This is a genomic window from Pseudarthrobacter niigatensis (assembly GCF_030812615.1).
GTDB lineage: Bacteria > Actinomycetota > Actinomycetes > Actinomycetales > Micrococcaceae > Arthrobacter > Arthrobacter niigatensis.
This window is the reverse complement of sequence record NZ_JAUSTB010000001.1, coordinates 1-114,001: the sequence shown is the minus strand read 5'-3', so window position 1 is coordinate 114,001 and position 114,001 is coordinate 1. Positions and strand designations below refer to the sequence as shown.

The following is a 114,001-nucleotide window of genomic DNA, read 5'->3' as shown; positions in this document are numbered from 1 at the left end:
GCGCGCCACGCGCACGCCATCGGTTGCGCCATGCATGTTGTGCACTGTTCGCTGTGGCCACTCCTGACCCGGCACCTCGGTCCGGTTCCCGGTGTGTCAGGCAGTGGCCTGGAACAGTCCGCCCGGTCCATCCTCGAAGACGGCGTGGCGGTTGCCACCGCGGAAGTACCAGGGCTTCAGGTCAGGAGCACCCTGCTTCACGGATTGCCGGCGCAGCTGCTGGCCGAAATATCCGCGGGCGAACGCATGCTGGTGGTGGGCAGCCGCGGCCTGGGCGGCTTCCTTGGCCTCCTGGTCGGCTCGGTGAGCCTTGAACTGGCAGCCACTGCCGCCTGCCCTGTCGCCGTGATCCGGGAGGAACACCACCCGGCCGGACCCGTCGTCGCCGCCGTCGATGACTCGGGTTCCCCTGCCGCGCTGGATGACGCGTGTGCGCTGGCAGCTGTGTGGCACGCGCCCCTCAAAGTGGTCCATGTCCGGCACCAGCCTGCGGGCTACCGGCTGCTGGAAGGACAGGACGCGGCGGCCGGCGCCCAGGCCGTCCTGGCGTCGGCCTTGAACCGTGCAGCGGCTGTGGCGCCCGCGGTCCGGGTGGAGACAGAGTTGCTGACGGACAGCTCGGTCCCGAACGCGCTCCTCAAAGCCGCTGAATCGGCCCGGATGATTGTTGTGGGCACGCAGGGCCGCGGAGTGCTCAGGGCAACCATCGGTTCGACGGCCCACGCAGTATTGCATCACGCCCGCGGACCCGTCCTTGTCTCACGCCGCGGCGGATGACGCAGGGTACTCCGGGTGTCGGGCCGGTTGCCTGCCGGGGCTCCGCCTAAGCTGGTCACGTGACCCCTGTTCCCTCCCCCGGCCCGCTGGACGTTGTGGTTCATTCCGGACCGGCGGACTGGTGGGTCATCCTTGCCGGTTTGGGGCCTCTCGCGGTTCTCACAGCTGCCCTGCTGGCCTTTTACATCAACTGGCGCACGCTCAAGCAGCGCACCGCTGCGGACAAGACAGCGCTCGACCAGAAACGCGAGGCTGACGCCAACGCGCTGCAGCAAAAGACCGAGGCGGACAGCCGGGCGGAGTGGTGGCGCCGGACCCAGTGGGCGCTGGACCGGGCCCTGGATCCGGATGAAGGCACCAAGGCGCTGGGGCTGGCGACGCTGGAAGTCCTGGCCAGGAGCGAATTGGCGCGCACCGAGGAACTCGAGCTGTTCGACATCGCCTGGAAGAGCGTGTCCGGCGACGAGAACGGGGACGATGCCGCGCCCGAGCCCGGTTCCGGGCAGGAGGCGGCCTTCGTGGACGACCGCCACAACTTAGGCGAGAATGGAACAACGGATGAAGACAGCAGCAAGGAGGTTGGACCATGAGTGCAACGTCGCCTGAGCACCGGTATGTCCACGCTCCGCGGAACAGCGCTGCCAAACCCGCCCAAAAGAAGACCACCCCTGCCGAGCACCGTGTCCAGGTTGCCGCCGCGCGGCTGCGCGTCACGCTGGATGAACGGCTGGGACGCGAGACGCCGGCAAAGACCAAAGCGCTGGCCAAGGAACCGATCTAGCCCGCCTTGCCGGCACTTGGGGGTCGACGACGCGTGGCGGGTTTTGGTGGTCAGCTGTCCGATGGACAGCCGCACAGCGAGTACGGACCTGGTGACCAGTGGCCGCGGTAATTCTGAGATGTGACGCAGAGGTCCTGCGCCGCTGGAACTACCGTGCCGTCGTCGAACAAGTGGCCGGATCCGGGATATTCCTTGACCGCTGGCGCGCGGACTCTTGTCCCGGCGTTGATCCCGGCAGCGAGGCGTGGCTCGTCGTGGAGGGCAGCACTGAGGCTTCCAGTGGCTTGATCGGCCACGGGTTCGTGACGTCCCAGCCGTACCGAATTGCGGCCCCCGCCGATCCCGGACCCGCTCACTGGTTCTTCTGGGTGGCCTGGGATTCCCTTCTTCCGCTTGGCGAGCAGGTACGGCCCGGACTCCTGGGCGAGGCACTCACCGACGACCTTGCGTCGAGGGCGGACGGACCGTCCCTGGTGACCCTGCCGCCGTCGTCCGTCCCTGTACTGCGCCGGCTGTGGCGCGCCCACGCGCCGTCCACGGCGGATCCCCTCGAGGTGGCGGGTGGAACCTTTCCTCCGGAGACCCTCCGCACCGTCCGCGTGAACCGGTACGAGCGCGACCCCGACGGGCGCCGGGCGTGCATTGCGTTCCACGGCACGCAGTGCGCCGCGTGCGGCTTCTCCTTCGAGTCCGCTTACGGCGTGGCAGGGGTGGGAGCAATCGACGTCCACCATCTAGTGCCCCCGGAGATCCTGGACGGCGCTTATCAGCTTGACCCCATTGCGGACCTTGTCCCGCTCTGCCACAACTGCCATGCCATGGCACACACCGCGACCCCGCCGCTGACCGTGGGTGAACTCCGAAGCATTATGTCCGCGGCCGGCCACCTAAAGGGTGAGGTGGTCACGGAGGTGGCCCTCCAAGCGCAGGAAGATGCGCGGCGGATCCTCGATGGCGGCCGGATGTAGGCTGCTGGACTATCTTGGGACCATGGCGGAGCCGGGCCGGAAGGAATACGGGGTTGACCCCGAGGAATTCCGTTCTGCCCAGGTTGATGCGGCCGCCCTGCTGGATGCCGGATTGGGCGACGTCGATTGGTCGGTTCCACCACCGGGCGTCGTCCGGTTCACCATCGACGTTCCCAGTGGGAAGCTGGCCGCCATGGCCTTGGGCAAGCCGGATGATCCCAGCGTGGTGCTGGTGCCCGGCGCCACCGGGTCGAAAGAGGATTTCTCGCTGATGATGCCTGACCTCGCCGAGGCCGGCTACTACGCCCTGACGTACGATCTGGCGGGCCAGTACCAGTCGGCCGGCGCCGGCCCGGAGAACCTGGTGCCGCCCCGACAGCACTACGACTACAAGTTATTTGTGGACGATTTCCTGGCAGTCCTGGAAACCACAGCCACCCCGGCCCACGTGGTGGCCTATTCCTTCGCCGGCATTATCGCCCAGCTCGCCTACGTGCACCGGCCCGAACTGTTCCGGTCCATCACGTTCCTGGGCTGCCCGCCGGAACCCGGCCAGACCTTCCGGGGCGTGAGCCGTATTGGCCGGTTCAGCACATGGGTGAACGGGCGGGCTGGTGCAGCCCTCCTGATTTGGGGCATCCGGAGCGGCCGGGTGGCACATGTGCCGCCGGGACGGCAGCGGTTCGTCAACTACCGGTTCCGTTTCACCCGCCGCGCCTCCGTCCGCGATATCTACACCCTGATGCAGAACATCCCGGACCTTCGGGCGGAACTGGCAGAGGCGCCGCTGCCCAAATTCGTGGCCGTGGGCGAACATGACCTGTGGCCGCTCCAGTTGCACCGGCTGTTCGCCCAGGCAATCCGGGCCCGCATCGGGGTGTACCGGGGCGGGCACAGTCCGTGCGAAACATCCCCGCACGAGTTCAGCCGCGACCTCCTGGCCCTGTACGCCAGGGACGGGGACGCTTAGCACCCAGGCAGCCCGCCGCCGTCGTGCCTGGTCAACAAGGCGCCGCAGGGCGTCGAAGTTCCGTTGCAGCCCCGACTGGTCACCCCCGGCCAGCACCCTCCCCCTGCGTGCCGTTGAACTTACGACGCCGGCAGGCACCGTAGGAGATCCACCGCACCCACTTCCAGACACCGGGCCTCCAGGGCTACGATCTTCCGGCACGCTCCAACGCCAGGGTGGGGGCCAGCGGCAGAGGGAGGACACCGACGTGGCCGGACGAGCAGGAATGAACGGTCCGCATTGGCGGCGGGTGCTGGCAACGCTTGGCAACACGGACGCGAGGATTGCGTACGCGCAGATCGTACTGGGAGCCGCTCACGCCGACCTGCTGCCCGATGTGAAGCCGCAGCGGAGGCAGCGGGCCCTGGCGGCCCTGCTTGAGTCCGGGCTCGTGGGACGTCAGGCGTCGGGTGGGTTGGTGGCGCAGGACTCCATATTCCGGGACCTGCTCGCCCTGCAGCCGCGCCGGCAGCCGCAGACTGGGCTGGACAGATTCATGCGGCTGGGGCGGATCGAGCGATACCCCGCCAATGTGGCCGAGCGGCGGGCCCTGCTGGCAAGGATCGCCAATGAGATCATCGAACCCGGCAAGAAGCTCACGGAGAGGCAGATCAATGAGCGGCTGCTCAGCTATACCGACGACGTCGTCCTGCTTCGCCGCTACATGATCGACTTCGGCCTGCTGCAGCGCACGGCCACGGGCTCTTCGTATTCTTTGCCGGAATAACCAACTGCCGCCGTGTGATGGCGTGCAGTAGCTTGGACAGCATGGGCGAGACGCCGGGCTTGAGGCCTGCAGGCAGTCGGAAGGGGGCCATCGCTTTCGGCGCGGTGGCACTCATATGTGTTGTGGCAGGCGGGTTGGTCGCGGCAGTTACCGGGCCGCTGCACCTTGAGCATGGATCGTGGGCCGCTGCCTATCTGGTGCTCGTCGGAGGAGTAGCCCAGGGAGCGTTGGGCATCGCCCAGTACTTCCTGGCGGCGCAACGCTTTGGGGGGTGGAGAGTCATTGCGGAATTGGTGGCGTGGAACGGCGCGTCCGCGGCAGTCATTGGCGGGACGCTGGTTGGTAACCCGTGGGTTGTGGATGCCGGCGGCGCAATGCTGGTTGTTTCGCTGGCGTTGATGTTCCGGACTGTTCACTGGCGGAGCGCGATGTCTGGTTGGGTCCCCTGGGGATACCGGGCCCTGTTGCTGGTGATCGCCGTCAGCATACCCATCGGGCTGGTGCTGGCTCACTTTCGCGCTCCGTGAACTCTCCTGCGGCATGACAGGCCGCGCCGCCGATGGGATCTCGCCTAGAATTCTGACATGCCTACACTTGTCCACGAGTTCACCTGGCCGGATCGGGTCGTCATCGGCACCGTCGGAGCTCCTGGTGCGCGCACGTTCTACCTGCAGGTACGCGCCGGGGCGCAGCTGGTGAGCATCGCCATGGAGAAGCAGCAATCGGCTCTGCTTGCGGAGAAGATCGATGAAATACTCGACCAGCTCATCACCCTGGACGGTAACCCGTTCAGCGTTCCCACCGGCACGCCCGTCGAACTGGTTGACAACGATCCGCTGGAAGCCGTTGAGGAGCAATTCCGGACTGGCGCCATGGGCCTGGGTTGGGACCCGGCGACGGCTCAGGTGGTGATTGAGGCTTATCCCCTCACTGAAGCAGATGCTGATCCGGACGATGAAGCATTGGATCAGGACGGCGTCGAGGCCCCCGAAATGCTGTTGGTGCGGATGCCGGTGGGCACCGCCCGCGCGTTCACCAAGCGCACGCGTGAGGTTGTGGGCGCGGGCCGTCCGCTCTGTCCGCTCTGCGGATACCCGATGGACCCCGAGGGGCACGTCTGCACCCCGCCAGAACTTTAATCCAGGCGGCCTGCCGGCCAAAGACTACGAGGATTCGGACTCAATGGCCTGCTCGATTTTCTGGAGGGTAGCCGGTCCGGCTGCGATTTCAATGACGCCGCCGTCTGAGCCCAGGGTGATGATCCGGAAGTCCAGCGGCACGTCCTGTTGATTGTCGTGGCGGTTCGCTTTCCGCACCGGGACGTCCACAACCCCAACTCCAGTGAGAGTCCTCCCGCGGCCACTGGGGGTCAACGTGTCGTCGACGATAGGCTGGAATTCGATCCTCTCTGCGCCGGGGACAGCGATTCCCATCCGCCAGACGCTGTTCAAGGAGCCCGGCGATGATTGAGGGAATCGCAGGAAGACAACCAAGTCGCCGTGTTCATCGAGTCTCTCCGCGGCCGTCTGGAACCGCTTGGTCATGAAGAAGACGACGCCCCCGATCATCATCGCGTAAAAGATGGCGTTGGCCGCGGCGTCGTCGAGGCTTTGCCCGGCGATAAGGCTGGCCGCCAGGATGACAGCGCAGGCTATTGCGCCAACCAGGACGGCCCGGAGCGCGGGATGCATCTCGCCCCACTTCCTCATGGCGCCATCCTAGGGGCAGGATTTTCCCGCAGCTACGGCCGCATCGTTTGGAACGTCTAAGTGATGACGCGCCCACTCTTGAGCGAACCTTGCGCCCATCGTGGGTTGCCGTTCAGCAACGGGTCCTATCGTTGGGGCCAGGATCCGGCCGCTGGGGCAGGGTCTGGAGTTGGACAGGGCCGGCGGCTGGAGCATCCCGAGACCGGATGCAGCCCCCCAAACCGCCGCCGGCCCACACCGCCTTGGCTGCAGCCGCCGCAATTCGTCCCAACACAGGCGTGATAAGGATTTGCGGCAAAAAGTCGTGCCCCGTCCACCACCCGCCCGAAATGTCAGACCCTCCCTTCATGATGAGTACATGGGAAGCGGCACGGCAGCACGGGCGTTTGAGGCGATCGAGGCTGCCTTGTCCGTGCTCCGTGGCGAGGTAGCCAGAGCCGCAAACGGACCGCTCGCACAGAGCGATCCCTTGGCCGCCGTCGCCGATGAATGCCTGGACATCCTGGCCGGAGTGGCCCGCACCGAAGCCCGTATAGCGGCGCTGAAAGCCGCGGCTGCGGCTGCGTTCGCGGAGTCTGCGCGGCGTATGGCTCCCCCGGAGGTGCCGGTGCAGGCGCAGGAAATGGCTATCGCCGCAGAGGTGGGCTGCATTCTCGCCATCGGTGACCGCGCCGCCGGCGCACTTCTGGCACAGTCTTACGCTCTCACCACCTCTCTGCCCCGGACCTTGGAAGCGCTCACGGAGGGAACCATGTCGTGGCAGCACGCCCGCGTCATGGTGGACGAAACCGCCACCCTCAGCTCGAAGGCCGCGACCGCATTGGAAGCCCACTTCCTCGACCCGGATGCGCCGAACGCCGCCCGCGGGTGCCCCGCCGGGGAGATGCCGGCGTACCGATTCCGGCACAAAGCCCGCGTCTGGCGCGAACGTCACCACCCGGAGAGCATCGAGAAACGGCATGCAAAGGGCATCGAAGACAGGTGCCTCGAGTTCTCTCCGGAGCAGGACGGCATGGCGCGCTTGTCCGCACGCCTGCCGGCCGACCAGGCCATGGCCATCTGGAACCGCTACACTGCCATCGCCCGAGGGCTCCAGGGACCCAACGAGGAACGCACACTCACCCAGCTTCGCGCGGATCTGTTCGCCGCCACAGCCCTTCACCGGGGCACCGGTTGCTGCGGCCGGAACGGGGCCGGAGTGGACGAGGCCGGGGCCCCACCGAAGGGGCTCGCCGATGTGCCGGTTCCCCGCGCGGAAGTGCTGGTCACCGTCCCCGTGTTTTCCCTCCTCGGAGCCACCGACGAACCCGCCATGCTTGACGGCTATGGCCCCATCCCGGCTTCCATGGCACGGGACCTCGTAGCTAATGGAGCCGCTTCGTTCTACCGGGTGCTCGTGGACCCCCGCGACGGCGCGCCGCTGGAAATCGGACGCACCAGCTACCGCCCCGGGAAGGCCATGCGAAGGTGGCTGCGCTTGCGGGACGGTAAGTGCCCCTTCCCTGGGTGCAACAACAATTCCCTGGACAACGAAGCCGATCACCTGCTCGCCTGGCACCAAGGCGGGACCACCGGCATCAGCAACCTTGGCCAACCATGTCCAAAGCACCACCGGTTGCGGCACGTCAGCAGGTGGCGTCCAACGGCTGCATCGAAGAATGAGCCGCCCGGCTGGGTTTCGCCCTCAGGACGCAAATACAGGAGCGAGCACCAGGACTGGGAACCGCCAGAGTTGCCTCCGCCGCTTCAGGCGCGCGCTGGCATCCTGACTCAACCAGGCCGCGACGCAATGATGCCGAATAAAGGCACAGTGGACTACTTCCGCCTGCCAAGGTCCCACGTAGAAGAATGCCTGGCCGAGTACCTCGCGGCGCGGTGAGCGGTGGTGTTCTGGAGATTCGTCCCGGGAAACACAATGGACCCCGCACAGAACGTGCGGGGTCCATTGAAGCCGGCTGTAACAGAACAGGCCGTGCCGCCGGCGTACCGGCGAAACCGGTTAGAAGTCCCAGTCCTCGTCTTCCGTGTTCACGGCCTTGCCAATAACGTAGGAAGACCCGGACCCGGAGAAGAAGTCGTGGTTCTCGTCCGCATTCGGGGACAGGGCGGAGAGGATGGCCGGGTTCACGTCGGTGACGGAGGCCGGGAACATTGCCTCGTAGCCCAGGTTCATCAGGGCCTTGTTGGCGTTGTAGTGCAGGAACTTCTTGACGTCCTCGGCCAGGCCCACGCCGTCGTAAAGATCGTGCGTGTACTGGACCTCGTTCTCGTACAGCTCGAAGAGCAGTTCGAACGTGTAGTCCTTAATCTCCTGGCGGCGTTCCTCGGAGACCTTCTCCAGGCCCTTCTGGAACTTGTAGCCGATGTAGTAGCCGTGCACGGCCTCGTCGCGGATGATCAGGCGGATCAGGTCAGCCGTGTTCGTCAGCTTGGCGCGTGAGGACCAGTACATGGGGAGGTAGAAGCCCGAGTAGAACAGGAAGCTCTCCAGCAGGGTGGAGGCCACCTTGCGCTTCAGGGGGTCGTCGCCCTGGTAGTAGTCCATGACGATCTGCGCCTTCTTCTGAAGGTTCTCGTTCTCGGTGGACCAGCGGAATGCCTCGTCGATCTCCTTGGTGGAGGCCAGCGTGGAGAAGATGGAGGAGTAGCTCTTGGCATGCACCGACTCCATAAACGCAATGTTCGTGTAGACGGCTTCCTCATGCGGGGTGAGCGCATCCGGAATCAGTGAAACGGCGCCAACGGTGCCCTGGATGGTGTCCAGCAGGGTCAGGCCCGTAAATACGCGCATGGTGAGCTGCTGCTCGACGGGGGTCAGCGTGTTCCACGACTGGACGTCGTTGGACAGCGGCACCTTCTCCGGCAGCCAGAAGTTGTTAACCAGGCGGTTCCAGACATCCACGTCCTTGTCGTCCTGGATGCGGTTCCAGTTGATGGCCTCGACGTGGCTGAGCAGCTTGACCTTCTCGGTCATGTCATCCCCTATGCGTTGGGTGGTTTTCTCTAAGTTAAAGCGTACGACGGCGGGCGGGCACCCGCCGTCGTACTTGGCTATTTAGTTGAAGCTGCAACTACAGCATGCAGCTGACGCAGCCCTCAACCTCGGTCCCTTCCAGCGCGAGCTGGCGGAGACGGATGTAGTAGATGGTCTTGATGCCCTTCTTCCAGGCGTAGATCTGGGCCTTGTTGATGTCGCGCGTGGTGGCGGTGTCCTTGAAGAACAGCGTCAGCGAGAGGCCCTGGTCCACGTGCTGGGTGGCGGCGGCGTAGGTGTCGATGACCTTCTCATAGCCGATCTCGTACGCGTCCTGGTAGTACTCCAGGTTGTCGTTCGTCAGGTACGGCGCCGGGTAGTACACGCGGCCCAGCTTGCCTTCCTTGCGGATCTCGATCTTGGACGCCACCGGGTGGATCGAGGAGGTGGAGTTGTTGATGTAGGAGATCGAGCCGGTGGGCGGAACGGCCTGCAGGTTCTGGTTGTAGATGCCGTGCTCCATAACGGAGGCCTTCAGCTCGCGCCAGTCAGCCTGCGTGGGGATGTGCACGTTCTTGAAGAGCTCGCGGACCTTTTCGGTCTGCGGCACCCATTCCTGCTCCGTGTACTTGTCGAAGAACTCGCCCGACGCGTACTTGGACTTCTCGAAGCCGCCGAACGTTTGGCCGGTTTCGATGGCCAGCAGGTTGGAGGCGCGTACCGCGTGGTACACCACCGAGTAGAAGTAGATGTTGGTGAAGTCCAGGCCCTCTTCGGAGCCGTAGTGGACCCGCTCCCGCGCCAGGTAGCCGTGGAGGTTCATCTGGCCCAGGCCGATGGCGTGGCTCTGGTCGTTGCCCTTGGCGATGGACGGCACCGAGGTGATGTTGGACATGTCCGAGACGGCAGAGAGGGACCGGATGGCCGTCTCGATGGTCAGGCCGAAGTCCGGCGAGTCCATGGTCTTGGCGATGTTCAGCGAGCCCAGGTTGCAGGAGATGTCCTTGCCGGTGTCGGCGTAGGACAGGTCATCGTTATACGTGGTCGGCTGGGAAACCTGGAGGATCTCCGAGCACAGGTTGGACATGATGATCTTGCCGTCGATCGGGTTGGCCCGGTTCACGGTGTCTTCGAACATGATGTACGGGTAGCCGGATTCGAACTGGATCTCGGCGAGGGTCTGGAAGAACTCGCGCGCCTTGATCTTGGTCTTCTTGATCCGGGAATCGTCCACCATCTCGTAGTACTTCTCGGTGACCGAGACGTCGGAGAAGGGCATGCCGTAGACGCGCTCCACATCGTAGGGCGAGAACAGGTACATGTCCTCGTCCTTCTTGGCCAGCTCAAACGTGATGTCCGGGATGACGACGCCCAGGGACAGGGTCTTGATGCGGATCTTCTCGTCCGCGTTCTCGCGCTTGGTGTCCAGGAACCGGTAGATGTCCGGGTGGTGCGCGTGCAGGTACACGGCACCGGCACCCTGGCGGGCACCAAGCTGGTTGGCGTAGGAGAAGCTGTCTTCGAGGAGCTTCATCACGGGGATGACGCCGGAGGACTGGTTCTCGATCTGCTTGATGGGCGCACCCACCTCGCGGATGTTGGTCAGTGCGAACGCCACACCGCCGCCGCGCTTGGACAGCTGCAGTGCGGAGTTGATGGAGCGGCCGATCGACTCCATGTTGTCTTCGATGCGGAGCAGGAAGCAGGAGACCAGCTCGCCGCGCTGCTTCTTGCCGGCGTTCAGGAAGGTGGGGGTGGCCGGCTGGAAACGGCCGTCGATGATCTCGTCCACCATCTGCATGGCCAGCTGTTCGTTGCCGCGCGCCAGGTGCAGGGCCACCATGCAGACGCGGTCCTCGTAGCGCTCAAGGAAGCGCTTGCCGTCGAATGTCTTCAGCGTGTACGAAGTGTAGAACTTGAAGGCGCCCAGGAAAGTCTCGAAGCGGAACTTCTTCTTGTAGGCACGGTTGAACAGGTCACGGATGAAGTTCATCGTGTACTGGTCCAGCGTCTCGCGCTCGTAGTACTGGTTCTTCACCAGGTAATCGAGCTTCTCTTCCAGGTCGTGGAAGAACACGGTGTTGTTGTTAACGTGCTGCAGGAAGTACTGGTGGGCGGCCTCGCGGTCAGCCTCGAACTGGATTTCGCCATTGGGACCATAAAGGTTCAGCATGGCGTTCAGCTCGTGATAACCCAAGCCCTTGTAGGCAGCCGGCATCTCAGGCTTCTGGGCCCTGGTTACTTCTGTGTCTGCGACAGTCGTGTCCAAAACGTGTCCAATCCTTGGTTGACCCGGGTGACGTCTTCCGGCGTTCCCATGAGTTCGAATCGATAGAGGTGGGGTACCTGGCATTTGGCGGCGATGATGTCCGCGGCCATGCAGTAGTTTTCCCCGAAGTTTGTATTGCCGGCGCCGATGACGCCGCGGAGCAGTTGCCTGTTCTGCGGGTTGTTCAGGAACCGGATGACCTGCTTGGGAACGGACCCCTCTCCCCCGGTGCCGCCGTAGGTTGGCACCACCAGCACGAACGGCCGCGTGGCGAGGAGGGGTGCGTCCTTTGGATACAACGGGATCCGGGCCATCTCACGGCCAAGCTTCGCGACGAAGCGGCTGGTGTTCTCGGATGCCGAGGAAAAGTAGATGAGCTGGCTGTCCGTGACAACCTGCTCCGGCTGGTGGTGCGAAGTGGCCGGCGGGGACACCTCCACGCGCTGAGCCGCGTGGTGTTGCGAAGCGCTTCGCTGTGCTGTTGGTGCTGCCATGGGAGTCACCTCAGCTGGTTGATGGTTGCCGGCAGGAAAAGCGGAATTCCTAGGCCACGGAGGAAACGGCCGACAGCGCGAGTTCCTCGATCTTGTCGGGGCGGAAGCCGGACCAGTGGTCCTGGTCGGTGACCACAACGGGAGCCTGCATGTAGCCCAGTGCCTTCAGGCGCTCGAGTGCCTGAGCGTCCTGGGAGATGTCAACGCTCTGGTAGGTGATGCCCTTCTTGTCGAGCGCGCGGTAAGTGGCATTGCACTGAACACAAGCAGGCTTCGTGTATACCGTTACGGTCATTGTCCCTGTCCCCTTAGTTGAACTCTTTTGCTGGGCCGGTGTCCCCGTCCAGCTGTATGTAGATACTACATGTAGTGCAGACGCCTCTTTGGAACCCCAAGATGATGTATTACAAGTATGTCATTTAATGCACCGTTAATCCACAGGCGGGGACCGGAAAAATGCCCGTGATCCCGGGTTTTTTGCGGGCTGGGTCCACAACCTGTGGACGGGGTTGCACACTTTTGCACAGTGCGCGTGTCGTGATTTCCCGGCGTGTCGCGCTGCCTGCCCCGATGCCGAAGAAGGGTCCCTCATCACTACATGTAGTGATGAGGGACCCTTCGATCAAGCACCTCAGCCGACGTTTCCTTCGCTTCTACCTGCTGGCGGGGTTGAGCCGGGCGATGGCGGTGGACAACACAGTGGCGAAACTGCACCATGCCGCGTACGGAGCCAGCGATGCTCCGGCAACCCGGTTCAACCGGTACGTCCGCCGCACCAGGCCCGCGCTGCTGGCCGCCAGTACCGCCGCCTCGGCAGCGGCCAGCCACGGCCGGCGGGAGCGCCAGAAGAACCAGCTCCATGAAGCGTTGAGCAGCAGGTTGGCGGCCAGCGCACCACGGTAGGCGCGCAGTTCCCGGCTGTGGTCATTCCTGGCCGGCCCCGGACTGTCGGCACGGTCCAGTTCAGCAGCCCGGTCCAACGCCACGGCGGACGTCACGGCCAGGTCCGCGTACAGTGCCGTCCACACCACGGGAAAGGCAATCGCGGGCGGCTGCCAGTCCGGCTTGCGCAGCTTCAGGTACCAGCCACTCCGGGGGTCCGTCGCAACACCGCCCGCCGCGGCGGTGGCCACCGTCGCCGCGGTGGTCCATGCGAGTGTCTTCAGTTTCATGCGTCCTCCTGTCCCCGCTGGATACACGGTGAAACCTACAGCTGCGCCTCCCGGCGGTCCAGCACAATCTGCTGGACGTCCAGGTAGCCGGACTGGAACCCGGCGCGCGAGTAGCAGAGGTAGAACAGCCACATCCGCTGGAACACGGCGTCGAAGCCCAGGTCCCCTACCTCGCGGGAGCGGGCGACGAACCGTTCCTCCCACAGACGCAGGGTGGCTGCGTAGTGGTCGCCCATGCCCATCCGCTCCCGCACGCGCAGGGTGGTGTGCTGCTGGGTCACGCCCTCGATGGCCCGGACGGACGGCAGGAAGCCGCCGGGGAAGATGTATTTGTGCACCCACGTGTAGGCGTTGCGGGTGGCGAGCATGCGCCCGTGCGGCATGGTGATCGCCTGGATGGCCACCTTTCCGCCCGGGGCCAGGACGCGGTCGATCGTCTGGAAGTAGATGGGCCAGTACTCGTACCCCACGGCCTCGATCATCTCGACCGACACGACGGCGTCGTACTCCCCTTCCACGGCGCGGTAGTCCTGCAGGGCCACCGTCACGCGGTCCGCGAACCCGGCCGCCGCAATGCGTTCCTGCGCCAGCGCCTGCTGCTCGCTGGACAGCGTGACGCTGTAGACGGTGGCACCACGGGCAGCGGCACGCAGGGCAAGCTCGCCCCAGCCGGTACCAATTTCCAGCAGCCGGGTACCGTCGCCCACCCCGGCTTTGTCCAGCAACCGGTCGATCTTGGCCTGCTGGGCCTCCGCCAGGGAATCCCACGCCACCTCGGACAGCGGCCCGGCCCCGCCGGGAAAGAGCGCCGACGAGTAGCTCATGGTGGAGTCCAGGAATTTGGAAAACAAATCGTTGGACAGGTCGTAGTGCCGCGAAATGTTGCTGCGGGTGTTCTGCTCGGCGTTGCGCTCCTGTCGGGGCGTCCGCGGCAGGTACAGCGAGCGCAGCTTCTGCAGCGGCACGGGGATGAGCGTGTCCACGGAGGCGGCGAAGACTTCCAGCACCGCGGCCAAGTCGGAGGCTTCCCAGTCTCCGGCCATGAAGGACTCGCCCAGTCCGATCAGCCCGTTGTCGCCGATCCGGGCTTCGAATGCCGCGGGCCGCACCATGGTCATTACGGGAGCGTCCGGGCCGCCCATCCCCAGGACCGAACCGTCAGGGTATTCGACGCGCAGCGGCAGCCGCCTGACAGCGCCCTTGAACATCAGGCCTGCAGCCTTCCCTGCCACGTCGGCCTTAAGGCCCGACGGCGGCTGGGCAACACCGGGCCACAGGTCAGGATCGATGGTGGCCGGCGCAGCGGGGACACCACCGGCGGTCCAGGCTGCGGGCGAGTGGGTGGCGGCCGGCCCGTGGGTCTTGTTGTCGACGGAAGCTGAAGCAGTTCCGTTGTCGTCAGTCATTGTCATTGAACTGCCTCCTGTGAGGGGTGATGTGGTCTGGCAACGACGGGCAGGCGTCTTGCCCAGAGTTTAACGCCCTGGACCCGGATCAGGGCGGATACCAGCAGCGGCGCGGCAGGCACTGTCAGTGCCGCCGCAAGGATGTTGGGGACGGTGGCGGCCCGGCGCCTGCCGTCCATGGTGGCCACGAACGGACGGTGCCCTTCGCGCTCCAGGATGATGGACACCGCGAGCCTGTCCCCGGGCGCTGGGACTTTCATCCTGTACTGCCCGTCGACGTCATTGAACGGCGACACATAGAACGCCTTCGGCACCGAGGCGCGGCCGCCGGGATCGGTCCGCAGCAAATAGCAATGCCGCTCCCCGTAAGTGTTGTGGACCTCGGCCACCACGCACTGGAGTTCCCCGCTGGAGCGGTAGCACCAGAACAGGGTGAGCGGATTAAAGACGTACCCAAAAACCCTGGCGCTGGTTAGCATGTGGATGGCGCCGCCGTCGGGCTCCATGCCCTGGGTCCGCAGGAACCGCTCCACGTTGGAGCGGATGTCCGCGTCCGGATCCCCCAGGTGGTCACCGGCCCGGAACACCGCCAGGGGCCGGAGCAGGAAGGGAAGCCGCGGAAGGTGGTCCACGTCCACGAACCAGCTGTAGCTCCGGTAAGTGAAGGCATTCTTCAACGGGGTGCGCCGCACATGGGAAATGGAGGTGCGGTAGATCGAGGCGTCCATGGTCACACAGGTTCCGCGGACAGCAGTTCCCGCTCCCCCTCGCCGGTGGAGTCCGCGGAATCGGCGGCGCGGGCCACCGGCCAGGTGCGGCCCAGCTTCTCAGCAGCCCGCACCCCGGAGAGGGCGCCGTCCTCGTGGAAGCCCCAGCCAAGGTACGCCCCGGCGTACGCGATCCTGCCGTCGCTCAGCGCCGCGATAGCCTGCTGGGCCTTCAGGGATTCAGGGGTGTACTGCGGGTGTTCGTACACCATCCGATCCAGCACGGCGCTGTCGGAGATGAGCCCGGACTCGCCCAGGCTCACCAGGTAGGGCCTCCCGTCCACGGGCTCGAGCCGCTGCAGCCGGGTGAGGTCGTAGCTCACCAGGACCTTGTCCGGGCGGGCGTCGCACGCCGGAAGCCGGTAGTTCCAGGACGCCTTGGCGTTGTCCGCGGCCGGCAGGACAGCGGGGTCCTGGTGGAACACGGTGTGGTTCACCGAGTAGGGCATCCCACCCAGCGCCTCCTTCTCCTCCGGGGTGGCATCGGCCAGGAAGCCGAGTGCCTGGGCGGGATGGGTGGCGATCACGACTGCGTCGAAGTCTTCCAGCCCGCCTGCCGTCGCGAGCTCGACGCCCTCGGGCAGGCGCCGGATGGCGGTCACGGGAGTGTTGAGGCGCACGTCGGGGAGCGTGGCGGCAAGTTTTTCGACGTATCGTGCCGAGCCGCCTGTCACGGTGCGCCACTGCGGTGAGCCCTTGATGCCGAGCATCCCGTGGTGGCCGAGGAACGTGAAGAGGTAGCGCGCCGGATACGCGAGTGCGGTGGTGGGATCGCAGGACCAGACAGCGCTGACCACCGGGGTCATGAAGTGGGAAATGAAGTAACTGCTGAATTTTTCCCGCGCCAGGAACTCCCCCAGCGTCAGTTCGGGGACGTCAACTTCGCCGCTGACGGCCGACGGCGCCGCGGTCCTGAGCAGTTCCCTCGCCTTCCGGTAGAAACGGGTGACCTCAAGCAGCATCAGCAGGTAGCGGCCGCGCAGCAGGCTGGAGGGCTTGGCAATGATGCCGCGGGCGCCGTCGCGGGCGCCGGCGTATTCCAGGCCGCAGCCGTCGCAGCGGATGGACATGCTCATCTCCGAATCCTGGGTCTCGACGCCAAGTTCCGCGAAGAGCCGCAGCAGGGTGGGATACGTCCGTTCGTTGTGCACGATAAACCCGGTATCCACGCCGATGACGCTTCCGTCGGCCTGGGGCATGTCATGGGTGTGGGCATGGCCGCCCAGGCGTGAATCGGCCTCGAACAGGGTGACGTCGTCCTGCCTGTTCAGTACGTAGGCGGCGGTCAATCCGGCCACCCCGCTGCCGATCACGGCGACGCGCCGCCGGCCGCCTGCACTTACTGCTGGGTCAAGTGACACTTCAGGCTCCTCTGCTGAACATTGCCGCTGTTCTGGTTATACAGAGGGCTATTCGGCGCGGTCGCGGCGGCGGATGGGTGCAGTACTGTGAACTGGTGGTAAATCCCGTGCACCTGAAGACCCTCCTGGAGGTCACGCGGCTGGGCTCGTTCGCTGCGGCAGCCGCAACGCTTGGCTACACGGCCTCCGCCGTCTCGCAGCAGATGTCTGCGCTGGAGCGGGAAACGGGCGTCACCCTCTTCCAGCGGTCGGCGCGCGCGGTGATCCCTACGGAAGCCGCCGTCGTCATGACCCGGCACGCCGCCAAGGTGCTCACGGACATCGAAGCGCTGATGGCCGCCGCCTCACGGACGCAGGATACCGGGAGCCAGGAACTGCGGCTGGGCATCTTCCCCAGCCTGGCCACGTATGTCCTGCCGCGGATCCTGAAGAATCCGGCGTGGAAGAGGCTGGGGATCGACCTGCGGGTCTCCGTAGCGGAACCGGGCCAGACCATCCAGGGGCTGCGCACCGGTGGCGACCTGGACTTGGCGGTGGTGTTCCAGGTGGGCCAGACCGGCTTCGCGTGGCCCAACACGATCAACCGGCAATGGATCGGCGACGATGATTTCCGGGTGGTCCTGCCCGCCGGGTGGGGCTTCCGGGCCGATGCGAAGGTCGCGGCCGACCACCTGTCGGAGATGCCCTGGATCATGCATCATCCGGGCACCAGCGACGCCATGGTGATCGAGCGGCTGTTTGCCGGCTGCAACCTGCACCCCCGGGTGGTGGCGCACAGCGATGACTTCCACGCCAGCCTGGAGATGGCAGCCGCCGGCCTGGGCGCCGCCCTGGTTCCCGAACTGGCGCTCCGGAACAAACCCGCTGGCGTGGTGGTGCTGGACGTGCCGGAAATCCGGCTGGCCCGGAACGTCTTTGCGCTGCTGATCAATGACCGGAAAACCGCCAGGGTGCAGCTTTTCGTAGACCTGCTGGCCGAGACTCTCGCCGGGATGCGCACCGCGGTGAATTAGGCGCGAACGCTGGAATGGTCTGCCCTTCGGGTCTATGTTGAGACTATGAACAAGGTAGCGAGCCAGCACTTTGGGGAGATTGAGCTCAACCACGGCATGGATCATCTCTTCGCCGCCAAACATGAGCTGCGCGGCCATCCGCTGGAACTCGACCTGAAAATCAACGCCCACGACCACTTCGATGAAGCCGCACTGCGCAAGGTCGAATACCGGCTCCGCTTCCTGCCTGAACTGGTGGACGAGGTCCGGGGAATGATCGCCGAGGAGCTGGAGCAGGACGGCACCAGTCCGCAGGAATACCTGCACTTCCACTGCAACGCGCTCAAGGACGAACAACTGCATAAGGTCTTCGGCGTCCAGGACCGGAGCCAGCTCACCAACGAGGTGTTCCTCAAAGCCCTGAAGCTGGGGCATGTAGCCATCTACCCCGGGCAGCCGGAACGCTACTTCGTCCTGGACTTCACCCTCGGGGAGCACTTCACCGATGAGATCCTGGTGGCATCCGCTGACCAGGACGGCGTGGTGGACGACGAAATCGTCTGGGAGTCCTGAAGGGGATAATCTCCGGGGCGTTTGACCCTGGTGCTGCCCCGCGGCCGGTCCCAGCATAGGAGTTATGCAAGAGATCAGAACCGGTACGTGGCGGCTGGCTGCGTCGCTGATACTCGCCGGCGTGCTGGCATCAATATTCGCCGGCGTGTTCCACGCTGAGTCCCACGACGCCAACGACCACGTGGCCTCCTTCACTGCATACGCCAACAGCGGCATCTGGACCGCCGTGCATCTGGGCCAGTTCCTGGGGATGGCGTTGGTGTGCGCTGGACTCGTTTCCCTGTGGGCAGCAAGTGGCGCTCAGCGCCACGCCATGACCTGGGTTGCCCGGTTTGGCGCCCTTGCCGCCGCTGCCGCCCTGGCACTCTATGCCGCCCTGCAGGCAGTGGACGGCGTGGCCCTGAAGCAAGCGGTGGATGCATGGGCCGCAGCTCCGGAACCCGAAAAGGCAGCCCGATTCGCCACGGCCGAAGGAATCCGCTGGCTGGAGTGGGGAATGCGCAGCTACCACAGCTTCCTGCTGGGAGCCGCGCTGGTACTGCTGGGCGTTGTCGTGGTGGCCATGCACCGTGTTCCCCGGATCATCGGATTACTGATGGCGCTGTCCGGAATGGGCTATTTGGCGCAGGGGTGGATCATCGGCGAAACAGGGTTCTCGGGTGCCAACTCGGTGCCAACTTTGGTTGCTATCATGGCGATCGTCGCCGCGAGTGTATGGCTGTTCATCACCGCCGTGCGGATGAAGGATACGACGACGGCGGCGGCCCACCCAAGGTGACCCGCCGCCGTCGAGCGTTGCCTTACTTCGCCGTTTCCAGCAGGCCGGCGCGCACCGTCTGCGTGGCCTTGACCAGGTTCCGCAAGGACTCTTCAGTCTCGGCGTAGCCGCGGGTCTTCAGCCCGCAGTCAGGGTTGACCCAGAGCTGGCGGGACGGGACATGCCGGACGGCGGTGCTGAGCAGCTCCGTGACTTCCTGCTCGCCGGGAACGCGCGGGGAGTGGATGTCGTAGACGCCCGGGCCGACCCCGCGGCCAAAGCCGTGGGCCTCGAGGTCGTGGACCACCTCCATGCGGGAACGGGCGGCCTCGATGGAGGTCACGTCGGCGTCCAGGCCGTCGATCGCGTCGATGATCACGCCGAACTCGGAGTAGCAGAGGTGGGTGTGGATCTGGGTGGAATCGGCGGCACCGGCCGTGGCCAGGCGGAATGAGCCGACGGACCACTTCAGGTAGTCGGCCTGGTCGGCCTTGCGCAGCGGCAGCAGTTCGCGCAGGGCCGGCTCGTCCACCTGGATGACCTTGATGCCGGCGGCTTCGAGGTCGGCGATCTCGTCCCGCAGCGCCAGTCCCACCTGGTTGGCGGTTTCGCCCAGCGGCTGGTCGTCGCGGACGAAGGACCAGGCCAGGATGGTGACCGGGCCGGTGAGCATGCCCTTCATCGGCTTGCTGGTCAGGGACTGCGCGTACTCCGCCCATTTGACGGTTATGGGAGCACTGCGGGTGACATCTCCCCAGAGGATGGAGGGCCGGGTGCAGCGTGAACCGTAGGACTGGACCCAGCCGTGGACGGTGACGTCGAAGCCTTCCAGGTTTTCGGCGAAGTACTGCACCATGTCGTTGCGCTCGGGCTCACCGTGCACCAGGACGTCGTAGCCCAGCTCTTCCTGCAGGTCCACCACGCGCTTGATCTCGTCCTTCATGAGCCGCTCGTACTGTTCATCACTCAGCTCGCCCTTGGTGTTGCGCGCGCGGGCTGAGCGGATCTCTGACGTCTGCGGGAAGGAGCCGATGGTGGTGGTGGGCAGCGGCGGCAGGTGCAGCGACTCCTCCTGGGCCGCTTCGCGCACCGCGTAGTCGGACCGGGTGAAGTCCGCAGCGGTCAGGGCTTCGGTGCGGGCCCGGACGTCCGCGCGGTGGACGCCTTCTGCGGTGGCACGCGAGGTGATCACGGCGGTTGCCTGGTCGATGGCGGCTTTGGCGGAGGCGGGGTCTGCCAGGTAGGAGGCCAGCGTGGTGACCTCCGCGGCTTTCTGGTCCGCGAACGCAAGCCAGCTGCCGAGTTGCGCGGGCAGCCGGGTCTCCTCGTCAACGTCATGCGGGACGTGCTGGGTTGAGGTGGACGTGGAGACGGCGACCTTGGCAGCGGCGCCCTTCAGCTCGTCCAGCTTCGCCGCCGACGCCGCGAGGTCGTTGCGCCAGATGTTGTGGCCGTCCACGACGCCGGCAACCAGGGTCTTGTTGCCCAGGCCCGCCAGTGCTGCGGCGGAGGGAACAGAGCCCTTGAAGACGTCGATGTGCAGGGCGTCGATGTTGGTGGCGGCAAGCGTCCCCAGCTGGCCGCCGAGGGACCCGTAGGGGGTGGAGACGAGGATCTGCGGGCGGTTGGCCGCCGCGGTGAGGATGTCGTAGGCGCGGGCAACCGCTGCTTCGACCTCTGCAGCGGGGGTGTCCTGGTCGACCACCAGTGCGGGTTCGTCGAGCTGCACCCAGCCGGCGCCGGCGGCGGCCAGCTTTTCGAGCAGCTGGACGTACACCGGCAGGACGTCCTCGAGGCGGGACAGCGGCGCGAAGCCCGCCGGGGCGTCGTCGGAGGCCTTGGACAGGAGCAGGTAGGTAACCGGGCCGACGATATACGGGCGGGTTTCGATGCCGTTGGCCAGTGCGAAGGCGAACTCGTCGACCTTGGCGGTGGAGGCCAGGGTGAATTCGGTTTCGGGGCCGATCTCAGGGACCAGGTAGTGGTAGTTGGTGTCGAACCACTTGGTCATTTCCAGCGGCTGCTGGTCCTTGGTGCCGCGGGCCAGGGTGAAGTAGCCGTCGATGTCCAGCTGCCCGGCGGCGTTGAGGAGCCTGCCGAAGCGTGCGGGTACGGCACCCAGGTGGGCGGTGGTGTCCAGGACCTGGTCGTAGTAGGAGAACGTGCCGGGGACGGCTGCGGCCTCGGTCAGTCCCAGGTCATGGAGGCGCCTGGCGGTGGACAGCTGGATGTCCTTGGCGGCGGCGTCCAGCGCGGCGGCGTCGATTCGGCCGGCCCAGTAGGCTTCGACGGCCTTCTTGAGTTCGCGGCGGCGGCCGATCCTCGGGTAGCCGAGGATCGAGGCGGACGGGAAGGGCGTGTTGTTTTCAGGCATGGCAAAGGTCCTCAGGTCGGAGGTAGGTCAAAAAGGGCGTGGGTTAGCGCGGTGAAGCGTGAACGGTGCCGGGCCGGCGTTCAGCTGGCCAGCTGGGTCCGGGCAACGGCGGCCCGGGCGTGGCTGCTGCGGTTATGCCGCGGCAGGGCCAGCTTGTCCAGGACTTCCAGCGCGCTTTGGTGCTCGTTGAAGGTGTAGAGGTGGAGTCCGGGGGCTCCGGCGTCGAGGGCGGCATTGGCCAGGTCGACGGTGGCGTCGACGCCGATGTGGAGCCGTTCAATGTCGTTATCGGCAGCCGCGAGGCGATCCATCAGCCTGGGTGCCGGTTCCACTCCCGCCAACTCCCCCAGCCGCTTGAGGCGGCGGAGGCTGGTGAAAGGCATGACGCCGGGAATGATGGGAATGGTCACGCCGGCACGCCGGGCCCGGGTGAGCAGGTCCTCGTACTGCGAGGCTTCGAAGAACACCTGGGTGATGGCGAAATCGGCGCCGGAACGCTGCTTGGCGAGCAGCACTTCGACGTCGTGGTCTTCGCTGGGTGACTCCGGGTGGCGGGTGGGGTAGGCCGCCACGCCAACAGCGATCTTCCCGGCACAGAGCAGGGCCGAACGGCGCTGCTCCACCCGGCGGATGAGGTCGATGAGGTCCTGGGCGTACCGCAGGGACCCGGCCGCCGGCGGGGCGCCGTCCTGGGGGAGGTCGCCGCGCAGGGCGAGGATGCCACGCACCCCGATGTCCAGCAGGTCGCCGATGATCGCAGCGAGTTCCTGGGGGGTGTTGCCCACGCAGGTCAGGTGGGCCAATGGCCGCAGCGTAGTTTCGACCAGGAGCCGGTTGATGAGCTCGAGGGCGGTGTCCCGGTTCGATCCGCTGGCGCCGTAGGTGACGGAGACGTAGTCAGGCTCAGTAGTCTCCAACTCGCGGATTGTGGTCCAGAGGGTCTCCGCCGCCGCGGGCGAACGCGGCGGGAACAGCTCATAGGAGAGAGCCACCGGGGCGGTCTCGGATAACTGGGGATGTGCGTCAATAAGGCTTGGTGGTGACATTTGCGTCCTTGGCTTTTGGGCCATTGGGGCTGCCTGCCCAAAGGGCGGACAACCGGCAATGAATTTGAGTTTGGGAACACGGAGGGACTCCACGAGGACGCAGCCGCGACTGTTACGCCTGGAATGAAGTAGTCCGTGAGCAAATGTCAGGCCCACATGGGGGCACCCACACCCTCCGGAGCGGAGGATCGCTGACACGTTACCGCGGTAACTTGTCTAAGACTCTAGGGGGCCCGGCGGGCCGGGGACAAGTCGGTACCGAATTAAGACGCAGTTTTACGGGTTGTTTCTTGCGGCAACAGAATAATGTTCGTCCGTGGGCGCCCTACCACGGTCGCTCCGGGGCGGTGGCGTCCCCGCCGTCCAGGTATTCTTCCCGTTCGCGCCCGCTGTTCCGCTCCCGTTCCGCTTGCCGGGCACTGTCCTGCAATTGGTCCAGCTGACCCTGCCGGTTGTCACCGGACGGGTCCGGGGACGGCTCCCCCGCCTGCGCAGGTTCCTGCGCCGCTTTTTGTCCGGCGGCCCCCAGTTTGTCTTCCAGCCGGCCTTCAGCGTCCGATAACCGGCCGCCCGCTCCACCCTCCGCGTCGTTTGACCGGCAGCTTTGCGGCGCCTGCCCGGCAACGTCCAGCGCCTGCGTGAACAGTTGAACGGCCGACGCCGGGTCCCCGGCCTGGAGGCGCTGGTCACCCAGGCGTTCAATCACCAGGACGAGGTTCACGCGCACCGGGCATTCGTCACCGGATCCGTCCGGGACCATCGCCACCGACTGTTCGAACAAGGTCCGGGCACTCCGGTGGTCACCCGACAGCACGGCAGCATCGCCGGCGGCGAACGGCGCCTTGTGCGGCTCCACCAGGTTGGCTATTCCAAGGCCGCCGGCCGCACTGCCCACCGCGGACGTGTTTCCGGCCACGAAACCGGAGGCGGCCTGACGGGCGAGGACGCCCAGGCTGAGGAGCTTGGCGGCGACACACAGCGCCAGGAGCACCGGCAGGGCGGACCACAGCAGCAGGCGGCGCCTGCGGATGTTGGCCGTCACGGTTTGCCCCCATTGCGGGACGCGGGACGGAGCCCCTGGAGTTGACGGATGATGCCCACCGCTTCGGGCAGGGCCAGCAGGAAGGCACCGATGGAGAAGGCCCAGTAAAGCTCGCTGGCAGCTCCCAACGATCCGTCCTGGTCCGTTCGTTCGGCCCTGCCGGGGTGGGCCCGTTCCATCATGGCTGCCACAGGATCGCCGGCAGAGCGGTGGAGGTAGGGCACGCCCAGCTGGGAAGCGACGGTCCGCAGCCGCCCTTCGTCGATGACGGACAGCGCGTCCCCGGAGCTGCCGGGCCGGGTGTCCTGCACGTAGTCCGCCGGGGCACCGCTGCCGCCGCCGTCGGAAGCCTGGCCGGTGTTCGCTTTCATCCGGCCGCCGCCGGAGGTGCCGTACCCCAGCACCGCTCCCCCGGCCACCAGCCCGCCGTCGACCTTCATGGCCTCCGGCTCCTTGCCGCTGGTCTGTTCACCGTCCCCCAGGTAGTACACCAGCCGGGGCCGGTCCGGCCGGCTGTCCCGGGCAGCGGCCAGCCGTTCGGAAAGGACCTGCCTGGCCGCGGTGATGCTGCTGCCCCTGGCGTAGGCGGTCACCTGGGGTTCCATGACGTCCGTAATGGTTTCCAGCGCCAGGCCGTCGGTGCTGAGCGGCATCCGGACATGCGCCGTGGTGTCGAAGGTGATGACGGAGAAGCGGGCTCCCGGCAACTGTTCGGCGATGGCCATGATGTCCCCGCGGACGCCGTCCAGCCGCGGGGACCTGTTGCCGTAGTCCTCGGCCACCATGCTGGTGGTGGTGTCCACCACGAAGAACACGTTCAGGTCGGCGGTGGCGGCCTGCACCGAACCGCCGGGCATGGCGGGCCGGAGGGCAGCCACCAGGACCAGCAGGACAATCCCGCCCCGCCGCACCGCCACGCGGCTGCGCAGCGGTGTCCGCTGCAGGTGCCACAGGACCGCGGACAGTACGAGCCCGGACAGCAGCGCAACGCCCAGCGGCAGGCCCGGCACTTCCGAAAACACTGCCCGCGGTACTCCCTGGATCGCCGCCCTTTCGGTCTGCTCCACGGCGGTGACAATTTCCGGCACAGCATCGGGACTGCCGAGGGAGTAGTACGAACCGCCGGTAGACAAAGCAGCGGCGCGCAGCCGGGCACCGGGTTGGTCGGAATCGCCGCCGTAGTCCAGATCGCCCGGATTAAGAGCGTAGACATGCACCGACCGCTCCTTCGCCAGCAGGGCAGCCTGCTCCAAGGTCATGATCGGCTTGCCCGAAAGGAAGTTGTCCGTGGCCAGCACCACAGACCGCGAACGCGTGGGCATACTGCCGCCGCCTGCCGCGTTCCCGTCCTCACCGGAGGGTCCGCCGGTGGCTCCCGGGAAGCTGTTGAGGCAGGAGGCCAGGCCATCCCCGATAAGCGAGGATCCCCTGCTGCTCCAGGTGCCGTCCAGGAATCCGGAGCTTCCTGGTTTGCCGTCAAAGGCGTCCTTGGCAGCCTGCAGCTGCTCCTGGGCGTAGGCATAGTCATCGGTCAGCGGAAACACCTGGATGGCGCTGCTGTCGAAGATGGTCAGGCCGATCCGCTCGCCGCGGAAGTTCTTCGCCAGGCCGGCGAAGACCTCCACGACCGCAGCGTCGGCACCGCTCATGGAGCCGGAGGCGTCCAGGCAGAGCATGACGTCGCGGTTGTGCTGCTCCGGGCGGATGGTGGTCACGTCCGCCGGCCGCGCTGCCGCAACGGCCGTGGCTGCCAGCAGCACCGCGCAGGCGGTCGCGGCAGCGGCCAGCCAGCGGCGGTGCCGCCGGAGGGCTGCCTGGTATTCCGGGAGGGCGGTGAGCCTGTCGGCGTGCGCCACGGGCCGGCGCCCTACGTTGGAGCCCCGGCGCCCGCGCAGCGCAACCCAGGCCGCCGCACCGGCGGCCAGAGCGGCGAGCGGCAGCAGCCACCAGAAGATCAGTTCCATGCGCGCACCGCCTCGGAAGCTTTTGCTGCCGAGGCAGCCACGGAGGGCAGCGGTCCGGGGCCGAATTCGGCGGGATAGAGGGCCTCGATGACGTGTGCCGCAGCCGGGAGCGGGTGCCGGGCCAGGTCCTGGTGCGTCATCCTGGTGGCGTCGACTCCCGTTGCGTCCCGCACGAACCCGCGCAGCAGGAGGCTGACCTGCTGGTGCGCTGCGCGTGCGTCAAGGTTTCCCGCCGCCGCCTCCTGTTCCACATCGCGGATCCGCTGCAGGTACGCCGCCTTCAGCCCGGGCAGGTCCGTCAGGGCGGACCGGGAGCGGGCCCGGCCGGCCGTGGAGCGCACAGGAGGACGCGTGGTGGCAAACACGAAGACGTACCACCCTGCCACCAGGGCCAGGACTGCCGCGCCGCACCACATCCAGGCCGTGCTGTACTGCAGCGGGCCGTAGAACCCAGGGTCAGCCTGCACGCCGGTGCCTCTCCAGGAGGGCAAACAAGCCGGCGATGACATCCCCGCTGCCGGCCACCTCACCTTCGGTGATTCCGGCCGATTGCAGCATGGCTTTGCGGGCCGCGTCACGGTCCTTAGTGGCTGCGGCGTAGGCGGCCGCTACCACGGAGGACGTGGCCGGCTGCCTGGCCAGGAGGGAGGAATCTGCCACGCTGTAGGAGTCGCCGCTCCGGTGTAACCTTGCGTCGGCCAGGGGTGGAGGAACCAGTTCCGCATCCCTGACCGTCAGCCACAGGATCTCATGCTGGGCGCGCAGCCTGCGCAGGAGGCATCCGGTGGCATCGTCCGCAGCCAGTTCATCCGCGACGACGAACAGCAGGTGCCGTCCGCTGATGTTCCGCGCGATGTAGTCGAGCTGGTCCCGGATGCTGCTGCCAGGCGCGTCGAGGCCAGTGTGTGAGTCCACGTGCCGGAGCAGCCGTTCGAGATGCGCCTCTCCGCCCTTCGCCGGGAAGGACCGGGTTGCGGCCGAGTCACCGCACACCATTCCCACCACGTCGCCGTGCCGGAGGGCCAGGTAGCCCAGGACGCCGAGGGACAGCACGGCGATGTCCTTCTTCGCTTCCCCGGACCGCGCCTCCGCCGCCATGTTGCGTCCGGTATCGGTGACCAGGAGGACTGTCTGCCTGCGGACGGCCACGTAACGCCGGATCAAGGGCGAGCCGTGGCGCGCCGACGCTTTCCAGTCAATGTCGCGGACCTCGTCACCGGGGACGTAGGCGCGCAGGTCGTCGAAGTCCAGGCTGCGGCCCCTGAACACGGAACCGTATTCGCCGTCGAGCATGCCGCGGGCTTTGCGGTGCGCGAAGATGGCAATCTTCGATTTCACGCGCTGGAGGAGGGTGGCCATGCGGGGTCAGGGAGTCTGGACGGCGGCGACGATGGCGTCGATCACCGATTCCACGGGAACCTGCTCGGCCACCGCGTCAAAGTTCAGGATGAGCCGGTGCCGGAGCACCCGGTGGGCCAGCGACCTGACGTCCTCGGGGATAACGTGGTCCCTGCCGTTCAGCAGGGCCACCGCCCGGGCTGCCTGGCTGAAGGCAATGCTGGCCCGGGGGCTGGCGCCAAACTCGATGAACCCGGCAAGTTTCGCATCAATGTACGCGGACGCATTCCGGGTCACGTACACCAACCCCACGATGTAGTTGATCACCGCCGGATCGATGTAGATGCGGGCAGCCAGTTGCTGGATCCCGGTGACGGCGTCCAGGGAGGCGGCAGCGGCGGGCTTCTGCTCCGGGGTGTAGACGCCGGCGTCGATCCTGCGGATGATCTCGACCTCTTCGGCCGGGCTGGGGTAATCCAGGACGTCCTTGAGCATAAACCGGTCCATCTGCGCTTCTGGCAGCTGGTAGGTACCCTCCTGCTCGATGGGGTTCTGGGTGGCCAGGACAAGGAATGGCGAGGGCAGCCGGTAGTCCTGCCCGCCGATGGACGTCTGGCGTTCCTGCATCGCCTCGAGCATTGCGCTCTGGGTCTTGGCGCTGGAGCGGTTGATCTCGTCCAGCAGCACAATGTTGGCGTGGACCGGTCCGAGCTGGGTGTGGAAGCTTCCCTTGGCGGCGTCGTAGATCTGGGTTCCCACGATGTCGCTGGGCAACAGGTCCGGGGTGCACTGGATCCGGCGGAATTCACCGCTGACGGCGTCGGCAAGGGCCTGCGCGGCGGTGGTCTTCGCCAGCCCCGGGACGCTCTCCAGCAGGATGTGTCCACCGGTCAGCAGGCCCACCAGCAGCGATTCCCGCAGCCGGGACTGCCCCACCACCTTGGCATCGAAACTTCGCGAAATGTTGGCGGCCACCTGCTGCGCCCTGGCCAGCTCCGCAGGTTGGATTCGTGCGGGCACGCTGGTCGAAAGCACTGGATTCCCCCTGATGACGGTGTTGGGCGGACGGTCCGGGCCGGCCGCGTCCCGTCCGTCATCCTATCCAAGCCGGACAGCCCCGGCCCGGCAATGGGCACCCCTCCCCATGCGGGTCCGGCAGGTCTATCCTTTTGCCATGATTGAGCTCCCAGCCAGTTACAAGGAATATCTCGCCGACAAGAGCCAGGTGGTCATCGACACCGTCAGGCCCGTCCTGATGCAGTCCGCTGCCGATAAACTCCACGGCGTCCGCGTGGTGGACACCCACCATGGCCACCAGGCCCATCTGGATGACACCCTGCCGTTCGGTGTGGTGCTTGAGGACATCGATTAGCCCCTTACAGCTCCCGACAGGGCCAGTGAGTTGCCGGACCCGCGCGCCACGATGGCGTAGAGGGCCAGGACCGGAATCGAGTAGAGGATCGAGAATGCGGCCAGTTGGCCGTAGGCAACTGCCCCGTGCTGGCCGAAGAAGCTGAAGATCGATACTGCTGCCGGCTGCCTGCCCTCGGAGAGCAGCAGCACGAACGGGACGAAGAAGTTCCCCCAGGCCTGGATGAAGGCGAAGATGAATACCACGCCCAGCCCCGGGCCCATGAGCGGCAGCACGATTGCACGCAGGCCCGCCAGCCGGGAGGCACCGTCCACCCAGGCCGCCTCCTCCAGCGCCAGGGGCACGGCATCCATGAAGTTCCTGGTCATCCAGATGGCCATGGGCAGGCTGGTGGCTGCCAGGAACAGCACCGTGGCCGGGAGGGAATCCAGCAGCCGGAACTGCACGAACAGGCCATAGACGGGCACCATGATGGCCGTGACGGGCAGGCAGGTTCCGAAGAGGATGCCGGACATGAACGGGGTGGTGAAGCGGGAGCGGTAGCGGGACAGCGGGTAGGCGGCGAGAACGGCGGCGGCCAGCGTCACGATCCCCGTCCCGGCGGACAGCAGCAGGCTGTTCCACAGCGGCCGGAACAGCAGTTCCGGAGTGAGGACGGCGGCGAAATTGTCCAGGGCCGGCCGTTGCGGGACCTTGACCGCATGTCCCGCGGCAGGATCCAGCGAGCCGAGGACCAGCCAGAGCAGCGGCAGCAGGAAGCACCCCCCAATCAGCAGCAGGACCACATCCGCCAGGGTGCTGCGCCTGCCTTTTCGCCCGGCGGTCACGGCTTCTGTTCCTTCAGCAAACGAAGGTATGCTCCCCCGAATACTCCGCCGATGACGATCAGGACCGTAGCGACGGCCGTGCCATAGCCGATGTCTCCGAACTTGAAGGCCTCCTGGTAGGCCAGCACGGGCAGCGTGGTGCTGCCGTAGGCAGGACCGCCGGCGGTCATGACCCAGATCAGGGTGAAGACGGCCAGGGTCTGCAGCGTGACCAGCATCAGGTTGGTGGCTATGCTGCCCCGGATCACCGGAAGGGTAATGGACACCAGCCGCTGCCAGGCCCCGGCACCGTCCATCTGTGCAGCTTCGGTCAGCTCGCCGGGGACTCCGGCAAGCGCGGACCGGTAGACCAGCATGGAGAAGGCGGTCCCGCGCCACACGTTCGCCAGGATCACGGCCGCCATGGGAACCGCGTAGAGCCAGTCTGTCTCCGCCAGTCCCAGCCCGCCGAGCAGCTGGTTGAGTGTCCCGTCGCGGCTGAAGAAGGCGTAGGCTGCGAACGCCGCCACGATCTCCGGCAGGACCCAGGCGGCGACGACGGCGGTGCCGACAGTTGCGGAGACCACCGGCCGTGCACGCCGCATCAGGACCGCGAGGGCGAGCCCCAGCACATTTTGGCCCAGGATCGCCGAACCGGCGACGAAGAGGACGGTCAAGGCCAACGACAGCGGAAAGGTTTGGTCCTGCAGCAGCCGCTGGTAGTTGTCCAGGCCCACCCAGTCGGGGTTCCTGGCGTGGCGCCCGGTGAGTGCGGCGTTGGTCAGGGAGGCGTGGAAGGCCCACAGCACCGGGCCGGCGAGGAACACAAGCAGAAGCACGACGGCGGGCAGCACCGGCAGGTACCGGACCACGTGCCGTGTGCGGTGGCTGGCGGGCACCGCTTACTTCCGGATGGTTTTGTCGCCGCCCACAATGCCGGCCACGGCCGCGTCGTAATCGGCTGCCGACTGTTCCGGGGTCCTGTTACCGGTGATAACGGCTTCGGTGGCCTCCTGCACGGCAGCGGAGATCCGCGGATAGTCGGACGTCGCGGGGCGGTACCGGGTGACCGCGACCAGGCTGGACACGTCCTTCACGAACGGGTTGGCAGATTGGTAGCCGGGGTCGGCAGCAACGTCGGTGCGGACGGCGATCTGCGAGCTGTCCACCGTGAACCTGAGAGAGTTCTTTGCGTCCAGGGCGGTGGTCAGGAATTTGAACGCGAGGTCGGGCTGCTTGGTTTCCGCGCCCACGGCCAACGTCCATCCTCCGGACATGCTCACTGCGCCGGGCGGCGCGCCGGTCTGGGTTGGGAACGGGGCCACTGCCATGTCCTGCCCGTAGCCCGGCCAGGCGTAGCTGCCGCCGTCCTGCCAGAACGACGGCGCGTAGGAGCCTTCCACGATTGCGCCAAGTTTTGCCTTCGGGAACCATTCGCCGAACACCTTTTTCCAGACGTTCGGATCCAGCGCCTCGGCCGGAGGCACTGCGAGCTTTTCCCCATAGAGGGTTTTGAGGAAGGCCAGCGAATCCTTGAAGCCGGCCGAGCCCACAACCCACTTCTTCGAATCCTGGTCATAAAGGGCCGCCCCGGTGCCGTACAGGAGCTCGTAGAAACCCTGCATCACGCTTCCTTCACCGGTGCCCTTGCCGGCATACATGTTGAAGGGAATCACATCCGGCTGGGAGGCCTTGATCTTCCTGGCGGTGTCCAGGATCTCCTGCCAGCTTGACGGGCGCCACGGCAGGCCAATGCCGGCAGCCTCAAAAACCTTCTTGTTGTACCAGATGGCACGCGTGTCGGTGCCCAGCGGGACCGCGTACGTGCCGCCGTCGTCCGCTTTGCCTGCTTCCTTGGCGCCGGCATCGAACTTGCTCCAGTCCCCCCACCCGGACAGGCGGCTGTCCAGGTTCAGGAGGTAGCCGGCGTCCACGTCGGAGCGGACCTTGAACGTGTCCTCGTAGAAGACGTCCGGGGCGGTGGAGGGCGACCGCAGCGCCAGCGCCAGCTTGGTGCCGTAATCGTCGTCATTGGCCTGGATGGGCTGCAGCTCAATTGCCACACCCTGGTTGGCGGCCTCGAACTCCTTCTTCGCCTCCTGGAACATGGTGTCCAGTGCCGTGAACGAGTCTGTTTTCTGGTACGCCACCTTGATGGTCCGGTTTCCGCCGGCAGGATCGGCGGGGGTGCAGGCCGCGAGGACCAGGACTGCGGCGGCCGCCAGCGATGCGGCTTTGGATGCCCGGCGGAACACGGCCCCGTCAGCTTTCCAGCAGGAGCCGCTGGGCGCGCGGCGCGAGCGTATGTTCCAGGACCAGCGAGGCGGCGCCGATGGCGCCCACGTCCTCCCCCACCCCTGTACCCACGACTTCGATGGGGTGGATCAGGCGTGCGGCGCTGTTGGCGTCCAGCAGCGGCGGGACCAGTTCGAGGTAGCGCTGCGACAGGCAGGTCCAGAACGGGCCACCGAAGACCACCCGTTCAACATCCAGGGTGTTGGTGACCACCGAGACCGCCCGGGCAACCAGGACGGCGGACTTGTCCAGGATGGCGGCGGCGCCCTCGTCGCCGGCGTAGGCACGGGCGCACAGCTCGGAAAAGCTCTGCTGGATTTCGGCGGCACTCCCGGCCTGGGCCCCCTCCAGGACTCCCGCTGCCACAGCTTCCGCCACCAGGACCTGCGGTATGCAGGATGACTTCACGCAGCCGCGCTGGCCGCAATCGCAGGGCGGTCCGTCCGGGTCCACGATGATGTGGCCGATCTCGCCGGCGTTGCCGGATGTGCCGCGGACCACCTCATCGTTCAGGACGATCCCGCAGCCGATGCCGGTCCCCATGTACATGAACACGAAACTGCCGGCGCCGCTGGGGCCGCCCGCCCATGTTTCCGCCACGGCGGCGCTGGTGACGTCCTTGTCCACCAGCACGGAATAGCCGGTGGCCTTGGCCAGCGCGTTCCGCAGTTCCACCCTGTCCCATCCGGGAAGCAGTGGCGGGTCCACCACGGTGCCGTGGTCCAGGTCGATGGGACCTGGAGCGGCCACTCCGAGTCCTGCGATGCGGGCATGGTCCACGCCGGAATCCTCCACGAGCTGGGCCAGCTCCGCGGCGATGGTGGCGATCACGGCGGCGGGATCGTTTCCGCCCGGGGTCTTGATCCGGGAGTGCCGCACCACGGCTCCCACGAGGTCAAGCACCACGAATGTGGTCACGGCCGGGTCCAGGTGGACACCGAGGGCGTACATGCCGCCGGGGTTCAGGCGCAGGATGGTGCGGGGCTTGCCGGGGCCGCTGCCCTCCTTGCCGGCTTCGACGATCAGGTTCTGGTCCAGCAGGCGGCGGGATATGTTCGAGATGGTCTGCGGCGACAGGCCAACGATCTGGGCGAGTTCCACCCGGCTCAGTCCCCCGGAGGTCCTGCGGATTGCGTCGAGGATGACCGTGAGGTTGAAGTCCCCCATCCTGGGCAAGTTGGTTCCGCGCCTCGGAGAGGATTGGCGGATCTCAGACACGGTGTCCCCTAAACGTCTTCGGCTACCTGGCGGTGGTGATGCTTTGAATCGTACGTTAAGCGTCCGCCACCGCCCACATGTCCTGCCAGCGGCGCGGCGGATGTCGTGGCCGGTGAGGGGAGGGAAGGGGTCAGTGGGACCTGCGGGTGCTGCGGGTGACGGTGAACTTCGGGTTACGGCCCTCCACCGCGGTGGGCCCGACGGACCGCTCCAGGGCGGGCAGGTAGTCCAGGTGCCGGTTGTACACCGTCCACAGCTCGCCCCCCGGAGCCAGGACCCGTCCCGCGGCTTCGATCATCTTCACCCCGGCGCCGGCGTGCACCCCGGCACCAACATGGAACGGCGGGTTCAGGAGTACGGCGTCCACCGAGCCGTCCGCGAAGGTGCTGAGCGCATCGTCCTGCAGCACCGTGATCCGGTTCCCAAGACCATTCAGGCAGGCGGTGGCCAGGGCGGACTGGACGGCCGCCGCGGACTGGTCGGTTGCCGTCACCGCGGCCTCCGGGAACTGCCTGGCATACATTGCGGCGAGGATACCGGTGCCGCATCCGAGGTCGACGGCGTGGCGTGCCGGCTTCATGGCGGGCAGGAACGTCAGCAGGAAGCGCGTGCCGATGTCCAGCCTGGCGCCGGCGAAGACAGCGCCGTGCGCGGCAACGTCCAGGTCCAGTTCCGCAAGGTGTTCAACCACCGGAAAACGCGGGGATGCGGCGGCGGTTTTGGGACCGGCCGCGAGGAGGATCCGCGATTTTTGCCGCGCCAGCTGCGGCTGCACGGACACGAAATACCGTTCAAGGACGGCGTTCATGCCCAGTGACATGTGCTTCACCCGCCCACCTGCGAGCAGCCGGACATCCGGTGCGGCGTACCTGGCAACGGCGGCAGCGATCTCCTCAAGCTCGGCGAGGGTCTTGGGGAGTTGCAGCAGGACGGTGTCCGCTCCGGCCAGCAGTTCGGGCCCCAGGGGCAGCTGCATGAAACTGGACCCGGCGCTGTCCGCCGGAAGCCCGGCAGCCTCCCGCCTCGCTGACAGTTCGGCCGCGTTCAGCCGCAGGGCCCGCTCCCCGGTGACCAGGTCCTGGTGCACGCGAAGCGACGCCGGGGCCAAGGTCTCGGCGGTGCCAAGAGTGAGTGCTCCGTAGCGGTCTCCAATAACCGCCAAGCCACCGCCCGCCCGTCCCAGGGCGACAGCTGTTTCAAGCAAGAGCCGGTCGGTGGCATCCCAGGCCTGCAGATTGGGGGCTTCCACATCAGGCCGCCGTCGCAGCCCGTCGAAGATGCCCGCCAGGGTGTTTGCTGCCACCGGTGTGCTGCCGCCTTCTGTCGCCTCTGCCGGCCCCGGGACCCGGGGCATCACCCCCACGTTACCGGTTCCGCCGCCGTCGCCATCGCCGGCAGCTTAAGGATCGCTGCCACTGCTGCCCGTCCGGCACGGTTGGCGCCGATGGTGGACGACGACGGGCCGTACCCGACCAGGTGGACGCGCGGCTCGGCCGCCACCTGCGTTCCGTCCATGGCGATCCCGCCGCCCGGTCCCCGCAGGTGGAGCGGCGCCAGGTGTTCCAGTTCCGCCCTGAACCCTGTGGCCCACAGGATGACATCGGCCTTGAGCAGGGTGCCGTCGGCGAGGCGGACCCCCTCGGGTTCAATGGCGGTAAACATGGGCTGCCGGTCCAGCGCGCCCCGTTCCTTCGCTGCACGAAGGGCGGGCGTCCAGATCAGGCCCGTCACCGATACGACGCTTTGCGGTGGGAGCCCCATGCGGACGCGCTCCTCCACGAGTGCCACGGCGTCATGGCCCGCCCTGGCATCAAACGCTTCGTCGCGCCACACCGGCTCCCGGCGCGTGAACCAGCTGGTGGAAGTGACGCGGGAAATCTCCTCCAGCAGCCCCACGGCAGAAATCCCGCCGCCCACCACGATCACGTGCCGGCCGCGGAACTCATCCGCGGACACGTAGTCGGCCACATGCAGTTGCCTGCCGCGGAACGAGGAACGGCCGGGATAGATGGGCCAAAACGGGCGGGTCCACGTGCCCGTGGCGTTGATGAGTGCCTTGGCGCGCCAGTCGCCGTCGGACGTTTCGATCCGCAGCCGCCCGGCCGGATTGCTGTCCTCGCGCCGCACGGCCCGCACCTTCACCGGCCGGTGGACGGCAAGCCCCAGCTCCGCCTCATAGCCGGCGAAATAGCGGGTCAGGAATTCCGAGCTTGGTTCCGCGGGGTCCACCTCCGGCTTGGCGATCCCGGGAAGGTCGCTGATCCCGTTGACGGTGGCCATGCGCAGGCTCTTCCAGCGGTGCCGCCACGCGCCGCCGGGACCTTCCTCGGCGTCGAGCACGGCGAAGCTGAGCCCGCGGCGCTGGAGATGGTACGCCGCCGACAGGCCTGCCTGGCCGGCCCCGATGACCACCACATCGGTTGGGTCAGGAATCACTCCCCCATGATAGTCGCGGAGGGCTGCCGGGCCTTAGGGTGGGCGCATGGACACTGAAGACGCCGGACAGAGCGGAACCGGAGCGTGCGGGCACGCCGCCAGGCTGGAGAAGGCGCTGGGGGTGGTTTTGGGCACCAGCGAAGTCCCGCTGAGGCTGCGGGCATGGGACGGCTCGGAAGCAGGCCCCGCCAACGCACCGGTCCTGGAGTTCAAGTCCCGGAAGGCTTTGCGGCGGATGCTCTGGTCACCGGGGCAGCTTGGCCTGAGCCGGGCGTACGTGGCAGGCGACATCGACGCCCCCGGTGACATCTTCGAAGCCTTCGCTGCGTTGAGTTCGGCCGGGAAGTTCGCCGAGCCCGGACCCTTCCGGCCGCTTTCCGCCAGCGAACTCTGGCTGCTGGTGCGTACCGCGGTCCGGCTGGGCGCTGTTGGACCCAGCCCTGCCCCTCCGCCCGAAGAGGCGCGGATCGCCAGGAAGGGCAGGATGCACTCCCGTGGACGGGATTCGGCCGCCATCTCGCATCACTACGACGTCGGCAACGATTTTTACGCCTTGGTGCTGGGACCCTCAATGGTCTACTCCTGCGCTGTGTGGCCGGACGAAGGCGCCCCTCCCGGCGGCGGGCCGGACAATGGACTGGACTCGGCGCAGGAAGCCAAGCTGGACCTTGTCTGCCGCAAGCTGGGCCTCCAGCCCGGGATGCGGGTCCTCGATGTTGGCTGCGGGTGGGGCAGCTTCGCCCTCCATGCCGCGGCAAGGTACGGCGCCAGGGTGGTGGGCGTGACGCTGTCAATGGAGCAGGCCATCCTGGCACGCAAGCGCGCAGCCGACGCCGGCCTCACCGACAGGGTGGAGATCCGGGTCCAGGACTACCGGGACGTCAACGACGGGCCCTACGATGCCATCAGCTCCATCGGCATGTCCGAGCACGTGGGACGGCCCCAGACCCCTGCCTATGCCGCAGCGCTCTTCGGGCTGCTCCGCCCCGGCGGCCGGCTGCTGAACCATGCCATCTCCTGGAACGCCGGCCCCACCGCCCCTGATCCCGACTCATTCATCCCCCGGTACGTCTTCCCGGACGGCGAGATGATCAGCCTGGGCGAAATGGTGTCCGCCCTGGAGACTGCCCGGTTCGAAGTCCTCGACGTGGAAGCACTGCGCCCCCACTACGCGCTGACCCTCCGGGCGTGGGTCAGGCGGCTGGAGCAGAACTGGGCGGAAGCGGTGCAATTGGCCGGAGAAGGGCGCGCGCGGGTGTGGCGGCTGTATATGGCGGCCAGCGCCATCGGATTCGAAAACGGACTCACTGGAGTCAACCAGGTCCTGGTGCGCCGTCCGGGCGGGGAGGAACCGCCGTTGCGCCGCACAGCCTGGCTGTGACGCAAGCGCCTTCCTGCCGGGACGCAACCTGGCAGGAAGGCGGCTTGGCGACCCCGCGGTCAGGCCCCAGTCCGGCTAGGCCACCGGGGAAGGTCCGCCCGGCTGGGTGAAGTGCTGGGTCTTTTCGATCTGCACCACTTTGGGATCCGTTTCATCGGCGGCGTAGTCCGTGGGGCGGGTAAGGTCTTCGCCGGTCCGGACCTTGAGGGCCCGCATCACCAGGGTCAGCACGGCGGCGACCACCAGGTTCAGCGCGAACGCCGACACGGCAATGTAGACGCTGAAGTCCGTGCCGGGAATGGGGGCCACCGAACCACCAAAGTGTGCCTTGGTCACGGGGTTGACCACGTTGTAGGCGGAGACGGTACCGAAGATGATGCCCACCGCCCAGCCGATCAGCAGGGCCCAGCGGTCGAACCAGCGTGTGTAGAGGCCGGCCACCACTGCGGGGAAGGTCTGCAGGATCCAGATGCCGCCCAGCAGCTGCATGTTGATGGCCGCCGACTGGTCCATGGCGATCACGAAAACCAGGGCGCCCACCTTCACCACCAGGGAGACAATCTTGGACACCTTCGCCTCCGTCTTTGGATCGACGTCCGGGCGGATGAAGTCGCGGTAGATGTTCCGGGTGAACATGTTGGCGGCGGCAATGGACATGATCGCTGCAGGCACCAGGGCCCCGATGGCAATCGCGGCCAGTGCGATCCCGGCGAACCAGGCCGGGAAGTGGTCAAGGAACAGCTGCGGGACCACCAGCTGCGGATTGACCGATCCGTCCAGGTCGATTGGCTTGGTGCCCGCCTTAATGGCCACGAAACCCAGCAGGGCCAGGAATCCGAGCATCAGGGAGTACAGCGGCAGGATGGCGGCATTGCGGCGGATGGTGTTGCGTGCCTTCGAGGCCAGCACCGCGGTCACCGAGTGCGGATACATGAACAGCGCCATGGCCGAGCCCAGCGCCAGCGACCAGTAGGCGGAGTAGTTTGCCGCCCCGGGGACGAAGACACCCGCCGGCTTGCCCGTGGCCTGGTTCACCGCGCCCAGCTTGGTCTGCGCCGCCCCGAAAATGGTGTCCCAGCCGCCGAACTTGATGGGCAGGTAGATCACGGCGACAATCACCGCAAGGTAGATCAGGAGGTCCTTCACGACGGCGATCATCGCCGGGGCGCGCAGGCCCGAGGTGTAGGTGTAGGCGGCCAGGACCACGAAGGCCAGGATCAGCGGCAGGTCGGTCAGCAGCACGTTGCCGGAGCTCCCCAGGCCAAGGACGGTAAGGACTGCCTTGATACCCACCAGCTGCAGCGCAATGTAGGGCATGGTGGCGACGATGCCCGTCACGGCCACGGCCAGGGAGAGCCAGCGGCTGCCATAGCGGCCGCCCACGAAGTCCGCCGAGGTGACGTAGCCGTGGCGGTGCGATACGGACCACAGCCGGCTCATGATGATGAAGATGATCGGATACAGGACGATCGTGTACGGAACCGCGAAGAAGCCGCTTACCGCGCCGGTGGCCCACATGGCTGCCGGCACCGCCACGAAGGTGTACGCGGTGTAGAGGTCCCCGCCCAGGAGGAACCAGGTGATCCAGGTGCCGAAGCCGCGGCCGCCCAGTCCCCACTCGTCCAGGCTGTGCAGCCCTTCCACTTCGGTGCTGCGGCGCCACTTGGCGGCGAGGAAGCCCATCACGGCCACGATGACGAACAGCAGCACCACAATGATCAGGGCAGTCCAGTTGATCTCGCGCGTGTTCATGGCCGGCCACCTCCCAACCCGGCCCCGGCGGAGCCACTGCCTGCCTGGGGCGGGCCACCTGCGCGCGCCTCGGCCCGCCGTCGTCGGTCTTCCTTGGTGACCAGCCAGTACGCACTGCCGGTCAGGATCGCAGAGATTGGCACCCACAGCAGCTGGTACCAGTAGAAGAAGGGCATCCCTGCCAGCCGCGGCGCGTCAAAGGAGTAGAGCTGCGGCATCAATGGGAAAAGGATGGCGGCGGCCAGCAGGATACCGGCGCCGATATAGGGTGCGGGCCTGGCCGGTCCGCGGATAGCGGTGTCCCGGGTCAGGCGCGGTTCATCGGGAAAAGCCCCGCCGTTGCGGTCGTAGCCGTCTGCGTGGGACATCTGTGACCTCCTCGTCAGCCTGTCCCGCGGCCGCCGCTTTGGATGAAAGCTGTCCGGAGGCGGGACGATGTGCCCTCAACCACAGTTGTACCGCGCTTTGACCTGCGCCGGAAGGGTTTCGGCCCAGTATCGGTTGCCGGTGGCAACAAAAAAGGGAACCATCACGGGTGATGGTTCCCTTTCCGTACTGGTGGAGCTGAGGGGACTCGAACCCCTGACCCCCTGCATGCCATGCAGGTGCGCTACCAGCTGCGCCACAGCCCCGTACGTTTGTTTTCCGGTGGAATTCCCCGGAGCAACCTGACCAGAGTAATGCACTTTTCCGCTGGACGCCAATCGGCGGTAATCAGGCGTTTGGGCACCCCAACACGACGCCTTGACGCGACAAAAAAGTCCGCCGGAACCACATGGTTCCGGCGGACTTTCCGGTGGAGCTGAGGGGACTCGAACCCCTGACCCCCTGCATGCCATGCAGGTGCGCTACCAGCTGCGCCACAGCCCCGGATTGTTGCTGCCCTTGCGAGCTATCTTCAGGGTCTCCCCCGAAGCAACTCAAATATCTTAGAACAGCATTTCCGAAAATTCCAAATTGGGAATATTCGCCGCCAGGCGTGGCCTACTCGCTGTCGGAAACAGCGCCGGCTTTGGCTGACGCGTCATCACCGAGCTCCAGGTCGACGACGGGGCAATCCTTCCAGAGACGCTCAAGGGCGTAGAACACGCGGTCCTCCTCGTGCTGGACGTGGATCACGACGTCGGCGTAGTCCAACAGGACCCAGCGGCCGCCGGACCGGCCCTCGCGGCGCACCGGCCGCAGGTCCTGCTTGGCGAGCTCTTCCTCGATGCCGTCCACGATGGCGTTGACCTGGCGTTCGCTGGGCGCCGAGGCGATGAGGAAGACATCGGCGAGGGCCAAACGTTCGCTGACGTCCATGGCGACGATGTCCTGGGCGATCTTGTCCGCGGCGGCCTTGGCGGCCGTGCGGGCTATAGCGATGGACGATGATGTTGCAGTCACAAGACTCCTTGTTTTGGTTAAGTGTTGGTGCCGGCTGGCAGGTCAGCGGGACATGCCGCTGACGATCAGGATGATCCCGGCGATGAGGGCCAGGATCCCGAAGGCGAGGATGCAGAACTGGAGAATGCGGTTCCGGCGGGCCCTGGTGAGGCCGGCGGTGGCGGCATCCAGGGGATCGAGCCCGTAGGCGGAGCGGGCGGGAACCCGGGGAAGGTCTTCGAAAAGATCCTCCGACTGGTCTTCCGGCCGCGAAACCGGCTTGGGACGGCTGGCGGCTTTGGCAGCCGCCTCGGCGCGGGCGATGACCTGTGAGCGGCCGGTTGCCGCATCCGGGGCTGGCGCTTTGGGCCGTGCGGCGGGCCTCCGTTTTCCAGCGCCCGGTACTTTCGTGCCGGGCACCTTGGTACCGGGCCGTGTGGTCACCGGAACGTGGGAGGTGGCCGGCGGTTTCATGACCGGCCGCTCCACGCCCGGCACCTGGACGAACTCCAGGGGCGTCACCATCGCGAGGTTGCTGGCCGTTGACGGGCCCGCGGTGTCCTTTTGCGCCGGAGCGTTGCCGGGGGCGCCGGCGGGATTGCCGGCCTGCTCGGCAAGTTTCTGCCGGGCCATGGCGCGGCGGTTCAAGACGGCGGCCCGTTCGGCCAACGCAATTTGCTCAGCCAGGATTTCGGGATCCACGGCTTCCGGATCCAGGGAAGCGATGTGCTCCATCTTGGCAATCTGGTTCCTGGCCTGCGCGGCGATGAGTGCGCGCGCTTCCAGGGCCTGTTCCACCGTCATGCCCTCCGGGGCGCCGGCGGGGGCATGGGCAGGGTTGATTGCGTTGGTATTGTCCGCGCCCTCTCCTGCCCCGCCGGTATCTTTGCCTGGTGTGGCAGGCTTGGGGGTACCTGGCGTGGCCGCCTTGCCCGCACGAGGAGGGGACGCCGGAACGATGGGGTTGGCGGACGTCAGGGCCTGCTCCTTGAGCTGCTGCAAGCGCAGCTGGCGCCGTGTGGGGGGCCCGCCGGCAGCAAGCTGCCCTTCCTTTTCCTCAAGCTCCTTGATGGTGCGCAGTGCGGCACGGTCGCGGGCGCGGATCTGGGAGGAGCGTTGCATGGCGGCCTGGTCCGACGGCGCCTGGGTGTGGGCTGCCGGGGCGGCTCCCCCTGCGGAACCGGAGGCGGGCGCCGAATCCTGGCCGTCCTGCGCGGGCGCGCTGTCAGCCGGCCGGTTAGCGGCCGGTGGGCGCTGCTCCGTGGCAGGCGAGGTGGCCTGCTGGGCGTCCCTGGCCTTCCGGAGTTCCCGGCGGCTGCGGATTGGGGGCTGTTCCTGACTCATTGAGAACTCATTCAGTACTGGCTGGTTCGCGTGCTTCGGACGTTGCGTCATCCGCGCCTGCCGGTGCCTCCGAGTACAGACCGTACTTGGCGATGTACTGGACCACCCCGTCCGGGACGAGGTACCAGACCGGGCTGTTGGAGGCTACCCGGGCGCGGCAGTCCGTCGACGAGATGGCCATGGCGGGCACTTCCAGAAGGCTGACGTCGTCCCGGCCCATGCCGTCCAGAACGTGCCCGGGCCGGGTCACGCCAACGAAGTGGGCGAGCGACCAGAGTTCGTCGATGTCCTTCCACGACAGGATCTGCGCCAGCGCATCCGCGCCGGTGATGAAGAACAGGTCGGCGTCCGGGCGCTGCGCCCTGAGGTCGCGCAGGGTGTCGATGGTGTACGTGGGACCGGGGCGGTCGACGTCGACACGGCTGACGGTGAAGCGTGGATTGGAGGCCGTGGCGATGACGGTCATCAGGTAGCGGTGTTCGGGCTCGCTGACCTGTTTATGGGACTTCTGCCATGGCTGCCCGGTGGGAACGAAGACCACCTCGTCAAGGTCGAACTCCGCTGCGACTTCGCTGGCCGCCACAAGGTGGCCGTGGTGGATGGGATCGAAAGTCCCGCCCATCACGCCCAGCCGCAGCCTCCCCCGGGCCCCATTGCGTTGCAGGTTGTGGGAAATGTTAGTGGCCCTGCCCGCGATCGTGCTTGTTGGGGTGCTGGCGGTGCGGATCCGCGTGCTCATCCGTGGCAGCGTGCCGGTTGCCCAGGTTGTTGTAGGACCAGGCAATGAGCATCAGCACCACCAGGATGCCGAACATGGACACGCCGAAGACCCACGGCTCGGCCCACAGGGGCGCGAGCTCCTCGTGGCCTGATTCGCCTGCAGCGGCGACGGACGTGGCAATCTGCTGGAGCAGCATTTTCTCCCCTTGTTCAAGGATTTACAGGCAGCGGAACCTTCCGCTGCTTTCCGGGTTCTGGTCTATGTTACCGCGTTGCTACCCGCGGACCTGGCCTTCGCCCTGGACGATCCACTTCGTGGTGGTGAGTTCGGTCAGGCCCATGGGACCGCGGGCATGCAGCTTCTGCGTGGAGATGCCAACCTCCGCACCCAGGCCCAGTTCCCCGCCGTCGGTGAACCGGGTGGAGGCGTTGACGATTACCGCAGCGGAGTCAACCTCGGCGATGAAACGCTCGGCATTGGCGAGGCTGTTGGTGAGGATCGCCTCGGTGTGGCCGGTGGACCAGGTCCGGATGTGCTGGACGGCTTCGTCCAGGCTGTCCACCATTGCCACGGCCAGGTCCAGGTCCATGTACTCCGTTTCCCAGTCCGCGTCCGTCGCCGGTTCGGTTTCGACCGTGGCGGGCAGTGCGGCACTGATGCGCCCGTCCACGTGGAGCCGGACACCGGCGCTGCGGAGGGCGGAGGCGACGGCGGGAAGCACCGTTGAGCCGGAATGGACCAGCAGTGTCTCCACGGTATTGCAGACACTGGGCCGCTGGGTCTTGGCGTTGAGCAGGATCTCCACGGCCATGTTCTCGTCGGCGGACTCATCGATGAAGATGTGGACGTTTCCCTCCCCTGTTTCGATGACCGGCACGGCGGAGTTGGTGACCACGGTCTGGATCAGGTCCCGGCCGCCGCGGGGAATCAGGACATCCACCCTTCCGCGGGCTTTCATCAGGACGGTGGCGCCTGCACGGCCGTACTGGTCCACGGTCTGGACTGCGTCAGCCGGCAGGCCAACGGATTCCAGGGCTTCGCGGAGGATCCGGACCAGCACCTGGTTGGTGGCTTCTGCCGCGCTGCCGCCGCGGAGGATGACGGCGTTGCCACTCTTGAGGGCAAGTCCTGCTATGTCAACAGTGACATTGGGCCGTGCCTCGTAGATGGCAGCAACCACCCCCATGGGCACATTGACCTGGCGGAGGCGCAGCCCGTTGGGGAGGGTCTGCCCGCGCACCACGTTGCCCACGGGGTCCGGAAGGCCGGCCAGGTTTTCCAGGGCCGCCACCAGCCCGGCGACGCGGGATTCGGTGAGGGTGAGCCGGTCCAGGAGGGCAGCGGAGGTCCCGTTGGCCTTGCCCCGCTGCACATCCATGGCGTTGGCAGCGAGGATGGCCGGGACATTCTCCTGCAGGGCGGCGCCCACGGCACGGAGGGCACGGTCTTTCCAGGCCCGGTTGGCGGTGGCCATTCGACGGGCGGCCAGGCGGGCGCGGTCGGTGATGGCGTGGACGGCCGACTCCACCCCGGCAGCGGACAAGGGTGCCTCGGCCGATTCCGGTTCTGCTGCGGGAACCGGCTGCTCCTGCGCAGCGGTGGTTCCGGAATGTTCAGCAGCGTGGATCAGGGCGTCAGTCATGATCCAAGTTTAGGCGAGGAGGCAGCTCAGACCAGCACCAGGTCATCAACATGAACAACTTCACGGTTGTAGCCGCTGCCCATTTCCTCCCCCAGCTCATGCGTTGACCGTCCCAGCATCCGCGGCAGCTCCTCGGAGGAGTAGTTCACCAGGCCGCGGGCAATAATGGTGCCGTCGGCTCCGGCCAGCTCAACGGCGTCGCCGGCTTCAAATTCGCCATGCACGGCGGAGATGCCAGCCGGCAGCAGGGACGTGCGGTGGTGCCGCACAGCGCGGACTGCCCCCTCGTCCAGGACCAGCCGGCCCTGGACCGACGCAACGTGCGCCAGCCACAGGAGGCGGACCGGTTTGCGGGAGCCGTTGACGGCGAACCACGTGCCCACGTCCTCGCCGTTCAAGGCCGCTGCGGCATTGGGTGTGGACGTCACCAAGGCGTGGATTCCCGATCCTGCCGCCATGCCGGCGGCCTCCACTTTGGTCATCATGCCCCCGGTGCCCACGCCCGCCTTGCCCGCCTTGCCAATGGATACGCCCTCGAGGTCGTGGGCGCCGGTGACCAGCGGGATTCGCCTGGCACCCTGGGAAGGTGGGCCGTCATAGAGGGAGTCGACGTCGGACAGCAGCACGAGTGCGTCGGCGCGCACCAGGTGGGCCACCAGGGCGGCCAGCCGGTCGTTGTCGCCGAAGCGGATCTCATGGGTGGCCACGGTGTCGTTTTCGTTGACCACCGGGACTACCCCAAGGTTCAGCAGCCGGTCCATGGCGCGGAGGGCGTTGGTGTGCTGGCTGCGGCGCATCAGGTCCTCGGCGGTCAGCAGGACCTGGCTGACGGTGACCCCATGGGCACCGAAGGCCTGGGTGTACCGGGCCATCAGGAGCCCCTGGCCCACGCTGGCAGCGGCCTGCTGGGTGGCCAGGTCGCGGGGCCGTTTGGCCAGACCAAGCGGCGCCAGGCCTGCGGCGATGGCGCCCGAGGACACCAGGATGATCTCGGCGCCCGCATTGCGCTTGGCCGCCAGGGCGTCAGCGAGGGCGGTCAGTGATTCCTCCGAGATGCCGCCCTTGATGCTGGTCAGCGACGAGGAGCCTACCTTGACCACGATCCGGCGGGCCCCGGCCAGCGCGCTCCTGTCCCCCGCGGGCACGGCGGGTACTGCAGTCATGCCCCTAGAGGTCATCGTCCGCTTCCAGTCCGCTTTCCTTGACGGGCTGGGCGGCACGGCGGCCGCTGACGGACTCGGTCCAGATCCCGGCTTTCCGCTCTGCCTCGAGCTCCGCCCGGGCGGCAGCCTTGGCGTCGCGGCGCTCCTGCTGCTCTTCGCGCTTCTGGCTGCGGGTGGGGCGGTCGCCGATATCGGCGAACCGGACGTCGGTGCCGCGCGGCGACGCCAGGAGCTCAGCCCCTGCCATCATGGTGGGCTCCCAGTCGAACACCACGCCGTCGTCCTCGCCAATGACCACGGTGTCACCGGGCTTGGCGCCCTGCTTGAACAGTTCGGTTTCAACACCGAGCCGGGCGAGCCGGTCCGCCAGGTAGCCGATGGCCTCTTCGTTGGTGAAGTCGGTCTGCTTGACCCAGCGCACGGGCTTTTCGCCCAGGACGCGGAACAGCGGTTCCAGGTTCTTTTCCTCGCGGCGGATCTTGAACCCGGCTTCGTTGACTGCACGCGGCCGCAGCACCGCGGGCTGCACCTTGGGCGGTGCGGCAGCCACCGCATCCCGGGCTGCCTTGACGATCTCCGCCATGGCGAAACCGAGCTGGCGCAGGCCCTCATGGCTGGTGGCGGATACTTCGAACACACGGTAGCCGCGCGACTCGAGTTCCGGACGCACGAATTCCGCCATGTCCTTGCCGTCGGGCAGGTCCACCTTGTTCAGCGCGACCAGCCGTGGGCGGTGGTTCAGGGGAACCACTTCACCGTCCTGGCCGGCATAGCTCATGTCGACGGCGTACTTCTCCAGCTCAACCTCGATGATGGCGAGGTCCGTGAGCGGGTCCCGGTCCGATTCAAGGGTGCCGCAGTCCAGCACGTGGACCAGGGCCGCACAGCGCTCGACGTGGCGGAGGAAGTTGTGGCCCAGGCCCCGCCCCTCACTGGCGCCCTCGATGAGGCCGGGTACGTCGGCGATGGTGAACCGTACGTCGCCGGCCTGCACCACGCCGAGGTTGGGAACCAGGGTGGTGAACGGGTAGTCGGCGATCTTGGGCCGGGCGGCGGACATGGCTGCAATCAAGCTGGACTTGCCCGCTGACGGGAAGCCCACCAGCGCGATGTCGGCAATGCTCTTGAGTTCCAGGACGATGTCCCGGGAATCCCCCTCGATGCCGAGCAGCGCGAAGCCGGGGGCGCGGCGCTTTTGTGAGGACAGGGCAGCGTTGCCGAGCCCGCCCAGGCCGCCGGCGGCTGCCACGAACTCGGCGCCTTCCCCCACGAGATCGGCCAGGACTTCGCCGTCCTTGGTCTTGACCACCGTGCCGTCCGGAACGGGGAGGATCAGGGTCTCGCCGTTCTTGCCGCCGCGCCAGTCGCCCATGCCGGGACCGCCGTTGCTCGCGTGCCGGTGCGGTGCGTGGTGGTAGTCGAGGAGCGTAGTGGTCTGGTGGTCCACGCGCAGGATCACGTCGCCGCCGTTGCCGCCGTTCCCGCCGTCGGGACCGCCGAGTGGCTTGAACTTCTCGCGGTGGACGGAGACGCAACCATGGCCGCCGGTTCCGCCGGATACATGCAGTACTACCCGGTCTACAAAGCTGGCCACGTGGATCTCCTCAGGTGCTGTTTATGGGGCGCCCGGGGACGCCACATCGATTGTAATGCTGTTAAAAGAACAGTGGAGCGGACCCTCAGGCCCGCTCCACCGCTTCAGAACTGGTTGTTACTCTGCAGCTGCAGCAGCAACGATGTTGACTACGCGACGACCGCGGCGGGTGCCGAATTCAACGGCGCCCGGGGTCAGTGCGAACAGGGTGTCGTCACCGCCACGGCCAACGCCGGCGCCGGGGTGGAAGTGGGTGCCACGCTGGCGGACGATGATCTCGCCGGCGGAAACAACCTGGCCGCCGAAGCGCTTGACGCCGAGGTACTGAGCGTTGGAATCGCGACCGTTGCGAGTGGAGCTCGCGCCCTTTTTATGTGCCATCTGAAATGCCTGCCTCTAAATTCTGGGGAATCTGTTGAAATACCTGAACAGTAACCGGTGGTTACTTGATGCCGGTGATCTTGACCTTGGTCAGTTCCTGGCGGTGACCCTGGCGCTTCTTGTAGCCGGTCTTGTTCTTGAACTTCTGGATGACAATCTTAGGACCACGCAGGTCCTGGAGGATTTCAGCCGTAACAGTTACCTTGGCCAGGTCAGCGGCGGCGGAGGTGACCTTGTCACCATCAACCAGGAGCAGTGCGGGCAGCTCAATGGTGCTGCCGGCTCCACCGGCGACGCGGTTCAGGGTAACGAAGTCTCCAACGGAAACCTTCTCTTGGCGGCCGCCTGCGCGGACAATCGCGTACACCACTTGGGAACTCACTTCTCTCGACGTTTATTACAAAATTTGCGTGCGGAACCGACTCAAAAAAGCCAGGGTTCGCGCTGTGCCTCAACGCCGTGGGGTCATAACCCAAGTGTTGGCGTAAGCACCGAAGATCCAGAATACGCTAAATCCATCTACGGCCGCAAATGAGGCTGGTTCCGGCGGCCCGGGTGTGGTAGTAACCACACTCCGACAGGCAGCACCGCAACCATGGACTCCATCATAGCGGCGGCGCTGCCCACAGGGTTCAGGAATGCAACCTCGGCGCGTCGAAGAATTCCACTTCCAGGCGGCAGGACTGCTTGAACGCAGTCACCATCGCCGCGCGTTCGTGGTCGGAGGCCCTCCGCCCTGCTGCGTCCACGATGGCGATGGCGCGGCGGGTGGCCTCGGCGAAGCCCTCGTCCGCGTAGGTCCGGAGCCATGCTGCGTAGGCGTGGCCGCCCGGCTCTCCCGAGGCAAGGAACCGGGCGTGCAGCTTTTCCCCGACTTCGGCGTAAAGCCAGAAGCAGGGCAGGACGGCGGCGGCCAGGACGGCGTAGCTTCCCGACGCCGATGCTGCGGTGAGGTGGTCCACGTAGGCCTTGGTGACGGGGCCGAGTCCGCCCTGGGCGGGGCGGGTGCTGAGCCACGAGCGGTGCAGCTCCGACTCCACTTCCAGGCATTGCTGCGATGATCCGGCCCAGAACAGCTGCTCCCCTTCTGACGGGGCCAGGGCACTCGCCCGGGCAAGGACCCGGGAGTAGCCGTTCAGGTACAGGGCATCCTGCGCCAGGTAGTAGGCGAAATCCTTCTCGGCCAGGTCCCCGGTGGCCAGGCCGTGGATGAAGTCCAGGGCGTAGATGTCGGCCAGGTCCTGCTGGGCTTCCGTCCACAGCCGGGCAGCGAAAGCGCCTTCCGCGAGGGCCGGCCGCACGTGGTGGAAATGGTGCACGGGGCCGTTTCCCCGGCCCACTTCAAGCTGCTCCGACTTCTCAAGGGCGCCGGCAAGCCATGGCTTGACCGTTCGGAGCGATGCCTCCCAGTCGCCAAGGCGTGCCTGGACGGTGGCTATCGCGGAGGACAGGGAACAGCCGGTGCCGTGGCTGTTGCGCGTGTCGATGCGGTTTCCCTGCACCTCCACCACTTCCCCTGGCAGGAGGCCTGCCGTATTGACCAGCGCATCCGGGCAGTCCGCACCCGCCAGGTGCCCGCCCTTGACAAGGATGGTGGCGCCGGTGGCATCCGCCAGGCGCCTCCCCTGCTCCAGCGCTGCCGCCCAGCTGTCTGCTGGATCCGCGCCCACCAGCATGGCAAGCTCCGGCAGGTTGGGCGTAATGAGGTGGGCCAGGGGCAAGATGTCCCGGAGGGCGGCCTCGGCGGACTCTTTCAGCAGCCGGTCGCCGCTGGTGGCCACCATCACCGGGTCCAGGACAACGACGGCGGGACGGACCTTCTCCAGCCAGTGCCGGACAGTGCGGATCACGGCCTCGTCCCCCAGCATGCCGATCTTGACGGCGTCAATGGAGATATCATCGCTGACCGCGTCCAGCTGCTGTGCCAGGAAGGCTGCGGGAGGAACGTGGACTGCCTGTACACCGCACGTGTTCTGCGCCGTCAGCGCCGTGATGGCAGCCATGCCGTAACCGCCGTGGGCGGCAATGCTTTTCAGGTCGGCCTGGATGCCTGCGCCCCCGGACGGGTCGGAGCCGGCGATGGACAGGACCCGCGGGACTTCCCGGCCGGTTGGCAGCCCGGTGCCGGCGGCGGAGGAAGCTGGCAGGGGCATGGAAAGGGTCGAAGACAAGAGACATCCCTTCGCCGGTACTAGCCGGACAGGTTCAACGGGTCTGGATCTCAGCCGGCCTGCTGCGCGGCACCCCGTGTCGGTTCCTACCCTAGCCCGTGCGCCGCACCCGGAAAAAGGTAACAACGGCCGCCGCAAAAATGGGCCATCCCGCAACGGCAGGAATCCCCGCCCCGCACGGTACCCCCGGTAATCCGGGTGGACCGATGCGCAGGACGGGGATTCCTGGCTGGAAGCTCCTGTGCCTAGAGTTCCGAGGCAGGCACCCCGACGCCGAGGATGATGGGTTCCTCGGCCGCCTTCCGCGGTTCCGGCTGGTCCTTCGCGGGTTCGGGGGCCTTCGCTGCGTGCGAGTGCCCACCGGCATCAGCCTGGACGTTTTCATGGTGCTGGACGGCGGTCTCGTTGGCGGCACCCTGGGCACGGCTGGCGGCCCGGTGGCGCCGGGGGCGGCGCTGCCGGGACTGCTCCAGCGTGTGGTCCGAATAGTCCTTTTCAGGGGACGCCTCAGGAGCGGCACCGGCGCGGGCTCCCGCCGCCCCTGCGCCGGCCGGCTGCTCCGGTGCTGCCTCTTCTGCTGCCTGCAGAGCCTCTGCCTGATTGGCAGGCGCATGCCCCACAGGGGAAGCCGGCTGGCCCAGGTGTGCGAATGCTTCCGCAAGCCGGTCCAGCGTCAGGGCAGGCTTCGGATGCTGTTCCCCGGCGTGCTCCACGAACGGAAGCGGGACTTCCTCGCCGCCGAACGTGAGGACGGCTGCGGGACGTGCCGGGGCATCGGCGTCGTGCTTCTCCTCAACGGGTACCTGCGCAGGCTCCGCGGCCGGCACCTGCCGGGCAGCCGCTACCTCGTCGTCGTGCAGGTGGGCCGCATGGGCGGCAGCGGCGATGTTCGCCAGGGCAAGCCTGGTTGCCTCCGCCTTGGCGTGCCGCTCGGCGTCGGACGGGTCCGGCTGGACGGTGTGGACATGGACGGCAGGTGCCGGGGCAGCCTCGGGCTGCTGGCCGCCGCGTCCCCGCCGCCGCTTGCGTTCGGACCGGACGCCGGGCTGGGCGTCGTTCCGCTGCGCTTCCGGGCGGGCCTCCGCACGGGTTTCGGGCCGGTTGTCGGTGCGCTGGACGTGGTGCTCGGCCGCCACCGTGTTGGCCCGGCGGTGCTCCACGGGGTCGTCGTGGGTCACGACGCCCCGGCCGGCGCAGGCCTCGCACTGCTCGCCGAACACCTCCAGCAGGCCGGTGCCCATGCGCTTGCGCGTCATCTGGACCAGTCCGAGTGAGGTCACTTCGGCAACCTGGTGCTTGGTCCGGTCGCGGCCCAGGCACTCAACCAGGCGGCGCAGGACCAGGTCGCGGTTGGATTCGAGCACCATGTCGATGAAGTCGATCACGATGATGCCGCCGATGTCGCGCAGCCGCAGCTGGCGCACCACTTCCTCGGCCGCTTCGAGGTTGTTCTTGGTGACGGTTTCCTCGAGGTTGCCGCCGCTGCCGGTGAACTTGCCCGTGTTGACGTCCACCACGGTCATGGCCTCGGTGCGGTCGATCACCAGGGAGCCGCCGGAGGGCAGGAAGACCTTCCGTTCGAGGGCTTTGTGGATCTGTTCGTCGATTCGCCAGGCGGAGAAGATGTCCTGGTCCTTGGTCCACTTCTCGAGCCGGCCCACAAGGTCCGGCGCCACGTAGGTGACGTAGGCCTCGATGGTGTCCCAGGCCTCCTCGCCGGAAACGATGAGCTTGGAGAAGTCCTCGTTGAAGACGTCACGGACCACCTTGATGGTCAGGTCGGGTTCGCCGTAGAGGAGCTCGGGGGCCAGGATCTTGGTGGAGGTGGACTGGCTTTCGATGCCTTCCCACTGGGCGCGCAGCCGGTTGATGTCGTGCGTGAGCTCTTCCTCGGAAGCGCCCTCGGCGGCGGTGCGGACAATGACGCCGGCGTGCTCGGGAAGGCGGTCCTTGAGGATGCGCTTGAGCCGGTTGCGTTCGACGTCGGGCAGCTTCCGGGAGATGCCCGTCATGGAACCGCCGGGGACGTACACCAGGTAGCGGCCGGGCAGCGAGATCTGGCTGGTGAGGCGGGCACCCTTGTGGCCCACCGGGTCCTTGGTGACCTGGACCAGCACGGTGTCGCCGGACTTGAGCGCGTTCTCAATGCGCCGCTGCTTGCCCTCAAGGTTGACGGCTTCCCAGTTGACCTCGCCGGCGTACAGGACGGCATTGCGGCCGCGCCCGATGTCCACGAACGCCGCTTCCATGGATGGCAGCACGTTCTGGACCTTGCCCAGGTACACGTTGCCGATCAAGGAATCCTGCTGGGTCTTGGACACGAAGTGCTCTGCCAGGACGCCGTCTTCGAGGACGCCGATCTGGATTCTGTCATCGCGCTGGCGCACGATCATCTGGCGGTCCACGGATTCGCGGCGGGCCAGGAACTCGGCTTCGGTGATCACCGTGCGGCGGCGGCCGGTGTCGCGGGATTCGCGGCGGCGCTGCTTCTTGGCCTCAAGGCGGGTGGAGCCCTTGACGCTGGTGACCCGGTTGTTGACCGGCGCTTCACTGACCGCGCGCGGCGCACGGACCCTCGTCACCGTGTTGGGCGGATCGTCGTCTTCCCCACCGGTCAGCTCAAGGTCCTGGTCACCGCGGCGGCGGCGACGGCGGCGGCGGGACGTCACGCCGTCTTCCACCTGGCCTGCGTTGTCCTCGTCGGACTCGTCCTCAGCATCGGAACCGCTGTCCTCGTTGTCCTCCTCCGCCGTACCACCGATGCGGCTGCGGCCCCTGCGGCCACGGCTGCGGCGACGGCGGCGGCTGGAGGAATCCTCGGCGTCTTCGGATTCTTCTTCCTCAGGCTCCGCGGCGGCCGGCGCTGCGGGCCGGACTACGGTGCTGAGGTCCGGGGCCTGGAAGAGTACTGAGGTGGGGGAAGCGGGTTCCAGGAACAGCGAGCCGAAGGGGCTGGCGGCAGCGGCGGCCTCGCCGTCTTCCACTGCCGGCGCTTCCGTGGGCTGCTCCGGTGCCGGGGCCCCTTCCGTTGCAGGAACGGCTTCCTGCCCGGCGGGCACGTTCGCCTGCTCCACGTCCTGTTCCGCGATCTGGTCAGCGGCCTCCGGCAGCACTGCCTCCGGGGCTGCGGCGGCAGGTGTTTCACCAGCCGTTCCCGCGGAGTCGGCTGCGGGGGCGGCGGCTGGAGAGGCAGCCTTGCGGGTGGCTACCCGACGGCGGCGGACCGGCTTGGTTTCGGGATCTGCCGTTGCCTCCTGGGCAGGAACGGCAGGGCCGTCGGCGCCGGGGTCCGGAACTGCGGCCGGCGCGTCAACGGTCGCCACTTCGGCAGCACGCTCCGCGTCAGCGGCGAAGGCAGGCAGGGGTTCCGCGGTGTCGGCCTTCTTCCGGGCCCGGGTGCGCCGGGCGGGCGCCTTCTGCGCAGTGCCGGCTTCTTCGGCAGCGGTTGCGTCCACAGTGGTTGCTTCAACCGCGGTTTCTTGACCGGCCGGGTCTCCACCGGGGGCCGAATCGGCATCCGGTGCGCTGGTCACGGCATCCGCAGGGGCATGCCCGGTTTTGGGTGCCGCCTTGCGGCGGGTCCGCGGTGCCCTCTTGGGCGCGGCAGCCGCTGCTTCATCGTTAACGGCGAGTTCCTGGTCATTCTCCATATGTGGCAACACTCCTGCCCCTGACGTACCGCCACATCCGGCACCCATTGGGGCACATATTGTCAACACCCGCAGGCATTGACAGAAGTCAAGTGGATACTCCCAGGTTCGCACCGTCGTTGGGGTGCGGCAGCCCGTGGGAGCCGGCGGATGTTCTGAAAACCCGTTGTTCTGCGTGCTACAACCAGGTGCCGCCCAATGGAGTCGCGGGTGTGCCGGAAGAATCCGAAGCCTGCCCTGCTCATCATTGGCGGTCTTGGGAACAAACCACCGGACCGGAGTCCGAATGTGGATCGGCTTCCAGCCATGTTCATTCTCTCATACCCGCGCCGGATCGCAGCGGAAGCGGGCGTTGCTGTTCCTTTGCCTGTGTGGGGGCTCCAGCCGGCGGCGTTACAATCAGGCACAGGAGCACCGGACGAAAAGGACGCCATACCCATGCCCAGCATCTCTCCCGTCAGCGCCCACCAGCAGGAACGGGCCGCCGAGCCGCAGACCAGCGCCGCGGGAAGCCTTCCGCGGATGGCGCGTAACCGGCCCTTTGGTTGGTTGCTGGTCATCACCGGAATCGTCGGCTGGCTCGCTTCCGGAACCCTGGTCCTGGAAAAACTCGAGGTACTCAAGGACCCCAACCACACCACCGTGTGCGACGTGAATCCGTGGATCTCCTGCGGTCAGGTCATGCAGACCTGGCAAAGTTCCCTCTTCGGCTTCCCCAACATGTTTATCGGCATCGTGGCCTTCGCCATCACCATCACGGTGGGCATGGCCCTGCTGTCCGGAGCGACCTTTGCCCGCTGGTACTGGCTCGGGCTGCAGGCAGGAGTCACACTCGGCTTCGCGTTCGTCGTCTGGCTGTGGTCCCAGGCCCTGTACTCCATCCACATCCTGTGCCCGTTCTGCATGATCGTCTGGGCGGCCATGATCCCGCTCTTCGTGTGGACCACCATCCGGAACATCACGGCCGGCGTCATCCCCCTGCCCGCCCGGGCAACCCGCATCCTTGGCGATTCCGGCTGGATCATCACGGCGCTGCTGTATGTTGCCGTCATCGCCACCATCTTCTTCGCGTTCATCCAGGTGTTCGCGGGTACCTCGGGCTTTTAGGCCGCAGACGACAGAAGCCCTTGGTTCCGAAGAACCAAGGGCTTCTTGCTGTTCCGGGGCCGCTCAGCCCTGGAACCAGATCTTGATCTCCCGGTCGGCTGACTCAGTCGAGTCGGAGCCGTGGACCAGGTTCTGCTGCACCTTCAGGCCCCAGTCCCGGCCGAAGTCGCCGCGGATGGTGCCGGGGGCCGCCGTCGTGGGGTCCGTGGTGCCCGCCAGGGAGCGGAAGCCTTCGATGACACGGTGGCCTTCGAAAATGGCCGCCACCACGGGGCCGCTGAGCATGAATTCCACCAGGGGCTCGTAGAACGGCTTGCCCACGTGCTCCTCGTAGTGCTGCTCCAGGAGCTCACGGGTGGCGTCAACCTTCTTCAGCTCAACAAGGCTGTAGCCCTTGGCTTCGATGCGGGCCAGGATGGCCCCGGTCAGGTTACGGGCGACGCCGTCGGGCTTGATCAGGACGAGGGTGCGCTCAGTGGTCACAACTGCTCCAATGCGTTGGTGGGGTTTCGGGACAAGTCTACGGGGGCTGGCTTACGGGGTCTGCGGTTGGGCGGGACCCGCGGCCTGGTCGGGGTGCGTGGCTTCCCATTCGGCCTGTTCGCGGGCGCGCTGGGCGGCTTCCCGGTCCAGCCGGATGCCGGTGCGGATGCCGTACCACCAGGCCACCGCAAAGAGGGCGCCCACCAGGAACATGGCCGGCTCGAAAATGCCGGTCAGGATCAGGACGATCTGCAGGACCCATCCAAGGCCGATGCCCCAGGGCTTGTTGAGGACCGCGCAGGCGAAGACCATGACCACGCTGAGGGCAATGCCGACGCCGAGGATCAGGGCGGGCGGGAATTCCCCGCGGCGCAGCCCAAACACCACCAGCGTGGCAAAGAACATGACAAACGCTTCGAGCAGCAGCACGGTGGAGGCGAACATGACCTTGGTGGAACGCCGCTTCCTGGGCATGCCGGGCCGCCACTCGCGCTGCGCTTTTGTCAGTCTGGCCATGGTCATGCCTCCGTTTTTCCGAGCAGGATCCGCGCCTCGGCCACCAGGGTGATCGAGCCTGTGACCAGCACGCCGCCGGAAAGGTCGTCGTTGGCCTCGGCCCGTTCCACAGCCCATTCCAGTGCATCGTCCAGTTTCTCGGCGACGTGGACGTTGTCCTCGCCGAAGCCCAGGTCGATGGCCAGCTCCGCCAGGTCCGCCGCGGGAACGGCGCGCGGGGAGTTGGACTGGGTGAAGCAGTATTCCCCAGCCACGCCCCCCAGGGATTCCTTGAGCTGGCGAAGGATCTCCTCTGCGTCTTTCTCCTTGAGCACTCCCACCACCGGAACCAGCCGGGTGAAGGTGAACGCTTCCTGCAGCGCGGCGGCCGAGGCCTTGATGCCGTCGGGGTTGTGGGCGGCGTCCACGATGATGGTGGGCGCGGTGCGGACCACTTCGAGGCGCCCGGGTGACGTCACCGCGGCGAACCCTTCCTGCAGGACCTCGAAGTCGAGTTCCTTTTCGCCCCCGAAGAATGCTTCCAGGGCTGCCACGGCCACGGCGGCGTTCTGCGCCTGGTGGGCGCCGTGCAGCGGTACCAGCAGGTCCGGGTAGCGGCCGGCGATGCCCTGGATGGTGACCATCTGCCCGCCCACGGCCACTGCCCGTGACTCGACGCCGAACTCAACGCCCTCGAAGCGGAAAGGCACACCCACTTCCTTGGCCTTTTCCAGCAGAACCTGGGCCGCGTCAAGGGGTTGCGCTGCGCTGATGAGGTAGCCGCCGGGCTTGATGATGCCGGCCTTTTCGTAGGCGATGTCCTCGGTGGTGTCGCCCAGCAGGTCCGTGTGGTCCAGCGAAATCGGCGTCACCACCGATACCTGGCCGTCGCCCACGTTGGTGGCGTCGGTGATGCCGCCAAGGCCCACTTCGATGATGGCCACGTTGACGGGCTGGTCGGCGAAGATGGCGAAGCCCAGGATGGTGAGGCACTCGAAGTAGGTCAGGCGGGGCTGGCCCTCGGCTTCCAGTTCGGAGTCCACGATCTGCAGGTAGGGCCTGATCTCGTCCCAGATCCGAACGAACGTCTCATCGGACACGGGGTGGCCGTCGATGCTGATCCGTTCGGTGACCTTGGACAGGTGCGGGCTGGTGTACCGCCCAGTACTCAGGCCATGGGCGCGGAGCACGGATTCGATCATCCGCGAGGTGGAGGTCTTGCCGTTGGTTCCGGTGACGTGGATGATCGGGTACGCCTTGTTGGGCTCGCCGAGCACGTCCATGGCGCGGAACAGCGGAGCAAGCCGGGGTTCCATCTTGTTTTCCGGCGCACGTCCCAGGAGTTCGGCGTAGACGCTTTCCACGGAGAATTCGTCGGTCATGTCCTAGGCCTCCACTTTTTCGACTGCGACGGCGGGTTCGGACACGTCGCCCGGCCCTGCGGCCAGCTCTACCGTCAGCGTCTCGCCCTTGACCAGTTCAGCGTTGGCCAGCAGGGCATCCACCACGTGCTGCGCGGCTGTGACCGTTGTCCGGATCCGGTCGCTGACGTTGAGCCCGGCGTCCTTCCGGGCCTGCTGGATGGCGCGGACCATGTCGCGTGCCAGGCCTTCGGCCTCCAGTTCGGGGGTGACCTCCGTGTTCAGGACCACGAACCCGCCTCCGGGCAGCACGGCAACAGCGGCAGACCCGCCCTCGGACTCAGCCACCACCGTCTCCAGCGTGTACTCCTGGGGCTCCAGTTGCAGCCCACCCGCGGTGACCACACCGGCGTCGTCCACGGACCAGTCGCCGGACTTGGATCCCTTGATGGCCACCTGGACGTTCTTGCCCAGGCGCGGGCCCGCGGCACGGGCGTTCACCACCAGCTTCTGCTGGATGCCGAACTCTTCAGGGGAAGCGGTGGCCGCGTCGAGCAGGCGCACGGAGCGCAGGTTGAGTTCATCGGCGACGACGGCGGCGAAGCCTTCCAGCACATCCGCCCCGGGTGCCACGACGGTGAGTTCCTGGAGGGGAAGGCGGACCCGCAGGTTGGCTGCCTTGCGGAGCGAGGACCCGGTGGAGCAGATCTGCTGGACCCGGTCCATGGCCTCCACCAGCGCGGGGTTGGCGGGGAAGAGGTCCGCGTCCGGCCAGTCGGCCAGGTGCACGGAGCGGCCGCCGGTCAGGCCGCGCCAGATCTCCTCGGAGACCAGCGGGAGCAGCGGGGCTGCGGCGCGGGTGACGGTCTCCAGCGCGGTGAACAGGGCGTCAAAGGCGTCCTGGTCCTCGTCGAAGAACCTCTGCCGGCTGCGGCGGACGTACCAGTTGGTGAGCATGTCCAGGTAGCTGCGGAGCGAGTCGCAGGCACCGGAGATGTCATAGGTGTCCAGCTGCACGGTCATGTTTCGCACCAGGTCGCCGGTGTTGGCCAGCAGGTACTGGTCCAGGGTGTCCGCATAGCCGTCGTAGCGCAGCTTCGCATCGTAGCCCTGTCCTGCGGCGGCAGCGTTGGTGTAGAGCGTGAAGAAGCTGTACACGTTCCAGAGCGGCAGGATCACCTGGCGCACGCCGTCGCGGATGCCTTGTTCGGTGACGATCAGGTTGCCGCCGCGCAGGATGGGGCTGGACATCAGGAACCAGCGCATGGCGTCGGAGCCGTCGCGGTCCAGGACCTCGGAGACGTCCGGGTAGTTGCGCAGGCTCTTGGACATCTTCTGCCCGTCCGAGCCCAGCACGATGCCGTGGCTGATGACGTTCCGGAACGCCGGCCGGTCGAACAGCGCTGTGGACAGGATGTGCAGCATGTAGAACCAGCCGCGTGTCTGACCGATGTATTCGACGATGAAGTCAGCAGGGTTATGCGTGTTGAACCAGGCCTCGTTCTCAAATGGGTAGTGCACCTGGCCGTACGGCATCGAGCCGGAGTCGAACCACACATCCAGGACGTCTTCCACCCGGCGCATCACGGACTGGCCCTCTTCGGGCGTGCGGGGATCGTCCGGGTTGGGCCTGGTGAGCTCGTCGATGAACGGGCGGTGCAGGTCCACCTGTCCGTCCTTGTTCAGCGGCAGCCGGCCAAAGTCGGCTTCGATTTCCGCCAGGGAGCCATAAACGTCCGTGCGCGGGTAGTCGGGGTCCGTGGACTGCCAGACGGGGATGGGGCTGCCCCAGAAGCGGTTGCGGCTGATGGACCAGTCGCGCGCGTTCTCGAGCCACTTGCCGAACTGGCCGTCCTTGACATTGCCGGGGATCCAGTTGATCTCCTGGTTCAGTTCGGACATCCGGTCCTTGAACTTGGTGACCTCCACGTACCAGGAGGACACGGCACGGTAGATCAGTGGGTTGCGGCAGCGCCAGCAGTGCGGGTAGCTGTGCTCGTAGCTGGCCTGGCGGACCAGGCGGCCCTGGGCACGGAGCACCTGGGTGATGGGCTTGTTGGCCTCGAAGACCTGCAGCCCAACGATGTCGTGGAGGTCGCCGTGCTTGAACAACGGCAGGAACTTTGCGCCCTCGTCCACGGAGAGCACCACGGGGATGCCTGCCTCCTCGCAGACTTTCTGGTCATCTTCACCGTAGGCGGGCGCCTGGTGCACGATGCCGGTGCCATCCGTGGTGGTGACGTAGTCGGCCACCACGAAGCGCCAGGCGTTCTCCATGCCGTATTTCTCGTTGTCGGCGAAGTCGTCCCAGAGGCGCTGGTATTCCAGACCCTCCAGCTCGGCGCCGGTGTGGGTGGATACGACGGCGGCTTCAGCATCCTCGAAGCTGTCATAGCCAAGGTCCTTGGCGTAGCTGCCCAGCAGGTCCGCTGCAAGCATGAAGCTCCCGGTAACCGGGGCGTCGGCGGAGGCCGCCTTGATGCCGTTGGGGCCTGCCGGCAGCACGGCGTAGGTGATGGAAGGCCCGACGGCGAGCGCGGCGTTGGTGGGCAGCGTCCAGGGGGTGGTGGTCCAGGCGAGGGCCTGCACGCCGTCGAGCTGCTTGGACAGCGCGGAGTCGCCGGCCAGGATGGGGAACGTGACGGTGACGGTCTGGTCCTGGCGGTTCTTGTAGACGTCGTCGTCCATGCGCAGCTCGTGGTTGGACAGCGGCGTTTCGTCCTTCCAGCAGTAGGGCAGGACCCGGTAGCCGTTGTAGGTCAGCCCTTTGTCGTGCAGCTGCTTGAACGCCCAGAGGACCGACTCCATGTACTCGACGTTGAGGGTCTTGTAGTCGTTGTCGAAGTCCACCCAGCGTGCCTGGCGGGTGACGTAGCTGCGCCATTCGTCGGCGTACTTCATCACGGACGCGCGGCAGGCGTCGTTGAACTTGTCGATGCCCATGGCCTCGATCTGGGTCTTGTCCGTCATCCCCAGCTGTTTCATGGCCTCGAGCTCGGCAGGCAGGCCGTGGGTGTCCCAGCCGAAGCGGCGCTCCACGCGCTTGCCGCGCTGGGTCTGGTAGCGGCCCACCAAGTCCTTGGCGTAGCCGGTGAGGAGGTGGCCGTAGTGGGGCAGGCCGTTGGCGAAGGGCGGGCCGTCGTAGAAGACGAATTCGTTGCTGCCGGGCTCGCCGCCGGGGGCGTCGGCACTGCGCTGGTCGATGCTGGCCTGGAAGGTGCCGTCCTGGTCCCAGTACTTCAGGATGCGCTCTTCGATCTCCGGGAACTTCACGGAGGCGGAAACGCCGGCGCTGCCGTTGGAACCGGTGCTGGAGGCTGAGGCCTTGGGGTAAAACGTCATGTTCGACATCCTGGGTTGAGCGTGGTGAACCCCGGCAGGACCGGATGTTCCGTTCAGGATGCGAGGACGGCTGCCGTGCCGTCTTTGAAAGACTTCACGCCCACCGCGGTACCACCTCACTTACCGGCGCCGCGTGTCTTCCGCAAGGAACACGCGCTGCCCCGGCCTCTCATTACTGCTGTGACGGGCTTACCCGTCCGGTTCTACTGGCGCGGCCACCCTTTACCTGGGCCGCGTGTTCTTCCGGAAGCTCACCGGTGATTGCCGGGTCATCGCCAACCCAGATTCTACTATCGCCATGGCGTCCCGTGCCATTCCGGTCCGTCGCACCGCATCCCGTTCCCGGTCCGGAGGCTCCGGGACCCGGTGCCTCCCGGGGAACCAGTGCAGGGAACTGGTGGTGACGGGGTGCGGAATTAGGGAGGCAGTTACGGGCAGCGACCGCTGTCCGGCCCGGACCGGGCCGCGAATAATGGACAGATGCAAGCGGTGCAGCCATCCGTGCCGGGCATGCGGCCCAGCCTTTTGCGCCGGGCGGGTTCGTGGACCTGCTGGTCAATCGCGGCCGTCCTGTGGCTGCCCGCAGCAGGACTGACCATCGTGCGCCTTGCCGGCGGGTCCGGCACTCCGTGGGTCCAGTTGCTGTCCCTGTTCCCCGCCAGTTTGTTCGCGTCCCTTGCCGCGGCGGCAGCCGCACTGGCCGCCGTTGCCCTGGAACTCCGGGGTGCGCGCATTGTGCTGGCCGTGCTGGCCACCTGTCTCCTGCTAGGCCAGATGTCGATAGTGGCGCCGCGCATCGTCCCGGCGTCCGCGGCCCCGGGCACACTCTTTGAGCGGCCGGCCCACGCCGGTGCGGCCGCAAGCCATGCCGGTGTCCACCCACTGACCGTGATGGCATTGAACGTGGGATCCACGGGCGTGGATCCCACCGTCCTGCTGGGGCAGGCCCGGGCACAGGACGTGGACATTCTCGCCCTTCCTGAACTGGCACTGGAAGGCCTGGCAGGCCTTGAGGCGGCGGGAATTGGCGTGGACTTTCCGTACCGGGTCATCGACGTTGACGGAGCCGGCACCGGCAACGCCATCTTCTCCCGCTATCCACTCGTGCCGATGCCGCGGGTGCCCGGTACGTCCTTCTACCAGACCCGCGCCGTCGCCGATGTCCCGGGCACCGCCGGCGGCATCCGGCTGACCTCGGTGCACGTTGACTCCCCCCGCCCTGGACATACGCCATCCTGGCGGGCGGAACTCGACCAGCTGGCAGGCCTGCAGCAGGGACTACCGGCGGACGGGAGCTCAGTCCTGCTGGGCGACTTCAACGCCGGGCAGGACCATGCAGAGTTCCGGAAGCTGCTCACCACCGGCCTTACCGATGCCGCCGGGACCGTAGGAATGGGCCTGGTCCCCACCTGGCCCATGAATGCGCCGGTCCCCGCCTTTACTGCGATCGACCACATCCTTGTGAGCCGCGGCATCAGGGTGGCGGGTTTCAGCACCGTCGGATTCCCCGGGACGGACCACGCCGCCGTCGTCGGCATACTGGACACCTGGCCTTGAACCGCGCCCCTGTCCCGTGCCGGAGGAGGGCGGCCACCGTGTGCCGGTGGCTGTTCGTACCGGTTGCGTTGCCGGTGGCTGCCGTGTCGGCCGTCCGCGCCATACCGGTGGAATGGCCCGTCCTGGGGGTGCAGCTGGTGGCGTTCATGCCCTGGGTTGCCGCGCCTGCCGCGGCAGCCTTGCTCCTCGCATTACTGGGGCGTAGCCGGTGGCAGCGGGTCCTGGCTGCATCGCTGATGGGCTGCCAGGCCTTCTGGCTGCTTCCGCTGGATGTCCGCGGGCCCACCGCCGAGGCGGCCGGACGGCCGGTCACCCTGGTGGCCATGAGCATCAACGCGGAACTGGGCGGCGCGGACGCAGGGAAGATCGTGGACCTGGTCCGTGAACGGCGCGTGGGCCTGCTGGCAGTGCAGGAGTACACGCCCCAGCTCTCGCTGAAGCTGACGGCGGCGGGGCTGGACGGACTGCTTCCGCACCGGATTGCCCACGCCAGGGAAGGCGCCGGGGGAACTGCGGTCTACTCGTCGTCCATGCTCGAGGACGCCGGGGCGCTTCCGGACACCCGGTTCAGCATGCCGGTTGTACGGCTCGACCTGGGCGGTGGCGGGGGTGCAACCCTTCGTGTCGTGGCCGTGCACACCCTGGCGCCGGTGGGCAGCGCCGTGAACCAATGGCGCAAGGAACTGGCCACAGTGGCCGGGGCCGGCACCGGCTCCGGTCCCCTGCTGTTGGCCGGAGACTTCAACGCAACCTATGACCACCGGGAATTCCGCTCGCTGCTGGCCGGGGCTGGAGGCGCCCGGACCCTGGTGGACGTGGCGGCGTCAGCGGGCAGCAGGCTGGTGCCCACCTGGCCCATGCGCGGCTACCACCTGCCGGGCATTGCCCTGGACCACCTGGTGACCACCCGCGACATCACCGGCTCCGGCTACTCGGTCCTCCCGATCGCTGGGACGGACCACGCCGCCGTGGTGGCCACCCTACACGTGCAGGTCCCTAGCCCTTCCGGATCAGCTTGTGCGTGGCTGCCTGCGCCACCGGCCGGACGACGATCTGGTCAAGGTTGACGTGGTGTGGGGCGCTGACGGCGTAACGGACGACGTCGGCCACGTCTTCTGCGGTAAGCGGCTTCTCCACGCCCTGGTAGACCTTTTCTGCGGACTGCGCATTCCCGAGCCGGTTGAGGGCGAACTCCTCGGTCTGCACCAGCCCCGGCGCCACCTCGATGACCCGCACATTGTGCTCAGCCTCTTCCAGCCGGAGGGCGTTGGTCATGGCGTGCTGCCCGAACTTGGCAGCGTTGTAGCCGCCCCCGCCTTCGTAGGCGTCCAATCCGGCGGTGGAGGTGAGGTTCAGGACGGTGCCATCACCGGTGGACCGCAGCATCGGAAGGAACGCGCGGGTGAGCTTGAGGGTTCCCAGGACGTTGACCCGGTACATCCACTCCCAGTCGGCGGTGTTGGCATCGCCCACCTTGTCGGCACCCCTGGCACCACCGGCGATGTTGATCAGCGTGTCAATGCCGCCTGCTTCGGTGACCTGGGCGAGGAGCCGGGACACGTCGTCGTCCTCTGCGATATCGGCCGGGATCGCCACGGCGCCTGTCTCCCTTTCCAGTACCGCCAGCCGCTCCGCCCGGCGTGCCACCGCGAAGACCGTCCACCCGCCGGCGCGAAGCGCACGCACCGTTGCCTCTCCGATTCCGCTGCTCGCGCCGGTCACCAATGCTGCCTTTTTCTGCAAGTCCTCAGTCATGGCACCACCCTAGCGGGATCAACCGCCGGGCCGTCCCATGAGGTAATCAAGCAGGACCCGCGCGTGGTTGGCGTCAGTATCACCGGCGGGCGCAGGTCGACGGCGGCGTTTTCCCTGGCCATCCCCCGCGGCCCGGGCCGGTCCACCAGCACCCGGAAGCCGTCGTCGCCGTCCGCCGGGGTGACGGGTTGGGTGGGATGGAGCCAGCATGAAAGAATTGCCCAATGGCTGAAGACACGCAGGGTACAGACACGCCCACCACCGCCCCCATCAATGTTCCGGACAAGCCGGCCCTCGAAGGCCTCGAAGCCGCGCTCACCCGGCGCTGGCTGTCCGAAGGAACCTACAAGTTCAACCCCGACACCACCCGGGAGCAGGTCTACTCGATCGACACTCCCCCGCCCACCGCGTCGGGATCGCTGCATGTGGGGCACATGTTCTCCTTCACCCAGACTGACGTCCAGGCACGCTACATGCGCATGACCGGCAGGAACGTCTTCTACCCCATGGGCTGGGATGACAACGGCCTGCCCACCGAACGCCGGGTCCAGAACTACTACGGTGTCCGCTGCGATCCGGCCATCCCGTACAACGCCGACTACCAGCCGCCCGCGCAGCCGGCCAAGAACCAGCGCGATTTCGACGTCGTGTCCCGGCAGAACTTCATCGAACTGTGCGAAGAACTGGCCGTTGAGGACGAGAAGGTCTTCGAAAACCTGTTCCAGACCCTGGGCCTGTCCGTTGACTGGGACCTGACCTACCGCACCATCGATGACACTTCCCGCGCAGTGTCCCAGCGCGCCTTCCTGGCCAACCTGGCGGCCGGGGACGCCTACATGGCCGAAGCTCCCACACTGTGGGACGTCACCTTCCGCACGGCCGTGGCGCAGGCCGAGCTTGAGGACCGCGAAGTCGCCGGGGCCTACTACCGCTACCCTTTCTTCACCGAAGACGGGGACAAGGTTTTCATTGAGACCACCCGTCCGGAGCTGCTGGCGGCGTGTGCCGCACTGGTGGCGAACCCCGACGACGAGCGGTACCAGCCGCTGTTCGGCAAGACCGTGAAGTCCCCGCTGTTCGATGTTGAACTCGAGGTCAAGGCCCACCCCCTGGCAAAGGCGGACAAGGGCTCCGGCATCGCCATGGTCTGCACCTTCGGTGACCTGACCGACGTCACCTGGTGGCGCGAACTGCAGCTTCCCACCCGTGCCATCATGGGCCGCGACGGCCGCATCATCGCCGAAACGCCCGAGTGGATCACCAGCGGAGCCGGCAAGGAGGCGTACGCCGCCATCGCCGGGAAGACTGCTTTTTCCGCCAAGGAAGCCGTGGTGGAACTGCTCAAGGAAGCCGGCCTGCTGGACGGTGAGCCCAAGAAGATCACGCATCCGGTGAACTTCTTCGAAAAGGGCGACAAGCCCCTGGAAGTGGTTACGTCCCGCCAGTGGTACATCCGCAACGGCGGCCGTGACGAGGACCGCCGCGAACGCCTCATTGGCCGGGGCAAGGACATCGACTTCCACCCGTCGTTCATGCGTTCCCGCTATGAAAACTGGATCGCCGGCCTGAACGGTGACTGGCTGGTCTCCCGCCAGCGGTTCTTCGGCGTGCCCATTCCCGTCTGGTACCCGCTCGACGCGCAGGGAAACCCGGACTACGACAACCCCATCCTGCCCTCCGACGAGCTCCTGCCCGTCGACCCTGCCGCCGACGCCGCCCCGGGCTTCGACGAGGCACAGCGCGACCAGCCCAACGGCTTCACCGGCGACGCCGACGTCCTGGACACCTGGGCGACGTCCTCCCTGACCCCGCAGATCGTGGGTGGCTGGAGCCGGGACGAGGACCTGTTCGCCAAGGTCTATCCGTTCGACCTGCGCCCCCAGGGCCACGACATCATCCGCACCTGGCTGTTCTCCTCGGTGGTCCGCGCGGACTCCCTGCAGGACTGTGCCCCCTGGAAGCACGCCGCCATCTCCGGCTGGATCCTTGACCCGGACCGCAAGAAGATGTCCAAGTCCAAGGGCAACGTGGTGGTCCCCACGGACGTCCTGAACGAGTACGGCTCCGACGCCGTCCGCTACTGGGCCGCCTCTGCACGGCTGGGCGCAGACACCGCCTACGAGATCGCGCAGATGAAAATCGGCCGCCGGCTCGCCATCAAGCTCCTGAACGCCTCCAAGTTCGTCCTGAACCTGGGCGCCACCGAGAACTCGGTGCTTTCGGGCGATCTCGCCGTGCTGACGAACCCCTTGGACCGTGCGCTCCTGGCCCAGCTGGCCGACGTCGTGGCCCAGTCCACCAAGGCATTCGACAACTATGACTACGCCCGGGCGCTGCAGCTCACGGAGTCGTTCTTCTGGCAGTTCACGGATGACTACGTGGAGCTGATCAAGGACCGCGCCTACGGAGCTTCGGGGGATCCCGAGCAGGCCTCGGTTCTCGCCGCCCTGGCCACCACACTGGACACCCTGCTGCGGCTGTTCGCCCCGTTCCTGCCGTTCGCCACGGAGGAAGTGTGGAGCTGGTGGCGCAACGGGTCCGTGCACCGGGCCGAATGGCCGGCTGCACTGGAGATCCCGGACGGCGACACCACCATGCTGGCAACGGTGGGGGTGGCACTCAGCGGTGTCCGCAAGGCCAAGTCCGAGGCCAAGGTCAAGCAGCGCACCGAGGTGCTGTCCGCCACGATCACTGCGCCGGAAGCGCTGACAGCGCAGCTGCAGGCCGGGCTGGCGGATTTGAAGGCTGCGTCCAACGCCCGGGAGATCACCCTGGCGGTGGGCAGCGGCGACCTCACGGTCTCCGACGTTGCTTTGGCACCCAGCGACGAGCCGGCCAAGGCCTGACGCCGGACCACAGCCAGGTCAGCCTTTTCGAGGCAAAGGGGAAGCCCCATCAGCGTTTTGCCGTTGGTGGGGCTTCGACTTTTCGGCCATCCGGTGACGTGCTCTGATGGTCTGGCAGGATCCGCTGATCTTCAGGTCTTACTACCCCGTCACTGGTAGCTTGCATTCAACTTTGCCGATGGCTGCGTTAACTGACAAATCACTGAATCTTTGGTTCCTGCGTCCCCTTCTTTCGAAGTGGTAGGAACTATTGTTCTCCTGCGCCGGACCACGTGCAAGGGCCCCGGGATAACTACATTCAGGTAGTTTTCCCGGGGCCCTCCCAGAGTGTCAGTGCCCGGCGTTCAGTCGAATTCCGGGCTCTCGGTGCGGCTGCGCTTCAACTCGAAGAAGTGCGGGTAGGCAGCGATGGCCGTGGTGGCGTCCCAGATCCTGCCGGCCTCCTCACCGCGGGGGATACGCGTCAGCACCGGGCCGAAGAACGCGGTGCCATTGAAGGCGACCACCGGGGTGCCGACGTCCTGGCCCACCAGCGAGATACCTTCCTCGTGGCTGGCCCGGAGCTTCTGGTCGTACGCGTCGGAGGTGGCGGCATCGGCCAGGGAGGCGGGGAGCCCGCACTCCGCAAGGGCTTTGGTGATGACCTCCGTGCGGTCTTTTTCGCCCTGGTTGTGGATCAGCGTGCCCATGGCATCGTAGAGCGGCTTGATGACCTGCGGTCCATGCTCTTCACGGGCGGCGATGATCACCCGGACCATTCCCCAGGCGTTGTCCATGGATTCACGGTAGCCGGGGTCCAGGTCCCGTCCCTCGTTCAGGACTGCCAGGCTCATGACGTGCCACTCGGTCTCGATGTCCCGCACGGTTTCCACTTCCCCGATCCAGCGGGAGGTCACCCATGCGAACGGGCAGAGGGGGTCGAACCAGAAATCGGCTTTGTTCTTGGCGGGTACAGTCACGGAGGTCCTCTCGGTCAGGCAGACTTACGGCGCTTGGCCACGTGCGGAATCATGGTGGGTTCGGCCCCTCGCAGGACCACGTCCTCGGTGATCACCACGCTGGCCACGTCCTCGCGGCTGGGAAGGTCGAACATCACGGGAAGCAGGACTTCCTCCAGGATCGCGCGCAGGCCGCGGGCGCCGGTGCCCCGTTCCAGGGCCTGGTCGGCAATGGCATCCAGGGCGGTGTCGTCGAACACCAGCTCCACGCCGTCGATCTGGAACATCTTCTGGTACTGCTTCACCAGGGCGTTCTTGGGTGTGGAAAGGATTTGGATCAGGGCATCGCGGTCCAGGTTGGACACGGTGGTGATGACGGGGAGCCGGCCGATGAATTCGGGGATCAGGCCGAACTTCAGCAGGTCCTCCGGCATGACTTCACCGTAGGAGTCCACCTTCTTGCTGGCCTCGTTCAGTGGAGCGCCGAAACCGATGCCCTTGCGGCCGGAGCGGGAGCCAATGATCTCTTCCAGGCCGGCAAAAGCGCCGGCCACGATGAACAGGACGTTGGTGGTGTCGATCTGGATGAATTCCTGGTGCGGGTGCTTCCGTCCGCCCTGCGGCGGCACGGATGCGACGGTACCTTCGAGGATCTTCAGGAGGGCCTGCTGCACGCCCTCGCCGGACACGTCGCGGGTGATGGACGGGTTCTCGCTCTTGCGGGAGATCTTGTCGATCTCGTCGATGTAGATGATGCCCTGTTCGGCCTTCTTGACGTCGTAGTCAGCGGCCTGGATGAGCTTGAGGAGGATGTTCTCCACGTCTTCGCCCACGTATCCGGCCTCGGTCAGGGCAGTGGCGTCGGCGACGGCGAACGGGACGTTCAGCCGGCGGGCGAGGGTCTGCGCAAGGTAGGTCTTGCCGCAGCCGGTGGGACCAATGAGGAGGATGTTCGACTTGGCGATCTCGACGTCGTCGTGGTGGGCGCCGTCCCCGAGGTTCCCGGACTTGGGCGCGTGGCCGGCCTGGATGCGCTTGTAGTGGTTGTACACCGCGACGGCGAGGGACCGCTTGGCGGGCTCCTGGCCGATCACGTATTCCTGCAGGAAGTCGAAGATTTCGCGCGGTTTGGGAAGCTCGAAGCTGCCGAGGTCGGCGACCTCCGCGAGCTCTTCCTCAATGATTTCGTTGCACAACTCGATGCATTCATCGCAGATGTAGACACCGGGGCCGGCAATCAGCTTGCGCACCTGCTTCTGGCTCTTTCCGCAGAAAGAGCACTTCAGCAGATCCGTGCTCTCGCCAATCCGAGCCATATGTGAACCCCTTAGTATCCTGCTGCCTGGCAGCCTTGCACCATTGCTGAAATCTCTCCCGGGCCGCACGGCCCGGTTTGTGACAACATCCACTCTAGGTCACATTGGGCCCCAAGGGTGGAATGAAAAGGCCGGTGCGGCCAAATGAACTGGACCGCACCGGCTTCCGGTACTGCTACCTCGTGATTGCCTGGGGCTTGATCTTGCGGGAGTCAAGAACCTGGTCGATGAGGCCGTATGCCTGGGCTTCTTCGGCGGTAAGGATCTTGTCGCGCTCGATGTCGTTGTTGACCTGCTCCGACGTGCGTCCGGAGTGGTGGGCCAGGGTGTCCTCCAGCCAGGAGCGCATGCGCATGACCTCTGCGGCCTGGATCTCCAGGTCGGAGGCCTGTCCGCCCTGGCCGCCGGACAATGCGGGCTGGTGGATGAGGACGCGGGCGTTGGGCAGCGCCAGCCGCTTGCCGGGCGTGCCCGCAGCGAGCAGGACGGCAGCCGCGCTGGCGGCCTGGCCGAGGCAGACGGTCTGGATCTCGGGGCGGATGTACTGCATGGTGTCGTAGATCGCCGTCATGGCCGTGAAGGAGCCGCCCGGCGAGTTGATGTAGAGGGTGATGTCGCGGTCCGGGTCCGTGGACTCCAGGACCAGCAGCTGGGCCATGATGTCGTCAGCGGAAGCGTCGTCCACCTGCACGCCGAGGAAGATGATGCGGTCCTCGAAGAGCTTGGTGTAGGGGTCCTGGCGCTTGAAGCCGTAGGGGGTGCGTTCCTCGAACTGCGGCAGGACGTAGCGGCTGGACGGAAGATTACCGGCTGACCACCCGAAGTTGTAGTTCATTGTGTTTGCTCCTGATCGAAAGGGGTTCTGGATGCCGGTTAGTTCTGGGAGGCTGATTCGCCGGAGGAACCGTTGGACGTTCCGCCGCCGCCTGAGACGGAGCCGGCGTGCGCGGCGATCTTGTCGAAGAAACCGTATTCGAGGGCTTCGGTGGCTGTGAACCACTTGTCGCGGTCGTTGTCCTTGAGGATGGTTTCAACGGTCTGGCCGGTCTGCTCGGCGGTGAGTTCCGCCATGACCTTCTTCATGTGCAGGATGAGCTCGGCCTGGATCTTGATATCGGAAGCGGTGCCGCCGATGCCACCGGACGGCTGGTGCATCAGCACGCGGGCGTTGGGCGTGGCGTAGCGCTTGCCCTTGGTGCCGGAGGAGAGCAGGAACTGTCCCATGGATGCGGCGAGGCCGGTGGCGACGGTAACGACGTCGTTCGGGATGAACTGCATGGTGTCGTAGATGGCCATGCCTGCGGTGACGGAGCCGCCGGGAGAGTTGATGTAGAGGTAGATGTCCTTTTCCGGGTTTTCGGCCGAGAGCAGGAGCAGCTGCGAGCAGATCGCGTTGGCGTTGTCATCACGCACCTCCGAGCCCAGCCAGATGATCCGCTCCTTGAGGAGGCGGTTGTAAATGTAGTTGTCCTGGGCTGCAGGATCGACGGTCGCCATCCGGGGGGCCTCTGAGTGCTGTGACATGTTTACTTACCTCTCACTGGTGACGGTGACATCACTGAAAATCACTACTTGGACACTAACCGGTTTCACGGGTGTTTTGTTCGCTCACCGACGGCTGTTCGCTGACGGCGCACGATCACCGAACGGGCAGCGGGCTGCTTCCCGCAGAACGCGAACGGCCCCCGGATCGAAGGGATCCGGGGGCCGTTGCTGCGGGTCAGGAAGGACTATGCCTTGGCGTCAGCCGTCGTGTCCCCGGCTTCGACAACCTCTGCCTCGGCAGCCTCGGCCTCAACACCCTCGGCGTCGGCGGCGGGAGCCTCTTCACCGGCGGGGCGGACGAAGTCGCTGAGGTCAACGGTGTTGCCCTCGGTGTCGGTCACGGTGGCCTGGCCCAGGACGACGGCCAGTGCCTTGCGGCGGCGCACCTCGGAAACCATCATGGGGACCTGGCCGCTCTGGTCGATGATCTGGGCGAACTGGTTGGGGTCCATGCCGTACTGGCTGGCGGTGGTGACGATGTAGTCGATCAGCTCGCTCTGGCTGACGTTGACTTCTTCCTTCTCCGCGATGGCGTCGAGGATGATTTCGTTCTGGAAGGCGCGGGCCGTGTTGGCGCGGACCTCTTCGCGGTGCTCTTCGGTGTCGTGCTCGCCGTCACCGTGGCCGTTGCCCTCCTGGAAGTGGGCTTCGAGCTGCTCTTCGACGACGGAGTCCGGAACGGGAACCTCTACGAGTTCAACCAGCTTGTCCAGGACCTTGTCGCGGGCTTCAACACCCTGCTCAACGATCTTGGACTCGGCGGCCTGCTTTGCCAGGTCTTCGCGCAGTTCGGCGAGGGTGTCGAACTCGGAGGCCAGCTGGGCGAAGTCATCGTTCGCCTCAGGCAGTTCGCGTTCCTTGACGGCCTTGACCACTACCTTGACCTGGGCGGCTTCGCCGGCGTGGTCGCCGCCCACCAGGGTGGTGTCGAAGATGGCGTCTTCGTCGGCGCTGAGGCCGGTTACGGCTTCGTCCATACCCTCGAGCATGGTGCCGGCGCCTACCTGGTAGGACAGGCCGGCCGCGGAGTCGACCTCTTCGCCGTCGATCGTGGCGGTGATGTCGATGGTGAGGAAGTCGCCGTCGGCAGCGGGGCGGTCAACGGACTTCAGGGTGCCGAAGCGGCCGCGCAGTTCGTCCAGGGCCTTGTCCACGTCGGCGTCGGAGGATTCCGCAGCGGCAACCTGGACCTCGAGGCCGGCGTAGTCCGGGAGTTCGATCTCGGGGCGGACGTCGACCTCGGCGGCGAACTTCAGGCCACCGTCGGTGGCGGTGGGGTCGGGAACCTCGGTGATTTCCACCTCGGGCCGGCTCAGCGGGCGGATGCCGGATTCCTGCACGGCAGCCTGGTACCAGCCGTTGAGGCCGTCATTGATAGCGGTCTCCAGGACGTAGCCACGGCCGACGCGCTGGTCGATGAGCTTGGCGGGAACCTTGCCCTTGCGGAACCCGGGAACCTGGATCTGCGACGCGACGGTCTTGTAGGCCGAGTCGATGCTGGGTTTCAGTTCCTCAAAGGGGACCTCAACATTGAGCTTGACCCGCGTGGGGGTGAGGTTCTCGACAGCGCTCTTCACGGTCTAAGTACTCCTGGGTTGTGGGATGGGTTTCTGCAACGCAATGTGTGTCCAGGCCGGCTGGTCCTGGCCGCAGAGTCGGGGTGACAGGATTTGAACCTGCGACTTCCTGCTCCCAAAGCAGGCGCTCTAGCCAAGCTGAGCTACACCCCGTAAGTGCACAGGCAAGTCTACGGTGATACGCGTCGCGAATGCACATTTGACACGTAGGCCATGGATTAGGTTTAGTTGTATCCGGCTTGGACAGCCAGCCCGGAGTTTCCGCGAAAAACGGATCTTCCTTCGGGGACGTAGCTTAATGGTAAAGCCTCAGTCTTCCAAACTGATTACGCGGGTTCGATTCCCGTCGTCCCCTCCATGACAAAAGGACCCCTCGGTTGAGGGGTCCTTTTGTGCGTTTGCCCCTAGGCCTGCGGCTGCTGGCAGTAGGGGCACCAGTAGAGGTTCCGCCCGGCGAGGTCGGCCATGAGCACGATGGTGCGGCATACCCGGCAGGGCAGACCGTGCCGTTTGTACACGAAATGGACGTCGTCACGGTGCGGGAAGTGGGCGCTCCTGGCCGGCACCGGTTCCCCTGCCGCGGCCGCCTTGGCCGCCGTGGTGCCGTTGAGCGTCCAGTATTTCGGCGGGGTGGTGATGATCCGCCCATCGGCGACGCCGTCGTTCATGACGGTAACGACGTCGCGCCACAGCCTGCGGGCGTCGGCCTCCGGCAACTCAGCCCCGGGAAGGAGCGGATCGAGGCGGCGGCGGAACAGGACTTCGGCGCGGTACACGTTTCCGACGCCGGCAATCACCTTCTGGTCCATGAGCAGGGCCGCCAGCGGGGTCTTCCGGGTCCGGACATTGGCGGCGAACCGCCCGGCGTCGCCGCGAAGGTTCCGCAGCGGATCAGGTCCCAGCCGCGCGAGGACCGCGTCGGCCTCTGCTGCGGTGATGGTTTCGCAGGTGGTGGCCCCGCGCAGGTCCGCCCAGCCGTGGCTCCCGGCGAGCCGGACCCGGACGGCCCCGACGGGCGCCGGCGGACCTGCGTAGGCGGCGCCGCCGTCGTCGTCGTCAGTGAAGGCCTCCCGCTCCCCTACCCGCCGCGGCGCACCGATGCTTGACGCGCCGGTGAAGGTGCTGTCGCCGCCGAAGCTCCAGGCCCCGTAAAGGCCGAGGTGGACGTGCAGCACCAGCGAGTTGTCGAAGTGCAGGAACAGGTGTTTGCCGTGCGCCTCTGCGGCGACCATGGCGTGGCCGTCCAACAGCGCCGCTCCCCCGCTGAACCTGCCCTGGGGACTGGAGACAGCAAGTACTTCGCCGGTGAAGACGTCCCCGAACTGGCGGGCGAGCCGGCGGACGGAATGGCCCTCGGGCACTACTCGATGACCTCGCCGGTCGCTTCGTAGGCCGCGATCTTGCCGATCCTGCGCACGTGCCGTTCGTCATTGCTGAACGGTTCGGACAGGAACGCCTCGATCAGTTCGGTGGCTTCCTCCACCGTGTGCTGGCGTCCGCCCACCGCCACGACATTCGCGTCATTGTGCTCGCGGGCAAGGGTGGCGGTGGAGAGGTTCCAGGCCAGCGCGGCGCGCACGCCCTTGACCTTGTTGGCGGCTATCTGCTCGCCGTTGCCGGACCCGCCCAGCACGATGCCCAGGGCGTGTACGCCCGCCTGCTGGTCTGCGACCACGGCGAGGGCGGCGTTGATGCAGAACGAGGGGTAGTCGTCCTGGGCATCGTAAGCCTTGGGCCCGTGATCCACCACCTCGTATCCCTTCCCGGTCAGGTGGGACACAAGGTGGGCGCTGAGCTCCATGCCTGCGTGGTCGGTGGCAATGTGGACCCGCGGGAAGGCAGGGGTAGTGGTCACGTGCTGATTCCGTTCGTTGGTGGGGCTGGCAGGCCGCCGGTGGGGGCCGGAACGACACCGATAAGGATACTAGGGCGGCGGTGGGGTCAGGGGTTCCGGACATCCGGTGGCGGCGGACCACCGCCACGGGCCCTGGCCGCCACCCGGGTGAGCACTTCGGCAAGCCGCGCGGCCGAGGCCTGGCTGCCGCCGCTGACGGCAAGGCGCTGGCCGTCGGTCTTGCTGACGACGACGGCGGGCCCGCTGCCGACGAGCATGGCGGCGGTTCCGCCGTGGTGCCGGTAGCCCCACCCGCCGTAATCGGCGGCCCTCACGTCGGCCGCGCTGGCGTCGGAAATGGCACCGGCGGGTACGTCCATCACCGGCACCACGCCGGCGAGCAGGACCTTCAGCCCACGCCGGTCCGCGCGGACGCGGGCGAAAAGGAACGCCGCACCCAGGAGGGCCAGGATCACCAGGAGGATCCCCAGCCAGGGCACCACGACGGCGATCAGGGCCGCCGGGAACAGGGAGGCGATGGCGATCATCACGAACACCGAACTGCGGGCGTGGACCCAGAGCCTGATGCTGTCCCGGGCAAGGTCCGGGTCCAGTTCCCTGGCGATGGCGACCTGGAGCGCGCGGTCATCATCAGGGGACCACTGCCGGTCGGCCTTGTACACCATAGCCATGGTCACGCCGAGGGAAACCGCCGCACCGCTCCCCAGGGCGAGGACCGTCATGTCCACGTGCGACTGCCGGGCGTCAGCCAGCCCCGTTTGGCCGATCAGGCCTGCGGCGAGCGCGGAGGTGATGAACAAGCTAAGGAAAAGCCCGGCACCCATCATGATCCTGCGCATCAGGACGGGCCGGCTTAGCGGCGCGGCCTGGAGCAGGACCAGCCACCCGGACACGATGATTCCCGCGGCGCCGGCCCCCACGTAGGCGCCGAAGGGCGCGAAGGCGGCGCCGCCGCTGTCCGTCCACTGGACCGCAAGCGGCTCCGGCAGATCCGGGCGCAGCAGGAACGCGCAGTAAACAAAGGCGGCAGCCAGGACGACAGGAAACCCGACGGCGAACCGCAGGGCCCTGGCATCCACCGAATCCAGCAGCTTTCCCATGCATCCAACGCTACCCCCGCGGCTGCCGGGGCCGCCGCCCGGGCCTGCCCCGCCCCCGCTGTGGGCTGCGCTACTTGCCATGGGAGGCAAGGGTGGAAGAATGCATCACAGTGCCGGCACCGGAACCACCGGCCGGCAGCCGAAAATTCTTTGGAGGACCTCCTTTGCCAGGCATGAACCTGACGCGCGCCGAAGCCTGTGAGCGCGCCGAACTGATTTCCGTCGAGTCCTACGACGTCAGCCTTGACCTGACCCGCGGCGGAGAGGTCTTTGGCAGCACCACCACCGTGAAATTCACGGCGGTTCCCGGAACGTCCAGTTTCATTGACGCCGTCACCCGCACGGTACACAGCGTGACCCTCAACGGCCGCGCCCTTGATCCGGACACCGTGGCCGACGGTGTGCGGATCCAGCTGGCGGACCTGGCGGAGCACAACGAGCTGACTGTGGTGGCGGACATGCCCTACATGAACACCGGCGAAGGCCTCCACCGGTTCGTGGACCCCGTGGACAACGAGGTCTACCTCTACACCCAGTTCGAGGTTCCGGATTCCCGCAGGATGTTCACCGTCTTCGAGCAGCCCGACCTGAAGGCGACGTTCGCCTTCACCGTTACGGCTCCGTCCCACTGGGATGTTGTGTCCAACTCCCCCACTCCCGAACCGGCGCAGGCACCGGCCGCCGAAGACGGCGCCGCCCGGTCCGTCTGGACGTTTGCCCCCACGCCGCGGCTGTCCTCGTACGTCACTGCCCTGGTCGCCGGCCCGTACCAGTCCGTCCGCAGCGAGGTCACCAGCTCGGATGGCCGCGTGATCCCGCTCGGGGTCTTCGCACGGAAGTCGCTGATGCAGTACCTGGACGCAGACAACATCTTCGAGCTCACGCGGCAGGGCTTCGGGTTCTTCGAGGAACAGTTCGGCTGCCCCTACCCGTTCGAGAAGTACGACCAGCTGTTCGTGCCGGAGTTCAACGCCGGTGCGATGGAAAATGCCGGTGCGGTGACCATCCTGGACGGCTACGTTTTCCGCAGCAAGGTCACCGGCGCGCAGATCGAGCGGCGCGCCATTACCGTGCTCCACGAACTGGCGCACATGTGGTTCGGCGACCTGGTGACCATGCGCTGGTGGAACGACCTGTGGCTCAACGAGTCCTTCGCCGAGTACATGTCCCACCTGGCCGCGGTGGAGGCCACGTCCTTCACCAGCGCCTGGACTACATTCGCCTCCGTGGAAAAGTCCTGGGCGTACCGCCAGGACCAGCTGCCCACCACGCACCCGATCTTCGCAGAGATCAACGACCTGCAGGACGTTGAGGTCAACTTCGACGGCATCACCTACGCCAAGGGGGCCTCGGTGCTCCGGCAGCTGGTCGCCTGGGTCGGACCCGAGCAGTTCATGGCCGGCGTCCGGGAGTACTTCGCCAAGCACTCCTGGCGCAATACCGAGCTGCAGGACCTGCTGGTTGAGCTGGAGAAGGCAAGTGGCCGCGACCTGGACCACTGGGGCCGGCAGTGGCTGGAGACCGCCGGGGTTAACACCCTGGCTCCCGAGCTGGACGTGGACTCCGACGGGAGGCTGCGGTCCTTTGCCATCCTGCAGTCCGCGGTTCCGGAGTGGCCCACCATCCGGCCGCACCGGCTCGCCGTGGGCTTCTACAACCTGGACGACGCCGGCAAGCTCACCCGGGTGCACCGCGAGGAGCTTGACGTCGACGGCGAACGTACCGACGTCCCGGCGCTTGCGGGCGTGGCCCGGCCGGACCTGATCCTCATCAACGACGACGACCTTGCCTATGCCAAGGTGCGCCTGGATCCGGTGTCCCTGGCCACGGCCACGGCACACCTCAAGGACTTTGCCGAAAGCCTGCCGCGGACCCTGGTCTGGAACTCCGCGTGGGACGCTGCGCGCGACGGCGAAACACCGGCCCGGCAGTACGTGGACCTGATCCTGTCCAACGTGGCCGCGGAGACTGATTCCTCCGTGATCCTGGTCCAGCTCCGGCAGCTGGCAACCACCCTGAACTTCTATGTGGCCGAGGAACACCGCGAAGCCACCACCGTTGCGGCCGTGGACCGGTTGTGGGATTTGGTCTCGGCCGTTCCGGGCGGCTCCGACGGCCAGTTGCAGTTCATCAAGTCCTTCGCGCTCCTGGCCCGCAGCGCGTCCCAGCTGGACCGGGTGTCCGGCCTGCTGGACGGGTCAGTGGTCCTGGACGGCCTGGCCGTGGACCAGGACCTCCGCTGGGAGCTGGTGGCTTCGCTGGTGGCCGGCGGCCGGATGGGGCAGGACGGCATCGACGCCGAACTGGAGCGGGACAACACCTCCAGCGGGCAGAACGCAGCCGCCCTGGCCAAGGCTGCCATCCCCACCCCCGAGGCAAAGGCTGCGGCCTGGGAAGCCATTGTGGTCAACGGAGAGCTGTCCAACGCGCTGCAGGGCTCCGCGGTGGCCGGTTTCATGCGGGTGCTGGACCGTTCCCTCCTGGAGCCGTACTCCGAAAAGTATTTCGCGGCCGTGCCGGGGATCGTGGCAACCCGCACCCACGCACTCGCCCAGCAAATCGTCGTCGGCCTCTACCCGGCGCTGCTTACCACGCAGGCCACCATCGACCGGACGGACGGATTCCTGGCCTCATTGCCGGCGGAAAGCGCGGCGCTGCGGCGGATGATGCTGGAAAACCGTGACGGCGTCGCCCGCGCCCTGCGTGCCCGTGCCGCCGACGTCCTGCCGGCGGGCGGCCCGGAGTGAACCTCCACGAACACCAGTACGCACTGACGGTCCAGTGGACCGGCAACCTGGGGGCGGGCACGTCGTCCTACCGGGGTTACTCCCGGGACCATGACGTCGCCATTCCCGGCCTGCCGGTCCTGAAGGGTTCGGCGGATCCGACTTTCCACGGCGACCGCGGGCGCTACAACCCCGAACAGCTCCTCCTGGCTGCGCTGGCGCAGTGCCACATGCTGTCCTACCTGCACGTGGCGGTGAAGCACGGCGTGGTGGTCACTGGCTACCGGGACGAGGCCACCGGACTGATGCGGCTGAACCGGGACGGCAGCGGACAGTTCGAGCGGGTGGTCCTGAACCCGCATGTGACGGTGGCCGACGCGGCGCAGGCGGATCTGGCGGCCTCGCTGCACCGTGAGGCCAACCAGGTCTGCTTTATTGCCCGGAGCGTGAACTTCCCGGTGGAGCACCAGCCGGTGACGGTGGCCGCCTAGTCCCTCCCGCCTGCCGCCGCCCTGTGGCGGCGGCAGGCCGGCCTTCCGGTGCCAGGAAATTTCCCGGGAGCGGAAGGCGGTTCCGCCGAGGATGGGGATGCGGATTGCTCCACGCTGCAGCGCTAGGGTTGAAAGAGAACAGAGCAATATCCCAAGGAGCTATTTCCACCCATGGTCAGCATGTTGTCCATCCTTCCCCCTGCCACCAGCCAGCCGAGCGGCGTGAGCCTGCCCGGCATCGTGATCAGCCTCGGCGTCGGCGTTGCCGTCTGGCTCGTGGCCACGTTCATCATTTCCCGCATCACCAGGCGGGTGGCGTCGGGCAGCAACTTCTTCAAGAAGCCCACGTTCAAGTGGGCTGCCCCGGCCTTCCGGGCCCTCGACCACGAACGCCGCGTCCAGCGTGCCGAAACCATCGGTTCGCTGCTCAACAGTGTGGTGGGCGTGCTGGTGGTGATCATTACCGGCATGTATGTGCTGCAGAACCTGGACATCAACATTGCCCCGCTGCTGACCAGCGTGGGCATCCTCGGTGTAGCCATCGGCTTCGGCGCCCAGCAGCTGATCCGCGACTTCCTGGCGGGGATCTTCATTACCATTGAAGACCAGTACGGAATTGGCGACGTCATTGAAACCAGCGAAGTGGTGGGCGTTGTGGAGTCCATGGGGCTGCGGATCACCCGCGTCCGCTCCGACGACGGCGCGATCTGGTACCTGCGCAACGGCGAGATCCTGCGCGTGGGCAACCGGTCCCAGGGACGCTACGTTCCGCTGCACGAGACCGACGACGGCACCACCGACCAGGGCTCGGCGCACGTTGAGACCAAGAAGACTGACCAGAAAGCCGGGGACTAGCATGTCGCTTCCCATTGAGCCGGGCCCGGGGCAGCGGCCCCAGTTGATGCAGAACGATCCGTTCAGCAAGCCGGACTACACCGACAGCTTCTATGACGCCGTGGGCGGCCACGGCACCTTCGTAAAGCTCATTGACGTCTTTTACGACGGCGTGGCCACCGATCCCGTGCTGCGGCCCATGTATCCGGAAGAGGACCTGGCCCCGGCGAAACGCCGGTTCCTGATGTTCCTTGAGCAGTACTGGGGCGGTCCGACAACGTACGGCGAGGAGCGCGGCCACCCGCGCCTGCGGATGCGGCACATGCCTTTCAAGGTCACGCCCGAGGCAAAGGACCGGTGGTTGTTCCACATGCGCACCGCCGTGGATGCCCTGGAGCTGCCTCCGCTTTACGAGGGCACGCTGTGGGACTACATGGAGCGGGCGGCGCTGTCCATGGTGAACAGCCCTTCCGGCTCCTGAGAACCTGTCCGGCAGGCGCCCTGCAGTCCGGCCTAGGGCAGGCCGCTGCCGGTCCGCGCCAGGACGTGGCCGCGGGGTCCGGTAAGCCGGAACCAGCGGCCCGCCCGGTAAAGCTTCTGGTCCCCGTCCCCCAGGAACCCCAGCGCGAAGGCAGCGAACGCCGCACCGGAGGGCAGGCCGGCGTCGTCCAGTTCCCGTCCCCAAACCGCGGCCCGGGCGTTGTTGACGATCAGCGCCCCCGGCTTGTCCGGCACGATGCCGGCCACCTCGGCGATACCCGCCTCCGCTGCCGCACGGAGTCGGGCGTCGCTGACGGACCCCAACAGCTCCCAACCGCCCCGCGGGGCGCCAACACCCGTCCAGGACTCGGTCACCGTGGTGGGCGGAACCGGCAACTCGACGTCGGCCTCCCCCGCACGTGCCAGCCTGTCCAGGACAGATGACAACGCCACGGTGACATCCGTTCCGGAAGGCTCCGCCAGCGCCATGGTGCGCAGGCCCAGGATGGTGGGGGTCGCTTCGCCCAGGAGCCGGGGCCGCAGGACGCACACGGAGGCGGCCAGGACGGAGCCGGCAGCCTGCAGGCGGATGGCACCGTCGTCAATGGCTCTGGCCCGGGTGGCGAAGGTCTTCAGGTCGGCCAGATCGCGTGGATCGGCGAAACGGAAGGACGAAGTGAGTAGTTCAGACACACCTAGAACACTACCGGCTGCACTCCGGTTGAGTGGTTTGCGGGGCGCCGTCTAGAGTCGGACCATGACTGAAGCCGAAGCCGGACTGCTGGCGCCGCCCAGCGGCGACCCCACCTCATCGCTGATCGAACTGCTGGACCTTGGTGAGCTTGAGGGCGCCCGCACGGATGAGGATATTTTCCTGGGCCCGTCGCAGAAGCAGCCGCACCACAGGGTGTTTGGCGGACAGGTGCTGGCCCAGTCGCTCGTGGCCTCGATCCGGACGGTGGATCCGGACCGGTTTGTCCATTCCATGCACGGATACTTCCTGCGGCCCGGTGACGCCAACAAGCCGATCACCTTTGGGGTGCAGCGGCTCCGCGACGGCCGGTCGTTTTCCGCCCGGCGCGTCCACGCCTACCAGGACGGCGTGCCCATCCTGTCCATGATCGCCTCCTTCCAGGGCGACGACGAAGGAATCGAACACTCCTCGGAAATGCCGGCCGGAATCCCGGACCCCGAATCCCTGCCCAGCACGGCGGACCTGCTCGGCCGGTTCGACCATCCGGTGGCACGCCACTGGGCCTACGAGCGGCCCTTCGACATCCGGCATGTCAACCCCGCCCTGTATGTTTCGGCGGCCGGTCCGCGGGAGGCCAGCAACGCCGTGTGGATGAAGACGTTCGGGCCGATGCCGGATGACGCCAACCTGCACCGCGCCGCCCTGGCGTACGCCAGCGACTACACGCTGCTCGAATCCATCCTCCGGCGGCACGGACTGAGCTGGATCACTCCGGGCATGAACGTTGCGAGCCTGGACCATGCCATGTGGTGGCACCGGCCGGCGCGGGTTGATGAGTGGCTGCTCTATGTCCAGGAATCCCCCAGCGCCCACGGGGCACGCGGCCTGGCAACGGGCAAGATCTTCAACCGCGAGGGCCAGCACGTCGCCACGGTGGCGCAGGAGGGGATGGTGCGCATTCCCACCGGTCCCGGGGGCGCCTGACATCCCGGGCACCGTGAAGTACCGGGCACGCAGAAGGCCGGCACCCTCGAATTCCTTCGGGTGCCGGCCTTCTGCGTGCCGCGCGGGGTTCCGCGCTGTTAGTCGCGGGTCAGGCGGCGGTGGGTGACGCGGTGCGGCTTGGCAGCGTCGGGGCCCAAGCGCTCCACCTTGTTCTCCTCGTAGGACTCGAAGTTTCCTTCGAACCAGTACCACTTGGAGGGGTTCTCCTCGTCACCTTCGTAGGCCAGGATGTGGGTGGCCACCCGGTCCAGGAACCAGCGGTCGTGCGAGACCACCACGGCGCAGCCGGGGAACTCGAGCAGCGCGTTTTCCAGGCTGCTGAGGGTTTCGACGTCGAGGTCGTTGGTGGGTTCGTCGAGGAGCAGCAGGTTTCCGCCCTGCTTGAGGGTCAGGGCCAGGTTCAGGCGGTTGCGCTCACCGCCGGAGAGCACGCCCGCCTTTTTCTGCTGGTCCGGGCCCTTGAACCCGAAGGCTGCCACGTAGGCGCGGGACGGCATCTCCACGTTGCCCACCTGGATGAAGTCGAGTCCGTCGGAAACGACCTCCCACAGGGTCTTGTTGGGGTCGATGCCGCCGCGGCTCTGGTCCGCGTAGGAGATCTTGACCGAGTCACCGATCTTCAGCTCGCCGCCGTCGAGCGGTTCCAGGCCCACGATGGTCTTGAAGAGGGTGGACTTGCCCACACCGTTGGGACCAATGACGCCGACGATGCCGTTGCGCGGCAGGCTGAAGGACAATCCCTCGATCAGGACACGGTCCTCGAAGCCCTTCTGGAGGTTCTTCGCCTCCAGGACCAGTCCGCCGAGGCGCGGTCCCGGCGGGATCTGGATTTCCTCGAAGTCAAGCTTGCGGGTGCGGTCCGCTTCCGCGGCCATTTCCTCGTACCGGGCCAAGCGGGCCTTCGACTTGGTCTGCCGGCCCTTGGCGTTGGAGCGGACCCACTCAAGTTCCTCCGCGAGGCGCTTGGCCTGCTTGGCATCTTTCTTGCCCTGGATCTCGAGGCGGGCGCGCTTCTTCTCCAGGTAGGTGGAGTAGTTGCCTTCGTACGGGTACAGGTGGCCGCGGTCAACTTCGGCAATCCATTCCGCCACGTGGTCCAGGAAGTACCGGTCGTGGGTGACGGCGAGGACGGCGCCGGGGTAGCTCGACAGGTGCTGCTCGAGCCACAGGACACTCTCGGCATCCAGGTGGTTGGTGGGCTCGTCGAGGAGCAGCAGGTCCGGCTTCTGCAGGAGGAGCTTGCAGAGGGCCACACGGCGGCGCTCACCACCGGAAAGGTTGGTGACATCGGCGTCGGCCGGGGGGCAGCGGAGGGCATCCATGGCCTGCTCCAGCTGGGAGTCGAGGTCCCAGGCATCGGCGGCGTCGATGGCTTCCTGCAGCTTGCCCATTTCCTCGAGGAGGGTGTCATAGTCAGCATCGGGGCTGGCCATTTCCTCGGAGATCTCGTTAAATCGCTGGATCTTCCCGTAGATCTCGCCCACGCCCTCCTGGACGTTGCCCAGGACGGTCTTTTCCTCGTTGAGGGGCGGTTCCTGGAGCAGGATTCCCACGCTGTAGCCGGGGCTCAGCCTGGCTTCACCGTTGGAGGGCGTGTCCAGCCCGGCCATGATCTTGAGGATGGTGGACTTACCGGCACCGTTTGGGCCCACAACACCAATCTTGGCGCCCGGGAAGAAGGACATGCTTACGTCATCAAGAATGAGTTTTTCGCCAACGGCCTTACGGGCCTTGGTCATTGTGTAGATAAATTCCGCCATGGTCTCAAATCTAGTGGGTTGGCGGGCAGATCTCACATTTGCGGCCGGAATGCCGGCGGGATCAGGAGCCCACGAAGCACTTGCCGCTGGCCAGGACCGGAAGCACTGTGACGGTCACGGCACCTTCGCGCACCTGGCCGATGACACAGTCTTTCCCCTGCAGCACCGCAGCCTCAATGGCATCCGCCTCCAATCCGGTGGGCGTGCGGCTCTGCGAGACCTGAAGCGCCGCCGGCGCGATGCCCGCTCCCGTCAACGCGTCGCTGACCTGCGCCGTAGCCGGTTTTGGCGTCCCTGTTGCAAGTTTCGCCAACGTATCGGTGACAGTCCGCTTGACGTTGTCGGTGGCCGCGGTGCCTGCAGCGGACGTCGCACCGCCGGACGTGTTGGCCATCGCTTCCCCTGCGGGCGTACTGCCCTCCCGGGCTGCACCCGACGGCTGTGCGGGCGCTGCCGCCGTCGGCGTCAAGGATCCTTCACTGCCGCCAACTAAAGGGCTGTTTGCGGCAGGACCTGCGGCACACCCTGCCAAGAGTGCGGCCAGGGCGGCGCACGTCAGCGCTGCACCGGCCCGGTATATCTGCCGGCGGTAAGGGGTGGGACGCATGGTGCCATTGTTCCACGACCGGGGTGGCGCGGCCGCCGCGACCGGCCGTGGCCATCCACGGCACAGGACGGGGCAGTATGTCCTGGCGGGCGGACGGACGGCAGCCGGGGGGTGCTGCCAATCCGTCCGCCCGGGACTGAACGGGGAACGTCGATAGCTGATGCGTGTTCCTAGACTTCGGCGAGTTCCCCGGTTTCCAGGTCAAGGGACGCGAGGCCGCCGTCGTTGTCCTCGATGACCACCGCCGCGACGCCGTGCTCTTCGGGATGCCCGTCCTCGCGGTCCTCCGGTTCGTCAAGGCCAGGGTCCACCACAGGGCCATCCTCCGGGGACTGGGGCTGCTCCACGAGGGACAGCGCAGGCCTGGACGCGGTCCGGATGAAGTTCGCCGACCCGAAGGCAAGGTCGTGCCCCACGGCCTCGGCATCGATGATGGTGGAGTGGTAGACCCGGCCTTCCTTCTCCCAGGTGCGGATCTTCAGCTTGCCCACGACGATGACCGGCTGGCCCTTCCGGATACTGCAGCCCAGGGTCCCGGCCAGGTTGCGGTAGCCCTGCACGGTGAACCAGTTGGTGTGCCCGTCGCCCCAGGTTTTGGATTCCCGGTCAAACCGGCGCGTGGTGGAACCGAGCCGGAAGGAGGCTGTTGCCACTCCCCCTGGCGTGGTGGAACTCGTGATCTCGGTGGCAACAAAGCCCCGGATGGAAATCGTTTCGCTCATGTCTACGTCCTGTCTGGATGGTGGCGCCTGTAGCAGGCATGACCAGCATCACCCCGGACGCCGGCGGCGGGGAGGCACGGGTTCCCGTATGTGGACAACAGGCCCCAGCCCGCCACGTGGGGAGGAACAGTGGAGGCCGGATGACGCCGCCGGCAGCCGGGGCAATGTAAACTTTTTGAGGCGCCGGCCTGCAGGCCGGAAGCTGATGCCTCAGTAGCTCAGGGGATAGAGCAGCGGCCTTCTAATCCGCCGGTCGGGGGTTCGATTCCCTCCTGGGGCACCCTGGTGGCCGATGCCCCGGTCTTTGGACCGGGGCATCGTGCATCTGCTGCTAAGCGCTCAGCCGGTGCGGGGCTTCCACCAGGGACCGGATCACGCTGCCGGCGGCCCCCAGCAGGGCGCCATACTCCCCCACTGCGGACATCGTGATGGCCTCCGGCGCATACTTGCCCGGCGCGTAGGTCTTTACACTCTCCAGCAAGGGTTCCCGCAACCAGGGGTCCAGGACCGCGAAGTGGCCACCGAGGACCACCGAATCGATATCGACCACCCGGGCCGTTGAAGCCAGTGCGATCCCCAGGCAGCGGCCCGCATGCTCGACGGCGGCTACCGCCCCGGGCTCCGCGGCTTCCAGCGCCCGCAGGAGTGCGGCCATGGCGGCCGAGCGGGAGCCGCCGTCAGCTGCCAGGCCGGCGGCGGAGAGGATGGCGTCCTGTCCCGCCGCCGTCTCAAGGCAACCGGTGCCTCCGCACGAACAGCGGCCGCCGTCCGGGTCCACCACAATGTGCCCCACTTCGCCGGCGTGGCCGCCGGGGCCAGTAAACAGCTCAGAACCAATGACGATCCCGCCGCCTACGCCCACCTCGCCGGAGACGAAGAGGAAGTTTGATGCACCGTCCGGGCGGTGCCGCAGTTCGGCCAGGGCGGCAGCATCGGCCTCGTTGAACAGCGCAACTCCCAGTGCGGTTTCCGGCAACAGGGCGTCCAGGTCGAGGTCCACATCGATCCAGCCCAGGTTGGGAGCGGCCAACACCCGCGCAGCGGCCGGGTCCACCAGGCCGGGCACTGCCAGCCCTCCGCCCAGGACCTCGACCCCCCGCTCCCCTGCGGCGCTGCGCACCCTTGCGGCGAGGACTGCGAGCGCGGCGAGGACCGGCCGGTCCGGGCTGTTCCGGTTGTCACGTTCCTGCACCTCGCGGAGCAGCACCGTTCCGGCAAGGTCCACCACGGCTGCAGAGATGTAGTCAACGTTGACCTCCATACCCATGACCGCACGGGCAGGGCTCAGTTCCAGCCCAACCCCCGGCCGACCGCGGCCCTGCGGGTTCAGGCCGATTTCACGGATGATCCCGGCCTCCAGGAGATCCAGCACCAGGCTGGACACAGAGGCCTTGGTCAATCCGGTGGCTCCGGCCACCTGGGCGCGGCTGGGGCGGGCGCCGGGCGGGAACTCGGCAATCGCCCCCAGCACCAGCGCCAGGTTGCTGCGGCGCACATCCCCCACGTTTCCGGGGGCAGACCCTCCGGGTCCGGGCATTGCCGGCGCCGGCATCACCATCACACAGCTCCTCGGTCCGGCGCTTCCGCCAAATTTTTCCGGCGGCCTGCCTGCCGGACTATTGACCCCACCCTACGTCCGTCCATATAGTTCAGGCAATGAACTAATGCCTCGCAATTCCGCAGGCACCTGATCGCAAGGACGCATCATGACTCTTTCCCCCACCCCCGCTGACAAGTTCACTTTCGGTCTCTGGACCGTCGGCTGGACCGGTGCCGACCCGTTCGGCGTGGCCACCCGGTCCGCCCTGGATCCGGTGGAGGCCGTACACCGCCTGGCCGAACTGGGCGCCTATGGCCTTACGTTCCACGACAACGACCTGGTCCCGTTCGATGCCTCCGCTTCGGAGCGGGAGCTGATCCTGAAGAACTTCCGTGCAGCCCTGGCTGAGACCGGACTGAAGGTTCCGATGGTCACCACCAACCTGTTCAGCCACCCCGTCTTCAAAGATGGCGGCTTCACCTCCAACGACCGTTCCATCCGCCGCTTCGCCCTGTCCAAGGTCCTGCGGAACATCGACCTTGCTGCTGAACTTGGTGCCGAAACGTTCGTCATGTGGGGCGGCCGCGAAGGCAGCGAGTACGACGGTTCCAAGGACCTCGCTGCCGCCCTGGACCGGATGAAGGAAGGCGTGGACACCGCTGCCGGCTACATCAAGGAGAAGGGCTACAACCTGCGCATTGCGCTTGAGCCCAAGCCGAACGAGCCACGGGGCGATATCTTCCTGCCCACGGTCGGCCACGGCCTGGCCTTCATCGCCCAGCTCGAGCACGGCGACATCGTTGGACTGAACCCCGAAACCGGCCACGAGCAGATGGCTGGGCTGAACTTCACCCACGGGATTGCGCAGGCCCTCTGGGCAGGCAAGCTCTTCCACATCGACCTCAACGGCCAGCGCGGCATCAAGTACGACCAGGACCTCGTCTTCGGCCACGGCGACCTCACGAGCGCCTTCTTCACGGTGGACCTGCTGGAGAACGGCTTCCCGGGTGGCGGCCCCACGTACGACGGCCCGCGCCATTTCGACTACAAGCCCTCCCGCACCGACGGCTACGACGGCGTATGGGAGTCCGCGAAGGCGAACATGGCCATGTACCTGCTCCTTAAGGAACGTGCACTGGCGTTCCGCGCTGACCCGCAGGTACAGGAAGCCCTCAAAACCTCCGGCGTCTTCGAACTTGGCGAGCCCACCCTCAAGGCCGGCGAAACGACCGCCGACCTGCTGGCCGACGCCGCCGCCTTCGAGGACTTCGACGCCGACAAGGCCGCCGAGCGCTCCTTCGCCTTCGTGCGCCTCAACCAGCTCGCCATCGAACACCTCCTGGGCGCCCGCTAGGCCATGGTGCTTGTCGCAGGCATCGACAGCTCCACCCAGTCGTGCAAGGTGGTCATCCGCGATGCCCATACCGGGGAACTGGTCCGGGAGGGCAGGGCGGGGCACCCGGAAGGCACCGAGGTCCACCCCGACCACTGGTGGACGGCGCTGCTCAAGGCCGCCGCGGATGCCGGTGGCCTGGATGACGTGGCCGCCATCTCCGTCGGCGGCCAACAGCACGGGATGGTCTGCCTGGACGCGGACGGGACGGTGGTCCGGCCGGCACTGCTGTGGAACGACACCCGCAGCGCGGGCGCAGCCGCGGAACTCATCGCACAAGCCGGCGGCGGGGACCCTGCCGTTGGCGCGGCTTATTGGGCCCGGGCGACGGGGACCGTCCCCGTCGCCTCGCTGACGGTGACCAAGCTGCGCTGGCTCGCGGAGAACGAACCGGAGAACGCCGCCCAGGTCGCTGCCGTGTGCCTGCCGCATGACTGGCTCACCTGGCGGCTCGCAGGCCACGGTCCAGGCAGTGGCAGGGAAGGACTGGCGGCACTGGCCACCGACCGTTCGGATGCGTCGGGCACCGGGTATTACTCGACGGCGGAGGACCGGTACCTTCCCGATGTCCTTTCCGCCGCGCTCGGCCACCTTCCAGTCCTTCCGCGGGTGCTGGGCCCACTGGAGGCGGCCGGAAGGACGCCGGCAGGTGCCCTGCTGGGGGCAGGCGCCGGGGACAATGCGGCCGCCGCCCTGGGGGCAGGTGCCGGGCTGGGCGACGTGGTGATGTCGCTGGGCACCTCCGGCACCGTGTTCGCGGTTTCCGCTTCGCCGGCGGCAGATGCCTCAGGGCTGGTGGCCGGGTTCGCCGATGCAGACGGGCACTACCTTCCGCTGGTGTGCACGTTGAACGCCACGCGCGTTTTCGATGCCACCGCCGCCCTGCTGGGCGTCGACCTGGCGGAGTTCAACAGGCTGGCACTCTCCGCCGAACCGGGCGCCGGAGGCCTGACCCTGGTCCCGTACTTCGACGGGGAACGGACGCCCAACCTCCCGGACGCCACCGGCTCCCTGCACGGCATTACGCGGGCGAACTACACCGCCGCCAACCTGGCGCGCGCCGCCGTCGAAGGCGTGGTCTGTTCACTGGCGGACGGCCTGGCAGCCCTGCAGGAGCAGGGGGTGTCCGCCCAGCGGATCCTCCTGGTGGGCGGGGGCGCCCAGTCCGCCGCTGTGCAGGATGTAGCTGCACGCCTGCTGGGTAACGGCATCACGGTGCCGCAGCCGGGCGAATACGTGGCTGACGGCGCCGCGCGCCAGGCCGCGGCGGCACTCACCGGACATTTCCCCACCTGGGCGGCAGGCGCCGTCGACCTCCCAGAGAAAAAGGACGACGGCGCTGTGCTGGCAAGGTACCGCCGGTTCGCCTCGTTGTCCGCCTGAGGCCACAGCGCAGAGGAGGCCCGGACCGTCTGCGGTCCGGGCCTCCTCTGCGCTGGCGCGGAATTATTCCGGGTCAGGCGAACGGGAGGACAAGCTCCGCGTAGCGCTCCTTGACCGTGGCCAGGACGGTGTTGCCGTCCGTGTCCCAGATCTCCTGGTTGAAAATCTCCACCTCGATGTCCCCGGTGTAGCCGGCGTCCCGTACCCAGGTGCCGATCGTGGCGAAGTCCACCACGCCGTCGCCCATGTACCCGCGGGACAGCAGCGGGTCCGCGGCGATCGGCATGTTGAAGTCGCACACCTGGTAGGAGGCGATGCGCTTCTCCCGGCCTGCGCGCCCGATCTGCGCCTTCAGGTCCGGGTCCCACCAGACATGGAAGGTGTCCACGGCGACGCCCACGGTTGAGGCATCGAACGGCGCTGCAAGGTCCAGCGCCTGCCCCAGCGTGGAGATCAGGGCACGGTCGGCCGCATACATCGGGTGCAGCGGCTCCAGGACCAGGCGGACGCCATGTTCGGCGGCGAAGGGAACCAGGTCGGCGAGCCTGTCGGCAACGCGCTGCCGGGCGGCCACGACGTCCTTCTCCCCCGGTGCAAGCCCGCCGACCACCAGGAACAGTTCCCGGGTGTCCAGGGCCACGGCTTCAAGGATCGCTGCGCGGTTGTCCGCGAGCGCGGCCGCCTGGCCTTCGGCGTCTGCGGCGGTGAGGAACCCGCCGCGGCACAGTGAGGACACGCGCAGGCCGGCGTCCTTGATCAGGCGCGCCGCCTTGTCCAGGCCGGCTTCCTCCACGCGGTCCCGCCACGGGCCGATCGAGGGAATGCCAGCGTTGACGCACCCCTCCACGACCTGGGCGAGCGTCCACTTTTTGGTAGTGGCGCTGTTGATGGACAGGCGCGCGAAGTCGCTCATACTCCCACCCCGTTGATGCGCAGGTAGTCGGACATCCGGAAGGCCGCCAGCGCGGGGTCTTTCAGCAGTCCGGCCTGGTCCGCAAGCTCAAAGGTTCTGGCCAGGTGGCAGACCGAGCGGCCCGAATGCAGGCCGCCCACCATCTGGAAACCGGGCTGCTTGCCGTTGAGCCAGGACAGGAAGGCGATTCCTGTCTTGTAGTAGAACGTAGGGGCACTGAAGATGTGCTTGCCCAGTTCCCGGGTGGAGTCGAGGATTTCGCGGGCCTTGGCGGCGTTGCCGGCGTCGTAGTTCTGCAGGGCAACCGAAGCGGCGGGGTAGATTGCCGCGAAGATTCCCAGCAGGGCGTCGGAGTGGTGGCTGCCATCGCCGTCGATGAGTTCCGGGTAGTTGAAGTCGTCGCCGGTGTAGAGCCGGACGCCGTCGGGCAGGGCCGCCCGCAGGGCCACCTCGTGGCCGGCATCGAGCAGCGAGACCTTGACACCGTCCACCTTGACGGCGTTGTCCTTGATGAGGCCGAGGAACGTTTCGGTGGCCGTGGCGACGTCGTCCGATCCCCAGTAGCCGGCGAGGGCGGGATCGAACATGGTGCCCAGCCAGTGCAGGATGACCGGCTGGTCCACTTCCCGCAGGAGGGTGGAGTACACCGTCAGGTAGTCTTCGGGGCCCCGTGCCACCTTTGCCAGGGCGCGGGAGGCCATGAGGATGACCTTGGGCCCGGCCTCGGTGACGACGGCGATCTGCTCGCGGTAGGCCTCAAGGACGGCCTTGATTCCGGCCTCACCTGCAGGAAGCGAATCAGTCTCCAGCTGGTCGGTGCCGGCGCCGCAGGAGACGAGGTCGCGAACGGACTTGCCGGCAGTCGCGGGATTGGTGGCGGCGACCACCGAGGCTGCTTCGACACCGGTGCGCTTGATGAGCTGCTGGGTGGCAGCCCAGTCAAGGCCCATGCCGCGCTGGGCGGTGTCCATCGCATCGGCCACGCCCAGGCCATAGGACCAGAGCTCGTGGCGGTACGCCATGGTGGCGTCCCAGTCGAGGCGTGCAGGGGCCCCGGGGGTGTTGTCCGCGAGTACTTCGGGAATGACGTGGGCCGCTGCATATGCCCGCCGGGCTGTCAGTGGCGCGGTGGGGCGGGCCCAGGTGGTGCCACCCTGCAGGCGGTACTCCCTGGTGCCCCCGTCGGAGGAGGGAAGGATGAGGGAAGTCATTAGACGGTGATCTCCGGGATGTCGATGGTGCGGCGTTCGTCGTTGGACTGCAGGCCCAGTTCCGCGAGCTGCACGCCGCGGGCGGCGGAGAGCAGGCCAAAGCGGTGTTCGCGGCCGGCCACGACGTCGCGGAGGAATTCCTCCCACTGCAGCTTGAAGCCGTTGTCCAGCTCGGCATTGGCCGGAACCTCCTGCCACTGGTCGCGGAAGGATTCGGTGACGGGCAGGTCCGGGTTCCAGACGGGCTTGGGCGTATGCGCCCGCTGCTGGGCGACGCACTTGTTCAGGCCGGCCACAGCGGAACCGTGGGTGCCATCCACCTGGAATTCCACCAGTTCGTCGCGGTATACGCGCACCGCCCAGGACGAGTTGATCTGGCCGACGACCTCGTCGCCGCCCGGCGTTTCAAGTTCGAAGATGCCGTAGGAGGCGTCATCGGCGGTGGCCTTGTATTCCCTGCCCTCCTCGTCCCAGCGGGCAGGGATGTGGGTGGCGGTCTTGGCATTGACGCTTTTGACCTTGCCGATGATTCCCTCCAGGACGTAGTTCCAGTGGCAGAACATGTCAGTGGTCATTCCGCCGCCGTCTTCCTTGCGGTAGTTCCAGGACGGGCGCTGGGCGGCCTGGATGTCGCCTTCGAAGACCCAGTAGCCGAACTCGCCGCGGATGGAAAGGATCCGGCCGAAGAATCCCTCGTCCACCAGCCGGCGGAGCTTGACCAGGCCCGGCAGGTAGAGCTTGTCGTGGACAACACCGGCCGTCACCCCTGCCTGCTTGCCGATCCGGGCAAGCTCGATGGCCTCTTCAAGGGTTTCGGCCGTGGGCTTCTCGGTGAAGATGTGCTTCCCGGCCAGCATGGCCTTCTTCAGGGTGGCCGCGCGGAGGCTGGTCATCGAGGCATCGAACACGACGTCGACAGTGGGGTCGTTGATCACGGCGTCCAGGTCGGTGGTCCATTCCGAAACCTTGTGCTGCTCTGCCAATTCCCGGATTTTCGCCTCATTGCGCCCCACGAGGATGGGTTCAACCTGGACGCGGGTGCCGTCCTCGAGGGTGAATCCGCCGGCGTCGCGGATGGGCAGGATGGAGCGCAGCAGGTGCTGGCGGTAGCCCATCCGGCCGGTGATGCCGTTCATGGCGATGCGGATCGTCTTTGTTTCGAAGCCCATGTGTCCTCCACGGTGAGTGAGCAATGTACTCAAGCCAACTGGGAAAGCGCATTCCCACTGCATCCATGATGCATCGCGCCCTTTCTCTTGGCAAGCGCTTTCCGGAAGAAGTTTGAACTGCCATAATGTGCTTAGCCTTCGAGCCCGTACCGAGACCAGGAGATGCTGTGGCTGCAAGTACCCTTACCGAGGTGGCCCGCCTTGCCGGCGTTTCCCCCGCTACGGCCTCCCGCGTGCTTAACGGTTCCGCCCGGAAGCCGGGCGAGGACATCGCCGAACGGGTCAGGCAGGCGGCGGAGTCGCTGGGTTACGTGCCCAACGCCCAGGCCCAGGGGCTGGCGAAGTCCAGCTCCGGCCTCATCGGCCTGATTGTCCACGACATCGCGGACCCCTACTTCGCGGCCGTGGCCCGGGGCGTGCAGGCAGCCGCGCGGGAACAGCACCGGATGGTGCTGCTGGCCACTACCGGGGGCGGGCCCGCGGAAGAAAGGGAAGCAGTGGCAGCCTTTGCCGCCCGCCGGGCGGACTCGATTGTCATCGCAGGTTCCCGCTCGTGCCGGGATGAAGACAAGGAAGGCAACGCAGAGCTGGCAGCCGAACTCGACCGGTACTGCCGCAACGGCGGACAGGTGGCAGTGGTGGGCCACCCGGTGGTCGGCGCAACGGCTCCGGAGGGATACCACGTGGTGAAAGTCCCCAACCAGGAGCTCGCCGGCCGCCTCGCCGCGGAGCTTGCGCGCAGCTGGGACGGGGACTTCGTCATCGTCGGCGGCCCGGAAGGCCTCCTGACTTCCGATGACCGGGTCCGCGGCTTCCAGGAGGGACTGGACAAGGCCGGACGCCGTCCGGCCGAAGTGCTCCGCAGCGCGTTCAATCGGTCCGGCGGATATGACGCAGGCCTGGAACTGGCGGCCCGGATCAAGGCAGCCCAATCCGGCGACGCGCACGCCACCGCAAAACTCTGTATTTTCGCCGTCAACGACGTCATGGCCATCGGCGCCGCAGCGGCCCTGCGGTCCGAAGGGCTCCGCATCCCCCGCGACGCCGCCATCGCCGGTTTCGACGACATTGAAACCCTCCGGGACTTCCGGCCCGCCCTGTCCACGGTCCGCCTGCCGCTGGAGGACATCGGCCGGCTCGCCACGCTTGCCACCGGACCGAGGTCCGCCGGCGACGCTGCGGAAGCCGCCTCCCCCGGTGGCATCACAGGCGAGGTCACGCTGCGGCGCAGCACCGAAGCTGCCGCCTGATGGCGTTGCCGGCACTGACGGCAGTTCCGGCCCGCCCGGGGGGTGCCGGCTACCGCCCCGCCATCCTGGTCCTGCCCGGAGGAGGTTATGCCAGGCAGGCCGATCACGAAGCGGAGCCCGTGGCGGAATGGCTGGCAGCGCTGGGCATCCACGCCTTCGTGCTCCGCTACAGGGTTGCCCCTGACCGGCACCCGGCGCCCCTGGAGGACGCAAAGGAAGCCATGCTCCACATCAGGGGTGGACAACGTGGGTTGGCCGTCGACCCGGGGCGTGTCGGCGTCCTGGGCTTCTCCGCCGGCGGCCACCTGGCAGCCACCCTGAGCACGGCAGCTGCCACCGGGAATCCGGATCTGGACGTGCGCGCAGCCGTCCCCGACCTTTCGGTTCTTTGCTACCCCGTAGCATCACTGACCCACGAAGCCCACCCGGGATCGGTGGCGAACCTCCTTGGCGACGCACCGCCGTCGGCCCTTCTCAGGGCACTCTCGCCGGAGCTGAACGTCACGCCCCTGGCACCGCCGGCATTCCTCTGGCATACCGCCGACGACGATGCCGTCCCGGTGAGCAACAGCCTGAACTACGCCAGGGCGCTCTTTGCCGCCGGCGTTCCGGCGGAGCTGCATGTCTTCCCGGAGGGGCGGCACGGGCTAGGGCTTGCCGCAGACCAACCAGGACCCGGGCAGTGGACCGGGCTGTGCGCGGCCTGGCTGCAGCGAGCCGGGTGGACGGATACCCCCGCCGCAGCCCCTGCGACCGGCCGCAGTTAGTCCACTGCCCGAATGGTCCAGCTTGCCGAATGTGCCTGGCCAGGCTGCAGATGCACCAGGTCCGTCCCTGAACGCAGGGCATCCGGCGGGCAGGTCATGGGTTCAACGGCCAGGCCCAGCCGGTCCGGGCCGACGGGCTTGTCGCCGGTGTGCACCTGCACCCAGGGCCACTCGGTGCCCCACTCGAGTTCCACACCCGTACCGGACGGGTCCAGCACCCGTACCCGGGCAAGGCCCTCTCCGTCCCGGGCGATGTCCGTAAACGCATGGTCGATCTTCACCGGTCCCAGCCGCCGCGCTGACCGGAAGTCGAAGGCGGCCCCCGCCACCGGCCGCATGCCCACGGGCAGCAGCCGGTCAGGGGTTACCTCCAGGTAGGAGCCGGCCGGAAGTTCCAGCGACCAGTCATCCAGCGGGGACGGGCCGGCCACCAGATAGGGGTGGGGGCATACCCCGTACGGCGCGGGCGAGGTGCCGGCGTTGACCGCCCGCACCTCGCCGCGGAGCCCGTCTTCGGAGAGGGAGTAGCTGACGGCCAGTTCCAGGTCTGTGGGGTAATCGGGGCCGGCAGGAATGCGGCATCCCAGGACCGCCCGGCCCGCGGCTGTTTCCAGTACTTCCCAAGGCCTGTGGATGGCCAGGCCGTGCAAAGCCGAGCCACGCTCCGGCTCGTTAACGGCGGCGGTATAGCCAATGCCCGCGTAGGAGTAGCTGCCGTCCGCCAGCCGGTTGGGCCAGGGCGCGCAGATGACGCCCCGGTAGTCGGGCACGGGACCGTCCGGCCCAAATCCCACCACCAGGTCCCTGTCCCCGTGGCGCAGTGCGCGGAGCGCCCCGCCCCGAAGGGTGACGACGGCGGAGTAGGGTCCGTGGGCGAGGTGGACTTCGGTTCCGGGCATGGTTCCCTCTTCGTCGCGGGGTGTTAGCGCTCACCAGCCTACCGCACCGCACGCACTTTCCACCGGTTAAAGTTGCCCAATGGACTCCGCCCCCGACCAGGACCTCATCGCCTCCGTCAGGGCCGCCCTCCGGGCAATGGCCGATCCGGTGCGGGCCGCGGGAGCCCAGGCCTACATGAAGTCCCTGCTTCCATCGCTCGGCGTCCGGGTTCCCGACGTGCGGCGGATCACGGCGGACGCTGCGCGGACGTATCCCCCGGCGTCCGCGGCGCAGCTTCGCGCCACGGTGCTCGACCTGTGGCGCGCCGCTATGTTCCGCGAGGAAAAGTACGCGGCCATCGACCTGACAGCACACCGGCTGGTGACCGCCGACCTGGACATGCTTCCTGTCTACGAGGAGATTATCCGGACAGGGGCGTGGTGGGATTTTGCCGACGGCGTGTCCGGCCGGATCTGCTCCCTGCTGCTGGCGCACCCTGAAGAAATGGCCACCCTCCTTCGGCAGTGGAGCCGGGACCCGGACCTCTGGATCCGGAGGGCTGCCATCACGTCGCAGCTTCGCGCGGGAACAGCCACGGACACGGAGCTGCTCGCCGCCGTCATTGAGCCGAACCTGGCGGATCCGGAGTTCTTTATCCGGAAAGCCATCGGTTGGGCACTGCGCGAGTACGCCAAGAGGGCGCCGGACTGGGTTGAGGCGTTTGCGGCCCGGCACCGGGAGGCCATGAGCCCGCTGTCACGCCGGGAGGCCCTGCGCAGGATCAGCTCCGCGGCCCCGGACGGGTAGCGGCCGCTAGATCACAGGACGTTCGACGACGGGCTCGTGCGACTTCCGGAACAGCCTGCGGGTGCCACGGTCCCAGAAGATCAGGTAAAGCCCAAAGAGCAGGGCGGTCAGGGCCGCCGCAATCCTGGCCAGCAGGAGGGCGAAGCCCAGGTCCTGGGTCTGGAGGTAGGGAAAGACGTCCAGCTGGTCCGAGATAGCGTAGATCATGAAGAACGACACCACGAAGTAGAGGGCCTTGACCTGCCAGTCGTTACGAATACCCGTCACGGCGAACAGCGGAATCAGCCACACCACGTACCAGGCCTGGATGATGGGGGCCAGCAGCACCACGGCAGCCAGGCCGAGCGTGAGGCGGCGCATCAGGCGGTCATGGTCGCCCTTGAGGATCTGCCAGGCAAGGATGGCCACGGCTAGAAGCTTGCCGGCGTCGAACACCCAGCCTGCGGGCACGGACCCGTCAAAACCGAAGGCGCCGGCCAGCGACCCAACCACCATGCCGATCAGGCCCACCGGGGCGTACCAGATGGAGATGCTGCCCGGCGCGGAAAGCCCGTTGATCCAGCCGAAGCCGAACCCGTTGACCATGCTCATTGCTGCCAGCAGCGCCAGGCTCAGGCCCGCCGTCAGCGCCCAAAATGCCACTTTCCGCAGCCATCCCGCATTCCTTCCCGCCCAGAGGAGTCCAACGAACGGCAGGAAGACAATGGTGATGGGCTTCACCGCGATGGACAGGGTCACCAGGACGATGCCGCGGACCTGGCGCCGGGTCGCGGAGTAGTACAGGCCCGCCAGGGCCAGCCCGATCATCAGGGAGTCGTTGTGGACGCTGGCAATGAAGTTGGTCAGGAAAAGCGGATTGGCCACCGTCAGCCAGAGGGCCCGGTGCGGATTCACGCCGTGCAGTTCAGCGAGCCGGGGAACATAGATGACGCAGAGCAGCACGCCCGCCAATGCCACCAGCCGGAAGAGCATGACGCAGGCCTCCGGCTGGACGTTGGTCACCCAGACGACGAACTGCTCGATCCAGAGGAACAGCTGGCCGTAGGGAACCGGGGCTTCGGTCCACTGCTTGTCGGCTCCCAGCTGGAAGTAGTTGGACAGGGCGGAGATGCCGTTTTCGTACGGGTTGAAGCCTTCCACCATCAGCCTCCCCTGGCCAATGTATGCATACACGTCACGGCTGAACAGCGGCACGCTGAACATCATGGGAAGTCCCCACGCCACCACCGCGGCCAGGGTTGCCCGCCGGGCCTGTTCGCCCCACACGCGGACTTTCTGCCCGAGCCGCAGCCAGGCGCGCACCAGGAGCATGCCCCCCACGGCCACCAGGACAATGGACAGCGCCACCCCCGGGGCTTCGGTCCGCATCCAGATGAACACGGGCATACGGCGCAGCTCCGAAACGGGAGCCAGCCAGCCCACGCCAATCGAGCCGATCATCATGGACAAGGAGCCCAGGAAGCCGGCAAGCAGGGGTGAGCGTGGATTGTCCACCTCGGCACTGCCCGCTCCGGCAACGCCGTCCGCCGCCATCTCCCCCGCTGCGGGCACAGGCGCCGTCATCTCAGGATCGTCCAATCTTCATGCGTTTTTCCGCGGTTCACCCGGCGGCCGCGCGGGCCCGCCGGAACAGGATTCAGGGCGGAAGGGCGACCCGCCGCGTACCCGAAATCCTAGCATCGGCAGGGTGCCCGGAGGTGTAACGGTAGGCTGGTCCGGTGCCTATATCTAACGAACGAATCGTCTGGATCGACTGCGAAATGACCGGCCTGGACATCAAAAACGACGCCCTGATCGAGGTGGCAGCACTGGTCACGGACTCGGAGCTCAACATCCTTGGCGACGGCGTCGACGTCGTCATCAAACCCGACGATGCTGCCGTGGCCCAGATGTCCGACTTCGTCCGGGACATGCACACCAGGTCCGGGCTGCTGGCGGAACTGCCGCACGGCAAGACGATGGCAGAAGCAGAGGCAGCGGTCATGGAGTACATCTCCGCCTGGGTCCCGGACCCGCGCAAAGCACCCCTGGGCGGGAACTCGGTGGGAACCGACCGCGTGTTCCTGTCCCGCGACATGCCCGCGGTAGTGGAGCACCTCCACTACCGGGTCATCGACGTCAGCACTATCAAGGAGCTTTCGCGCCGCTGGTACGCCCGGGCCTACTTCCAGTCGCCGGCGAAGAAGGGCGGCCACCGCGCATTGGGAGACATCAAAGATTCCATCGATGAGCTCAGGTACTACCGCGAAGCCGTATTCGTCCCCGCCCCGGGACCTGACAGCGCCACCGCCCAGAAGATTGCCAGGGGAATCGCCAATGCCGCTGACGAAAGCAGCTCCGGAGAGTAATCTGCGCCACGTTTGGTGAAATTTTGCCCCAAATCGCAGAAAGTGGACAAAGCACCCCTTCCGAGCAGGTAAGCTATTTGAGTTGCGTTTCCAGGGAGCCGCTACGGCGGAATTCCCTTGAGGCACATGGTGGGCGTAGCTCAGTTGGCAGAGCGCCTGGTTGTGGTCCAGGAGGTCGCGGGTTCAACCCCCGTCGCTCACCCTCACGGGGCGGCACATGCAGCCGTCAACAAAGGAGGCCGCACCGGATATCCGGTGCGGCCTCCTTTGTCGTGCCCCACCGGGTACATGCATTGCAGCCGGGGACACCGAGAAGCCGAAGGACAACTGATATGACTGTTCTGCCTATCACCATCTGGGGCGAGCCTGTGCTGCACCGCCGCGCCGCCGAGGTGGAGGTTTTCGACGACGAACTGCGCACCCTGATTGCCGACATGTTTGAAACCAACGACGCAGCCAACGGAGTGGGCCTCGCCGCCCCGCAGATCGGCGTCGGCAAACGGATCTTCGTCTACAAGTACGCGAACGACGACGGCGCTCCCCCAAGCGGCGTCCTGGTGAATCCCGTCCTGACCCTGTCCAAGGTCTCCGGCGCTGCTCCCGACCCCGACGAGGAGGAAGAGGGCTGCCTTTCCTTCCCGGGCGAACAGTACCCGCTCAAACGGGCGGAATGGGCCCGCGTGGAAGGCTTCGACGGATTCGGGGAACCCGTCCGGTTCGAGGCCACGGGCTGGTTTGCCAGGGTCATCCAGCATGAATACGACCACCTCGACGGCAAGCTGTACGTCAACCGGCTGATGGACCGGTATTCGCGCAAAGCCATGAAGCAGGCCAAGAAGAACGGCTGGGGCGTGCCGGGGCTCACCTGGATGCCCGGGGTGGACCCTGACCCCTTTGGCCACTGACCGTGTCCGGGCGGCGTCCGGTCAGCCTGCGGCGATGGTGGGCTGCTGGGGGCAGGAGGATAGGACCCGCCGCATGGCGTCTTTCTCTGCCGCCGTCACCCACAAGCCGTAGGCGGCTTTCACGGAGATCTGCCGGGCCACGTAATGGCAGCGGATTGCCGTGTTCTTTGGAAGCCAGGTAGCGGCGTCACCCGCACTCTTTTGCTGGTTGGCGGCGCCGTCCGCTGCGACGAGGTTCAGCGGATCATTGGCCAGGCTCTGGCGTTCCTTGGCCGTGAGCCGCTGGGCTCCCTTTTGCCAGGCGTCACCCAGGGCCACCACATGGTCGATCTGGACGGCGCGGCTGCTCTCGGATCCGCGCCGGAAGTCCACGTCCTGGCCCGTGTAGGGTTCCCGGAAGTGCCCGGCCGTCACTTTGCAGGAGGACCCCTCGGAGAACACAACGCCGGCAAGGTCCCTGCGAAGGATGTCGTTCCGCGTGTCGCAGCCGTTCCGGTCGACATCAAGCCAAGCCTGGCCGAAGGCCTCACGGCTGTAGCCGGTGTTGGGCGCCCTGCCTTTCACGGCCAGGCCGTCGAGGGCTGCGAGGGCGCTGCCGGAGGGCACCGGGTTGGGCTCCTGGACCGGTTTCATCCAGGCGGCGTCGAAGACCGGCGCCTCAGTGGGGCCATCTGCCGCCGGTCCGGCTGCCGCGAACTGGCCGGTGGTGAAGAACCAGACCAGGGCCACGAATATGGCTGCGGCGGCGGCGGCGAGGAGCACCCAGGCCTGCCGCGAACGGCGCCGCGCGCGGCGGTACGCAGACCAGCTGATGGTCACGGGGCTGACGCCGGGAAGGGAAAGTCGGGCACCCCAAGAGCCTAGGACAAAGGGCGCGCCCGGCCACTGATATCCACACTGTTGGGGAAGAGTGATGGGTCACAGCGCCCGGGGCTGCCCCGGGTTACTGTTCCCTGGTGACGCGCCGAAGGTCTTCTTCCGCCACGGCCAGCAGGCTCTCGAGCTGGCGCACCCGGTCATCGCTGACGTCCCCGGTCTTATGGGCGTCCCTGGCGCGTTCCAGCAGGCGCAAGGCTTCCTTATGGTTGGCCTTGGCCACGTCGAGTGCGTGCTCGAGGGTGGTTTCGTGCTGAAGTGTCGATTCGTTGTCCATGCCACCAGTGTGGTCCGCTTTCCCGGCTGATTCCAGTGAACCAGCCGGGAAAGACCTGAGCGTTACTAGACTGCGATGGCTGCCAGGGCGGCAGCGCTTTCCTTGGCGGGGAAGGACGGCGGGTTCACGCCTGCCATCTCTTCCATGACGCGGACCACCTGGCAGCTGTAGCCGAACTCGTTGTCGTACCAGACGTAGAGGACCAGGTTCTTGTCCGTGGAAACGGTGGCCAGGCCGTCCACGATGCCGGCACGGCGGGAGCCCACGAAGTCGGTGGAGACGACCTCGGGTGAATCGATGTAGTCGATCTGCTTGCGCAGGTCCGAGTGCAGCGACATTTCGCGGAGGTAGTTGTTGACCTCGTCCTTGGTGGTGCCGTTCTCAAGGGTGAGGTTCAGGATGGCCAGCGAAACGTCCGGGGTGGGGACGCGGATGGAGCTGCCGGTGAGCTTGCCCAGGAGTTCGGGCAGGGCCTTGGCCACGGCCTTGGCGGCACCGGTTTCGGTGATCACCATGTTCAGCGCTGCCGAACGGCCGCGGCGGTCGCCCTTGTGGAAGTTGTCGATCAGGTTCTGGTCGTTGGTGAAGGAGTGGACGGTTTCGACGTGGCCGTGCACCACGCCGAACTTGTCGTTGATGGCCTTCAGGACCGGGGTGATGGCATTGGTGGTGCAGGATGCCGCGGATACGATCTTGTCCGAGTCCGTGATGTCGCTGTGGTTGATGCCGTGGACGATGTTCTTCAGTTCACCCTTGCCCGGTGCGGTCAGCAGGACGCGGGCCACGCCCTTGCTTTGCAGGTGCTGGGACAGGCCCTCGGCGTCGCGCCAGCGGCCGGTGTTGTCCACTACCAGGGCGTTGCTGATCCCGTAGGCGGTGTAGTCGATCGTGGCGGGGTCGTTCGAGTAGATGACCTGGATCTGGACGCCGTTGGCCGTGATGGTGTTGGCGGCTTCATCCACGCGGATGGTGCCTTCGAAGGAGCCGTGGACGGAGTCGCGGCGCAGCAGGCTGGCGCGCTTGGAGAGGTCGTTGTCGGAGCCGCGCCGCACCACGATGGCGCGCAGGCGCAGGCCGTGGCCACCGCCTGCCTTTTCGATGAGGAGGCGTGCAAGGAGACGGCCGATCCGGCCAAAGCCGTAGAGGACGACGTCGGTGCTGGTGCGGTCATCGCCGCCCCGCTTGCCCACAATCTCGGCGAGTTCTGCGCGGAGGAATTCCTCAAGGGTGGCGCCGTTGCCCTCTTCCTTGAATTTTTGGTTCAGCCGGGCGATGTCGATCGCGGCGGCACCGAGCTCGAGTCCGGCCAGCGTGTTCAGCAGGGGCGCCGTGTCCTCCAGGAGCAGTTCGTCCTTGCTCATCCGGCGCGCAAAGCGGTGCGCCTTGAGGATGTTCATGGTGGACTTGTTGATCAGGCTCCGGCCGTGGATGCTGGTCACCACGTTGTTTTCGCGGTACAGCCTGCCGATCACGGGGATCATGGCCTCGGCGAGGGCCTCCCGGCCCATCCACGTATCAAGACAAGAATCAGACGTCTGGCTCACAGAAATACCTTCCTCGGTTCAGCCGTGTACGTCTTCGTACACGGATGTAGGCCACCTGATGATGTCCAGGGGCACCGGCACCTGCAGGGATGGCCCCCAGGCACCTGGATCGCGTGCAAAGAAAAACCGCCGGTTGCGGACGCAATTTTCGGCGGTAGAACTCCTGCGTCCGGGATCCATTCTAATTTGGCGCGGTCCAGGGAACACGCCCGCGCTGCGTGAAATCACTCACATGGCGGGACGGCGCCGGAAGGATACCGTGACGGGCGCCTCAGTTGTGGATGGCGGAGTACAGGTTCAGGCTGGCGCAGTAAACCAGCCACGAGAAGTACGGCAGCACCAGGCAGCCGGCGGTGGCGTCCACCGGGCCGAACCTCAGGATCAGGAACGCGAGGGTTGCGGCCAGGGCACAGATGACTGCAAAGGCCGCCCACAGGGCCACGGCTCCGAGCGCTGGGTACAGGGCGAAGAAGGTCACGGGCCAGGCGGCGTTGAGCAGCAACTGGGCTACGTACCAGGAGCGGGTGCCGCCGGCAAGGCGGCCTTTGCGCCAGACCAGCCACGCCGCGGTGGCCACGCCCGCATACAGCAGCATCCACGTGCCTCGGAACATCCACGACGGCGGCATCCACGGCGCTTTCACGGAGCCTGCGTACCAGCCGCCGGAGTTGAGGATGATCGGGACCGAGGAGAGCAGCCAGGCCAGCGCCGAAAGGGCCAGGAATCCGGCGAGCGCCAGGCCTTGTGAACGGATGCCGGGAACGCCCGCTGCGGGTGCGGTACGGGTTTCAGGAATTGCGGGCACGGTTCAGGATCCCCGACGCATCGCGCGTGGTCAAACGCGGTTTATGGATGGGACAGCCGATACGCCGGGTTCTGTTCTCCCCTGCCGTTGCCGGCGAGGGAGCGACGGCCATCCATCTACGAGTACCGTTGCCGGCACCCTCCAGCGGCCTACCCGGACACTCGGGCGGGCAGCCCTCGAACGTGTCCTGTCTGGCCTTGCTCCGGGTGGGGTTTACCTAGCCTTCCCGGTCACCCGGGAAGCTGGTGGTCTCTTACACCACCGTTTCACCCTTACCTGCCCTCCCTGGCCGGGGCCGGAAATGCAGGCGGTCTGTTTTCTGTGGCACTGGCCTGCGGGTTACCCCGAGTGGGTGTTACCCACCACCCTGCCCTGCGGAGCCCGGACGTTCCTCGAGCCACTTGCGTGGCGCGCGGCCGTCTGGCTGTCCCATCCGGCTCCCAGTCTACCGGCGCCACCGGCCGCTTTTGTCGCCGGTAGGATCGGACGGTGCTGATTCTGCTTCCCCCTTCCGAAGGCAAGACGCCGGCGCTCCGCGGTCCCGCCGTCGACTGGACCGCCCTGGGCTTCCCGGAGCTCAACCCGTACCGCGCGAAGGTCCTCGAGGCGCTTGGTACGGTCAGCGCCCACCAGGACGCCCTCGCCCTGCTGGGCGTAGGGGCATCGCTGCGGGACGACGTCGAGCGCAATACCCGGCTGCACGCCGAGCCGGCGGCCCCTGCCCACAGCATCTACTCGGGTGTCCTGTACGACGCCCTGGGGTACCGGAGCCTGACGCCGGTGCAGCGCCGCAAGGCCGATGAGTCCGTCCTGGTGATCTCGGCGTTGTGGGGAGCCCTCCGCTTTGGCGACAGCGTTCCCGCCTACCGGTTGTCAATGGGCACTTCCCTGCCCGACGTCGGGCGGCTGGCTCCGTTTTGGAAGGAACAGCTTGGGGATACCCTCAGCGCCGCAGCGCAGGGGCACTTGCTGGTGGACTGCCGGTCCAGCACCTATGCGGCAGCGTGGGCTCCGCCGGCGCAGCAGACCGTCACGGTCAACGTCTTCACCGAAAGTGGAGGAGTCCGGAAGGTGGTGAGCCACTTCGCCAAGCACACCCGCGGCGAACTGGCGCGGCACCTGCTGGTGCGCCGTGGAAAGGCCCCCGGGGCGCCGTCGGACCTTCTGAAGGCTGCCCGCGAAAAGTGGGAGGCGGAGCTGGTGCCCGGCACCGCACGCAAACCGCACGCCTTGAACATCATCCTGCCGGGCTGACCGTCCGGCCGGTTGCCTTGCAGTCCGGTCAGGACCACTCGTCCGAACGGACCAGGATGGCGCCGGAGTCCGGGCAGAACACGATGTCGTCGGCAGCGGCTGCCTTGATCTCGGCGAGGTCGCCCGGGCTGAGCTTCATGCCCGAGGCTTCCGAGGTGCCGTGGAAGAGCCGCGCGGCGCCCACCCCGCGCTTCGCGAGCGTTTTTTCGTAAATTGCCAGCAGGCCTGCGTCCAGGCCTTGGGCAAAAACGCCCCGTTGGGTACGAAGCCCTGCCGCTTCTGTTTCCACGTCCGCCAGGGCCGCATCGAGCTCGGCCCTGATGGTTCCAAAGGACCCCTGGATGTCGTCGACAATCTGCTGCTGGGCCGCCTGCCGTTCCCGCAGCGAGTCCAGCCGCTCCATGACTTCCAGTTCCACGTCTTCAAGGTCGGAGCGCCGCTTGTTCAGCGACGCAATGTCCTTTTGCAGTGCCACCAGGTCCTTGGACAGGCCGGTGCCGCTGTTGAGCCGCGCTTCGTCACGCTGGATCCGGGAGGCAACCTGTTCGACGTCGGCCTCGGCCCGCTTCAGCGCAGCCTCGGCGTCGTGCACGGCCACCTTGGCCGCGCCCAGTTCACCGTTGGCGACGGACAGGGCGGCCTCGAGGTCCTTGATGCGGGGATCGTTTTCGAGCGTGCGGCGGCGGTTGGTGAGGCCTTTCAACCTGGCGTCAAGGCCCTGCAGTTCGAGCAACTTCAACTGTTCCGCCGGTGCTGCCTTGGCCACGTTTACCTCCGCTGGATTCTTCCGGCCTTGGCCGGGCACCGAACCGGCGCTTCCTAGACTCTAGCCGGGAGTGAGGATGAAGTCCCACGGATCGCTGTTGGTGGTGCTGACCAGGATCTCCACGTCATGGCCCTGGTCGGCCAGGACGTTGCCCAGGGCCGCGGCCGCGGCTGGCAGCCAGAGCCATTCGCTCGCAAAGTGCGACACGTCCACCAGGTACGGCCGTCCGTTGGCGGCGGCCTCCCGCGCCTCCGACGCCGGGTGGTGGCGGAGGTCAGCGGTGACGTAGACGTCGGCGTTGCTGGCACGCACCTCGTTGAACAGCGAATCCCCCGCACCACCGCAGACCGCGATGCGCCGCACCAGCCCGTCCTTGTCGCCGGACACCCGCACTCCCCCGGCAACCGACGGCAGGATCCCGAACACCCGTGCGGCAAAGTCGCCAAGGCTCATGGCATCCGCAAGGTCCCCCACCCGCCCAATGCCCTCCTCCGGCAGCCCGTTGGCCGCCACGGTCAGGGGGGCGACATCCTGGAGTCCCAGGGCGTCGGCCAGGACATCGGAGACACCTCCTACGGCGGAGTCGCCGTTGGTGTGCACGGTCAGCAGTGCCGTCCCCGACTCGATAAGCCGGTGGACCGCCCTGCCCTTTGCCGACGTGGCTGCCACGGACGTGACGCCCTTCAGCAGCAGCGGGTGGTGGGTGATGAGCAGCTCCGCTCCCCACTCAACCGCTTCCTCAATGACTTCCAGGGTGGGATCGACCGCGAACATCACCTTCGTGACCGGTGCCGAGGGATGGCCCGCCACGAGCCCCACCTCGTCCCAGTTCTCCGCCAGGGATTCAGGCCACAGCTCCTCAACCGCAAGCAGCAGTTCGGCCAATGTGGGGGCGTCCGCGGAACCGGCCGCGGCCGGCGTGCCGGAAGAGGCGTCGCCGTCGTGATCTGCCTGGCCGCTAACGTCGGTGTCCACAGGTTCCATAGTCTTAGTTTTACCCCATTGGCCCCGCGCCGCCGCAGTTTGCGGCACTGGGCCGGGGTGCCGGGGAATCTTCCGGCACCGTCAACCATTGAAGAGGTCATGAAAACTTTTGTTTTGGGCGGAGGGTGCTTCTGGTGCCTGGACGCCGTCTACCAGAGGACCAAGGGCGTCACCTCAGTGGTGTCCGGCTACACCGGCGGCCACGATCCGCAGCCGGATTACTACTCGGTCTGCAGTGGAACCACCGGCCACGCCGAAGTTGTGGCCGTGACCTTCGATGAGGACATCATCCCCGCGGAGGTGGTCCTGGACATGTTCTTCGCCCTGCATGATCCCACCACGCTGAACCGCCAGGGATACGACGTCGGCACCCAGTACCGCTCCTCGATGTTCTACGAGACCACAGAGGAGAAGATCCTCTTCGAAGAGGCGATCGACCGCAACCAGGCATTATGGGCGCACCCCATCGTCACCGAGGTCAGCCGGCTCCCGCGGTTCCATGTGGCGGAGGAATTCCACCAGAATTACTACGCCAAGCACCCGGAGCAGGGGTACTGCCAGGTGATCATCAACCCTAAGCTGGCCAAGGCCCGGAAATATTACTCTGCATGGCTTAACGCTTAGCCCACCGTTACGCGGCCTCGTTAGGCTGACCTCAGTATCCACCCCTTAGAGATAGGCGTATGTACATGGCACGGATCTATGACGATGTAACGCAGCTGGTCGGCGGGACCCCGCTGGTTCGGTTGAACCGGCTCAGCGAGGGACTGGACGCCACCGTTGCCGTGAAGCTGGAGTTCTACAACCCCGCCAACAGCGTCAAGGACCGCATCGGTGTGGCCATCATCGACGCCGCGGAAAAGTCCGGTGCCCTGAAGCCCGGCGGCACCATCGTCGAAGGCACTTCCGGCAACACGGGCATCGCCCTGGCCATGGTGGGTGCTGCCCGCGGGTACAAGGTCATCCTCACCATGCCGGAGACCATGTCCACGGAGCGCCGGGTCATGCTGCGCGCATTCGGCGCCGAAATTGTGCTGACCCCCGGTTCAGAGGGCATGCGCGGCGCCGTGGAAAAGGCCCAGGAAATCGTGGCCAACACCGAGAACTCCATCTGGGCACAGCAGTTCGCCAACGAGGCCAACCCCGAGGTGCACCGCAGGACCACCGCCGAGGAAGTCTGGGCCGACACTGACGGCGCGGTAGACATCTTCGTGGCGGGCATCGGCACCGGTGGAACCATCACCGGCGTCGGACAGGTCCTGAAGGAGCGCAAGCCCGGCGTCCAGATCGTGGCTGTGGAACCCAAGGACTCCCCCATCCTGAACGGCGGCGCTCCCGGCCCGCACAAGATCCAGGGCCTGGGCGCCAACTTCATCCCCGAACTGCTCGACACCAACATCTACGACGAGGTCATCGACGCCACCCTTGAGGATTCGGTCCGGGTAGCCCGCGAATTGGGCATCAAGGAAGGCATCCTCGGCGGCATCTCCTCGGGCGCGATTGTCTGGGCCGCCCTGGAGCTGGCCAAGCGGCCGGAAAACGCAGGCAAGCTGATTGTTGCCGTAGTGTGCGACTTCGGTGAGCGTTACATCTCCACCGTGCTCTATGACGACATCCGCGGCTGATCAGTCCGCTGTCCGCCCGTTTCCTGTAGAAAGAACTTTGTGGGCTTTTTCGCAAGACTGAAGGAAGACCTCGACGCCGCCCGGTCCCACGACCCGGCGGCTCGAGGTTCTTTTGAGAACTTTTTCGCCTATTCCGGCCTCCATGCCATCTGGATCCACCGGCTGACGCACCGCATGTGGCAGAACCCGTCGCTTCGCTTCCCGGCGCGCCTGCTGTCCCAGCTGGGCCGGTCCTGGACCGGTATCGAGATCCATCCGGGTGCCACGATCGGCCGCCGCTTCTTCATTGACCATGGCATGGGTGTGGTGATCGGCGAGACGGCAGAGATCGGCGAGGACGTGATGATCTACCACGGTGTGACCCTGGGCGGACGTTCCCTGGCCCGGATCAAGCGGCATCCCACCATCGGCGACCGCGTGACCATCGGCGCCGGTGCCAAGATCCTGGGGCCAATCACCATTGGACGGGACAGCGCCGTGGGCGCCAACGCGGTGGTGGTCAAGGACGCGCCGCCGGAGTCGATCATCACCGGAGTTCCCGCCAAATGGCGGCACCGGGATGCGCAGCGGGAAACCAAGCCCGCCGTTGACCCGGCCGAATACGACATCGAGTACCGGATCTAGCGGACGCAATTCGGGCGGGGCCTGGTGCGTTGCTAACCGGGGAAACGCCTGTAGATGGCCCACAGAACGGTATCGAAGGCACGGTCCCGGAGCAGCCGGCGCAGCAGCAGGATGGCCCGCGCGCCCTTGCCCACCGGATACCGGGTCCTGGGCCGCGGCGACGTGGCTGCATGGACAATCGCCTCCGCGATAACTTCCGGATGCGAGGACATTGCCGAACCGTCGGTGGAGGCCAGCGCGGCTGCCACGACCTTGGCCTGCGCTGCATATGGTCCCGAGCCCGAATTGGCCAGCAGGCCTTCGGCGGAGATGGTGCCCCATTCGGACTGGGTACCGCCCGGTTCGATAATGGATACGTCGATTCCGTGTGGCTTGAGCTCCACCCGGAGCGAATCGCTAAGGCCCTCCACAGCGAACTTCGTGGCGTGGTACCAGGCACCCAGCGGCTCGTACATCTTTCCGCCGATCGATGAAATATTGATGATCCGGCCCCTCCCGGCGGCACGCATGGCCGGCAGCACGAGCTGCGTCATCCGGGCCAGCCCGAAAAGGTTGACCTCGAACTGCCGCCGGCCTTCAGCCAACTCCACTTCCTCCAGCGACCCGTAGGACCCGTACCCGGCGTTGTTGACCAGGATGTCGATCCTGCCGTGGGCTGCGAGAACTTCCCCCACGGCCGCACCCATTGACTCCTCGTCTGTCACGTCCAGCGGCAGGATCCGGACGCCGTCAGCCCTGAGCGGCTCCATTTTCTCCACCCGGCGGGCGCCGGCATAGACCGTGAAACCGTGGGCAGCGAGCTTCCTTGCGGCTTCAAAGCCGATTCCCGTGGACGCGCCGGTGACAAAAACGACGGGCTGGCTCATGGGTGGGACTCCTTGGGACGGGGCGACGGGACGGGCAGGCAGCGCGGATCGACGGACGGTCCGGCCGGAAACACCAGCGGCCGGCGCCCCCAGAGTATCTGGTCGCGCCGGCCGCCAGGCTGGAAATGGTGCTGACTAGTGCGTGTCCACCGCTGCAACCTCGGACTTGTCCTCGCCCCAGAGGGTGTGGAACGTCCCTTCGGTGTCGACGCGGCCGTACGTGTGGGCGCCGAACAGGTCGCGCTGGCCCTGGATCAGGGCGGCGGCCACGCGCTTGCGGCGCAGTCCGTCGTAGTACGCCAGCGAGGACGAGAACACCGGTACCGGGATGCCGAGCTGTACGGCGGTGGCAACAACGCGGCGCCAGGCGGGCAGGGCGTCTGCGATGGCCTTGGTGAACGCCGGGGCGAAAAGCAGGTTGGCCGGCTTTTCGTCGGCGGCGTAGGCCTTGGTGATGTCCTTGAGGAGCTCGGCGCGGATGATGCAGCCTGCCCGCCACAGGGACGCGATTTCGTCAAGCTTCAGGTCCCAGCCGTATTCCTTGGCTGCGGAGGTGAGCATGTCCAGTCCCTGGGCATAGGAGACCAGCTTGGAGGCGTAGAGCGCCTGGCGGACGTCCTCGACAAACGTCTCGGGGACCTCCACGGTGGCTTCGTTGCCGGCCAGCAGTTCCTGGCCCAGCTTGCGCTGTGCGGCCTGGGAGGAGAGTGCGCGGGCAAAAACGGACTCGGCGATGCCCGAGACCGGTGAACCCAGTTCCAGGGCAGAGATGACCGTCCAGCGGCCAGTGCCCTTCTGGCCGGCAGCGTCAACGACGACGTCGACGAACGGCTTGCCGGTCTTGGCGTCAACGTGGCCCAGGACCTCGGCGGAGATCTCGATCAGGAACGACGAAAGATCACCCTTGTTCCACTCGGAGAAGATCTTTGCCTGCTCGGCCGGCTCGATGCCTGCACCGGAGCGGAGCAGGTCGAAGGCCTCGCCGATGACCTGCATGTCGGCGTATTCGATGCCGTTGTGGACCATCTTGACGAAGTGGCCCGCACCGTCGGTGCCGATCCAGGCACAGCAGGGCTCGCCGTCGACCTTTGCGGAGATTTTTTCCAGCAGCGGGCCCAGGGCCTTGTAGGACTCCTTGGAACCGCCGGGCATGATGGAGGGGCCGTTCAGGGCACCCTCCTCGCCGCCGGACACGCCGACGCCCACGAAGTGCAGGTCCTTCTTGGCCAGGGCCGCTTCCCGGCGGCGGGTGTCCTCGTAGTGGGAGTTGCCGGCGTCAATGATGATGTCGCCCGGCTCCAGCAGCGGCTCCAGCTGCTCGATTACCGAATCGACCGGCTTGCCGGCCTTGACCATGATGAGTACCCGGCGCGGCTTCTCCAGGGAATCGACCAGTTCCTGCAGGGTTTCGGTCCGGATGAAGTCACCTTCCGAGCCGTGTTTTTCCAGCAGCGCATCCGTCTTCTCCACGGACCTGTTGTGCAGGGCAACGGTGAATCCGTTGCGTGCCAGGTTGCGTGCGAGGTTGGCGCCCATGACGGCGAGGCCGGTGACACCGATGTGTGCAGACATCAATAACTCCAATTCATTGTTCGCCTCGGCTGCCGGCTTCCGCAGGCGGAAGTCACCGGGGCAGATCAGGGGGTCGGAATAAAGCATATATATTCTCGGAGTGGCGCGAAAGTGGCGGCCGCGAACTGGGACCGATTATGTCGGCGCCCGTCCGGTACGCTGCCGGCCACATGGTTGCCAACAACTAGGCTTACAGCATGACCAGCAGCCTCCACCACCGTGCCATCGAGAACCTGGGCACCCGGATCGTCACGGGGAAACTCCCCGCAGGCCATGTCATGCTCGCGGAGCAGCTGGAGGATGAACTGAAGGTGTCCCGGTCCGTGATCCGGGAAGCGGTGCGGGTCCTGCAGTCCCTGGGCCTGGTGGAGACCACCAAGCGGGTGGGGATCCGGGTGATGCCGGCCAGCCACTGGAATCCCTTCGATCCGCAGGTCATCCGGTGGCGCCTGGCCAGCGATGCACGCGGCGCCCAGCTGCGCTCACTGGCTGAGCTGCGCGCGGCCGTGGAGCCTGCCGCTGCCGAGTTGGCAGCGCAGAATGCTCCGGCGGCCCTGCGGATGGAACTCGTGGACGTTGCCCGTGCCATGCGCGAAGCCGGCAACAACGGCGAGGTGGCGCGGTTTCTGGAGCTGGACATCCGCTTCCATTCACTGCTGCTCTCGGGCTCCGGTAACGAGATGTTCGCCAACCTCATGGGCCAGGTGGCAGAAACCCTGACAGGCCGTACGGTGCACGGCCTGATGCCCGACCACCCGCACCAGGCTGCCTTGCAATGGCATGAGGATGTGGCGGAGGCGATCGCCCGGGGTGACGCCGCATCAGCACGTGATGCGTCGGACCGGATCATGCGGCGCACGATGTCCCAGATGGCCGATACCTGGACCGAACAGCCACGGGTATTTATCCCCGTCCGGCAGTAAGCACGGCCCGGCAGCCGGGGACCTCCGGAAATATGACGAGGCGTGACTTTTTGTTTCCGGAAGTTCACGGTATATTCATCGCAGGCCCTCCACCGCGGCATCCCCCAATAGTCGCGGTGGAGGGTTTTCCAATGCCCGGGGGACGTAGCCCGCCTCCTAGGCTGCCCCCGCCACCGGCTCCCTTAATCTCCAACCGCCGCCCAGCCCGTCCCGCTGGAGATACATGGTGGTAAGTGCCGACCTGTCATTGTGCCCCAGCCTCACCTGGACCTGCAGGACTTCGACGTCGACGCCGCCGGCGCCTTTTGGCATCCTTCGGGTGGTTTCCCACCAGTTGATCCGCTCGAACCACCTCGTCGGCTCGGCGCCGACTGCCCATTCCCTCCCCCGGCTCAGCACCGCAGTGGGCATCCCTTCGCTGTCCGTATGCACTATGACGTGTTCCATGCCTGCAAGCTACGGCAAGGCACTGACAATCACGCCCGGCAGGAGGGATCAACAAAAAACCCCGCCGCCTCCGCCATCAGGCGGGGCAACGGGGTTTCCCTGGTGGGTCCTACCGGGATCGAACCGATGACATCCACGGTGTAAACGTGGCGCTCTACCAGCTGAGCTAAAGACCCGAATTGCGCTGTTTCCGACCGTTCCGCCGTAACCAACGAACATAGACTCTACCCGACCGGGGACCGGAAACGCGAATCCGTGGAAGAAAGGGACGGCCTACAGTGGCGGTAGTTCCGCGGCGAGGTAATCCAGCGCCTGGCTGACCCCGGCTTCAAGCTTGATGGTTGCCTTGTCATCGCCGCGGGTGGCGCCCCGGTTGATGATGACCACGGGCTTGGATTCCTTGGCAGCGTGCCTGACGAACCGCAGGCCGCTCATGACTGTCAGCGACGAGCCGGCCACCAGCAAGGCTGCGGCCTCGTCCACCATTGCGTAGGAGCGCTCCACCCGGTCCTTGGGCACGTTTTCCCCAAAGTAGACGAAGTCCGGCTTCAGGGTGCCACCGCAGGCAGGACAGACTGCCACCACAAAGCTTTTGATCAGGGCCTGGTCCTCTACGGTGGCGTCAGCGTCCGGTGCCATTTCCACCAGGCCGCCCGCCGCTGCCCGTTCCAGGAAGCCGGGGTTCAGTTCCTCGAAAACACCAGCCAGCAAGCGCCGGGAGTAAGTGCGCCCGCAGTCCAGGCAGACCACCTGGTCATACCTGCCGTGGAGGTCCACGACGTTGGAACTGCCGGCGTCCTGGTGCAGCCGGTCGACGTTCTGGGTGATGAGGCCGGTGAGGTAGCCGCGCCGTTCCAGCTCAGCGGCGGAGTAGTGCCCTTGGTTCGGGTCCGCGTGCCGCATGTGGGACCAGCCGATGTGGTTCCGGGCCCAGTACCGTTGCCGGTTGGCTGCGTCCCGGACGAACTCCTGGTAGGTCATGGGCGAACGCGGTGGCGAATCCGGGCCGCGGTAATCCGGTATGCCGGAATCGGTGCTCAGTCCGGCACCCGTCAGCAGGGCGAAGGGGGCGCCCGCGAGGAGGTCGCGGATGCGGGCCAGGACATCGAGGTCATTTCCCGACGGCGGGGCAGGGGCCACCGGCGGCATGCTGGCGAACCCGGTAAGGCCTGTCCCCCGCCGCTGCCCGGCCATGGCTTCCTAGTCCCGCTTAAGGTCCGCGAGGGCGGAGCGGTATTCGCTGAAGTCCCGGGCCTGTCCGCGGGGGTTCACCACGCTGTAGCGGATCCTGCCGTCGCCGTCGATGATGAACGTGGCCCTCTTTGCCATGCCGCTGCCGGCGTCGAACACACCGTACGCGCTGGCGACAGCCCCATGCGGCCAGAAATCGGCCAGGAGATCGAAGCTGTAACCCTCCTGCGCCGCGTAGGCGCGGAGGCTGAACTTGCTGTCCACGGACACGCCCAGGACAACAGTGTCCGAATCCTCGAACATGCCCAGGTTGTCCCGAATTTCGCATAGCTCGCCGGTGCAGATACCGGAGAAGGCAAAGGGGTAGAAGACCACAGCAACGTTCCGGCCCCGGAAGGAGGACAGTTTCACCGGCTCACCGTATTGGTTGGCCAGCTCGAAATCGGGAGCTTCGGCGCCCAGCGAGGGTATGGCTGCGGCGACGGGCTGGACCGCTGCCGTCACTTGTTCTTCCTGCTGACCAGGCGGACAGCGCTCCAGTCCTTTGAGACTCCGGCGGAGGTGGTGACGTGCAGGCCGGCGGTGGGGGCAGCTTCCTGGATTTCCGCAGGCGAAACGTAGCCGTCCCGGCCGGACTTGGGAGTGAGGACCCAGACAACGCCGTTTTCGCTGAGCGTTGTGAGGGAATCCATCAGGCTGTCCACCAGGTCCCCGTCGCCGTCACGCCACCAGAGGATGACGGCGTCCGCCACCTCATGGTCGTCCTCGTCGAGCATTTCGGAACCGGTGAGGTCCTCAATATCGTCACGCAAGTCGAAATCGACGTCGTCGTCGTAACCGAACTCCTGAATCAGATCCCCGTTCTTGAAACCCAATTTTTCCGCCACATTTACCGAAGTGGCGGCGTCGGCCTCGCTCACGTGTTCCTCCAATACCTCATATATGCGGTGCGCATAGTGATTTCCATTACTCCCAAGCCAACACCCTTTGTGCCTGCGCTTCAAGCTGCCGCCCCCTGGACTGCGCATATTCTGCGTCACATCCGGCCGCGGCATCCCCGTCGCAGGGGCTTTTCGTCACACAACCAGTATGACGAACGAAATACAACTGCAGCACCGGGCCGCGGCTACGCATCGTGTTCCGGTCAGGGCTAGAGTGGCTGGTGACAACTATGCCTGCGGGACGACTACCTTGTGACTCCGTGCAGACATAGGAGCGCTAGGAAGCTGCCCGGCACACATGCCCGGGCTGTTGTAACCGATACGTCGCACACGGCGTATGTACGCCGGGCAGTCATCCTGCCTGGCCTGAGTGCGCCGATTCATGCGCGCAAAGAGAGGTTGGACGTGGCTGCAGGAGAAGATACCTCCCATATCCTCAGCGGGTTGACTAACCAGCTGCCTGATCGTGATCCGGAAGAGACTGCCGAGTGGGTTGAGTCCCTGGACGCGTTGATCAGGGAACAGGGTACCGAGCGTGCCCAATACATCATGCGGAGCCTGCTGCAGCGCGCGGGCGCGCAGAGCGTGGGGGTGCCGATGGTGACCACCACCGATTACGTGAACACCATCCCGGTGGACCAGGAAGCGGCGTTCCCGGGCAACGAGGAGTTCGAGCGCCGCTACCGGGCGTATATGCGGTGGAACGCCGCGGTCATGGTGCACCGGGCGCAGCGGCCCGATATCGGGGTCGGCGGGCACATCTCCACCTATGCCGGGGCCGCGACCCTGTACGAGGTCGGGTTCAACCACTTCTTCCGCGGCAAGGACCACCCCGGCGGCGGGGACCAGGTCTTCTTCCAGGGCCACGCTTCCCCCGGCATGTACGCCCGGGCGTTCATGGAAGGCCGCCTCTCCGAGGAGGACCTGGACGGGTTCCGGCAGGAAAAGTCCCGCGAGGGCCACGCCCTCTCCTCCTACCCGCACCCGCGCCTGATGCCGCAGTTCTGGGAATTCCCCACCGTGTCCATGGGCATCGGGCCGATGAACGCGATCTACCAGGCGCAGAACAACCGCTACCTGCACAACCGGGGCCTGAAGGACACCTCGGACCAGCAGGTCTGGGCGTTCCTGGGCGACGGTGAAATGGACGAGCCCGAGTCCCGGGGCCTGCTCCAGCTCGCAGCGAACGAGAACCTGGACAACCTGAACTTCGTGATCAACTGCAACCTCCAGCGCCTGGACGGCCCGGTCCGCGGCAACGGCAAGATCATGCAGGAACTCGAAGCGTTCTTCCGCGGCGCGGGCTGGAACGTGATCAAGGTCGTCTGGGGCCGGGAATGGGATGACCTGCTCACCCGCGACACCGACGGGTCGCTTGTGAAGATCATGAACGAAACCGTCGACGGGGACTACCAGACCTACAAGGCCGAGTCAGGCGGGTTCGTCCGCGAACACTTCTTCGGCAAGACCCCGCAGACCAAGGACCTCGTCGCGGACCTCACCGACGACCAGATCTGGAACCTCAAACGCGGCGGCCACGACTACCGCAAGGTCTACGCCGCCTACAAAGCCGCCACCGAATTCAAGGGCAAACCCACCGTCATCCTCGCCCACACCGTCAAGGGCTACGGCCTCGGCCCGCACTTCGAGGGCCGCAACGCGACCCACCAAATGAAGAAGCTCACCCTCGATGACCTGAAGAAGTTCCGCGACCACCTGCGGATCCCGGTCACCGACGAGCAGCTGGAGAAGGATTCCTACCGGCCGCCGTACTACCACCCCGGTAACGACGCCCCGGAAATCAAGTACATGATGGAGCGCCGGGCGGCCCTGGGCGGATCCGTCCCGGAGCGCCGCGACACCCACGCCGAGATCGTGCTGCCGGAGGCCAAGTCCTACGAGGTGGCCAAGCGTGGCTCGGGCAAGCAGATGGCCGCGACCACCATGGCGTTCGTCAGGCTCCTGAAAGACCTGATGCGGGATAAGAACTTCGGCAAGCACATCGCCCCGATCATCCCGGACGAAGCCCGCACGTTTGGCATGGATGCGTTCTTCCCCACCGCGAAGATCTACAACCCCAAGGGGCAGAACTACCTGTCGGTGGACCGGGACCTGGTCCTGGCCTACAAGGAATCCCCCGCCGGGCAGCTGATCCACCCCGGCATCAACGAAGCCGGCGCCGTAGCAGCCTTCACCGCCGCCGGAACCTCCTACGCCACCCACGGCGTCCCCCTGGTCCCGGTCTACGTGTTCTACTCCATGTTCGGCTTCCAACGCACCGGCGACGCCTTCTGGGCCGCCGGCGACCAAATGACCCGCGGCTTCATCATCGGCGCCACCGCAGGACGGACCAC

General features: G+C 66.6%; 106 protein-coding genes, 7 tRNA genes, 1 other RNA gene and 1 riboswitch (1 of these 115 cut by a window edge). Of the genes, 39 read left to right on the top strand and 75 right to left on the bottom strand.

Features of this window, described 5'->3' with window-relative positions; genetic code table 11:
* The 8 genes from J2T23_RS00570 to J2T23_RS00535 all read left to right on the top strand — a co-directional run.
* Positions 1-777 carry the 3' portion of a universal stress protein gene (locus J2T23_RS00570; RefSeq protein ID WP_307356324.1) on the top strand. It extends 75 nt beyond the left edge of the window, so 777 of the gene's 852 nt are visible here — the last part of the coding sequence; its start codon lies off the left edge, out of view; it ends in the stop codon at positions 775-777.
* A gap of 59 nt (positions 778-836) precedes the next feature.
* The gene (locus J2T23_RS00565) at positions 837-1,367 is read left to right on the top strand and encodes a hypothetical protein (protein ID WP_307356321.1); all 531 of its coding nucleotides are present in this window, start codon (positions 837-839) and stop codon (positions 1,365-1,367) included.
* Positions 1,364-1,558 (top strand): hypothetical protein, encoded by a 195-nt coding sequence (locus tag J2T23_RS00560; RefSeq protein ID WP_141160271.1) that lies wholly within the window; start codon positions 1,364-1,366, stop codon positions 1,556-1,558. Before J2T23_RS00565 ends, J2T23_RS00560 begins: the two co-directional genes overlap by 4 nt.
* Positions 1,559-1,656: 98 nt before the next feature.
* A complete protein-coding gene (locus tag J2T23_RS00555) occupies positions 1,657-2,526 on the top strand; it encodes an HNH endonuclease (protein WP_307356320.1) in 870 nt (289 codons plus the stop codon).
* 22 nt (positions 2,527-2,548) lie between these two features.
* Entirely contained in the window at positions 2,549-3,496 is a 948-nt protein-coding gene (locus J2T23_RS00550) for an alpha/beta fold hydrolase (protein ID WP_307356318.1), read from the top strand.
* 247 nt (positions 3,497-3,743) lie between these two features.
* Positions 3,744-4,262, top strand: coding sequence for a DUF2087 domain-containing protein (locus tag J2T23_RS00545; RefSeq protein ID WP_307356315.1), 519 nt, complete (start codon positions 3,744-3,746; stop codon positions 4,260-4,262).
* Positions 4,263-4,303: 41 nt separating this feature from the next.
* Complete coding sequence (locus J2T23_RS00540; protein WP_141160268.1) at positions 4,304-4,789, top strand: hypothetical protein; 486 nt, start codon at positions 4,304-4,306, stop codon at positions 4,787-4,789.
* A 57-nt stretch (positions 4,790-4,846) separates the two neighbouring features.
* Complete coding sequence (locus J2T23_RS00535) at positions 4,847-5,401, top strand: DUF3090 domain-containing protein (RefSeq protein WP_141160267.1); 555 nt, start codon at positions 4,847-4,849, stop codon at positions 5,399-5,401.
* 24 nt (positions 5,402-5,425) lie between these two features.
* Here the strand turns inward: J2T23_RS00535 and J2T23_RS00530 are convergent, their stop codons facing one another.
* A complete protein-coding gene (locus tag J2T23_RS00530; protein ID WP_307356309.1) occupies positions 5,426-5,971 on the bottom strand; it encodes a hypothetical protein in 546 nt (181 codons plus the stop codon).
* 358 nt (positions 5,972-6,329) lie between these two features.
* On the opposite strand from J2T23_RS00530, the gene J2T23_RS00525 reads away from it, so the two are divergent.
* The gene (locus J2T23_RS00525; RefSeq protein ID WP_307356306.1) at positions 6,330-7,850 is read left to right on the top strand and encodes an HNH endonuclease signature motif containing protein; all 1,521 of its coding nucleotides are present in this window, start codon (positions 6,330-6,332) and stop codon (positions 7,848-7,850) included.
* Positions 7,851-7,970: 120 nt separating this feature from the next.
* Here the strand turns inward: J2T23_RS00525 and nrdF are convergent, their stop codons facing one another.
* From nrdF to J2T23_RS00485, 8 genes are all read right to left on the bottom strand, one after another.
* Entirely contained in the window at positions 7,971-8,945 is a 975-nt protein-coding gene (nrdF, locus tag J2T23_RS00520; RefSeq protein WP_141181700.1) for a class 1b ribonucleoside-diphosphate reductase subunit beta, read from the bottom strand.
* Between the two features lie 97 nt (positions 8,946-9,042).
* Positions 9,043-11,163, bottom strand: coding sequence for a class 1b ribonucleoside-diphosphate reductase subunit alpha (nrdE, locus tag J2T23_RS00515; protein ID WP_141181701.1), 2,121 nt, complete (start codon positions 11,161-11,163; stop codon positions 9,043-9,045).
* A 20-nt stretch (positions 11,164-11,183) separates the two neighbouring features.
* Positions 11,184-11,654 (bottom strand): class Ib ribonucleoside-diphosphate reductase assembly flavoprotein NrdI, encoded by a 471-nt coding sequence (gene nrdI / locus J2T23_RS00510; RefSeq protein ID WP_141161562.1) that lies wholly within the window; start codon positions 11,652-11,654, stop codon positions 11,184-11,186.
* 103 nt (positions 11,655-11,757) lie between these two features.
* Positions 11,758-12,003: a glutaredoxin-like protein NrdH gene (gene nrdH, locus J2T23_RS00505; protein WP_307356304.1), complete on the bottom strand. Its 246-nt coding sequence runs from the start codon at positions 12,001-12,003 to the stop codon at positions 11,758-11,760.
* Positions 12,004-12,361: 358 nt separating this feature from the next.
* Positions 12,362-12,880 (bottom strand): TspO/MBR family protein, encoded by a 519-nt coding sequence (locus J2T23_RS00500; RefSeq protein WP_307356302.1) that lies wholly within the window; start codon positions 12,878-12,880, stop codon positions 12,362-12,364.
* 35 nt (positions 12,881-12,915) lie between these two features.
* The gene (locus tag J2T23_RS00495) at positions 12,916-14,292 is read right to left on the bottom strand and encodes a class I SAM-dependent methyltransferase (protein WP_307356300.1); all 1,377 of its coding nucleotides are present in this window, start codon (positions 14,290-14,292) and stop codon (positions 12,916-12,918) included.
* Positions 14,289-15,020, bottom strand: a complete 732-nt coding sequence (locus J2T23_RS00490) for a DUF1365 domain-containing protein (RefSeq protein WP_307356296.1) — start codon at positions 15,018-15,020, stop codon at positions 14,289-14,291. Before J2T23_RS00490 ends, J2T23_RS00495 begins: the two co-directional genes overlap by 4 nt.
* A complete protein-coding gene (locus J2T23_RS00485) occupies positions 15,017-16,414 on the bottom strand; it encodes an NAD(P)/FAD-dependent oxidoreductase (protein WP_307356294.1) in 1,398 nt (465 codons plus the stop codon). Before J2T23_RS00485 ends, J2T23_RS00490 begins: the two co-directional genes overlap by 4 nt.
* Before the next feature lie 95 nt (positions 16,415-16,509).
* Here J2T23_RS00485 and J2T23_RS00480 point away from each other — a divergent pair, with 95 nt between their 5' ends.
* From J2T23_RS00480 to J2T23_RS00470, 3 genes are all read left to right on the top strand, one after another.
* On the top strand, positions 16,510-17,427 hold the full coding sequence (locus J2T23_RS00480) for a LysR family transcriptional regulator (RefSeq protein WP_141160251.1): 918 nt from the start codon (positions 16,510-16,512) through the stop codon (positions 17,425-17,427).
* Between the two features lie 45 nt (positions 17,428-17,472).
* On the top strand, positions 17,473-17,979 hold the full coding sequence (locus J2T23_RS00475) for a DUF2004 domain-containing protein (protein ID WP_141160250.1): 507 nt from the start codon (positions 17,473-17,475) through the stop codon (positions 17,977-17,979).
* 64 nt (positions 17,980-18,043) lie between these two features.
* Positions 18,044-18,757 carry a DUF4386 family protein gene (locus tag J2T23_RS00470; RefSeq protein ID WP_307356291.1) on the top strand — a complete coding sequence of 238 codons (714 nt, stop codon included), beginning with the start codon at positions 18,044-18,046 and terminating at the stop codon, positions 18,755-18,757.
* A 22-nt stretch (positions 18,758-18,779) separates the two neighbouring features.
* Here the strand turns inward: J2T23_RS00470 and metE are convergent, their stop codons facing one another.
* The 7 genes from metE to J2T23_RS00435 all read right to left on the bottom strand — a co-directional run bounded on the left by metE (position 18,780) and on the right by J2T23_RS00435 (position 27,535).
* Entirely contained in the window at positions 18,780-21,110 is a 2,331-nt protein-coding gene (metE, locus tag J2T23_RS00465; protein ID WP_307356289.1) for a 5-methyltetrahydropteroyltriglutamate--homocysteine S-methyltransferase, read from the bottom strand.
* 80 nt (positions 21,111-21,190) lie between these two features.
* Complete coding sequence (locus J2T23_RS00460) at positions 21,191-22,156, bottom strand: methylenetetrahydrofolate reductase (RefSeq protein ID WP_307356287.1); 966 nt, start codon at positions 22,154-22,156, stop codon at positions 21,191-21,193.
* 325 nt (positions 22,157-22,481) lie between these two features.
* Complete coding sequence (locus tag J2T23_RS00455) at positions 22,482-23,198, bottom strand: hypothetical protein (RefSeq protein ID WP_307356285.1); 717 nt, start codon at positions 23,196-23,198, stop codon at positions 22,482-22,484.
* On the bottom strand, positions 23,195-25,162 hold the full coding sequence (locus tag J2T23_RS00450; RefSeq protein WP_307356283.1) for a vWA domain-containing protein: 1,968 nt from the start codon (positions 25,160-25,162) through the stop codon (positions 23,195-23,197). The genes J2T23_RS00455 and J2T23_RS00450 overlap by 4 nt, the downstream gene beginning before the upstream one ends.
* The gene (locus tag J2T23_RS00445; protein ID WP_141181708.1) at positions 25,153-25,629 is read right to left on the bottom strand and encodes a hypothetical protein; all 477 of its coding nucleotides are present in this window, start codon (positions 25,627-25,629) and stop codon (positions 25,153-25,155) included. Before J2T23_RS00445 ends, J2T23_RS00450 begins: the two co-directional genes overlap by 10 nt.
* Positions 25,619-26,521, bottom strand: a complete 903-nt coding sequence (locus tag J2T23_RS00440; protein ID WP_307356281.1) for a DUF58 domain-containing protein — start codon at positions 26,519-26,521, stop codon at positions 25,619-25,621. Before J2T23_RS00440 ends, J2T23_RS00445 begins: the two co-directional genes overlap by 11 nt.
* 6 nt (positions 26,522-26,527) lie before the next feature.
* A complete protein-coding gene (locus J2T23_RS00435; RefSeq protein ID WP_307356279.1) occupies positions 26,528-27,535 on the bottom strand; it encodes an AAA family ATPase in 1,008 nt (335 codons plus the stop codon).
* 109 nt (positions 27,536-27,644) lie between these two features.
* On the opposite strand from J2T23_RS00435, the gene J2T23_RS00430 reads away from it, so the two are divergent.
* Positions 27,645-27,872: a hypothetical protein gene (locus tag J2T23_RS00430; protein ID WP_141160241.1), complete on the top strand. Its 228-nt coding sequence runs from the start codon at positions 27,645-27,647 to the stop codon at positions 27,870-27,872.
* On the opposite strand, the gene J2T23_RS00425 is transcribed toward J2T23_RS00430, so the two are convergent.
* From J2T23_RS00425 to J2T23_RS00400, 6 genes are all read right to left on the bottom strand, one after another.
* Positions 27,869-28,699 (bottom strand): carbohydrate ABC transporter permease, encoded by an 831-nt coding sequence (locus J2T23_RS00425; RefSeq protein ID WP_246857452.1) that lies wholly within the window; start codon positions 28,697-28,699, stop codon positions 27,869-27,871. The genes J2T23_RS00430 and J2T23_RS00425 overlap by 4 nt on opposite strands.
* Positions 28,696-29,577, bottom strand: coding sequence for a carbohydrate ABC transporter permease (locus J2T23_RS00420; RefSeq protein ID WP_307356275.1), 882 nt, complete (start codon positions 29,575-29,577; stop codon positions 28,696-28,698). The genes J2T23_RS00425 and J2T23_RS00420 overlap by 4 nt, the downstream gene beginning before the upstream one ends.
* Before the next feature lie 3 nt (positions 29,578-29,580).
* Positions 29,581-30,933, bottom strand: a complete 1,353-nt coding sequence (locus J2T23_RS00415) for an extracellular solute-binding protein (protein ID WP_307356272.1) — start codon at positions 30,931-30,933, stop codon at positions 29,581-29,583.
* A gap of 7 nt (positions 30,934-30,940) precedes the next feature.
* Positions 30,941-32,140: an ROK family transcriptional regulator gene (locus J2T23_RS00410; protein WP_141160238.1), complete on the bottom strand. Its 1,200-nt coding sequence runs from the start codon at positions 32,138-32,140 to the stop codon at positions 30,941-30,943.
* A 181-nt stretch (positions 32,141-32,321) separates the two neighbouring features.
* A complete protein-coding gene (locus J2T23_RS00405) occupies positions 32,322-33,494 on the bottom strand; it encodes a class I SAM-dependent methyltransferase (RefSeq protein WP_307356266.1) in 1,173 nt (390 codons plus the stop codon).
* Between the two features lie 50 nt (positions 33,495-33,544).
* Positions 33,545-34,627, bottom strand: a complete 1,083-nt coding sequence (locus J2T23_RS00400; RefSeq protein ID WP_307356263.1) for an FAD-dependent oxidoreductase — start codon at positions 34,625-34,627, stop codon at positions 33,545-33,547.
* A gap of 46 nt (positions 34,628-34,673) precedes the next feature.
* Here J2T23_RS00400 and J2T23_RS00395 point away from each other — a divergent pair, with 46 nt between their 5' ends.
* Positions 34,674-36,008: a class I SAM-dependent methyltransferase gene (locus J2T23_RS00395; RefSeq protein ID WP_307356260.1), complete on the top strand. Its 1,335-nt coding sequence runs from the start codon at positions 34,674-34,676 to the stop codon at positions 36,006-36,008.
* A 75-nt stretch (positions 36,009-36,083) separates the two neighbouring features.
* On the opposite strand, the gene mctP is transcribed toward J2T23_RS00395, so the two are convergent.
* From mctP to J2T23_RS00320, 15 genes are all read right to left on the bottom strand, one after another.
* Positions 36,084-37,760: a monocarboxylate uptake permease MctP gene (gene mctP, locus J2T23_RS00390; RefSeq protein WP_141181715.1), complete on the bottom strand. Its 1,677-nt coding sequence runs from the start codon at positions 37,758-37,760 to the stop codon at positions 36,084-36,086.
* The gene (locus J2T23_RS00385) at positions 37,757-38,128 is read right to left on the bottom strand and encodes a DUF3311 domain-containing protein (protein ID WP_141181716.1); all 372 of its coding nucleotides are present in this window, start codon (positions 38,126-38,128) and stop codon (positions 37,757-37,759) included. The genes mctP and J2T23_RS00385 overlap by 4 nt, the downstream gene beginning before the upstream one ends.
* A gap of 188 nt (positions 38,129-38,316) precedes the next feature.
* A tRNA-Ala gene (locus J2T23_RS00380) sits at positions 38,317-38,392 on the bottom strand.
* 165 nt (positions 38,393-38,557) lie between these two features.
* Positions 38,558-38,630: transfer RNA gene (locus J2T23_RS00375), tRNA-Ala, on the bottom strand.
* A 114-nt stretch (positions 38,631-38,744) separates the two neighbouring features.
* Positions 38,745-39,146 carry a ribosome silencing factor gene (rsfS, locus tag J2T23_RS00370; protein WP_141160232.1) on the bottom strand — a complete coding sequence of 134 codons (402 nt, stop codon included), beginning with the start codon at positions 39,144-39,146 and terminating at the stop codon, positions 38,745-38,747.
* Positions 39,147-39,188: 42 nt separating this feature from the next.
* A complete protein-coding gene (locus J2T23_RS00365; RefSeq protein WP_307356251.1) occupies positions 39,189-40,469 on the bottom strand; it encodes a hypothetical protein in 1,281 nt (426 codons plus the stop codon).
* 7 nt (positions 40,470-40,476) lie between these two features.
* Positions 40,477-41,208 carry a nicotinate-nucleotide adenylyltransferase gene (gene nadD / locus J2T23_RS00360; protein WP_370871438.1) on the bottom strand — a complete coding sequence of 244 codons (732 nt, stop codon included), beginning with the start codon at positions 41,206-41,208 and terminating at the stop codon, positions 40,477-40,479.
* Entirely contained in the window at positions 41,147-41,386 is a 240-nt protein-coding gene (locus tag J2T23_RS00355; RefSeq protein ID WP_141160230.1) for a hypothetical protein, read from the bottom strand. Before J2T23_RS00355 ends, nadD begins: the two co-directional genes overlap by 62 nt.
* Positions 41,387-41,464: 78 nt before the next feature.
* Positions 41,465-42,832 (bottom strand): glutamate-5-semialdehyde dehydrogenase, encoded by a 1,368-nt coding sequence (locus tag J2T23_RS00350; protein WP_307356247.1) that lies wholly within the window; start codon positions 42,830-42,832, stop codon positions 41,465-41,467.
* Between the two features lie 26 nt (positions 42,833-42,858).
* Positions 42,859-43,995, bottom strand: coding sequence for a glutamate 5-kinase (gene proB, locus J2T23_RS00345; protein ID WP_210418933.1), 1,137 nt, complete (start codon positions 43,993-43,995; stop codon positions 42,859-42,861).
* A 4-nt stretch (positions 43,996-43,999) separates the two neighbouring features.
* Positions 44,000-45,589: a GTPase ObgE gene (obgE, locus tag J2T23_RS00340; RefSeq protein ID WP_307356240.1), complete on the bottom strand. Its 1,590-nt coding sequence runs from the start codon at positions 45,587-45,589 to the stop codon at positions 44,000-44,002.
* Positions 45,590-45,706: 117 nt separating this feature from the next.
* On the bottom strand, positions 45,707-45,970 hold the full coding sequence (rpmA, locus tag J2T23_RS00335; protein WP_009372867.1) for a 50S ribosomal protein L27: 264 nt from the start codon (positions 45,968-45,970) through the stop codon (positions 45,707-45,709).
* Positions 45,971-46,031: 61 nt separating this feature from the next.
* Positions 46,032-46,340 carry a 50S ribosomal protein L21 gene (gene rplU / locus J2T23_RS00330; protein ID WP_003803420.1) on the bottom strand — a complete coding sequence of 103 codons (309 nt, stop codon included), beginning with the start codon at positions 46,338-46,340 and terminating at the stop codon, positions 46,032-46,034.
* Positions 46,341-46,602: 262 nt separating this feature from the next.
* The gene (thiD, locus tag J2T23_RS00325) at positions 46,603-48,123 is read right to left on the bottom strand and encodes a bifunctional hydroxymethylpyrimidine kinase/phosphomethylpyrimidine kinase (protein ID WP_307357098.1); all 1,521 of its coding nucleotides are present in this window, start codon (positions 48,121-48,123) and stop codon (positions 46,603-46,605) included.
* 7 nt (positions 48,124-48,130) lie between these two features.
* A riboswitch (TPP riboswitch) is annotated at positions 48,131-48,228 on the bottom strand.
* 158 nt (positions 48,229-48,386) lie between these two features.
* Positions 48,387-51,791 (bottom strand): Rne/Rng family ribonuclease, encoded by a 3,405-nt coding sequence (locus tag J2T23_RS00320; RefSeq protein WP_307356236.1) that lies wholly within the window; start codon positions 51,789-51,791, stop codon positions 48,387-48,389.
* Positions 51,792-52,229: 438 nt separating this feature from the next.
* Here J2T23_RS00320 and J2T23_RS00315 point away from each other — a divergent pair, with 438 nt between their 5' ends.
* On the top strand, positions 52,230-52,898 hold the full coding sequence (locus J2T23_RS00315; RefSeq protein WP_307356234.1) for a vitamin K epoxide reductase family protein: 669 nt from the start codon (positions 52,230-52,232) through the stop codon (positions 52,896-52,898).
* Positions 52,899-52,961: 63 nt separating this feature from the next.
* Here the strand turns inward: J2T23_RS00315 and ndk are convergent, their stop codons facing one another.
* The 4 genes from ndk to ileS are packed head-to-tail and all read right to left on the bottom strand — an operon-like array spanning position 52,962 to position 58,579.
* Entirely contained in the window at positions 52,962-53,381 is a 420-nt protein-coding gene (gene ndk, locus J2T23_RS00310; RefSeq protein ID WP_141160224.1) for a nucleoside-diphosphate kinase, read from the bottom strand.
* A gap of 51 nt (positions 53,382-53,432) precedes the next feature.
* Entirely contained in the window at positions 53,433-53,897 is a 465-nt protein-coding gene (locus tag J2T23_RS00305) for a DUF4233 domain-containing protein (RefSeq protein WP_141161556.1), read from the bottom strand.
* A 2-nt stretch (positions 53,898-53,899) separates the two neighbouring features.
* Entirely contained in the window at positions 53,900-55,258 is a 1,359-nt protein-coding gene (locus J2T23_RS00300; protein WP_307356231.1) for a bifunctional folylpolyglutamate synthase/dihydrofolate synthase, read from the bottom strand.
* 3 nt (positions 55,259-55,261) lie between these two features.
* A complete protein-coding gene (gene ileS / locus J2T23_RS00295; RefSeq protein ID WP_307356228.1) occupies positions 55,262-58,579 on the bottom strand; it encodes an isoleucine--tRNA ligase in 3,318 nt (1,105 codons plus the stop codon).
* A 480-nt stretch (positions 58,580-59,059) separates the two neighbouring features.
* Between ileS and J2T23_RS00290 the strand changes: the two genes are divergently transcribed.
* Together J2T23_RS00290 and J2T23_RS00285 are read left to right on the top strand one after the other, a co-directional pair.
* Positions 59,060-60,136, top strand: coding sequence for an endonuclease/exonuclease/phosphatase family protein (locus J2T23_RS00290; protein ID WP_307356226.1), 1,077 nt, complete (start codon positions 59,060-59,062; stop codon positions 60,134-60,136).
* Between the two features lie 38 nt (positions 60,137-60,174).
* A complete protein-coding gene (locus tag J2T23_RS00285; protein ID WP_307356225.1) occupies positions 60,175-61,203 on the top strand; it encodes an endonuclease/exonuclease/phosphatase family protein in 1,029 nt (342 codons plus the stop codon).
* Here J2T23_RS00285 and J2T23_RS00280 read toward each other — a convergent pair.
* Positions 61,133-61,891, bottom strand: a complete 759-nt coding sequence (locus tag J2T23_RS00280) for an SDR family oxidoreductase (protein ID WP_307356222.1) — start codon at positions 61,889-61,891, stop codon at positions 61,133-61,135. The two genes, J2T23_RS00285 and J2T23_RS00280, sit on opposite strands and share 71 nt — an antisense overlap.
* 224 nt (positions 61,892-62,115) lie before the next feature.
* Here J2T23_RS00280 and valS point away from each other — a divergent pair, with 224 nt between their 5' ends.
* Positions 62,116-64,737: a valine--tRNA ligase gene (gene valS, locus J2T23_RS00275; RefSeq protein WP_307356219.1), complete on the top strand. Its 2,622-nt coding sequence runs from the start codon at positions 62,116-62,118 to the stop codon at positions 64,735-64,737.
* A 344-nt stretch (positions 64,738-65,081) separates the two neighbouring features.
* On the opposite strand, the gene J2T23_RS00270 is transcribed toward valS, so the two are convergent.
* From J2T23_RS00270 to J2T23_RS00245, 6 genes are all read right to left on the bottom strand, one after another.
* Entirely contained in the window at positions 65,082-65,696 is a 615-nt protein-coding gene (locus tag J2T23_RS00270) for a mycothiol-dependent nitroreductase Rv2466c family protein (protein ID WP_141160217.1), read from the bottom strand.
* A gap of 14 nt (positions 65,697-65,710) precedes the next feature.
* Positions 65,711-66,991, bottom strand: a complete 1,281-nt coding sequence (clpX, locus tag J2T23_RS00265) for an ATP-dependent Clp protease ATP-binding subunit ClpX (RefSeq protein ID WP_141160216.1) — start codon at positions 66,989-66,991, stop codon at positions 65,711-65,713.
* A 175-nt stretch (positions 66,992-67,166) separates the two neighbouring features.
* The gene (locus J2T23_RS00260; protein WP_018769476.1) at positions 67,167-67,826 is read right to left on the bottom strand and encodes an ATP-dependent Clp protease proteolytic subunit; all 660 of its coding nucleotides are present in this window, start codon (positions 67,824-67,826) and stop codon (positions 67,167-67,169) included.
* Positions 67,827-67,864: 38 nt separating this feature from the next.
* On the bottom strand, positions 67,865-68,488 hold the full coding sequence (locus J2T23_RS00255) for an ATP-dependent Clp protease proteolytic subunit (RefSeq protein WP_018761581.1): 624 nt from the start codon (positions 68,486-68,488) through the stop codon (positions 67,865-67,867).
* A 233-nt stretch (positions 68,489-68,721) separates the two neighbouring features.
* Entirely contained in the window at positions 68,722-70,113 is a 1,392-nt protein-coding gene (tig, locus tag J2T23_RS00250; RefSeq protein WP_141181728.1) for a trigger factor, read from the bottom strand.
* Between the two features lie 78 nt (positions 70,114-70,191).
* Positions 70,192-70,266: transfer RNA gene (locus J2T23_RS00245), tRNA-Pro, on the bottom strand.
* Positions 70,267-70,397: 131 nt separating this feature from the next.
* Here J2T23_RS00245 and J2T23_RS00240 point away from each other — a divergent pair.
* Positions 70,398-70,471, top strand: a tRNA-Gly gene (locus J2T23_RS00240).
* 46 nt (positions 70,472-70,517) lie between these two features.
* On the opposite strand, the gene J2T23_RS00235 is transcribed toward J2T23_RS00240, so the two are convergent.
* The 3 genes from J2T23_RS00235 to J2T23_RS00225 form a co-directional block, all read right to left on the bottom strand.
* Positions 70,518-71,474, bottom strand: coding sequence for an Fpg/Nei family DNA glycosylase (locus J2T23_RS00235; RefSeq protein WP_307356212.1), 957 nt, complete (start codon positions 71,472-71,474; stop codon positions 70,518-70,520).
* On the bottom strand, positions 71,474-71,968 hold the full coding sequence (locus J2T23_RS00230) for a ribose-5-phosphate isomerase (RefSeq protein ID WP_141160213.1): 495 nt from the start codon (positions 71,966-71,968) through the stop codon (positions 71,474-71,476). The genes J2T23_RS00235 and J2T23_RS00230 overlap by 1 nt, the downstream gene beginning before the upstream one ends.
* An 86-nt stretch (positions 71,969-72,054) precedes the next feature.
* Entirely contained in the window at positions 72,055-73,068 is a 1,014-nt protein-coding gene (locus tag J2T23_RS00225; protein ID WP_141160212.1) for a hypothetical protein, read from the bottom strand.
* Between the two features lie 173 nt (positions 73,069-73,241).
* On the opposite strand from J2T23_RS00225, the gene pepN reads away from it, so the two are divergent.
* The 4 genes from pepN to J2T23_RS00205 all read left to right on the top strand — a co-directional run bounded on the left by pepN (position 73,242) and on the right by J2T23_RS00205 (position 77,600).
* Positions 73,242-75,815 carry an aminopeptidase N gene (gene pepN, locus J2T23_RS00220; RefSeq protein WP_307356207.1) on the top strand — a complete coding sequence of 858 codons (2,574 nt, stop codon included), beginning with the start codon at positions 73,242-73,244 and terminating at the stop codon, positions 75,813-75,815.
* Positions 75,812-76,285, top strand: coding sequence for an OsmC family protein (locus tag J2T23_RS00215; RefSeq protein WP_307356203.1), 474 nt, complete (start codon positions 75,812-75,814; stop codon positions 76,283-76,285). The genes pepN and J2T23_RS00215 overlap by 4 nt, the downstream gene beginning before the upstream one ends.
* Before the next feature lie 171 nt (positions 76,286-76,456).
* Complete coding sequence (locus tag J2T23_RS00210; RefSeq protein WP_141160209.1) at positions 76,457-77,140, top strand: mechanosensitive ion channel family protein; 684 nt, start codon at positions 76,457-76,459, stop codon at positions 77,138-77,140.
* A gap of 1 nt (position 77,141) precedes the next feature.
* Positions 77,142-77,600 carry a globin gene (locus J2T23_RS00205; protein ID WP_141160208.1) on the top strand — a complete coding sequence of 153 codons (459 nt, stop codon included), beginning with the start codon at positions 77,142-77,144 and terminating at the stop codon, positions 77,598-77,600.
* Positions 77,601-77,632: 32 nt separating this feature from the next.
* On the opposite strand, the gene J2T23_RS00200 is transcribed toward J2T23_RS00205, so the two are convergent.
* Entirely contained in the window at positions 77,633-78,292 is a 660-nt protein-coding gene (locus J2T23_RS00200; protein ID WP_307356200.1) for a DUF8185 domain-containing protein, read from the bottom strand.
* Between the two features lie 64 nt (positions 78,293-78,356).
* Between J2T23_RS00200 and J2T23_RS00195 the strand changes: the two genes are divergently transcribed.
* Positions 78,357-79,277: an acyl-CoA thioesterase gene (locus J2T23_RS00195; protein ID WP_307356198.1), complete on the top strand. Its 921-nt coding sequence runs from the start codon at positions 78,357-78,359 to the stop codon at positions 79,275-79,277.
* Positions 79,278-79,375: 98 nt separating this feature from the next.
* On the opposite strand, the gene ettA is transcribed toward J2T23_RS00195, so the two are convergent.
* From ettA to J2T23_RS00180, 3 genes are all read right to left on the bottom strand, one after another.
* Positions 79,376-81,058 (bottom strand): energy-dependent translational throttle protein EttA, encoded by a 1,683-nt coding sequence (gene ettA, locus J2T23_RS00190; protein WP_307356195.1) that lies wholly within the window; start codon positions 81,056-81,058, stop codon positions 79,376-79,378.
* Positions 81,059-81,119: 61 nt separating this feature from the next.
* Positions 81,120-81,665: a DUF6993 domain-containing protein gene (locus J2T23_RS00185; protein WP_141160205.1), complete on the bottom strand. Its 546-nt coding sequence runs from the start codon at positions 81,663-81,665 to the stop codon at positions 81,120-81,122.
* 170 nt (positions 81,666-81,835) lie between these two features.
* Complete coding sequence (locus tag J2T23_RS00180) at positions 81,836-82,387, bottom strand: single-stranded DNA-binding protein (RefSeq protein ID WP_307356192.1); 552 nt, start codon at positions 82,385-82,387, stop codon at positions 81,836-81,838.
* 207 nt (positions 82,388-82,594) lie between these two features.
* On the opposite strand from J2T23_RS00180, the gene J2T23_RS00175 reads away from it, so the two are divergent.
* Positions 82,595-82,667: transfer RNA gene (locus J2T23_RS00175), tRNA-Arg, on the top strand.
* Between the two features lie 51 nt (positions 82,668-82,718).
* Here the strand turns inward: J2T23_RS00175 and J2T23_RS00170 are convergent.
* Complete coding sequence (locus J2T23_RS00170) at positions 82,719-83,945, bottom strand: ROK family protein (RefSeq protein WP_307356189.1); 1,227 nt, start codon at positions 83,943-83,945, stop codon at positions 82,719-82,721.
* Between the two features lie 148 nt (positions 83,946-84,093).
* On the opposite strand from J2T23_RS00170, the gene xylA reads away from it, so the two are divergent.
* Positions 84,094-85,281 (top strand): xylose isomerase, encoded by a 1,188-nt coding sequence (gene xylA, locus J2T23_RS00165; RefSeq protein WP_141160202.1) that lies wholly within the window; start codon positions 84,094-84,096, stop codon positions 85,279-85,281.
* 3 nt (positions 85,282-85,284) lie between these two features.
* Positions 85,285-86,703 carry a xylulokinase gene (gene xylB, locus J2T23_RS00160; RefSeq protein ID WP_307356186.1) on the top strand — a complete coding sequence of 473 codons (1,419 nt, stop codon included), beginning with the start codon at positions 85,285-85,287 and terminating at the stop codon, positions 86,701-86,703.
* Between the two features lie 73 nt (positions 86,704-86,776).
* Here xylB and J2T23_RS00155 read toward each other — a convergent pair whose 3' ends face one another.
* From J2T23_RS00155 to J2T23_RS00145, 3 genes are read right to left on the bottom strand one after another with little or no spacing between them, the layout of a single operon-like run.
* The gene (locus J2T23_RS00155) at positions 86,777-87,616 is read right to left on the bottom strand and encodes a sugar phosphate isomerase/epimerase family protein (protein ID WP_307356184.1); all 840 of its coding nucleotides are present in this window, start codon (positions 87,614-87,616) and stop codon (positions 86,777-86,779) included.
* Complete coding sequence (locus tag J2T23_RS00150; RefSeq protein WP_370871437.1) at positions 87,613-88,827, bottom strand: dihydrodipicolinate synthase family protein; 1,215 nt, start codon at positions 88,825-88,827, stop codon at positions 87,613-87,615. Before J2T23_RS00150 ends, J2T23_RS00155 begins: the two co-directional genes overlap by 4 nt.
* A complete protein-coding gene (locus J2T23_RS00145) occupies positions 88,827-89,996 on the bottom strand; it encodes a Gfo/Idh/MocA family protein (RefSeq protein ID WP_307356181.1) in 1,170 nt (389 codons plus the stop codon). The genes J2T23_RS00150 and J2T23_RS00145 overlap by 1 nt, the downstream gene beginning before the upstream one ends.
* A gap of 167 nt (positions 89,997-90,163) precedes the next feature.
* Between J2T23_RS00145 and J2T23_RS00140 the strand changes: the two genes are divergently transcribed.
* Together J2T23_RS00140 and J2T23_RS00135 are read left to right on the top strand one after the other, a co-directional pair.
* On the top strand, positions 90,164-91,246 hold the full coding sequence (locus J2T23_RS00140) for a LacI family DNA-binding transcriptional regulator (RefSeq protein WP_141160197.1): 1,083 nt from the start codon (positions 90,164-90,166) through the stop codon (positions 91,244-91,246).
* The gene (locus tag J2T23_RS00135) at positions 91,246-92,013 is read left to right on the top strand and encodes an alpha/beta hydrolase (protein ID WP_307356178.1); all 768 of its coding nucleotides are present in this window, start codon (positions 91,246-91,248) and stop codon (positions 92,011-92,013) included. The genes J2T23_RS00140 and J2T23_RS00135 overlap by 1 nt, the downstream gene beginning before the upstream one ends.
* Here the strand turns inward: J2T23_RS00135 and J2T23_RS00130 are convergent.
* Positions 92,010-92,912, bottom strand: coding sequence for an aldose 1-epimerase family protein (locus tag J2T23_RS00130; protein ID WP_307356176.1), 903 nt, complete (start codon positions 92,910-92,912; stop codon positions 92,010-92,012). The two genes, J2T23_RS00135 and J2T23_RS00130, sit on opposite strands and share 4 nt — an antisense overlap.
* Positions 92,913-92,991: 79 nt before the next feature.
* Here J2T23_RS00130 and J2T23_RS00125 point away from each other — a divergent pair, with 79 nt between their 5' ends.
* A complete protein-coding gene (locus J2T23_RS00125; protein WP_307356174.1) occupies positions 92,992-93,699 on the top strand; it encodes a DNA alkylation repair protein in 708 nt (235 codons plus the stop codon).
* 6 nt (positions 93,700-93,705) lie between these two features.
* Here J2T23_RS00125 and mptB read toward each other — a convergent pair whose 3' ends face one another.
* Positions 93,706-95,262: a polyprenol phosphomannose-dependent alpha 1,6 mannosyltransferase MptB gene (mptB, locus tag J2T23_RS00120; RefSeq protein ID WP_307356171.1), complete on the bottom strand. Its 1,557-nt coding sequence runs from the start codon at positions 95,260-95,262 to the stop codon at positions 93,706-93,708.
* Between the two features lie 155 nt (positions 95,263-95,417).
* Here mptB and orn point away from each other — a divergent pair, with 155 nt between their 5' ends.
* The 3 genes from orn to def all read left to right on the top strand — a co-directional run bounded on the left by orn (position 95,418) and on the right by def (position 96,952).
* Positions 95,418-96,047: an oligoribonuclease gene (orn, locus tag J2T23_RS00115; RefSeq protein WP_307356169.1), complete on the top strand. Its 630-nt coding sequence runs from the start codon at positions 95,418-95,420 to the stop codon at positions 96,045-96,047.
* 129 nt (positions 96,048-96,176) lie between these two features.
* Positions 96,177-96,249: transfer RNA gene (locus J2T23_RS00110), tRNA-His, on the top strand.
* 130 nt (positions 96,250-96,379) lie between these two features.
* Positions 96,380-96,952, top strand: a complete 573-nt coding sequence (def, locus tag J2T23_RS00105) for a peptide deformylase (RefSeq protein WP_141181743.1) — start codon at positions 96,380-96,382, stop codon at positions 96,950-96,952.
* Positions 96,953-96,973: 21 nt separating this feature from the next.
* On the opposite strand, the gene J2T23_RS00100 is transcribed toward def, so the two are convergent.
* The 5 genes from J2T23_RS00100 to rnpB all read right to left on the bottom strand — a co-directional run bounded on the left by J2T23_RS00100 (position 96,974) and on the right by rnpB (position 100,886).
* Positions 96,974-97,771, bottom strand: coding sequence for an HNH endonuclease family protein (locus J2T23_RS00100; RefSeq protein WP_307356167.1), 798 nt, complete (start codon positions 97,769-97,771; stop codon positions 96,974-96,976).
* Between the two features lie 124 nt (positions 97,772-97,895).
* Positions 97,896-98,105 (bottom strand): hypothetical protein, encoded by a 210-nt coding sequence (locus J2T23_RS00095; protein WP_141160190.1) that lies wholly within the window; start codon positions 98,103-98,105, stop codon positions 97,896-97,898.
* Positions 98,106-98,170: 65 nt separating this feature from the next.
* Positions 98,171-99,649, bottom strand: a complete 1,479-nt coding sequence (locus J2T23_RS00090) for a glyceraldehyde-3-phosphate dehydrogenase (RefSeq protein WP_141181745.1) — start codon at positions 99,647-99,649, stop codon at positions 98,171-98,173.
* Positions 99,650-99,920: 271 nt separating this feature from the next.
* Entirely contained in the window at positions 99,921-100,454 is a 534-nt protein-coding gene (locus tag J2T23_RS00085) for a TspO/MBR family protein (RefSeq protein WP_307356164.1), read from the bottom strand.
* Positions 100,455-100,498: 44 nt separating this feature from the next.
* An RNA gene (gene rnpB / locus J2T23_RS00080) (RNase P RNA component class A) lies at positions 100,499-100,886 on the bottom strand.
* A gap of 57 nt (positions 100,887-100,943) precedes the next feature.
* On the opposite strand from rnpB, the gene J2T23_RS00075 reads away from it, so the two are divergent.
* Entirely contained in the window at positions 100,944-101,708 is a 765-nt protein-coding gene (locus J2T23_RS00075) for a YaaA family protein (protein ID WP_141160180.1), read from the top strand.
* A 28-nt stretch (positions 101,709-101,736) separates the two neighbouring features.
* Here J2T23_RS00075 and J2T23_RS00070 read toward each other — a convergent pair whose 3' ends face one another.
* Together J2T23_RS00070 and J2T23_RS00065 are read right to left on the bottom strand one after the other, a co-directional pair.
* Entirely contained in the window at positions 101,737-102,474 is a 738-nt protein-coding gene (locus J2T23_RS00070) for a zinc ribbon domain-containing protein (RefSeq protein ID WP_307356161.1), read from the bottom strand.
* A 60-nt stretch (positions 102,475-102,534) separates the two neighbouring features.
* Positions 102,535-103,458: a Nif3-like dinuclear metal center hexameric protein gene (locus J2T23_RS00065; protein WP_307356159.1), complete on the bottom strand. Its 924-nt coding sequence runs from the start codon at positions 103,456-103,458 to the stop codon at positions 102,535-102,537.
* Between the two features lie 99 nt (positions 103,459-103,557).
* On the opposite strand from J2T23_RS00065, the gene msrA reads away from it, so the two are divergent.
* The 3 genes from msrA (at position 103,558) to epsC (ending at position 105,707) form a co-directional block, all read left to right on the top strand.
* Positions 103,558-104,082: a peptide-methionine (S)-S-oxide reductase MsrA gene (msrA, locus tag J2T23_RS00060; RefSeq protein ID WP_141160178.1), complete on the top strand. Its 525-nt coding sequence runs from the start codon at positions 103,558-103,560 to the stop codon at positions 104,080-104,082.
* A gap of 65 nt (positions 104,083-104,147) precedes the next feature.
* The gene (cysK, locus tag J2T23_RS00055; RefSeq protein ID WP_141160177.1) at positions 104,148-105,083 is read left to right on the top strand and encodes a cysteine synthase A; all 936 of its coding nucleotides are present in this window, start codon (positions 104,148-104,150) and stop codon (positions 105,081-105,083) included.
* Positions 105,084-105,122: 39 nt separating this feature from the next.
* Positions 105,123-105,707 (top strand): serine O-acetyltransferase EpsC, encoded by a 585-nt coding sequence (gene epsC, locus J2T23_RS00050; RefSeq protein WP_141160176.1) that lies wholly within the window; start codon positions 105,123-105,125, stop codon positions 105,705-105,707.
* 32 nt (positions 105,708-105,739) lie between these two features.
* Here epsC and J2T23_RS00045 read toward each other — a convergent pair whose 3' ends face one another.
* Positions 105,740-106,573 carry an oxidoreductase gene (locus J2T23_RS00045; RefSeq protein WP_307356155.1) on the bottom strand — a complete coding sequence of 278 codons (834 nt, stop codon included), beginning with the start codon at positions 106,571-106,573 and terminating at the stop codon, positions 105,740-105,742.
* A gap of 135 nt (positions 106,574-106,708) precedes the next feature.
* A complete protein-coding gene (gene gnd / locus J2T23_RS00040; protein WP_307356153.1) occupies positions 106,709-108,145 on the bottom strand; it encodes an NADP-dependent phosphogluconate dehydrogenase in 1,437 nt (478 codons plus the stop codon).
* Between the two features lie 197 nt (positions 108,146-108,342).
* On the opposite strand from gnd, the gene J2T23_RS00035 reads away from it, so the two are divergent.
* Positions 108,343-109,068, top strand: a complete 726-nt coding sequence (locus tag J2T23_RS00035; protein WP_307356151.1) for a FadR/GntR family transcriptional regulator — start codon at positions 108,343-108,345, stop codon at positions 109,066-109,068.
* Positions 109,069-109,224: 156 nt separating this feature from the next.
* Here J2T23_RS00035 and J2T23_RS00030 read toward each other — a convergent pair whose 3' ends face one another.
* From J2T23_RS00030 to J2T23_RS00010, 5 genes are all read right to left on the bottom strand, one after another.
* Entirely contained in the window at positions 109,225-109,515 is a 291-nt protein-coding gene (locus J2T23_RS00030; protein WP_141160172.1) for a hypothetical protein, read from the bottom strand.
* A gap of 100 nt (positions 109,516-109,615) precedes the next feature.
* A tRNA-Val gene (locus J2T23_RS00025) sits at positions 109,616-109,691 on the bottom strand.
* Between the two features lie 97 nt (positions 109,692-109,788).
* Positions 109,789-110,709 carry an NAD-dependent protein deacetylase gene (locus J2T23_RS00020; RefSeq protein ID WP_141160171.1) on the bottom strand — a complete coding sequence of 307 codons (921 nt, stop codon included), beginning with the start codon at positions 110,707-110,709 and terminating at the stop codon, positions 109,789-109,791.
* Positions 110,710-110,715: 6 nt separating this feature from the next.
* The gene (locus J2T23_RS00015; RefSeq protein WP_141160170.1) at positions 110,716-111,210 is read right to left on the bottom strand and encodes a peroxiredoxin; all 495 of its coding nucleotides are present in this window, start codon (positions 111,208-111,210) and stop codon (positions 110,716-110,718) included.
* Positions 111,207-111,626 (bottom strand): DUF3052 domain-containing protein, encoded by a 420-nt coding sequence (locus tag J2T23_RS00010; protein WP_141160169.1) that lies wholly within the window; start codon positions 111,624-111,626, stop codon positions 111,207-111,209. Before J2T23_RS00010 ends, J2T23_RS00015 begins: the two co-directional genes overlap by 4 nt.
* Positions 111,627-112,052: 426 nt before the next feature.
* Here J2T23_RS00010 and aceE point away from each other — a divergent pair.
* A partial coding sequence (gene aceE, locus J2T23_RS00005; RefSeq protein WP_307356144.1) for a pyruvate dehydrogenase (acetyl-transferring), homodimeric type occupies positions 112,053-114,001 on the top strand: 1,949 nt, incomplete at its 3' end.

Coding starts and splice junctions, on each gene's coding strand:
- J2T23_RS00525 (WP_307356306.1), top strand. CDS start 6,330: ATGGGAAGCGGCACGGCAGCACGGGCGTTTGAGGCGATCGAGGCTGCC.
- J2T23_RS00150 (WP_370871437.1), bottom strand. CDS start 88,827: ATGACTTCCCTCATCCTTCCCTCCTCCGACGGGGGCACCAGGGAGTAC.
- J2T23_RS00205 (WP_141160208.1), top strand. CDS start 77,142: ATGTCGCTTCCCATTGAGCCGGGCCCGGGGCAGCGGCCCCAGTTGATG.
- J2T23_RS00260 (WP_018769476.1), bottom strand. CDS start 67,826: ATGAACTACAACTTCGGGTGGTCAGCCGGTAATCTTCCGTCCAGCCGC.
- J2T23_RS00315 (WP_307356234.1), top strand. CDS start 52,230: ATGCCCAGCATCTCTCCCGTCAGCGCCCACCAGCAGGAACGGGCCGCC.
- J2T23_RS00300 (WP_307356231.1), bottom strand. CDS start 55,258: ATGACCGACGAATTCTCCGTGGAAAGCGTCTACGCCGAACTCCTGGGA.
- J2T23_RS00495 (WP_307356300.1), bottom strand. CDS start 14,292: ATGACAATGACTGACGACAACGGAACTGCTTCAGCTTCCGTCGACAAC.
- J2T23_RS00460 (WP_307356287.1), bottom strand. CDS start 22,156: ATGTCACCACCAAGCCTTATTGACGCACATCCCCAGTTATCCGAGACC.
- J2T23_RS00305 (WP_141161556.1), bottom strand. CDS start 53,897: ATGGCCAGACTGACAAAAGCGCAGCGCGAGTGGCGGCCCGGCATGCCC.
- J2T23_RS00500 (WP_307356302.1), bottom strand. CDS start 12,880: ATGAAACTGAAGACACTCGCATGGACCACCGCGGCGACGGTGGCCACC.
- J2T23_RS00170 (WP_307356189.1), bottom strand. CDS start 83,945: ATGGTGATGCCGGCGCCGGCAATGCCCGGACCCGGAGGGTCTGCCCCC.
- gnd (WP_307356153.1), bottom strand. CDS start 108,145: ATGTCTGCACACATCGGTGTCACCGGCCTCGCCGTCATGGGCGCCAAC.
- J2T23_RS00020 (WP_141160171.1), bottom strand. CDS start 110,709: ATGGCCGGGCAGCGGCGGGGGACAGGCCTTACCGGGTTCGCCAGCATG.
- J2T23_RS00045 (WP_307356155.1), bottom strand. CDS start 106,573: ATGAGCCAGCCCGTCGTTTTTGTCACCGGCGCGTCCACGGGAATCGGC.
- J2T23_RS00145 (WP_307356181.1), bottom strand. CDS start 89,996: ATGGGCTTCGAAACAAAGACGATCCGCATCGCCATGAACGGCATCACC.
- J2T23_RS00410 (WP_141160238.1), bottom strand. CDS start 32,140: ATGGGGGACTTCAACCTCACGGTCATCCTCGACGCAATCCGCAGGACC.
- J2T23_RS00210 (WP_141160209.1), top strand. CDS start 76,457: ATGGTCAGCATGTTGTCCATCCTTCCCCCTGCCACCAGCCAGCCGAGC.
- J2T23_RS00530 (WP_307356309.1), bottom strand. CDS start 5,971: ATGAGGAAGTGGGGCGAGATGCATCCCGCGCTCCGGGCCGTCCTGGTT.
- thiD (WP_307357098.1), bottom strand. CDS start 48,123: ATGCCCCTGCCAGCTTCCTCCGCCGCCGGCACCGGGCTGCCAACCGGC.
- J2T23_RS00350 (WP_307356247.1), bottom strand. CDS start 42,832: ATGACTGACGCCCTGATCCACGCTGCTGAACATTCCGGAACCACCGCT.
- J2T23_RS00535 (WP_141160267.1), top strand. CDS start 4,847: ATGCCTACACTTGTCCACGAGTTCACCTGGCCGGATCGGGTCGTCATC.
- J2T23_RS00030 (WP_141160172.1), bottom strand. CDS start 109,515: ATGGAACACGTCATAGTGCATACGGACAGCGAAGGGATGCCCACTGCG.
- metE (WP_307356289.1), bottom strand. CDS start 21,110: ATGCCTGAAAACAACACGCCCTTCCCGTCCGCCTCGATCCTCGGCTAC.
- J2T23_RS00225 (WP_141160212.1), bottom strand. CDS start 73,068: ATGGGAAAGCTGCTGGATTCGGTGGATGCCAGGGCCCTGCGGTTCGCC.
- J2T23_RS00035 (WP_307356151.1), top strand. CDS start 108,343: ATGACCAGCAGCCTCCACCACCGTGCCATCGAGAACCTGGGCACCCGG.
- J2T23_RS00280 (WP_307356222.1), bottom strand. CDS start 61,891: ATGACTGAGGACTTGCAGAAAAAGGCAGCATTGGTGACCGGCGCGAGC.
- msrA (WP_141160178.1), top strand. CDS start 103,558: ATGAAAACTTTTGTTTTGGGCGGAGGGTGCTTCTGGTGCCTGGACGCC.
- nadD (WP_370871438.1), bottom strand. CDS start 41,208: ATGAGCACGCGGATCCGCACCGCCAGCACCCCAACAAGCACGATCGCG.
- mctP (WP_141181715.1), bottom strand. CDS start 37,760: ATGAACACGCGCGAGATCAACTGGACTGCCCTGATCATTGTGGTGCTG.
- J2T23_RS00180 (WP_307356192.1), bottom strand. CDS start 82,387: ATGAGCGAAACGATTTCCATCCGGGGCTTTGTTGCCACCGAGATCACG.
- J2T23_RS00475 (WP_141160250.1), top strand. CDS start 17,473: ATGAACAAGGTAGCGAGCCAGCACTTTGGGGAGATTGAGCTCAACCAC.
- J2T23_RS00540 (WP_141160268.1), top strand. CDS start 4,304: ATGGGCGAGACGCCGGGCTTGAGGCCTGCAGGCAGTCGGAAGGGGGCC.
- J2T23_RS00125 (WP_307356174.1), top strand. CDS start 92,992: ATGGACTCCGCCCCCGACCAGGACCTCATCGCCTCCGTCAGGGCCGCC.
- J2T23_RS00560 (WP_141160271.1), top strand. CDS start 1,364: ATGAGTGCAACGTCGCCTGAGCACCGGTATGTCCACGCTCCGCGGAAC.
- rpmA (WP_009372867.1), bottom strand. CDS start 45,970: ATGGCACATAAAAAGGGCGCGAGCTCCACTCGCAACGGTCGCGATTCC.
- J2T23_RS00385 (WP_141181716.1), bottom strand. CDS start 38,128: ATGTCCCACGCAGACGGCTACGACCGCAACGGCGGGGCTTTTCCCGAT.
- J2T23_RS00550 (WP_307356318.1), top strand. CDS start 2,549: ATGGCGGAGCCGGGCCGGAAGGAATACGGGGTTGACCCCGAGGAATTC.
- J2T23_RS00430 (WP_141160241.1), top strand. CDS start 27,645: ATGCGGGTCCGGCAGGTCTATCCTTTTGCCATGATTGAGCTCCCAGCC.
- nrdF (WP_141181700.1), bottom strand. CDS start 8,945: ATGACCGAGAAGGTCAAGCTGCTCAGCCACGTCGAGGCCATCAACTGG.
- J2T23_RS00450 (WP_307356283.1), bottom strand. CDS start 25,162: ATGGAACTGATCTTCTGGTGGCTGCTGCCGCTCGCCGCTCTGGCCGCC.
- J2T23_RS00320 (WP_307356236.1), bottom strand. CDS start 51,791: ATGGAGAATGACCAGGAACTCGCCGTTAACGATGAAGCAGCGGCTGCC.
- J2T23_RS00185 (WP_141160205.1), bottom strand. CDS start 81,665: ATGCGTCCCACCCCTTACCGCCGGCAGATATACCGGGCCGGTGCAGCG.
- J2T23_RS00290 (WP_307356226.1), top strand. CDS start 59,060: ATGCAAGCGGTGCAGCCATCCGTGCCGGGCATGCGGCCCAGCCTTTTG.
- J2T23_RS00130 (WP_307356176.1), bottom strand. CDS start 92,912: ATGCCCGGAACCGAAGTCCACCTCGCCCACGGACCCTACTCCGCCGTC.
- cysK (WP_141160177.1), top strand. CDS start 104,148: ATGGCACGGATCTATGACGATGTAACGCAGCTGGTCGGCGGGACCCCG.
- pepN (WP_307356207.1), top strand. CDS start 73,242: ATGAACCTGACGCGCGCCGAAGCCTGTGAGCGCGCCGAACTGATTTCC.
- xylB (WP_307356186.1), top strand. CDS start 85,285: ATGGTGCTTGTCGCAGGCATCGACAGCTCCACCCAGTCGTGCAAGGTG.
- J2T23_RS00395 (WP_307356260.1), top strand. CDS start 34,674: ATGGACACTGAAGACGCCGGACAGAGCGGAACCGGAGCGTGCGGGCAC.
- mptB (WP_307356171.1), bottom strand. CDS start 95,262: ATGACGGCGCCTGTGCCCGCAGCGGGGGAGATGGCGGCGGACGGCGTT.
- J2T23_RS00135 (WP_307356178.1), top strand. CDS start 91,246: ATGGCGTTGCCGGCACTGACGGCAGTTCCGGCCCGCCCGGGGGGTGCC.
- J2T23_RS00440 (WP_307356281.1), bottom strand. CDS start 26,521: ATGGCCACCCTCCTCCAGCGCGTGAAATCGAAGATTGCCATCTTCGCG.
- clpX (WP_141160216.1), bottom strand. CDS start 66,991: ATGGCTCGGATTGGCGAGAGCACGGATCTGCTGAAGTGCTCTTTCTGC.
- nrdH (WP_307356304.1), bottom strand. CDS start 12,003: ATGACCGTAACGGTATACACGAAGCCTGCTTGTGTTCAGTGCAATGCC.
- J2T23_RS00470 (WP_307356291.1), top strand. CDS start 18,044: ATGCAAGAGATCAGAACCGGTACGTGGCGGCTGGCTGCGTCGCTGATA.
- J2T23_RS00065 (WP_307356159.1), bottom strand. CDS start 103,458: ATGGAACCTGTGGACACCGACGTTAGCGGCCAGGCAGATCACGACGGC.
- ileS (WP_307356228.1), bottom strand. CDS start 58,579: ATGACGTTTTACCCCAAGGCCTCAGCCTCCAGCACCGGTTCCAACGGC.
- nrdE (WP_141181701.1), bottom strand. CDS start 11,163: ATGCCGGCTGCCTACAAGGGCTTGGGTTATCACGAGCTGAACGCCATG.
- def (WP_141181743.1), top strand. CDS start 96,380: ATGACTGTTCTGCCTATCACCATCTGGGGCGAGCCTGTGCTGCACCGC.
- J2T23_RS00365 (WP_307356251.1), bottom strand. CDS start 40,469: ATGAGTCAGGAACAGCCCCCAATCCGCAGCCGCCGGGAACTCCGGAAG.
- ettA (WP_307356195.1), bottom strand. CDS start 81,058: ATGGCGGAATTTATCTACACAATGACCAAGGCCCGTAAGGCCGTTGGC.
- proB (WP_210418933.1), bottom strand. CDS start 43,995: ATGACTGCAGTACCCGCCGTGCCCGCGGGGGACAGGAGCGCGCTGGCC.
- valS (WP_307356219.1), top strand. CDS start 62,116: ATGGCTGAAGACACGCAGGGTACAGACACGCCCACCACCGCCCCCATC.
- J2T23_RS00355 (WP_141160230.1), bottom strand. CDS start 41,386: ATGCTGCTCCAGCAGATTGCCACGTCCGTCGCCGCTGCAGGCGAATCA.
- xylA (WP_141160202.1), top strand. CDS start 84,094: ATGACTCTTTCCCCCACCCCCGCTGACAAGTTCACTTTCGGTCTCTGG.
- J2T23_RS00155 (WP_307356184.1), bottom strand. CDS start 87,616: ATGAGCGACTTCGCGCGCCTGTCCATCAACAGCGCCACTACCAAAAAG.
- J2T23_RS00255 (WP_018761581.1), bottom strand. CDS start 68,488: ATGGCGACCGTCGATCCTGCAGCCCAGGACAACTACATTTACAACCGC.
- J2T23_RS00195 (WP_307356198.1), top strand. CDS start 78,357: ATGACTGAAGCCGAAGCCGGACTGCTGGCGCCGCCCAGCGGCGACCCC.
- J2T23_RS00095 (WP_141160190.1), bottom strand. CDS start 98,105: ATGGACAACGAATCGACACTTCAGCACGAAACCACCCTCGAGCACGCA.